The sequence below is a fragment of the Brevundimonas sp. genome (assembly GCF_051860745.1).
In the GTDB taxonomy this organism is placed as follows: Bacteria; Pseudomonadota; Alphaproteobacteria; order Caulobacterales; family Caulobacteraceae; genus Brevundimonas.
In genome coordinates, this window is the sequence record NZ_JBHYDN010000002.1 from 110349 (window position 1) to 220769 (window position 110421).

Genomic DNA, 110421 nt, shown 5'->3' on the forward strand with positions numbered 1-110421 from the left:
CCCCTCGTCGGGCAAGGTCCTGACCGGCGGCGTCGACGCCAACGCCCTGCAGCGGCCGAAACGCTTCTTTGGCGCGGCGCGGAATGTGGAGCAGGGCGGATCGCTGACCATCATCGCCACCGCCCTGATCGATACGGGCTCGCGGATGGACGAGGTGATCTTCGAAGAGTTCAAGGGCACGGGTAACTCGGAAATCGTGCTGGACCGCAAGGTTGCCGACAAACGCATCTTCCCGGCCATCGACGTGCTCAAGTCGGGCACCCGCAAGGAAGAGCTCACCACGCCCAAGGATCAACTGGCCAAGACCTATGTCCTGCGCCGGATTCTCAACCCGATGGGTCCGCAGGACGCGATCGAGTTCCTGATCGACAAGCTGCGCCAGTCGAAGAACAATGCGGACTTCTTCCAGTCGATGAACACCTGACTTTCCGCGTACGGAAGGTCGTGTTTCACGTGAAACATGGAGCGGCGGCGTGAAGGTCAATGTCGAGGTCGAATGCACCCCGGAGGAGGCGCGCGCCTTCCTCGGCCTGCCCGATGTGGCGCCGCTCAACGACCACCTCGTCGCCGAGATGAAGCGGCGCATGGACGAGAACATGTCTGCCATGCAGCCCGACGAACTGATGAAGACCTGGACGAGTTTCGGCATGCAGGCCCAGGACCAGTTCCGCAAACTGATGGAAGCGGCCGTCAAACCGTGAAGAACGCCGTCTCCTCCCCCCTCGGGGGAGGGGGACCATCCGAAGGATGGTGGAGGGGGACAGCCTTCACGCCGGCGGACCCCCTCCGTCCCGCCGCTGGCGTGGCGCAACACCTCCTCCACGAGGGGGGAGGAGACCGTCCATGACCGACACCATCTTCGCCCTGGCCACCCCGCCGGGCAGGGGGGCCATCGCCATCCTCCGCCTGTCCGGAACCGGGACGGACGCCACCCTGACCGCGCTCGGCGCCGGCGGCCTGAAGCCGCGCGTCGCCGCCCTTCGCGATCTGGTCCACGAAGGGCGTCCCGTCGACCAGGCCCTGGTGCTTCGGTTCCCGGCCCCGAACTCCTACACCGGCGAGGATTGCGCCGAACTGCATCTGCACGGCGGCCGCGCGGTGGTCGAGGCGGCGGGCGAGGCGCTGGCGGCGCTTGGCCTGCGCCCCGCCGACCCCGGCGAGTTCACTCGCCGGGCCTTCGAGAACGGGCGGATGGATCTGGCCCAGGCCGAGGCTGTGGCCGATCTGATTGACGCCGAGACCGCGGCCCAGGCCAGCCAGGCCCTCGGCCAACTCGACGGGGCGTTGAGCCAGACCTACGCTGGATTCCGCCGCGACCTGCTGACCGCCCTGGCCCTGGTTGAGGCCGAGATCGATTTTCCGGACGAGGAGGTTCCAGACAATCTCGCCCGCACCGCCGGACCGGTGCTGGACCGGTTGATAGCCGACTTCAAGGCCGCCCTGGCCGACGCTCGCCGGGGCGAGCGGGTGCGCGAGGGCTACCGCATCGTCCTGATCGGTGAGACCAACGCCGGCAAGTCGTCGCTGTTCAACGCCCTGGTCGCGCGGGAGGCGGCGATCGTCACCCCGATCGCCGGGACGACCCGCGATGTGCTCGACGCAGACCTGATCATCGGCGGCTACGCCGTGACCCTGTCCGACACCGCCGGCCTGCGCGAAAGCGCCGACCCGGTCGAGGCCGAGGGCGTGCGCCGGGCCCGGGCCCGGGCCGAGGCGGCCGACCTGCGTCTGTGGATCCGCGGCCCGGACGATGCCGAGGGCGACGCCGCCGGGTTTGCGCGGCCCGGCGATCTTCTGGTCCTGACCAAGGCCGATCTCGGCGCGGCCCGGACCGTCGAAGGGTTCGAGGCCTTGTCCGTGAGCACCACGACCGGGCGGGGGTTGTCCGAACTCCATGACTGGATCGCCGCCCGACTGGCCCGCGCCCTGTCCGGCGCCGACTTCCCGGCTGTCACGCGGGAGAGACATCGCCGTCGCCTTGCCGAGGCGCTGTGCGCCGCCGAGGCAGGGCGCGCCGCGCTCGATGTCGCGCCCGAGATGGCTGGCGCCGACCTGCGCCGGGCGGCTGACGCCCTGGGCCGGGTCACTGGCGCCATCGGCGTTGAGGATATCCTTGGCGAGGTCTTCTCGACCTTCTGCATCGGCAAATGAGCCGTTTCACGTGAAACACAACGGCCGTCGAGGTGGCGGACGGGGCGGTTTTGCCCTATGTGCCCGCCATGAAGGGTTTTGACGTCATCGTCATTGGCGGGGGGCACGCCGGCTGCGAAGCCGCGGCGGCTTCGGCGCGCGCGGGCGCCCGCACCGTGCTGCTGACCCAGAAGCTCGAGACCATTGGCGAAATGTCCTGCAACCCCGCCATTGGCGGGCTGGGCAAGGGGCATCTGGTGCGCGAGATCGACGCCATGGACGGGCTGATGGCCCGGCTGGGCGACCAGGCCGGCATCCAGTTTCGCCTGCTCAACCGCTCCAAGGGCGCCGCCGTGCGCGGACCCCGCAGCCAGATCGACCGCCGCCTGTACCGCGACGCTATGCAGGCTGAACTGGCGCAGACGCCCAATCTGTCGCTGGTGGCGGGGACGGCCGAGAGTCTGATCCTCGACGGCGGCCGCGTTGTCGGTGTGGTCACGGGCGAGGGCGTTGAACTGCGGGCCGGAGCGGTGGTCCTGACCACAGGCACCTTCCTGAACGGCGTCATTCACAAGGGCGACCAGCGCATTCCCGCCGGCCGCCACGGCGAGGCGCCGTCCACCGGCCTGGCCGCCGACCTCTACGGCGCGGGTTTGCAGATGGGTCGGTTGAAGACCGGCACGCCCGCTCGGCTGGACGGCCGGACGATCGGCTGGGACCGGCTGGAAATGCAGGCGGCCGACGCCGAGCCTGTGCCTTTCAGCTTTTTGACCGACCGGATCGACGTCCCGCAGATCGCCTGCGGCGTCACCCACACGACCGAAGAGACCCACCGGATCATCGCCGACAACCTCGGCGACAGCGCCGTCTATGGCGGTCACCTTTCAGGTAGGGGGCCGCGCTACTGCCCCTCGATCGAGGACAAGGTGGTCCGTTTCGCGGACAAGACCTCACATCAGATCTTCCTGGAGCCGGAAGGGCTCGACGATCCGACCGTCTATCCGAACGGCATTTCGACCTCGGTGTCCGACGCCACCCAGTCGGCCTTTCTGCGGACCATTCCGGGGCTGGAAGCGGTCGAGGTGTTCCGCTTCGGCTACGCCATTGAGTACGACTACGTCGACCCACGCGAGCTGACCCCGGCGCTGGAGGTCAAGAAGCGGCCCGGACTGTATCTGGCCGGCCAGATCAACGGCACGACGGGCTATGAGGAGGCGGGCGCGCAAGGGTTGCTGGCCGGACTGAACGCCGCCCGCGCCGCCGCCAGGTCCGATCCGATCATCCTCGGGCGCGACCGGGCCTATATCGGCGTCATGGTCGACGACCTGGTCACACGTGGCGTGACCGAGCCCTACCGGATGTTCACCAGCCGGGCCGAATACAGGTTGACGCTCCGCGCCGACAATGCCGATCAACGATTGACTCCTCTGGCGACCGAGGCGGGAATCGTCTCATCCCGCAGAGCCCGTGCCTTTGAGGCCAAGGCGGCGGAACTGGCGCAGGCCACCGCCCTCGTTCGCGACGCCCGGTTCACGCCCAGGGAGGCCGCGGCCTTCGGAATCGTCGTCAACGCCGACGGTCAGCGCCGTTCGATTCGCGACCTGCTGGCCTTGCCCGGCGTCGACCTGCGCCAATTCACGGAGGCGTATCCGGCCATCGCCGACTGGTCCGCCCAGGTCCGCGAACAGATCGAGATCGACGCGGGCTACGCCGGCTATCTGGATCGGCAGGCCTCGGACGCGGCGGCCCTGCGGCATGAGGAGGCGCTGGCTCTGCCGGTCGACCTCGACTACGCCGCCATCGGCAGCCTATCCAACGAGGTGCGCGAGAAACTGACCCTGATCCAGCCCCGGACCCTCGGCCAGGCCGGCCGTATCGAGGGCATGACACCGGGCGCCCTGACAGCCCTGCTGTCGCATGTGAAGAAGGCGAAGGTCGCGGCGTGAGCACTCTCGATGCCGCCGAATTCCAGACCCTGAGCGCCGCCACCCCGGCGCAGATGGACGATCTCGGGACGCTGATCGAGCGTCTGACCGCGGCCAATACCGTGATGAATCTCGTGGGGCCGGACAGCCTTCCGGACGTCTGGAACCGCCACATCCTCGATTCCGCCCAGCTGCTCGACCTGGCGCCCGACGCGGCGACCTGGGCCGACCTCGGGGCGGGGGCCGGCTTCCCCGGTCTGGTGCTCGCCATCCTGCTGAAGGACCGGGCTGACAGTCATGTCTGGCTGATCGACAGTCTCGGCAAACGCTGCCGCTTCCTGCAGGAGGTCGTCGAGGCCCTGTCGCTGCGGGCGACGGTGGTCAACGGCCGGGCCGAGGAGCAGCGGATCAAGGTCGATGTCGTCACCGCCCGCGCCCTGGCCCCGATGGAGCGGCTGCTCGGCTATGCACAGCCTTATCTACAGCGGGGCGCACAGGGGCTGTTTCTCAAGGGGGAAAAGGCCGAGGCTGAGTTGATCGAAGCCCGCAAGGTCTGGCAGTTCGACAGCGACCTCTCCGTCTCGCGCAGCGATCCGCGCGGCCGTATCGTTTCCGTCCGGAGCCTCCGACGTGTTCAAAGCCGGTAAGACTCGCGTCCTCGCGGTTTCCAATCAGAAGGGCGGCGTGGGCAAGACCACCACGGCGATCAACCTCGGCACGGCCTTGGCCGCGATCGGCGAACGCGTGCTGATCGTCGACATGGACCCGCAGGGCAATGCCTCCACCGGCCTGGGCGTTCCACGTGAAACACGCCGGGTCACCATCTATGACGTCATTGTGGACGGGCGTTCTGTCGATGAGTCCGCCGTGCCGACGACGGTGCCGGGGCTCGATATCGTGCCTGCGGACGCCGACATGTCGGGCGTCGAGATCGAGCTCAGCCAGGCTGATCGCCGCTCCTTCCGCCTGCGCGATGCCCTGCAGGGGCAGGGGGCCGAGGGCCAGACCCGGTATGACTATGTCCTGATCGACTGCCCGCCGTCGCTCAACCTGTTGACTCTCAACGCCATGGCCGCCGCCGACGCCGTTCTGGTGCCGTTGCAGTGTGAGTTCTTCGCCCTTGAGGGCCTGACCCAGCTGATGAAGACCATCGAGATGGTGCGGCAGAGCCTGAACCCGACGCTGGAGATCCAGGGCCTGGTCCTGACCATGTACGATCGGCGCAGCACCCTGTCCGGACAGGTCGCGGCCGACGTGCGCAGCCATTTCGGCGACAAGGTCTATGAGGCCGTGATCCCGCGGAACGTCCGCGTGGCAGAGGCCCCGTCGTTCGGCAAGCCGGCCCTTATCTACGACCTGAAATGCGCGGGCAGCCAGGCCTATCTGCGTCTCGCCCGCGAGGTGGTGGCGCGAGAAAAAACTCGCCGGCTCCAGGCCGCATGAGCATGATTAGAAGAACGGAATCAATCAGTTGAGCGAACGTCAGCGCGGCCTCGGCCGGGGCCTCTCCGCCCTTCTCGGAGAACAGGTGGCCGAGAGCGCGCCCGTCGACGGCGCCCCGGCGCCCGTCGGCGTCCGAATGGCCCCCATCGAGAGCCTCAAGGCCAATCCCGACCAGCCGCGCAAGATCTTCGACCGGGCCGATCTTGAGGAACTGGCCGCCTCGATCCGCGACAAGGGCGTGCTGCAGCCCATCCTGGTCCGGTCTCATCCGAAGGAGGACGGGGTCTGGCAGATCATAGCCGGCGAGCGGCGTTGGCGCGCGGCCCAGCTGGCGCGCCTGACCGAGGCCCCGATCATCGTCAAGGAGATGGACGATGTCGCCGTGTTCGAGGTCGCCATCATCGAGAACGTCCAGCGCACCGACCTGAATCCGCTGGAGGAAGCCGACGCCTATCGCATGCTGATGGAACGGTTCGGACGCACTCAGGACGCGGTCGCCGGCGTGGTGGGCAAGAGCCGCAGCCATGTGGCCAACACCCTGCGCCTGCTGCAGCTGCCCGAAGAGGTCCTGCACCACGTCCGCACCGGCAAGCTGAGCGCCGGTCACGCCCGCGCCCTGATCACAGCGCCGAATCCCGTCGCCCTGGCCGATAAGATCGTGGCCGAGGGGCTGAACGTCCGTCAGGCCGAGGCTCTGGCTCGCCGCGCCGCCGACCGACCGCAGAGCCGCAAGCCCGGCGCGCCTCCCGCCGGCGGCGAAGGCTCGGCCGATGTCGCGGCGCTGGAGCAGGATCTGGCCGATGCGCTCGGCCTGAAGGTCCAACTGGCCGATCGGGGCGGCAAGGGGGAGCTGACCATCCACTACGGCACGCTGGAGCAGCTCGACGATCTGTGCCGCCGATTGATGCGCGGCTGAAGCCGGACCGTGCTAGAGCGAAATCGGTCTTGGTGGACGCAGTCCGCCAAGGCTCAGATTTCGCTCCAGCGTAATTCTGGACCATTTTTTGGATTCAGGTCGATTCGACCTGAAGCAAAAATGGTCTAGGCTGACGGCATGACCGACAAGCCTTCCAACCCGACCGCCGAAGCCATGAAACGCGCCCTCGCCGCCAAGAAGGCGAGCGGCGGTCCTTCACATGGCGGGGTTCAAGGCTCCGCGCGGGCCGAGGAAAGGGCGCAGCAGGCGCGCAGCGCCGCCCTCGCCAAGCCCGCCTTCCGCAAAGCCTCCAAGCGCGGCTAGGGCCCCCGCGAATGAGGGTTGGCTCGCGCCGTATCGCCTGTCTCTCAACTCTCTCCCGGGCGTAGCTGAAATCCTCGTGAAACTGTCGCTGAATTCCTCGCCGGTTCCGGCGGCCTAGAGGCCGAGTCGCCTGGCCCGCGCCGAGATTTCCAGCAGCAGGCGTTCGGCGATCAGCTGGTCCGGCGAGCCGGTCGTCTTGGTCGCCACATCGGCCGTGTTGACGCTGTCCAGCACACGGTCGAGATCTTCCAGCCGCCAGGTGCGCGCCTGACGCAGCATTTCGGCCTCCTGTTTCCAGAACACGCCGGCCGCCTTGGCCGCCTCCTTGGCCCCGGCGCCATTGGCCTGAAGCACATTGATCCGCCGCAGCTTGCCGAGATGGATGGACGCTTGTCTCACCGCCATGACAGGCGATTCTCCCTCGGCGAGGGCGCGGCGCAGGCCCGACTGGGCCGGGGCGGGGCGTCCGCCGAAGGCCTGGAGCGCCGCGTCCTGCAGGGAGGCGTCGGCCTCGACCCCCAGATGCCGCTCCAGCTCCTCCACATCGATGGTCTTGCCCGAACCCGGACCGATGTAGAGCGCCAACCGCTCGATCTCCTGCCGCATCAGCCCGCGTTCGCGGGGCAGGCGGCTGACAAACCGGTCGAGGGCGTCGCCGGTCAGCCCGACCTTGTCGGTCGCCAGGGCCTCGCGCGTCATCCGCGCGATGTCGCCGGTCTCGTCCTCGTAACAGGCGATGCCGACAGCACCCTGCGAGGCCTCAGCCGCCTTGCGCAGCGCGGAGTCGCGGCCCAACGCCCCCGCCTCGATGACCAGCATGGCGTCGGGATTGTAGCCGCCGTCGGCATGGACCTTGAGCGCGGCGGCGAGCGCCTTGTCGATGGAGGCTTTCTCCGATCCCAGCCGGACCCGCACGAGACGCCGCCCGCCGATCATTGACAGGGCGGTGAGGGCCTCTTCAAGCCGACCATCGTCGCCGTCAATGTCGCTGTCGGTCAGCAGGGTGACGTTGAACGGGTCGTTGAGATCCGGCGTGATCGCCTTGCACAGGATTTCGGCGCGCTCGCCGACACCCGACCGGTCCTTGCCGTGGATGACGGCGGCGCGAACGCCCCGGTCCGGCGACTTGAGGAAACGATCGACCTCGGGGCGTTTCGCCAGAATCATCGGGCGTGAATCATGGCTGGTCCAACAGGGCCCGCATCAGGCCGAGCCGGATCAGACGGGCCAGTTCGGCGGCGGCGCGCTCCTCGCCGTCCTGCTGGGCGGCGATGGCGGCGAAGGGCTGGTCGGCGGCGGCATAGGTGGTGGTGACGGTCTCGACGCCCGAGACGGCCGGGCCGCCGCCTGTTGGAGTCAGGGTCCAGGCGCCGCGAACAGTCAGCTCATAGCGCGTAGCGGTGTCGTCGATGCGGCGGCCCAGCGGGCGGCGCGACTGTTCCAGCACGGTCTCCAGCCTCCAGAGCGGGGTCTGGGCGCCGTCGCGGCCAAGCGCGTCTTCAAGCTGTTCGCGCACGCGGTAGCCGAGGCGATCATCCTGGGTGGTCACGGCGATACGTGACAGGGATGAGCCGACGGCGGTCTCGCCATACAGGGGCGTGAAGCCGCAGCCGGCCAGTCCCAGCACCGCAAAAGCGGCCAGCGAAAGGGCCCGCATCAGCCGACCACCAGATTGACGATGCGATCCTTGACCACCACGATCTTCCTCACCGTCTGACCCTCCAGCCGCGCCTGGACCTCGGCGTCTGCCATGACAATGGCCTCGACCTCGGCCGGCTCCAGACCCCGGGCGACGCGGATTTCGCCGCGGCGTTTGCCGTTGATCTGGATGGGCAGGGTCACCTCGTCGTCGGCCGCCAACGCCGGGTCGAATTCCGGCCAGGGCGCGTCCAGCACCATCCCCTCTTCGCCGAGCCGCGTCCAGCACTCCTCCGCCAGGTGGGGGGTGAAGGGGGCGATCAATCGGGTCAGGGCGGACAGGGCCTGACGCCGCGCCGCGCCGCCCGCCGTCCCGTGATCGCGCACGACGGCGACGAAGGCGTAGAGTTTGGCGATGGCCGAGTTGAAGCGGAAGCCGCTGACGCCCTCGGAGACTGCCTTGATGGCCTTGTGGGTCTCGCGGATCAGCGTGGCGTCGGACTCATGGGCGGGCGCCTCGGCATCGAAGCCGTCGACCTCGGCCCAGACACGCTGGACGAAGCGGCCCGCGCCCTCGACGCCGCCGGGCGTCCATTGCACATCGCGCTCGGGCGGGCTGTCGGACAGGACGAACAGTCGGCCGGCGTCCACGCCATAGGTGTCGACGATTTCCTGCGGGGCGACGACGTTCTTCTTCGATTTCGACATCTTCTCAATGTCGCCGATGGTCAGGGCCTCGCCGGTGGACAGCTGCCGCGCCGAGCGTTTGCCGGCCTCGTTGGCCAGTTCGACGTCGGTGGGTTCGACCCAGACGCCATCGGCGCGACGGTAGGTTTCGTGGATCACCATCCCTTGGGTAAACAGGCCCGCAAACGGCTCGCGCACCGACATCAGGCCTGCGTCCGACAGGGCGCGGCTGATAAAGCGGGCATAGAGCAGGTGCAGGACCGCGTGCTCGACCCCGCCGATATACTGGTCGACCGGCAGCCATTTGTCGGCGGCGGTGCGGGAGATCGGTTCCGCCGCAGTCGGATCGGCGAAGCGGGCGAAATACCAGCTGGAGTCGACGAAGGTATCGAGCGTGTCGGTCTCGCGGACGGCCTCGCCGCCACAGGTCGGGCAGGCGACGTGCTTCCAGGTCGGGTGGCGGTCGAGTGGATTGCCGGGTGTGTCGAAGGTGACGTCCCTGGGCAGTTCGACCGGCAGCTGATCCGCTGGAACGCCGACAGGGCCGCATGTCGCGCAGTGGATCACGGGGATGGGACATCCCCAGTAACGCTGGCGGCTGACGCCCCAGTCCCGCAGACGGTAGATGGTTGCACCTTGGCCCGCGCCTGCCTCCTCGATCCGGCGGATGGCTTCGGCCTTGGCGGGCTCGATCTCGAGCCCGTTCAGGAAGTCGGAGTTGAACAGCCGCCCGGGGCCGACGTAAGCTTCTGTTTCAACATCGAAATCATTACCCGCGCCGTCCGGTCTCACCACCGGGACGACCGGCAGGCGATATTTACGGGCGAAGTCGAGATCGCGCTGGTCGTGGGCCGGGCAGCCGAAGATGGCCCCGGTGCCGTATTCTGACAGGATGAAGTTCGCGATCCAGACACTGACCTCGCGGCCATCGAATGGGTGGATGACCTTTAGCCCGGTGTTGAAACCGATCTTCTCGGCCTGTTCGATTTCGGCCTGGGTCGATCCGCCCTTGCGGCATTCGGCGATGAAGGCGGCGGCGGCCGGATTGGTTTCGGCGATCTCGCGCGCGACCGGGTGATCGGGGGCGACGCCCATGAAGCTGGCGCCGAACAGGGTGTCGGGCCGGGTGGTGTAGATCTCCAGGCCGTGGGGAGCGGCGGCGGGAGCCTCGCCGGCCCATTTCCACGTCATCTGCAGGCCCTTCGACCGGCCGATCCAGTTCTCCTGCATCAGCCGGACCTTGTCGGGCCAGCGGCCCTCAAGCTCCTTGAGGCCCTCGATCAGGTCGTCAGCATAGTCGGTGATACGCAGGAACCACTGGTTCAGCTTGCGCTTCTCGACCACGGCGCCCGAGCGCCAGCCGCGGCCATCCACCACCTGCTCATTGGCCAGAACGGTATTGTCGACCGGATCCCAGTTGACCACCGAGTCCTTGCGATAGACCAGGCCGCGCTTGAGCAACTCGAGGAACCAGGCCTGCTGCTTGCCGTAATAGGCCGGGTCGCAGGTGGCGAACTCGCGCGACCAGTCCAGCGACAGGCCCAGCAGCTTCAGCTGGTCGCGCATCGTGGCGATGTTGGACCAGGTCCAGTCGCCGGGGTGAACGCCGCGCTCGATGGCCGCGTTCTCGGCCGGAAGTCCGAAGGCGTCCCAGCCCATCGGGTGCAGGACGTCGAACCCCTGCGCCCGCTTCGACCGCGCCACCACATCGCCCATGACGTAGTTGCGGGCGTGACCCATGTGGATGGCCCCTGACGGATAGGGGAACATCTCCAGCACATAGTATTTCGGCCGTCCCGTGCCTTCGGTCGGCATGCGGAAGGCGTCAGCGGCCGCCCAGCGGGCCTGCTGGCGGGGTTCGGCGGTCTTGGGTTCGTAGCGAACCGGGGTCTTGGCCACGGGAGTCTTTCAGGCTGCTCCTTCAGGAACAGGCCCGACGGAGGCTAGGCGATGGGGAGGGTGATCAGCCGGCGTTCGAAAGATTGAGCTGGCGCGCCTTGGTCAGGATGGCGTTTTCCAGATCGGTTTCGGTCTGGGCCGCGACCCGGGCGCCGGTCCAGCAACCGGCGGTGTCGACTTCCGCGTCGGCGTCCGCCGGGTTGGGCGTGCAACCGGGGCGCAGGACCTGTTTGGTGATGCTGACGTTCAGGGCGTCGGCGCGCAGGCGGCGGTCGAGGATGAACACGGTCGCCTTGAAGCGCTCGTTCGGCGTCTGGGGATCGATGTACCAGCCGTAGTTGATGACGCCGCCCCACGGATCGGCGTTGGCCAGCGGCATGAAGCTCAGCGTGTCGAGGGTGGCGCGCCACAGATAGGCGTTGACGCCGATACCCGTCTGCGCGTCCGCCGCAGCCTGGGCGCTGCCCCTGCCGCTGAACACCTCGCCCACAGTCGGACCAAACGGGCGGTTGGCGGAACAGCTGCCCAGCAGAACGCACGAGGTGATCAGGGCGACCGTCGCGCCGCGAACCAGCACCATCGAGACTTCTCCATAAGATCATGACGTGCAGCGGACCGGTTCCAACGCACGCGCTGGCTCTAACCGAACACGGTCCGAACCGAAGCGTCGCTCTATAACACGGCGAAAAGGGGCTATGACAAGGCGAAGACGCATTCGAACGAGCGGCCGATGGCCATGAGGGGGCGGGACGGGAGCGCGGCGGGCGATTCACGTGACGCTCGCGCCACAGGAGTCTTCCAGAGTCGCAGGGAACCGGGTTGCAGTAGCGCCGTTTCGTTGACCGGGCTGGCCAGCGGTGTCTAACTGCTGGTGATCGCGATGTATCCGTCGTGAGTGAAGGGCAGGACATGCGCCGAATGACGCGCAAGACGGGCGCTCTGATCGCCGGACTGGCCGGGGGGCTAACGCTCCTGGCTATGGCCGACGTCGCCTCGGCGCAGGCCGCCGGCGCACCTGCGCGCGCTCGCGCGCCCACTGTTTCCCTGACCGAAGCCCAGGCCGCTCGCGCCGCCGCGGCACAGCCTGGCTCGTCCCGCCTGCGTTTCACCGAGCGCGGCCGCTGGGGTCTGGACCTGAACCTCAGCCAGCCCGTCGGCCGTGAAAGCAACCTCGGCGACGTTGAGGCCGGGGCCTATTACCGCGTCAACCCGCGTCTGCGCGTCGGCGCCGCCGCCGGTCTGGCCGAGCCCGAGAGCGATCCGGCCCGCGCGCCCCAGACCGACCGTCGCGCCGCACCACGCTTCCGGCTGGAATCGATCTTCCGCTTCTAGTCCGGCCCGAACGCCGTCTGGATCGCCGACACTCCCGCAATTCCGCACGCGCCCGAGCCGATGAGGCCGTGCACATTGCCGCCGTCGATCCCGCCGAGGGCGTAGACCGGGCAAGGCGCGGCCTCGACCCATGATGTAAAGGTCGTCAGCCCAAGCGCCGGGCGGTCCGCAGAGGCCCCGCCCGCCGGAAACACCGGCGACACGATCAGGGCGCCCGGCCCCGGTGTGCTCAAACCAGCCAGGGAATGCGCCGCGCCGGTGATGATCCAGTCTGGCTGCAGCGCGGCCAGCCCCGCCGCCTGATCCAGCGCCCGTTCGGGCAGATGGACCCCGTCCGCGCCGACCGACTCAGCCAGCTCGGCGTCCAGTCCAATCAGCAGCAGGCCGTCGCGACTCCGCGTGGCCTCCCTCAGACGCAGCGCCGTCTCACGCGCATCGGGCCGGCCGAAATGCCGGAACACGACGCCCGAGCCAGCCGGCAGTCGCGCCGCCGTCTCCCACGGCCGCGGCGTCCGGTCCGGGTCGGTGAAAAACAGCAGCGGCGGCAGGCTCGGTCGCGCCCGGTCGCGCGCCCGGCTGACTTTGGCGGCGTCCCGTGCGAGGACGCTGGCGGCTTCCCACAGGATTTCGGCGTCCGCCCGGTTCATGACCCCCTCATCTCCCGAACCCGTTCCTTCGTCCAGCGCCATGGCCGCGCGGCTGGAAACCATTCAGCGGCGCATCGCCGCCGCCTGCCGCGCCTCCGGCCGGGCCTCTGCCGGCGTGACCCTGACGGCCGTGTCCAAGACCCAGCCGCCCGAGGCCATCGAGGCGGCCCTCGCCGCGGGCCAGCGCGTCTTCGGCGAAAACCGGGTGCAGGAGGCGCAGGGTCGCTGGAACAGCCGCCGCGACGGGATCGTGGGTCTCGAGCTAAGGCTGATCGGGCCGCTGCAGTCGAACAAGGCCGCCGACGCCGTCGCCCTGTTCGATGTCATCGAGACCCTCGACCGGCCGAAACTCGCCGATGCCCTGGTCGCGGCGGGGGTTCGGGTCGGCAAGCCCGTTCGCGTCCTGATCCAGGTCAACACTGGCGCCGAACCCCAGAAGGCGGGCGTCCTGCCCGGTGACGCCGGCGAACTGGTCGATTACGCCCGGGCCGCGGGCCTGATCGTCGAGGGGCTGATGTGCATCCCACCTGCCGAGGAGGCGCCGGGACCGCATTTCGCCCTGCTGCGCAAGATCGCGCGCCGACACGGGCTGGAGACCCTGTCGATGGGGATGAGCGGCGACTTTGAGACCGCGATCCGCTTCGGTGCGACCCATGTGCGGGTCGGATCGTCGCTGTTCGGGGAACGAAAGGGCCCCGAAACACCCTCTATGGACTGAAAACCGCTCCGCTTTCAGTCCGACCCTTGGCGGATCGGGCGACGCTCGCCATTCTGGTACCCATGCCCACGCCCAAGACCATCCTGATCATCGACGACGACGACGACCTGCGGGAGGCTCTGGCCGAGCAGTTGGCGTTGCACGAGGCCTTCCGGCCGGTCCAGGCCGCCACGGCGGCCGAGGGCGTGCGCATGGGCCGCGAGGTCCGCGCCGACCTGATCCTGCTGGATGTCGACCTGCCCGACATGGACGGCCGCGAAGCCTGTCGTCTGCTGCGCAAGGACGGAGTCTCGACCCCGATCATCATGTTGACCGGCCAGGCTTCGGATTCCGACACCGTCCTGGGGCTGGAGTCGGGAGCCAATGACTATGTCACCAAGCCCTTCCGCTTCGCCGTGTTGCTGGCCCGCATCCGCGCCCATCTGCGCAGCCACGAACAGTCCGAGGACGCCGTCTTCCGCATCGGCCCCTATGAGTTCCGTCCGGCCGCCAAGGTTCTGATCGACGACAAGGCCCGCAAGGTGCGGCTGACCGAGAAGGAAACCAACATCCTCAAATACCTCTACCGCGCCGGGGCCAAGGCCGTGTCGCGCGAGGAGCTGCTGACCGAGGTCTGGGGCTATAACGCCGGGGTCACCACCCACACGCTGGAAACCCACATCTATCGCCTGCGCCAGAAGATCGAGCCTGAGCCCGGCCAGGCGCGGCTGCTGCTCACCGATGCGGGCGGATACCGGCTTCAGCCCTAACCGGGCCGCCACTCGCTGAGCACCGCCCCGGTCGCTCCGTCCTCGAAAGCGATGCGATCCACGGCCGCGCCGACGGCGCAGGCCGGGGGCCGTTCCGGCGAGATGACCCGGCAGCGAATCACCCGCTCGTCAGCCCATCCGACAAACCGGCCTTCCAGAACCAGCCGGTAGCCCTGTGCGGGCCTCGCGACCGGCTCCTCCCCCTCGGCGCGAACCACATGGGTGAAGGTCTGATCGCCGGATCGCCCGACCCGCGAGGCGCCCGTCGGGCGACCCATGACAAGGGCGGCGACCCGCGCCGGGAGCGGAACGGCCGGGGCTTCAGCCTCCCGGACACTCCAGGCCGGGCAGGCCTCCGAACGCATCCACGGCTGATTGATCCAGACGCCGGACAAGGTTTCGAACCCCTCGGGCGCCGGGCCCGACACGTCGCCGTCCGTCCAGTCCACGGGGGACAGCGTCAGGCGGATCGTCCGCCCGTCGGCCGAGGCGGCCCAACGGGGTGTTCCGTCACGGGTTGCGGGTTCGCCTGAAGGGGCCGTTTGCGGGCCGAAACAGCCGAACGCCACCCGCAGGGAGAAGGTGCGGCCGACCAGGGGCTCGGGTCCGGCGCGCGCGACGCCTGCCGCAGTGTCGGAGGCGGCGGCGTCGACGGCGGCGAGGATGGCGGCCCTGTCCAGTGTCGGCGACGGCGCGGCCGACGGGGCCGCCGGTTCCGGCGGCGGCGGCGCGGCCGGTTCGACAGGCCGGTCGCAGCCCACGACCACGCTTCCCGCCAAAACCAGCGCCGCCGCGGTCCGCCAATGGACCTTCATCTCGAAAACCATGGAACAAGCCTAGCACATCGTCCGCTTGGACAGGGGGCGCCCCGGTGTGGGACCCTTCTCAGGAAGCTGCCGGGGGCCAGCGCCGTTCCATGACCTTCGATCAAATCGCGGCTCTGGTGGTCCTGACGGCGGTGGTCGGCGTGCTGATCCACGGCCATGTGCGGGCCGACGTCGTCGCCCTGACCGGGGCGGCGGCCCTGCTGCTGCTGGGCGTGGTGCGCCCCGTGGAGGTACAGGGAGCCTTCGCCAGCCCCGCCGTCATCGCCCTGGCCGGTCTGTTCGTCATCGCCTACGCCATCGAACTGTCCGGCCTGCTGGGGCTGATGATCCGCCAGGCGACGAAGCTGGCGGCGCGGGTCGGCGCGATCGGGGTCTGGGCCGTGATCGGGATGTGCGGCGTCCTGGGCGGGTTTCTCAACAATACGCCGGTGGTGGTGCTTGCGGCCCCGGTGATCCGCGATGTCGCCCAGTCGCTGAAGCTGTCGCCCAAACGCTTTCTGATGCCGCTCAGCCACGTCTCGGTGCTGGGCGGGCTGATGACCTTGATCGGCACCTCGACCAATCTGCTCGTCAACGACATGGCCCGCAACGCCGGCCAGCCTGTGTTCACCCTGTTCGAAATCACCCCGGTGGGGCTGAGCATCGCCGCCGTCGGCGGCCTCTGGCTGTATTTCATCGGCGCGCGGCAGCTGGGGCGCAGCGTGGCGGCCGACGAGGCGGAACAGGCGCGGTTGGCCGAGATGGAAGAGGCCCGGCGCGAGGCGGCGTCCGAGGCGGCAGCGCGCAGGCGTCGCATTCTTCCCTTCAACCTGCCGCGTCTGGGCGAGGCCCGCACTAACGCTGACGGTTCCGGCGACGCTCATCTGGGCGACGTGGCCCTGTTCGGGGCGGCCGACCGCCCGTTCCACCTGCGTCGCGCCTCGATCGCCCTCGGGGTGTTCGTGGCGGTGGTCGCCGCGGCCGGACTCGGCCTCGTCCCCATCGCTGCTTCGGCCTTTGCCGGGGCCGTGGCCCTGATCCTTCTGCGGGTGCTCACCGCGGAGGAGGCCTATGCGGGGCTGCGGCCCGAGATACTGCTGTTGATCGCCGGGATGGTGGTCATCGGGATCGCCATTGAGGTCACCGGACTGGCCGCGACGGGAGCGGACATGCTGATCGAGGTGATCCGGCCGTTCGGGCCGCTGGTCGCCCTGATCATCCTGTACGGGGTCACCCTGTTCGCGACGGAACTGCTGTCAAACGCCACGGTGGCGGTGCTGATCACCCCGATCGCGGTGGCCCTGGCCGAGAGCCTCGGGGTCGATCCACGGCCCTTCCTTGTCTGCGTGATGATGGCCGCTTCCGCCGCCTTCGCCACGCCATTCGGCTATCAGACCAATGTGCTGGTCTTCCAGATGGGCAGCTACAGCTACATGGATTTCGTGCGCGTCGGCGTGCCGTTGAACCTGATCACCTGGGTCGCAGCCATGATCGCCATCCCGATCTTCTTCCCGTTCTGAGGTTCAGACCGCCAGATCCATCGTCACCGGCGCGTGGTCGCTGGGCTGGGTCCATTCGCGGACCGTGTCGTGGATACGGGCGCTGCCGGGTATGACCGCCGCCGTCAGGCCCGGCGAGGTCCACAGGTGGTCGAGTCGCAGGCCCCGGTTCGATTTGCGGAAGTCGGCGGCGCGATAGCTCCACCAGCTGGCCAGCTTCTGCGGCTCGGGGATCTGGTCGCGGACCGCATCTGCGAAGTCGCCGGCCGCCTGCAACCGGCGCAGGGTCTCGACCTCCAGCGGCGTATGGCTGACGATCTTCGACATATAGCGGTGGTTCCAGACGTCGTTCTCGCCCGGCGCGATGTTGAAATCGCCGGCCAGAACCAGCGGCCGCTGCCGGTCTCGCCCGCCCATTTCGGCCGTCAGGCGGTCATAGAAGTCCATCTTGTGATCGAATTTCGGGTTCAGCGCCCGGTCAGGCACATCGCCGCCCGCGGGAATGTAGAAATTCTGCACCTCGACGCCGTCGACCATGACCCCGACGCAGCGGGCGTGCCCTTCGCGGCAGACGTCGAGGACCGGCGCCGCCGTGATCGGCTTGCGGCTGGCGATCGCCACCCCGTGCCAGCCCTTCTGACCGCCAATCTTCAGGTGGGGCAGGCCCATGGCCTCAAAGGCCGCGCGGGGGAACTGGTCCTCCAGGCATTTGATCTCCTGCAGACACAGGATGTCAGTTCCGCTCTCTGAGACGAAGCGCGCGACCTGGTCGATGCGCAGTCGGACGGAGTTGATGTTCCAGGTGGCGATGCGAAGCATCGCTGAATCCTAGTGGGCGCGCGGTCAAAAGGCTCCGCCTTTTCGACCCGACGCGCGCCGGCGAAGCATCTTTTTCAGGGGGCGCGGTCAGAAGGCTCCGCCTTCTCGACCCGACGCGCCCCAGGCGCAAGCGCAGGCTTCGCGCTCAAGCAGCGAGCCGCCGCGCGGCGAGCGTTAGCGCCCCAGGGCGACTTCGTCGCCCGACAAAAGAGCGCCCGGTCGGGGGGACCGGGCGCTGGAAGGTTCGTCTCTATCGCCGCCGGGAAGGGGATGAAATCCGCAGCGGGTCAGATCAGCTCCGCCGACCTGTGATGAAAGTGCCACGGTCGGTGAAAAATGTCAAATCATCGCTCGCCCCTCAGGCGAAATCAGTTCCGCCCCGGACGCCGGGTCGGATCGCGCAGCTGGAACAGGCTGGCGGCGAGGTTCGGGGCCGGCGTAAGCGAGGTCAGCTGGGTCCGGGTGCTCCCGCCCTGGGCGTCGCGGATGGTCCATTCATGCAGACGAATGGGGTTTCCGGCGAAGGACAGGATGACCGAGCCCTCATCGGGCCGGCGCGCATCGCGGGCGGTGATGGCGAAAGCGCCGGACGCCATGCGGGTGACCCGGTCGATGCGCACACCCTGATCGAAGCGGACGTTTCGAGCCAGGAAGGTCGACAGCGGCGTGGCGCTCAGCGGCACCTGACGGAAGACGTTCAGGCGCGGGTCGTAGCGTTTGACGTTGGAGCCGTCCGACACCACCAGCAGCCCCGACGGATTGGTGTATTCGAACCGCATCCTGCCCGGGCGCTGCAGGTAGAAGCGGCCTTCGCGGCGGTTGGCGCCCGTGGTCTCGACGAAATTGCCCTGGGCGGAGGTCAGGCCCTGCAGATAGGTCTGGGCCTGGGCGAGGACAGCACGGTCCTCGGCCGACAGCGCGCTCTGGGCGGCGGCGGGCATGGCGGCGCCAAGGCCCGCAATTCCGGCGATGGCGGCGGTTCCAAGGGCAAAGGCGCGGCGTGAGACGGTCATAGGGGTCTTCTCCCGTTCGGGATGGTTGTTGATCATGCCGTCATGCGGTCCCCGAATGGCGCGGGCATGACGCGAGCCTGACCATATTCCGGCGCTGCGATGAAGGCCTGTTCAGGCTCGGAGGTTCCGAAAGGACCTGTTTGACGGACAGATCAGGACGACGATCATGAACCGGCGGGGGCGATGATCTCTATATCGACTGACTCGTCGGTGTAGCTGATCTCCCGCATCGAGAGGTTCGTCACCATCCAGATCGCCGCGGCGAGCGTGACGATTCCGAGCGCCAGCAAGAGGATGCGGGTTCGTTTGGTCATTCGGCGGGCTCCGTGCGCCCCTCGCTCCTACATCGGCGGAGGGCCCGCGAGGATATCACGCTTGCCGGCGTGGTTGGCCGGGCTGACGACGCCTTCCTGCTCCATCTTCTCAATCAGCGAGGCAGCCCGGTTGTAGCCGATCTGCAGGCGGCGCTGGATGTAGCTGGTCGAGGCCTTGCGGTCGCGGGTGACCACGGCCACGGCGCGGTCATAGAGGTCGTCGCCCGAGCCGCCGCCGCCCTCGTCGTCGAAGGCCGCGTCGCCGTCACCGTCCGGATCGTCGGTGATCAGGTCCAGGTAGTCAGGCTCGCCCTGGCTGCGCAGGTGTTTGCAGACCTCGTCGACCTCCTGATCTGTCACGAACGGCCCGTGCAGGCGGGTGATGCGGCCGCCGCCGGCCATGTAGAGCATGTCGCCCTGACCCAGCAGCTGCTCGCCGCCCTGTTCGCCCAGGATGGTGCGGCTGTCGATCTTGGAGGTGACCTGGAAAGATATCCGGGTCGGGAAATTGGCCTTGATGGTGCCGGTGATAACGTCGACCGACGGCCGCTGGGTGGCCATGATCAGATGGATGCCGGCGGCGCGGGCCATCTGGGCCAGACGCTGCACCGCGCCTTCGACGTCCTTGCCGGCGACCAACATCAGGTCAGCCATCTCGTCCATGACGACGACGAGGAAGGGCAGGGGTTCGGGGCGTATTTTCTCGGACTCGTAGACGGGACGGCCCTGTTCGTCGAAGCCGGTCTGGACGGTCCGTTCGAAATGCTCGCCCTTGGCCACGGCTTCGCGGGCCCGCTCATTGTAGGAGGCGATATTGCGCACGCCGAGCTTGGACATCCGCCGATAGCGGTCCTCCATCTCGCGCACGGTCCATTTCAGGGCGACGACCGCCTTCTTGGGATCGGTGACGACCGGGGCCAGCAGGTGCGGGATACCGTCATAGACGCTGAGCTCCAGCATCTTGGGGTCGATCATGATGAAGCGGCACTCGGCCGGGCTGTGCCGGTAGAGGATCGACAGGATCATGGCGTTGACGCCGACCGACTTGCCCGAGCCGGTCGTGCCGGCGATCAGCAAGTGGGGCATGCGCGCCAGATCCGCGACATAGGGCTCGCCGCCGATGGTCTCGCCCAGCGCCAGCGGCAGCAGATGCGCCGGCTTGTCGTATTCGGTCGAGGCCAGCAGGTCGCGCAGATAGACGGTCTCGCGCTTCGCATTGGGCAGTTCGATGCCGATGGCGTTGCGGCCTGGCACGACCGAGATGCGGCAGGCGCGGGCCGACATGGAGCGGGCGATGTCGTCCGACAGGGCCACGACGCGGCCGTGTTTGACGCCCGGAGCGGGCACCAGTTCGTACAGGGTGACGACGGGGCCGGGCCGGATCTGGTCGATCACCCCGCGCACGCCGAATTCCTGCAGCACGCCTTCCAGCATCTTGGCGTTCTGCTTCAGGGCGTCCTCATCAACCGAGGCGACGCGCTTGGCCGGCTTGGTCAGCATTGACAGCGGCGGCAGGTCGAATCCGGTCGAAGGACGGGCGAAGTCGAACGCGGCCTGGCTGTCGTCGGCCTCGCGGCGCGGCTTCGGCGCCTTGGCGGCGGCGACTTTCGGCTCCGGCGCGCCCCGGACCGGGGCGGGCGCCTCCCATGGGGGCGAGGAATCCAGGACGTCCGGGCCGTCGTCGAGCTCGAGCACCGGCCGCGCGCGGGGCGGAGCCTTGGCCGCGACGCGACGGGACTTTGTCGGGGACGGCTCGGGCTGGCGGATGCCACGGGCCCAGGCGACGCCTTCGCCGAGGTCAGCAAATCTAAGGCCGACGGCGTAGCCGATGCCCCACAGGGCCAGCGGCAGGAACAGCAGCCCGGCGATGACGGGCGCGCCGGGCAGGCGCAGGCCGTCGCAGATCATGCGGATCAGGCCGACGATGGCGTCGCCCCACAGTCCACCCAGACCTGCGGCCAAAGGCCAGGCGGCTGGCGCGGCGAGGGCCGACAGCGCCGCCGACAGGGCCAGAACCCCGCCGGTCGCCGACAGGGCCTTGAGCGGCGTGGGCTTCAGTCTTTGCTGGATGGAGTCGCCGATGGCGGCCGCCAGGCCGAAGGCGATCAGCAGGACTGCGGCCGGCCAGGCCCCCAGTCCCAGGGACTGCATGAACAGGTCGGCGAACAGGGCGCCGTTCAGGCCCAGCCAGTTGGTCGGGGCGGCGCCCGAGGCGGCATTGAGGCTGGGATCAGCCGGATTCCACGAGATCAGCGCCACCAGCAGCAGGGCCGCGAGCAGGGCCTGGAGCACGCCCCGGAATTTCACCGTGATCGGCGCGCTCCACAGGATGCGGGCGCTGACCCAGGCGCGCTGGCCGATGGCGAGGGCGGCGGACATGCGGGCGGGAACTCCAGACGGGCGAGACAGTCCGCTGTTGTCGCCCGCGCAGGGTTAAGAGGCTGTTTACCAGCGGGCCGCGCCGCGACCTTCCGGCGCTGGACGGGCGGACGGTGAAGCGCGACAACCGTCCCATGAGCCAGACCGACCATTATGACGTCATCATCGCCGGCGCCGGCCTCGCCGGGGCGACCTTCGCCCTGGCGGCGGCGCAGGGCGGGCTGAAGGTCGTTCTGGTCGATCCCCAGCCCTTCGACGCCCAACTGGCGCCGAGCTTCGACGGGCGCTCGACGGCCATCGCGTTCGCCACCTTCCGGATGCTGGATGCGTTGGGCGTCGGCATGGCTCTGCGGCCCCACGCCTGCCGTATGGACCGGATTCTGGTGACCGACGGACGACGGCCCGGCGCGGCTTCCCGCCCGGCCTCGTCAGCCTTCCTGCGTTTCGACGCCGACGAGATCGGCGACCGGACCGACGGCGAACCGCTGGGCTATATGGTCGAGAACCGGCGCATCCGCGTGGCCCTGGCCGATGCGATCGCGGCGGCCGGGATCGAGGTGCGGGCGCCGGCGGCTGTGGCCGGAGTCGAGGCCGGCCCGGCCATGTCGCGGGTCACGCTGGCCGACGGGTCCGTGATCGAGGCGGCGCTGACCGTCGGCGCCGAGGGCCGCACATCCCCGGTTCGCAAGGCGGCCGGTATCGATACCGTCGGCTGGGGCTATGGCCAGAGCGGGGTGGTGGCGACCGTGTCTCTCGGGCGGGACCACGGCAATGTCGCCCATGAATATTTCCTGCCCTCGGGCCCCTTCGCCATCCTGCCGCTGACCGAACGCCGGGCCAGCCTGGTCTGGACGGAGTCGACGCGGCGGGGCGAGGCCTTGCGGGCCGCCTCGGACGAGGCCTTCCAGTCGCATCTGATGCGGCGTTTCGGCGACTTCCTCGAAGACGTCACGGTGATGGGACCACGCTTCGTCTATCCGCTGTCGCTGCAATTGGCCGAACAACTGACCGCGCCACGTACCGCCCTGATCGGCGACGCCGCCCATGCCGTGCATCCGGTCGCGGGCCAGGGCCTGAATATGGGTCTGAAGGACGCCGCCGCCCTCGCCGAGGTGCTGGTCGAGGCCCTGCGGCTGGGCGAGGACCTCGGCTCGGAGACGGTGCTGGACCGTTACGCCCGCTGGCGCCGGTTCGACAATGCGGCGCTGGCTGCCGGCTTCGACGGTTTCGTACGGCTGTTCTCCAACGATATCGCGCCAGTGCGTCTGGCCCGCACCCTCGGCATCGCCGCCGTCAACCGCATCGCTCCCCTGCGCCGTGCCTTCATGCACGAGGCCGGCGGCGCGACCGGCGACCTGCCTCGGTTGTTGAGGGGAGAAGCGGTTTAGCCCAAATTCCCGCTCATCCGGGCGAAAGCCGGGATGAGCGGAAGAATTATCAGTCCAGCGCCCGCGCCTCTTCCGGCAGCATGATCGGCACGCCGTCGCGGATCGGGAAGGCCAGTTTGGCGCCCTTGGACACGAGCTCCTGCCGCTCCCGGTCATAGGTCAGCCTGCCGCGCGTGATCGGGCAGACCAGCACCTCCAGCAGGCGGGGATCGACGGACGGCGGAGTGTGGAAGACGTCGGACATTCAGGAAGGTTATAGGGGCTAGGGGTTAGGTTCTAGGGGCGTTTGCAACGCCGCGCGCTCTCTTCCCTAAAACCTAATCCCTAAAACCTAGCCCCTCGATTCACTGCATTGATGGCGCCTCGCCGTCCCCGTCTCCGGCGGCGTCAATCGTGAGCAGGGCGGTGAGGACAGTGGAGCGGTCGGTCAGGCTGGCGGCTTCCAGCAGGGCCTGTTTCTCGGGCGGGTCGAAGGGCAGGGCCATGGACAGGCTGTTGATCAGGGCCTCGGGCGGAGCCGTCTCGGCCGTGTCCCAGTCGATGTCCAGGCCGCGCGTCTCCAGATAGGCGCGCAGGGCGTCCAGCAGGCCGTCGCGGTCCAGCCCGACATCGTCGACCGGCGGCGCGCTCAGATCGGCCTCGAACGGCGCGAAGTCGGCGCGGATCTGGCGATAGGGAGTCTGGGTCGGGATTTCGCTGCCCAGCCGGAAGCGGGCGCAGCCGGTCAGGGTGATCAGATAGCGGCCGTCCGAGGTCTCGGCGAAACTGGTGATCCGTCCCGCGCAGCCGATCGGCGACAGGCCGGGCAGGCGCTGTGGCCCGCCCTGCGGCTGAATCATGCCAATGATCCTGTCCCCGGCCATGGCGTCATCGATCATGTTCAGATAGCGCGGCTCGAAGATGTTCAGCGGCAGCTGGCCGCGCGGCAGCAGGATGGCGCCGGGCAGGGGAAAGACCGGGATCACTTGCGGCAGGTCGGCGGCTTTCACATACCCCTGCGCCACGCCCGTCTCCTATGCGAACAGGATGGAGGACAGGCGGCGACGCCCGTCCCGCGCCACGTCCGACCCGGCCCCGGCGGCCTCGAACACCACCAGCAACTGTTTGCGCGCGGCCTGTTCATTCCATTCACGGTCGGCGGCGACGATGGTCAGCAGGCTGTCGACCGCTCCCTTGAGGTCACCGGACGCGGCCTGGGCCAGCGACAGGTCATAGCGGGCCTGATGGTCATCGGGATCGGCGGCGACCTTCGCCTTCAGCTCGTCGTCCGCGCCCGCCGGAGCGGCCGACAACAGAGCCAGCTGGGCCCGGACCGACTGGACCGTTGCTTCCTTTGAGTCCTGGGGGGCCATGGCGATGGTCTGGCGCGCCTGATCGACGTCGCCGTCGGCCAGATAGACCCGCGCCATGCCGGCGATGGCCCGCTCATGGGCCGGCTCCAGCGTCAGCACCTGGGCGAAGGCCTGGGCCGCGCCGCCGAGGTCGTTGAGCGACAGGGATTCCTCGCCCAGCGACATCAGCTGTTCGATATCGGCGTTGGCGCTCTCTCCGCCCGTCAGCTTGTCGATGAAGGACCTGAGCTGGCTTTCAGGCAGGGCGCCCTGGAAGCGGTCGACCGGCTGGCCATTGACGAAGGCGTAGACGGTCGGAATCGACTGAACCTGCAACTGCTGGGCGTAGGCGGGGTCCTTGTCGATGTCGATCTTGACCAGTTTCACCGCCCCGCCGGCGGCGCGCACGGCCTTTTCGATCATCGGCGTCAGGGTCCGGCACGGCCCGCACCAGGGCGCCCAGAAATCGACCAGCACCGGCTGGGCCTTGGAGGCCTCGATGACATCGATCATGAAGCCGGCGTCAGAGCCGTCCTTGATCAGGTCGTCGGGCAGGGTGGTCGGGTCGGCGAAGCTCATCAATCGATCCTGTGTCCGAAAGTCGTAACGCGGCAAGCCTCAGATGGTCGCGGGCGGGCCCGGTCTCAAGGGGCCATCAGGATGGGTCGGTTCCAGCGCCGGCGGGGCTCAGCTTCCAGCGAATCTTGGTCTCGGAATCGGTCCGTGCCGAGCCGCGCACCACGATCTGCAGCGAACGGCGGGTCAGCCCCTCGTCGATATGGACCGAGGGTTCGATGGCCACGTCCGGCCCGTCGGTCCGGAACCACCAGCCCCGCCCCGAATGGCCGCGCAGCAGGATGGAGCGGCGATCGCGCGCCAGCGAGGCCTGGACTCCCGGCTCCAGCTGGAACCGCACGGCATAGGGGGCGGCGATGGCGCGGACGACCTCCTTGTGGCCCGGCGCGGGATGCAGCCGCTCCTCGGCCCGCAGTTCGTCCAGGCGCTGATCCAGATAGAGGCGGCGCTGATGCAGCAGGCCATAGTCGTGGACCCAGCCGTCATGCTCGACCTCCAGCCAGACGGCGCCCTCGCCGTCGCGCTGCTGGACGTCGACGTGCAGCGGCGGGCCGATCAGGCGGTGCCCCATCAGTTCGGCCTTCCAGCCGCCCAGGGGCTCGCCGGTCGAGCCTTCGCCAAGGGTCAGGGTCGAGTGGCCGGGCGGCAGACGCAGGCCCTGACGGTCGCCGGCGCGAGGCGTCCAGCCGCAGCCGGTGACCAGCCGGTCCTTGCCGCAGACGATCTCCAGAGCCATCGGCTGGGCGCAGGCCGCGCCGGACCAGGCCCCGCGAGCGGGCCCGGACACATCCGCGGCGATGGTCAGCAGGGGGCTGCGGATGCGGGCGATGCCGGCCACGATCCGGCTGTGCAGATCGGCGGCGGGCGCCTCGTCATGGGCGCGGGCGGCGGCGATCCGGGCCGGGGTCGACGGTCCTCCGCCCTGCATGGTGACCAGCCGGCCGTCGGGCAGGGTCAGCAGGCGCAGCGCGACGGTCAGCCGCTGGATGGCGGAGCGAACCGCCTCCGGGCTCGCCTCGGACAGCTGTGACAGGGCGTCGTCGAGGGTCAGCAGGTCGAGCAGCAGCTCCAGCCCCGCCTCCGGGCTGCGCGAAGCATGGCCGCCGTCGGCGCCGACCGTGCGCTCAAGGGCGCCGGGCAGGCGGCGCAAGGCGGCGCGACGCAGAGAGACGCCGGGCGATCCGGCCAGCACGCAGCCGGCTACAGCCGCGGCGGTCAGCCGCTCGGCGCTACCGGCCAGACCGCCCGGCGGGCGCAGCAGCTGCCGTCCCTGACGGCCCAGAACATCGGCCAGCTTCAGCCGCTCGACCTCGGTCGAGACCTGTCCCATCCGCCGCGCGGCGCAGGCGAGGTTGAGGGTCCGCCGCGCCAGAACGTCCGACCCCCAGGCGAAGGGCGACCAACGCGCGAACGCCGCACCCCAGGCCAGGGTCAGCCGCACGGCCTCGCGCGCGCCGCGCTCACCTTGCAGCATCAGCGACGGCAGCCAGCCGAAGGCGTGAAGTTCGGTGGCGAAGGCCCGGCTCGGGCTCGGGCGGTTCCAGGGATCCTCGGGCGCTGCAGCCTCAAGGCTGGCGCCGGCGAGGATGAACCGGCCGTCCACAATGCCCTTGCCCGGGGCCGGGTCGGCGGGCCGGAAGTCGCGGGGCGTGGCGGCGAAGCCCTGAACAGGGCGGGCCTTCAGCGTCAGGCTGTAGCCGGGCAGGCCGTACAGTTCGATCCACAGCTGGCGGGTCAGCATCCGGCCGACCACGGCCGGCCACAGGCCAGGACCCGTCGCGGCGCCCGTGGTCCTGACCGGCGTACGCATCGCCGCGCCGCGCAGGCCCGGGATTTCGCCGGGCGGCGGCGTGTCAGCCTCGGTTCGGGAAAAGCGACCGAGCGGGTTCACGCGGATTTCAGCGCCCGGATATTGGCGGCATAGGCCGTCGATCCCCCCCGGAACACGGCTGTGCCGGCCACAAGAGCGTCGGCGCCGGCGGCGACACAGGCCCCGGCGTTGGCGGCGGTGACCCCGCCGTCAACCTGCAAATGCGCCTTCGACCCGGCGGCGTCGAGCAGGGCGCGGGTCCGCTCGATCTTGCGCAGGGTGGTCCCGATGAAGGATTGGCCGCCGAAGCCCGGATTGACCGACATCAGCAGCACCAGATCGACGAGTTCAATGACGTCCTCGAGCACGCTGAGGGAGGTGCCGGGGTTTAGCACCACGCCCGCTTTGGCGCCGAGCTGGCGGATACGGCCGAGGGTGCGGTGCAGGTGCGGGCCGCTTTCGGGATGGACGGTCAGGATGTCGGCCCCGGCCTCGCGATAGGCCTCCAGCCACGGATCGACCGGCGCGACCATCAGGTGGACGTCAAACGGCAGGCGCGTGTGGGGCCTCAGCGCCTTCACCACATCGGGGCCGAGGGTGATGTTCGGCACGAAATGGCCGTCCATGACGTCGACATGGATCCAGTCCGCGCCGGCCGCCTCAAGGGCGGCGACCTCCTCGCCCAGACGGGCGAAGTCGCTGGCGAGGATGGACGGACAGATCAGGGGCGCGGCCATGGACCGGGGATAAGGCGGGTCGCGGGCGGGAGCAAGGCGCGCGCCGGGTTTCACGACCGTGGCGTGCTACACGGTTCGGTCATCACCCTCTGGAGAACTGTCATGAGCGAACATCTGGCCACCGTCGAATGGAGCCGCGGCGATCAGGATTTCACCGGCAATCGCTACTCCCGCGCCCACGACTGGCGTTTCGACGGCGGGGCGGTGGTGCGCGGATCGTCGGCGCCGTCCGCTCTCGTGCCGACGCCGCTGTCGGATCCGACAGCCGTCGATCCGGAGGAGGCGCTGGTGGCGGCCCTGAGCAGCTGCCACATGCTGTTTTTCCTCGCCTTTGCGGCCAAGGGCGGCTTTACCGTCGATTCCTATCGCGATGAGGCGGTCGGGATTCTGGGCCGGGACGAGCGGGGCAAGACCTCGATCACGACAGTCACATTGAGGCCCGCCGTCGTGTTCTCCGGCGCCCAGACGCCCGACGGCGTAGCCATCGACGATCTGCATCACCGGGCTCACAGCGCCTGTTACATCGCGAACTCGATCCGGGCGGAAGTCACGATCGAACCGCGCTAGACCGCCGGAGCGACGGCGACGTCGTTCAGCAGGGCGACGAAACGTCGCTCGGCCTCGGCGGCCAGTTCGGGGTGGTAGCGCATCGGGGCGGCGGCCATGGGCTCGTCGAAGGCGTGGCTGCCGTCGGCGATCCAGGTCTCGACCTCGCCCCCGCAGCGCCGGACCATGTCATGCACCTGTTCGGCGTTTCGAACGGAGGTCAGATGGTCGGTGCGCGAAATGACGGCCAGCGTCTTCGGGCAATGCGTCCACGGCCGCATCCTGTTGACCGCGCCGACGCCGACATAGGGATAGGCCAGCCAGGCGCCGACCACCCCGTTCAGAGACACTGCGCCGGGATCCACGACGCCGAGCATGCTGCGTCGGCGCGGCGAGCTCATCGCTTCCATGATGCCCCAGCCGCCGTGGCTCCAGCCCGCGAGAACGATCTTCGAAGGGTCGATGTCGGTCCGCCGCGAGACGCCGTACAGGGCCGCAAGCACATCCCCCGCCCTCTGCGAACCGTGCAGCAGGATGCCCGTGCAGACCATGGCCATGGCGAACTGACGGCTCCAGCCGCGCGGCGCATAGGAGTCGACGATGAAGGCCCGCCATCCCGCCGCCTCCGCCGCCGCCGCGTATTTCGGCAGATGGTCGCGCAGGCCCCCACAGCCGTGGAACAGGATCACCGCCGGGCGCGGGCGGTCATCATCCGGGCCGACGATGGTGACGGCAGGTTCGAGCATCGACCAGCGCTGGGAGAGGGTTTGCATACTTCACCTTAGCTGTTGGCGACGGCAGAACCAGCTGATCACGCTCAAGCAGCGCGCGACCGCGCGAGCGGTAGCGTCCCCAACATCAGTGACGGAAAACCCGAACCCCGGTGAAGGCCATTGCCACTCCAGCCTCGTCCGCCGCGGCGATGACCTCGTCGTCGCGGATCGAGCCGCCGGGCTGGATCACCGCCGTGGCTCCGGCCGCGACCGCTTCCAGCAGGCCGTCGGCGAAGGGGAAGAAGGCTTCGGAGGCGCAGGCGGACCCCTGGGCCAGAGAGTGCGCCAGCCCCTTGGCCTCGCCGGCCTCGCGGGCGCGGATGGCGGCGATGCGGGCCGAGTCGCGACGATTCATCTGGCCGGCGCCGATGCCGGCGGTCTGGCCGTCCTTCGCATAGACGATGGCGTTCGACTTGACGTGTTTGGCCACAGTGAAGGCGAACAACATGTCCTCGATCTCCTGCGGCGTCGGCTGACGACGGGTGACGATCTTGAGGTCGGCGGGCGCGATGCGGCTACGGTCGCGCGACTGGACCAGGAAGCCGCCGGCCACCGAGCGGAACACCTCGCCCGCCGCCAGCGGGTCGGGCAGGCCGTCGGTCAGCAGCAGGCGCAGGTTCTTCTTGGCGGCGAAGATGGCCCTGGCCTCGTCGTCGGCGCCGGGAGCGATGACCACCTCTGTGAAGATGTCGGTGATCAGCCTCGCGTCGGCGGCGGTCAGAGTCCGGTTGACGGCGATGACCCCGCCGAAGGCCGAGACGGCGTCGCATTCCAGCGCCCGGGAGTAGGCGGCGGCCAGGTCGTTTCCGACCGCCACGCCGCAGGGGTTGGCGTGTTTGACGATGACGCAGGCGGGCCCTTCGAACTCGGCGACCAGCTCATAGGCGGCGTCGGCGTCGGCGATGTTGTTGTAGCCCAGTTCCTTGCCTTGCAGCTGGCGCGCATTGGCCACGCCCGGGCGGGCGGCGTCGGTGCGGTAGAAGGCGCCGGTCTGGTGCGGATTCTCGCCGTAACGCAGGGTCTGGGCCAGCGAGCCGGCAATGGATTTGCGCGCCGGGGCGGCGTCGCCGACCTGCCCGGCGAACCAGGCCGAGACGGCGGCGTCATAGGCGGCGGTCCGCGCGAAGGCGCGGGCTGCGAGACGTTTGCGCAGTTCGAGGCGCGTCGCGCCCTCGGCCTTTAGGGCATTAAGGATCAGGCCGACGGACTCACCGTCCACCGCCACCGCCACATAGCCGTGGTTTTTTGAGCCGGACCGGATCATGGCCGGGCCGCCGATGTCGATGTTCTCAACCGCGGCGTCGAAACCGGCCCCCGAGGCGACGGTGGATTCGAACGGATAGAGGTCGACCCAGACGATATCGATCGGTCCGATGCCGTGGGCCGTCATGGCTTCCGCGTGATCGGCCGCGTCGCGCACGCCCAGCAGGCCGCCGTGGACCACGGGGTGCAGGGTCTTGACCCGGCCGTCCATCATCTCGGGGAAGCCGGTCAGATCGGCGACGTCCTTCACCGGCAGGCCGAAGCCGGCGATGGCGGCGCGGGTGCCGCCGGTCGAGACCAGCTCAACCCCGAGGCCGTGCAGGGTGCGGGCGGCGTTCTCCAGCCCGGTCTTGTCGGACAGGGAGATCAGGGCGCGTTTCGGCGCCACGCGGTCCGGCGCGGGGGGAAAGTCGGGAGCGGCGGGCATGGCGGCGTCCGTATCTGGCGTGGGGGTCGGGGAGACGCGCGCCCTCTAGCATCCCAAGCGCCGCGATAGAACCGTCCCGCTCAGATCAGATCCTCGAACCAGATCCTGACAGCCCCGGAACGGCCAGCGACGTTCCGGGGCTTTGGCGCGCATTCCCTCTGATTCAAGCGGCCGGTACGGTCCCGCTCACTTCATCGGCGTCGTGGACCCGGCTCCCGGACCCGCCCCCAGATCAGCGCCGGTGACCGGGTTGCTGGCCGGGTCAGAAGCCAGCCGCTCCGCCATGGCGCTGATGGTTTTCTTCTGCGCCGCACTCAGCTTGACGCTGGCCGATCCGTCGCCGCCATCAACCGCCATCTGGTCTTCCTGCGTGTCGACGAAATCCCACTGCTCACCCTCGTTCCAGGGGCCGCGTGCGTCTCCCTCGCCCTGGGACAGATTGTAGTATTTGTCGGCGAAGGCAGGATCCGCGGGGATTTTGCCCGGCGGGAAATTGGGCTCGATCGAGTACAGGGCTTTTTCAAACGACTTCTGGTGGGCGACTTCCCGCGTCATCAGGAAGCCAAGCGCTTCCTTGATGCCCGGATCGTCGGTGACGTTGATCAGCCGCTCGTAGACGATCTTGGCCCGCGACTCCGCCGCGATGTTGGAGCGCAGGTCGCACGCCGGGTCGCCGATCGAATCGATATAAGCGGCGGTCCACGGTACGCCAGCGGAGTTCACGAGAGCCGGTCCGCCACCGTACAGGATCGAGGTCGTGTGGCTTTCGCCCTGGTTGTTGAGCGACATGTAGAGCTCGGCCTCGCTTTTTGACGCCTCCGCCAGTTCGCCCTTGGCGCCGCGGTTCAGCATCGCGACGATCGAGCCGATGACCTCCAGATGGCTCAACTCCTCGGTCGCGATGTCGATGAGCAGGTCCTTGCGGCCGGGATCCTCTTCCGCGAGCGCCTGGGTGAAGTAGCGCATCGCGGCGGCCAGTTCGCCCTGTGGGCCGCCGAACTGTTCCAGCAGAAGCGTCGCCAGCCCCGGGTTTGGTTCCGCCACGCGAACGGTATACATCAAACGCTTGTTGTGCATGAACATGTCAAAAATCCTGACCAATGAACCTATGGCGTCACAAGCTTTTTGCTGCCTGTTAGGTTCCTGTGATCAGTTTCCGACACACGATGTCGCCCTTGTATTCCAACCTCTACAGTAATGGCGTAACCGGAAGCGTCAGCGTGAACTGAGCGACGGTCAGGAGGAGGTTCACCCAAGCCTTCCCGCGGGGCGTCAGGCGGTCAGGCGACTGAAGTCCACCACAATCGGCTGCCGGCCGATCAGCGACAGGAACCGCCGAAACTGGTCCTGCCCCAGCGCCGTCGTCGCCGTATTGGTCAGCGGGTGGAAGTTGACGATATCCGCGTCCCACAGCGCCTTGTCGAGTACGAAGGTCACGCGCCGGCCCGTGTCGTTGATCAGGCCCAGCGCAGTCACCGACCCGGGCGTCAGGCCCATCGTCTCGTACAGCAGCCCTTCATTCCCGAACGACAGCCGGTCGGAGCCGATCGTCCTCGGCGCGCGCTTCAGATCGACCACCGTGTCCTGCCGCGCCGAGATCAGCCACAGCCGGCCCTTCTTGTCCTTGAGGAACAGGTTCTTGGTGTGGGCACCGGGCATGGCGGCCTTGAGCTCCAGCCCCTCCTCGACCCGGAAGACGGCGGGGTGGTCGTGGGTCGTCTGGTCCACGCCGTTCGCCGCCATCCAGTCCAGCAGGCGGTCGCGGTCGAAGGCTGGCCCAAGGTCGGAATCCGGGGTCGGCTTGTCTTGGGTCATGGGGCGCCGCTAGGGATGGAGACGTCCCTCGATACCGCCCGGAGGCCCGCCGTGGAACTGGAATGCTATCCGATGACGCCGACGCCGCCCGACCTCGTGCCGGGCCGACAGTCGCGCAACTGGATGGACGCCTTCGCCAGCCGCCACCCCTATCGTTGCCTGCCGCTGAACATGGCCAACACCACGGGCTGGGAGATCCTGTGCCCGCTGACCTTCACCGCCGAATGGAACGGCGGACCCAGTCAGGCGGATATCGTCATCACGCCTGAGCGGCCCAACGCCAACCTGACCCATGTGGTGACCTCGCATTTCTCACGCGGCGTCCTGACCATGCATCCGCAGTATCTGTTCCGCACCCCGCCCGGCTGGGGCCTGCTGGCGGGCGGTTCGCCCAACCACCTGAAGGACGGCATCCAGCCGCTGGTCGGCCTGATCGAGACCGATTGGCTGCCCTTCCCCTTCACCATGAACTGGCTCTTCACCCGCCCGGGCCGGGTCAAGTTCGAAAAAGGCGAGCCGTTCTGCTTCATCACCCCGATCGAGCATCGCAAGGTCGAGACGATGCAGCCGGTGATCCGGTCGCTGGAGTCCAATCCGGTTATGCACGGCCAGTTCGAGGCCTGGAACCGGGCCCGCACCGACTTCAACAAGCGGCTGGCCTCCGGCGACCCCGACGCGGCCAAGGAAGCGTGGCAGCGCTACTATTTCAAGGGCGAGGTGCCCGAGGACCTCGGCACAGCCCCCGACACCCACGTCAACAAGCGCCGGCTGAAGAGCCCGCGGATCGGGTAGGTTCTCGGGGCTAGGTTCTAGGTTTTAGGGACCAGCGGGTGCGGATCGAACCGGCCAATCCCTAGCCCCTAGCCCCTAGAACCCAGCCCCTACCTCACATCGGCCGCGTCACCCGCGGACCCAGGTTCTGGATCACCTCGCGGGCGTCGAAGGCGTTGGGATCGCCGGCCGGCTTGGGCCCCCGTCCCATGACGATCTCGGCCGAGGCCTCGAATCGGTCGATCTCACGCACGTCGAAATCGCGGCTGCCCCAGAAGGGATCGCCCCACGGGCTCCAGTAGCCGCGGCGGTAGTAGCGCCACGACGGGCCCCAGAACGGGCTGTAGCGGTCACGATAGAAAGGATCTGGTATCCCCTGTAGCCGGACGTCGCGGTCGGTGGCCCGATTGACCGTGGAGAACCAGTCATAGCCGCTCTCGGCCGTCACCTCGGCGGCGCGCAGCAGAAGGGCCATCTCGACCTGTTCGCGCGAGGTGACGGAATTGCCCGAGAAACTGACGCGATAGCGGTCGGCGTCAACCCGCTGGTCGGCATAGCCGTAGCGGCTGTCGACCCCGGCGGGACCGTAGGGGGTGGCCGTGGCGCAGGCGGACAGGGCCAGAGCCGCCGTCGCCGCCAGCAGCGCGGGCTTGAGGAAACGAAGTCTCATAGAAACTCTCCTTGGCGCGACAGTGCGCGCTCTTTCGGCTGAACGGAGATGAACGGCGCCGGTTCCGGGGTGTGATCAAGTCGTTATAAACGTGAAACAATTAATGCGGCTGCGGCCAGAAGAAGCAGGCCGGTCAGAAGGGCGAAACCCTTGCGGAAGCGCGGCTCGCTCATGCGTCGGGCCAAGGCTGCGCCGCCCAGACCGTAGGCGGACATGGTCAGAACGTCCATGCCGATGGTGGCGAGGGCGAACAGGGCCAGCTGGGGCGCGGCCGGACGCGTCACGTCCATGAACGGTGGCAGGACGGCGGTAAAGAACAGCACCGCCTTGGGGTTGGCGATCTGGACCATGAAGCCGTCCACCAGGGCGCTGCGGCCCATGCGGATGGCAGGCGCTTCAGGATCGGCGGCGACGCGGAAAGCGCCGCGCAGCGCGTTGATGCCCAGCCAGGCCACATAGAGGGCGCCGCCGATCGAGATCAGGCGGAAAACCGCCGGAAAGGCGATTACGAGGGCGCCGAGGCCCAGCGCTGCGGCCCCGAACCAGACCAGGGTGGCGGCGTTCATCCCGACCACGCCGAGCATGGCCCCGGCCTTGCCGCGCTGGACCCCGTTGGCGACCGAAAAAACATTGGCCGGTCCCGGCGTGACGGCCATGACCATCATGACGCCGAGGAAGGTCAGATACAGGTGCGGATCAACGGGCAGGCCGGCCATGGCCGTCCTGTCGGGCGGACGGCGAAGTCGGTCAAGCCTGCAAGGGCGTTCAGTAGCCGGTGGAGGGCTGGGTGTTGCGCGGTTGCTCGGGTCGGGCCTGGGTTTGCTGGGTCAGGCCGGCGCGGACCTGATCGGGGATAGCCCGGATCCGGGCTACGCTGGCGACGCCCGTCGCCGTGGTCGAGGCTCGCGCCTCTTCGGTCGGGGCGGCGGCCGCACGCGCGGCGAAATAATGCTCCAACAATACCGCAAAGTTCTCGAAACCGGGCGCGTAGCGGGCGAGAATTTCGTCAACACGGCTGGCGGCGCGGCGGCGGTTGGAGCCGGACTGCTCAACGGCGGTCCGAACCTCCGCATTCATCGCTTCAAGCTGTGTGCGGAATGTCAGCGCCGCCGCTGTGACCTCCGCTTCGCCGGAAGCGGCGGCGGCCGTCGGCGGGGTGGACGGGTCCTGGGCGAGGGCGGGAAGGGGCGCGGCGAAAACGGCCGCCGCCAGCAGGATCAGACGCATGGGCACGGGAACCTCCTGTCCGGAACACCCGATCCTACGCCCCGGCAATCCGGACCGCAGCCAAAATATCCGCGACCGGGACCCCGGTCAGCCTTCGTCGGAGGCCTCGTGCTCATCGGCATCGGCATCAACGTCTTCGTCGTCCTCAGCCAGTGCCTCGTTGGCCTCTTGAACGGCGGCCTCGACCTCGCCCTGCGCGTCGTCCAGCGAGTCCATGGCCGAGCCGAGGGCGTAGTCGGCCACCAGGCCGTAGGTGGTCATGTGCTCGGGGTCGTTGGAGGCCCAGGCGCCGTTGGTGACCATGCCGCGCGCTCCGGCCAGGGCTCCCGAGGCCTCGACCTCGGCCAGGGCCTGGGCGACGACCGCCTCGAGGTCGATACCGGCCAGGGCCTCGGCGGCGATAGTCGCCGCGTGCTCGGTCACCACGGCGGTGAAGGCGGTCACGTCGGGCTGGTACTCGGCCCAGAGGGCGGCGATGCGCGTTTCGCGCTGCGCCTCGGTCAGGCTCGTGTCCTCGGCGATGACTTCGGCGCGTTCGCCGAAGGCCTCCATTCGGGACTCGAAGGCTTCGGCGGCAGCTTCGATCGCGTCTTCCGACGGGCCGCGCGTCTCGTCGGCGAGGGCGGCCGACATCGGCAGAAGGGCGAGGGCGGCGGCGAGCGAAAGGGCCTTGATCATGACGGGCTCCCTGGAAGGTCGCCGCCAAGGTCCGCCGAACACCGCTCGGCCTCAAGTGAAATCGCGGTAAGGCGGCGGGTATGGGCTCGCCGCCTGCCGGATCAATGAGTTACTGCGAATCGGCGGGCGCGGCGGCGGCGGCGGCGGCGGCGGCCTGGAGGAGCCCGGCCTTGATGGTCGCGGGCGCGCCCATGATCTGACCGCGCAGCATCGGACCCATCTGGGCCATTTGCGCCTGGCCTTCCGGCGGCATGACGGGCAGCTGGGAGGTGATGAAGGCGTCGAGTTCGACGGCGAAGGCGTCGGCCTGCGGCTGATAGCGGTCGGCGATGGCGTCCATGTCGGCGTTGGCCCTGGCCTGATCCGCGCCGGCGGCCGTCAGGGCGGTCTGCATCTCGCCCTGCATCGTCATCATGGCTTGCTGGAAAGTTTCCGCCCTGGCTTCAAACGCGGTTTCCGCCTCGGCGGCGGTAGCGGCCGGGTCGGCGGCCGGCGCGTCCTGGGAGAAGACGGGGGTCGCCAAGGCCAGAACGGCGGCGGCGGCGAGGGCGATACGAAGCGACATGTCGAGGTCCTTAATGAGGTCGGGGAGCCCATGCTCCAGCCGACAAGGTGGCGCCGATGTGGCGAGGGCGCGAGGGGTCTGGAATTCTAGCCGCGGTCGCGCGCGTCCCGCTTGCCCAGAACCCGCAGGCGCAGGGCGTTCAGCTTGATAAAGCCGGCGGCGTCCTTCTGGTCATAGGCGACGGCGCCGTCCTCGAAGGTGACCAGCTCCTGGTCGTACAGGCTCTCGGCGCTCTCGCGGCCGATGACGGTGGCGTTGCCCTTGTACAGCTTGACCCGCACCGTGCCCGAGACCTTCGCCTGGGAGTGGTCGATGGCGGCCTGCAGCATCTCGCGCTCGGGCGAGAACCAGAAGCCGTTGTAGAGCAGGTGGGCGTATTTGACCGCCAGCTCGTCCTTCAGGTGCATGGCGCCGCCGTCGAGGGTGATCGACTCGATGCCGCGGTGGGCCGCCAGCAATATGGTCCCGCCCGGGGTCTCATAGACGCCGCGCGACTTCATGCCGACGAAGCGGTTCTCGACCAGATCGAGACGGCCGATCCCGTTGTCGTGGCCATACTGGTTCAGGGCGGTCAGCAGGGTCGCGGGGCTCATGGCCTCGCCGTTGATCGAGACCGGGTCGCCCTTTTTGAAGCCGATGGTGATGACGGTCGCCACATCCGGCGCGTCCTCCGGCGACAGCGTGCGCTGATGCACGAATTCGGGGGCCTCGACCGAGGGGTCCTCCAGCACCTTGCCCTCGCTGGACGAGTGCAGAAGGTTGGCGTCGACGCTGAACGGGGCCTCGCCGCGCTTGTCCTTGGCGATCGGGATCTGGTGCTTCTCGGCGAAGTCCAGCAGGTGTTCGCGCGACTTGAAGTCCCATTCGCGCCACGGGGCGATGACCCGGATGTCGGGCTCGAGGGCGTAGTAGCCCAGCTCGAACCGGACCTGGTCGTTGCCCTTGCCGGTGGCGCCGTGACAGACGGCGTCGGCGCCGACCATGCGGGCGATCTCGATCTGGCGTTTGGCGATCAGGGGGCGGGCGATCGAGGTGCCGAGCAGATACTGGCCCTCGTACAGGGCGTTGGCGCGGAACATGGGGAAGACGTAGTCGCGGACGAATTCCTCGCGCAGGTCGTCGATGAAGATGTTCTCGGGCTTGATGCCCATCTTCAGCGCCTTCTCGCGCGCCGGCGCCAGTTCCTCGCCCTGGCCCAGGTCGGCGGTGAAGGTCACGACCTCCGCGCCGTATTCGGTCTGCAGCCATTTCAGGATGATCGAGGTGTCGAGACCGCCGGAATAGGCGAGGACGACCTTCTTGGGCGCGGACTGGGTCATGACGGGTCTTTCGGCGAACGCGGGGAGGCGCTGGAGCGTGTGCGCGCGCTTAAAGGACCAGACGCCCCGCGATGCAAGGGCGGGAATGCGGCAGGGTCAGCCCCACGGCCCCCGAGGCTGCGACGGCGTGGACGGCACGCTGGTGGAAACCGGCCCGCGTGTGGTCTCCGGGACGGCTGGACGGGCTCGGGCGACCCCCATGGTCAGCCCCAATTCCATCAGGGCCTTCACCCGGTTGCCGGTCGCAGGGTGGGTCGAGAACAGGTTGTCCGCCCCCCGCCCGGCCAACGGGTTGATGATGAACAGCTGGCCCGAGGCCGGATTGCGCTCGGCGGTCAGATTGACGATCCGGCGGGCGTGGCCGTCGATCTTCTGTAGCGCCGAGGCCAGAGACCGGGCGTCGTCGGCGATCTCGGCGCCGACGCGGTCGGCTTCATATTCGCGGCCGCGGCTGATGGCCATCTGAACGAGCCCGGCGGCCATCGGCGCGAGGATCATCAGGGCGAGCGTCCCGATGATCCCGCCCGGCCGTTCCTCGTCGTCGCTTCCGCCGCCGAAGAACAGGGCGAAATTGGCCAGGGCGGCGATGGCCCCGGCGACGGTGGCGGTCACCGTCATGGTCAGGGTGTCGCGGTTCTTCACATGGGCAAGTTCATGAGCCATCACCCCGCGGATTTCCTCGCGGGTCAGCATGTCCAGCAGGCCGGTGGTGGCGCAGACGGCGGCGTTGGCCGGATTGCGGCCCGTGGCGAAGGCGTTGGGCTGGTCGTTGGGGATGATGGCGATGACCGGCCGCGGCAGGCCCGCGTCGCGCGCCATCTGAATCACATCGGCGACATAGGTGCGGACCACCGCATTGGGATGCTGTTCGTCGACCGGCTGGGCCCGGTACATCTTCAACACGATCTTGTCGGCGTTCCAGTAGCTGAACAGGTTCATGCCGCCGGCGACCACCAGGGCGATCAGCATGCCCGTCGGTCCGCCGATCAGATAGCCGAGGCCGACGAACAGGGCGGTCAGGGCCGCCAGCAGGGTGAAGGTCTTGAGGTGGTTCATGGTCCGAAATGTTCAATCGAAGCTGGCGCCGGCGGGGCGGACCTCTCATGTGTGCGGATCGAAGCCCAGGCTCAAGACGAGGCCGCTGTGACCGATCATCCCACCCCCGAGGAAACACCCGCGCCGGCTTTCAACGCCGACGTGCCTCACGCCACCCCCGACCGCCCCCTGACCGAGGCCGCGCGCCGCGCCCTGCTGGAGGCCGCCGAACGTCGCGCGGCGGGGGGCGAGACCGAACTGCCGACCGAACACGGCGGTCCGCGCGGTCCTGAGCCGACTCGCTATGGCGACTGGGAGAAGAAGGGCCTGGCCGTCGACTTCTGACCGCAGCGAACAAAGACGGGCGAACGGCGTTAACCCTTTCATTCAGGAGAACCGCCCGATGATCCGCACCCTCGCCGCCGCGGCGACCCTCGCCACCCTCGCCCTCGCCGGCGCCGCCTCGGCCCAGACGTATGGCCAGCCAGTCTATCTCAACGCCTATGGGAGACCGGTCGGCGGCAGTCCGTTGTCCGAGGTCGAGATCCGGTCCTATGTCGGGACCGGGCGCTGGGCGGACGGATACTCCGACCGCCCGCACGTCTATGTGCCCGCGCCGGGATATGGCCAGGGCTACGGCCACAACCATGGCCAGGGTCGTTATGGCCACGGTTACGGCCGGGGACGCAGCAGCTACGGCTACCGCCGTTATGACCCGCCCTCGCGGGCCGGCTATCGCGACGAATGGGGCTACAATGACGACCGGCCGCCCTCGTCGCGGCGGTGGTCCGACGACGGACGTTCGCGGCGTTACGATCGTGATTGCGGGTGTTCGGACGTCTACCTCTACGACCGCTGAGGGGCGTTGTTGCGACCCGAAAGGTTAATTTGAGGGCCCGTCGGGGAAACTCGGGCGCCTGGTTTCGCCCGCTCGGTGCAATCCGAACCCTTTGCATTCCAGAGGCTTACAACGGCTCCATATGGGAGTCCGCGTCATGCGAATGGTTAACCTTGCGGCAGTCGCCGCCTTTGCGATGCTGGCAGCCAGCCCCGCCTTCGCCGGCGATCCACGCGGCGGCGGCCATCAGGGCGGTGGAGGCTGCGGCAGCAGCTGTGGCGGCGGCGGCCATCGGCCTCCCCCCTATACGCCGCCTCCCTCTCACGGCGGCGGTTTCAACAGCAATATCAATGTGAACGTCAATTCCAACGCCAGTGCGAACGCCTTTGCCGGCGCGTCGGCGGGCGGCTATTTCAACGCCCGCGCCTATGACGTCGGCGGCATCCGGGGCGGCGGCTACGGCGGCGGCACGGTCTACGTCGGCGGCGGTTACGGCGGGGGCGGCGGCGCCTGCTGTGGCGGCGGCGCGGTCTACAACGAAGAGGTCTATGAGGGCCGGACCTGCGCCAGCGCGCCGTTTGGCTATGTCGTCTATGGCTTCGGCCGCAACGGCCGTCAGGCGCCGGCCTGCGTGGCCAACACCGGCGTGTGTCGCGATGACGACGATCGCGGCGGCCGCTACGGCTACAGCGAACGTCACAGCTGCGGCGGCGGCCAACGGGAAGACTACGGCTACGAACAAGGCGCCTACAGCTCGTACGAAAGCCATGAGTCCTACGAGGAATACGAGGGTAGTTGCGGAGGGAGTTGCGGGGGTCGTCCCGACTACGGGATCGGCGACTACGAGCGGGGCTATATCGACGGGCGGAACAGTTGCGGCGGCTGCGGCCATGACGACCACGGAGACGACGACTACGCCCCCTATCCGCCGCCATATCAGCCGGAACCGCCGCGCTATGAGCCGCCGGCTCCGCCCGCGCGCCCGTACCGGCCCTCCCGGCCCCGCCCTTCGCAGCCGTCCCGCCAGTACTACAGCCAAGAGCCCGGCGAGCGCGGCTGATCGGCGAGGCTAGCGGGCGATCCCGTCGATCGATTCGACGATCGCCGAGGCCGCCAGCAGGGGGTTTTCCGCTCCGACCACCGGACGGGCCACGACCAGATGGGTGGCGCCGGCCTCCAGGGCCGCGCGCGGCGTCGCCACCCGCTGTTGGTCGCCCTTGTCCGCGCCCTCGGGCCGGACGCCCGGGGTGACGATCAGGAAGTCGGGTCGTCCGGCCTGTGTGGCGATCTCGCGCACCCGCGCGGCCTCCAGCGGGCTTGAAACCACCCCGTCGACGCCACAGTCCAGCGCCTGCCGCACCCGCCGCTCCACCAGATCACGGGCCGAGAAGCCGTATCCGATATCGGTCAGGTCGGCGTCCGACAGGCTGGTCAGGACAGTGACGGCCAACAGTTTGGTCCCGGTCCCAGCCGCGTCCCGCCCCCTCACCGCCCCACGCATCACCTGCGGCTCGGCATGGACGGTCAGCAGGTCGCAGCCGCCCTCGGCCACGGCGCGGGCCGCGCCTTCGACCTGGGCCCCGATGTCGTGCAGCTTCCAGTCCTGGAACACCGTCTTGCCGGCCGCGCACAGCTCGTGGGCGAAGGCCACGCCGCCGGGCCGGGCCAGCAGGGTCAGGCCGATCTTGTAGGCGCTGATGGTGGCGCCGAGGCGATCCACCATGGCCCGGGCCGCCTCGAGAGACGGCAGGTCGAGGCCGACGATCAGGCGCGGGTCGGTCAGCACGGGGGTCATGGCGTCGCTCCTTTGATGCGGTCAGGGGTGGACGCGCGGGCGCGTCTCAGCCTTGATGGCCGCCGGACGGTGAATTGCAGGGCGAGGTCAGCACATGGACGCGGTCGATCTGGGCGTCAACCTGTTCGTGGCGCTGTTCGCCCTGGTGGATCCGATCGGCAATATCCCGATCTTCGCCGCCGCCACGGCCGGCGCCTCGATGCGCCAACGGCTCTCGGTCTCGGCCCTGATCTGCATCTTCATCGTCGTCTTCCTGTGCTTCTTCTTCTTCACAGGCTTGGGGCTGCTGCAATTCTTCGGCATTTCGCTGGCGGCCTTCCGGATTGCGGGCGGCATCCTGCTGCTGCTCCTGGGCCTCGACATGACGCGCGAGGACTTCCTCAAGATGTTCGCTGACCCCGATGCGGTGAAGGACGCCCAGAACGATCACGGCTATGCCCGCCGCCGGTTCCAGCGGCTGGTCGTGCCTTTCGCCATGCCCCTGCTGATCGGCCCCGGCGCCATCTCGACCATCATCATCCAGGCGGGCGAGGCCGAGAAGGTCGGTCCCGCCGGTCAGGCGGCCGGGGTGGCGGCCATCGTTGCGGCAGGCTTCGCCACCTTCGTCTGCTTCACCCTCACCGGCCCGATCAGCCGCCTGCTCGGCGAGATCGGCATGGCCATCATCGTGCGGGTTCTCGGCCTGATCCTGTGCGCCCTGGCCATCCAGTTCATCCTAGCCGGCCTGTCCGAAGCCATTCCGGGCATGTTCAGCAGCATCGCCACCACGCCCTATCCGGACGCGGGACACTAGGCATGCGGAACATCATGGTCGTCGACGGCGCCCTTAACGCCACCTTCAGTGTGTTTCAGGCGACCAAGGCGGAGTTCGATAAAATTTCCCCCGTGCCCGGACAGGATATCGCCTTCATTGAGGAGGTGATCGCGGCCTTGGGTGACCTCGCCACGGGTGAAATCATGGCCCCTATCTGGGAACGGCCGATCTTGAGACGGGACGTTGAGGGGCTGCACGGTCTGTTGATCTACGAGAAGAGCGAGCGGATGCCCTTCTATCCCGCCAGTCGGCGCGAGGCGGACCATGAAGACGCTGCCTTGAATCCGGCGCAGCGGGCCTTGTTCGCCCTACATAGGGACGCCTAGATCCGCTTCAGCCGCTTCGCGTGCCCGCCGACCATCCCCAGCGCCACCCGGTCCGGCAAGTGTTTGGCCAGACCGGCCAATAGATGATTCATCACGCCCGGCGTGACCTTCGGCCGGTTGGCCTCGCAGGCTTCATAGCCGACCCGCGCCACATGGTCGGCGGTCTGCCACATCCAGGTCGGATAGGCCGATGACACCTGCTCGCGTGTCCCGTTCGCGTCATGGAATTCCGTCAATGTGTAGCCGGGGCACAGGGCGGTGACGTGAACGCCGCTCCGGCGCAGTTCCAGATGCAGGCCCTGCGACGCCTTGATCAGGAATGACTTGATCGGACCGTACAGGGTGTCGCCGCCGGTCGCGGGCATCTGACCGGCGAGGGAGGCGACATTGAGGATGCGGCCGAACCCGCGCTCGACCATGGCCGGGGCGAACAGCCGGGCCAGCTCCACCGGCGCGGCCAGCATGACCTGGATCATGGCCCGATGCGCCGTGGGATCGGTGTTGAGGAAGCCGTCGGTCCGGCTGAAGCCCGCATTGTTGATCAGGCCGTCGACCGTCAGACCGCGTTTCGCGATGGCGTCGAACAGGCGGCGCGGGGTGGCCGGGTCAGCGAGGTCCTCCGTCAGAACGGTGGACGCGGCGCCCATGCGGGCCAGCTCGGCCGCCAGAGACTGCAGGGGCGCCTCGCGCCGCGCGGTCAGGATCAGGTCCCAGCCCTTGGCGGCGTAGATCCGCGCCACGGCCGCGCCGATGCCGGCCGAGGCGCCGGTGATCAGCGCCACGGGCCGCGGCCGCGACGGCAGGCTCATCTCAGGCGGCGACCGGGCAGGAGGCGTGCGGCGCGAAGGCCGCCAGCGAAGCCGGTTCATGATCCAGCAGGTCGGCGATGGTGATCTTCGACAGGGCCTGGCCCGCGGCCTGATCTGCGGCGGTCAGGGCCTTGGCCACCTGACGCGGGATGTGTTCGCTAACCGGGCAGCCCTTGGCCCCGGCGGGCGGCGAGCCGAGGTGGGCGCAGCCGTTGACGGCGCGCAGCACGGATTCCAGCGAAATGTCCTGCGGCGCGTGCAAAAGCCAGGCTCCGCCCGAGGCGCCGGGACGGGTCGCGATCAGCCCGGCCTTGGCCAGCAGGGCGGTCACCCGCCGCACGACGACGGGGTTGGTCGGGATCGAGGCGGCCAGAATCGCGCTCGGCACGGCCTGGGCCGGCGAGTTCGCGCCCTTGTGGGCCAGATAGGCCAAGGCGTGGGCGGCGACGGGAAAGCGTTGGCTGTCGGACATGGTGCAGCCTCAAGATAGGCGCGCGGGCCGGCTTTCACAAACCGGGCCGCGTTTCGCGCTTGCAGCATGATTGAACGGCCTGCCGAAAGGGCTTAAAGGCTCGCCGCTCTTTGGATGGGAACCGCGGTGTGCGGGGTCCCGGAGGAACTTCATGGCCGGGGCCTCTCCCCAAGGTGAAGACGGCGCCAGCGCCGCCGCCGCAAACTCCCCAAACCCAGCCGACAAGTCCGTCGCCCCGGCCCATCCGCACCCTGCGGCGGCCGGCGAGGGCGGCCACGTCAAGGCCGGCAAATGGGGCCTGATCATCGGCGCCATCGGCGTCGTGTTCGGCGACATCGGCACCAGCCCGCTCTACGCCATGCGCGAGGCCCTGCATCACAGCCGGGGCGGCGGCGCCAACGAACTGGCCATCCTCGGCGTCGTGTCGTTGGTGTTCTGGGCCCTGATCCTCGTCGTGACCCTGAAGTATGTCGTTTTCCTGATGAAGGCTGACAACAAGGGCGAGGGCGGGACCCTGGCCCTGATGGCCCTGGCCCAGCACGCGGTCGGGCGACGGTCCGGCGTAATCTTCTTCCTCGGCGTTTGCGGGGCGGCCCTGTTCTACGGCGACGGCATCATCACCCCGGCGGTGTCGGTGGTCGGCGCCATTGAGGGCCTGAAGGACGCGCCCGGCCTGCGCGGTGTGTTCGATCCGTATGTCCTGCCGGTTTCGGCCGGCATATTGATCGCCCTGTTCATGGTCCAGTCCAAGGGCACGGCCCGGGTGGCGCGCTTCTTCGGACCCCTGACCCTGGTATGGTTCCTGGTCCTGGCCGGTCTGGGCGTGCTGCACATTTTCGACGACCCGTCGATCTTCCGGGCCTTGTCGCCCCACTATGGTGTGCTGTTCCTGATCGAGAACGGAGCGCTCGGCTTCATCATTCTCGGCAGCGTCTTCCTGGCGGTCACGGGGGCCGAGGCCCTCTATGCCGACATGGGCCATTTCGGAAAGGCGCCGATCCGGGCCGGCTGGCTGTTCATCGTCCTGCCCAGTCTGACGTTGAACTATCTGGGCCAGGGCGCCCTGGTGCTGTCTGACCCGTCAGCGGTCGCCAACCCCTTCTTCCGCATGATCCCCGAGGTGGTTTATTGGCCGGTGGTCCTGTTGGCGACTGCCGCAGCCTGCATCGCCAGCCAGGCGGTCATCACCGGCGCCTTCTCCCTGACGCAGCAGGCGGTTCAGCTGGGTCTGCTGCCGCGCATCGACATCCGGCCGACCAGCGAGACCCAGGCGGGTCAGATCTTCGTGCCTTCGGTCAACATGTTCCTGATGGTCGGCGTGCTCGTCCTGCTGGTGCTGTTCCCGACCTCGTCCCAGCTGACCTCGGCCTACGGAATCGCGGTTACGGGCGCCATGTTCGTCGATACGCTGCTGGCCTGGTTCATCCTGCGTCAGATGTGGAAATGGTCCCTGCCGTTGTCGCTGGCGGCGATCGTGCCCTTCGCGCTGCTGGACATCGTCTTCATCAGCTCCAACGCGCTGAAAATACCGGACGGCGCCTGGCTGCCTCTGGTCCTGGGCGCGGCCCTGGTCCTGCTGATGTGGACCTGGGTGCGCGGCACCCAGATTCTGACCGACAAGACCCGCAAGGACAGCCTGCCGCTGACGGACCTGATTGAGATGCTGCGCGCCCGTCCGCCGCACCGCGCGCTCGGCACGGCCATCTTCCTGACCTCGGACCCCGACGTCGCCCCGGTCGCCCTGATGCACAATCTCAAGCACAACAAGGTGTTGCACGAGAAGAACGTCATCCTGACCGTCCGCACCACCGACCGGCCGCGCGTGCCGGAGAGTCAGCGCGTGACGATCGAGCCGATCTCGGACGACTTCAAGAAGCTGACCATCTCCTACGGCTTCATGGAGCAGCCCAATATTCCCAAGGCGCTGGGCGTGTGCCGCAAACAGGGTCTGAAGTTCGACATCATGTCGACGAGCTTCTTCCTCGGCCGCCGCTCGGTGGTCGCTTCCGCCTCGCAGGGCATGCCGCTGTGGCAGGACCGGCTATTCATCTTCCTCACTCGCAACGCCGCCAATCCGACCGACTTCTTCCATATCCCGCCCGGCCGGGTGGTCGAGCTGGGCACGCAGGTGGTGGTATGAGCCGCGGACCGGAGCAGGGGCGCAGCTCCGCCGCCCGCGGCCGTCGCATGGCCGACAAGGCCCGGGCCGGGACCCGCGCCCCCCGTCCGCCGAAGGTCGATCCGCGCGATGAAAGCGCCGACATCGGCGTCGAGGCCCGTCTGGCCGCCGGCGTGCTGCTGAACGCCGCTCTGGAAGGCCGGGGCGGGCTCGATGCGGCCTTGTCGTTCCGCGAGGTCACGGACCTGCCCGGCCCCGATCGCGCCTTCGCCCGCGCCGTGGCCATGGCCGCCCTGCGCCGGCTGGGCGAGATCGACCAGATCCTCGACCGCAAGCTGCAGAAGAGCCCGCCGCTGGCGGTGCGGACCATCCTGCGCGTGGCCCTGGCCCAGACCCTGGTGCTCGAGACCCCGGCTTTCGCGGCCGTGTCGACGGCGGTGAAACTGGCTGAACGTGAGACGAAGACGCGGCCCTACAAGAATCTGGTCAACGCCGTCCTGCGCGGCATCGAGCGCGAGGGACCCGGTCTGACAACGGCCGAATCCAACTTGCCTGAATGGCTGGCCGCCCGCTGGCGCGGCGCCTATGGCGAGGCGACCCTGACCGGCCTGGCGCTGGCCGCCCGCGAGGAGCCCGCCACGGACCTCAGCCTCAAGCCCGATGTGGACGCCGCCGCCGTGGCCGAGGCGCTGGACGGCGAAGTGATGATCGGAAACACCGTCCGCACCGGCCGTCGCGGCGATCTGGCGAGCTGGCCGGGCTTTGACGATGGAATCTGGTGGGTCCAGGACGCCGCGGCCGCCGTGCCGGTGCGTCTACTGGCGCCGACGACCGGCGAGTCCATTGTTGATTTCTGCGCCGCGCCCGGCGGCAAGACGCTGCAGATCGCCGCTTCGGGCGCTTCGGTCGTGGCGCTCGACCGGTCAGCGCCGCGGCTAAAGCGGCTGGCCGAGAACCTGGCCCGCACCGGCCTGTCCGCCGAGGTCTTCGCCGTTCCCGCCGAGGACTGGGACGATCCGCGCACCTTCGACGCCGTCCTGCTGGACGCGCCCTGCACCGCCACCGGCACCTTTCGCCGTAATCCCGAAGTCCTGCGCGCCACCAAGCCCGCCGACGTCGCCAAACTGGCCGATGTCCAGCACCGCCTGCTCGACGCCGCCGCCGAACGGGTGAAGCCGGGCGGGCGACTGGTCTATTGCGTCTGTTCGCTGGAGCGTGAGGAGGGCGAGACCCAGGTCATCGCCTTCCTGCGCCGCAACCCGGCCTTTCGCACGGCGCCCGCCGACCCGGCCGCCGTCGGCGCGCCGACCGAGGCGCTGACGCCCGAGGGCTGGCTCCGCATCCTGCCGTCGATGTGGGCGGAAAAGGGCGGGCTGGACGGCTTCTTCATCGCCCGGCTGGACCGGGTGGGCTGATCCCGAAGGGGCCCCCGGACATAGAGACTCCCGCCCCTTCCGATCCGCCCCTCTCGTCCCCGAAATCCGCTACTCCCGCCCCTTCGCCACGGTCGGAAGAGGCGGCGCCGCCACCCTGCGTCCGTATCTGACGCAGGGCTGTGCATAATGACAGGATGCCTGCCGGGCCTGGTCTTTGACACTGCTTGAACCGCCGCCGCCGCCGTCCAGGCGCCGGCTTTCGCCGCCATCCCCGCAAAGGATGCGGACCGGTTTCGCTCCCCGCACATTTTTCAGGATCGACCCGCTACTCCCGGGACATCAGCCGGGGCCGTCGAGCACCGTATAGGTCACGGTCGTCCGCACCCTGAACCCGAGCGCCCCATAGAGGGCGATGGTCGCCGTATTGGCCGCATAGGCGTGCAGGAAGGCCTGTTCGCCGCGCTCGAGAATCCGCTGCGTCACCACCCGCATCAGGGCGGCGGCGTACCCCAGACCCCGAAAGTCGGGATGGGTGCAGACCCCGCTGACCTCGGTGAAGCCGTCGGGCTTCATCCGCTCCCCGGCCATCGCGATCAGGCGACCGTCCTGTTTCAACCCTATGAAGTCGCCCAGCCGGTGGGTTCTTTCGAAGAAGGGGCCGGGAACCGTCAGGGTGGCCAGCGCCAGCATCTCCGCGGCGTCGGCCTCGCCGAGCGGCTCGAAGGCGACGGTCTTGCCGCCGGCGTTCAGGGATGAGGCGACCATCTGCACGCAGGCCGCCTGCGCCCGGACGTTGAAGCCGGCAGGCAGGGGCATATCCCCGGCCTCGACCAGGCCCAGTCCGTTCGGCGAGATGTTGAGCGCGCCCAGCGCCGCCGTGCTCTCGGCCGAGGCGTCGGCCGCCGCCGCAAACAGGCCGTAGGCCGGATCGAACCGCAGCGCCCGCGCATCACCCAGCGCCAGCGGCGCCTGTCGGCTGGTCAGGGCGCTCCGGACGGGACGATCGAGGGGATGCGACACCGCGACCTGTACCTCAGGCCCGCCAGAAGCCCACGATCTTCTTCACCTCGTCCACCACCGGGTCGGCGATGGCGGCGGCGCGTTCGGCGCCGTCCTTGAGGACGCGGTCGATCTCGGCCGTGTCGGCCATCAGCCGGCGCATCTCGGCGCTGACCGGAGCCATGGAGGCGACGGCGAGGTCGGCGAGCTTCGGCTTGAAGGCGCCGAAGCCCTGCCCGGCGAACTCGGCCAGCACGGCCTCGCGGCTCATGTCGGCGAGGGCGGCGTAGATGGTGACGAGGTTCTTCGCCTCGGCGCGGCCCTCCAGCCCCTCCAGCGTCTCCGGCAGCGGATCCGGATCGGTGCGGGCCTTGCGGATCTTGGCCGTGATCGCATCGGCGTCGTCGGTCAGATTGATGCGCGACTGGTCCGAGGGATCGGACTTGCTCATCTTGGCCATGCCGTCGCGCAGGCTCATGACCCGCGGCGCCGGACCCTGGGTCAGCGGCTCGGGCAGGGGGAAGAACCCCGGCACGTTGAAGTCGGTGTTGAACTTCTGGGCGATGTCGCGGGTCAGTTCCAGATGCTGTTTCTGGTCCTCGCCGGTCGGCACCTCGGTGGCCTTGTAGAGCAGGATGTCGGCGGCCTGGAGCACCGGATAGGTGTAGAGGCCGACCGAGGCCCGCTCCTTGTGCTTGCCGGTCTTCTCCTTGAACTGGGTCATCCGGTCCAGCCAGCCGAGACGGGCGACGCAGTTGAGGATCCAGGCCAGTTCCGAATGCGCCCGCACCGCCGACTGGGGGAAGATCACCGAGCGCACCGGATCGAGGCCGGACGCCAGATAGGCGGCGGCGATCTCGCGCGTCTGGGCCGTCAGCAGGGCCGGGTCCTGCCAGACGGTGATGGCGTGCAGGTCGGCCACGAACAGGAAGCAGGGCGCGCCCGTCTCCTGCAGCTGGGTGAATCGCTTCAGGGCCCCCAGATAGTTGCCGAGGTGCAGGGCTCCGGAGGCCTGGATGCCCGACAGGATGCGGCGGGGGCCGGAATAGGCGGAGGCGGCGGGAGCGTCGTCGGTCATGTCGAGGCGCAATGCCCGACCGTCGCCAAAGGAGCAAGCCGTTACTTGCCGGTTCGCCGCAGCAGGCCCTTCACCTCGGCCGGCGTGATCGCCCGGGTCGCGAAGGCCAGAACGATATAGGCCAACCCGCCGGCGGCGGTGACGAGCAGCAGGGCGGCCTCCTTGGCGCCGACGCCGACGCCGATCGCTCCGAGGATATCCGCCATGGGAGCCTCGATCCGGGCCCGGCTGGCGGCGGCCAGGCCGACGATCAGCGCCAGACCGGCCGCGGACAGGCCGATGCGGATCAGGCGCGACAAGGCCTGCGGGCTGGGCCGGTAGAGGTCCCGCCGCCACAAGGTCGCGGCCAGCAGGATCACATTGGTCCAGGCGGCCGCCGAAACCGCCGCCGCTATGCCCGCTATGCCCCAGCCGAGGTTGAACAGGCCGATCGCCAGGGCCGCATTCACCGCCACGGAGACGAGGGCGAAGATCATCGGCGTGCGCGTGTCCCGCCGGGCGAAGAAGGCCGGGGCGAGGATCCGGATCAGGACAAAGGCGGGCACGCCCCAGCCGAACTGGAACAGGGCGCGCGCGGTGTTGACGGCGTCGATCTGCAGGAAGGCGCCGCGGGTGAACAGGGCGTCGATCAGGAAATAGGGCATGGCCATCAGGGCCGCCGCCGCCGGCAGGGTTAGGGCCATGGACAGGGTCAGGGCCTCGTCCATGGAGGCCTGCTGCTGGCCGTGATCCGCGGACGCCACCGCGCGCGACAGGCGTGGCAGAAGGGCGATTCCGATGGCGACGCCGACGAGGCCCAGCGGTAGTTGGTACAGACGGTCGGCCGTCGCCAGCCAGGTCCGGCCGCCGGCCACGAAGCTGGACAAGTTGCCCGAGATGAAGACGTTGATCTGGGTCGCCGAATTGCCGATGGCGGCGGGAATGGCGGTGATGATGATCGCCTTCACCGCCGGGGTCAGCCGCGGCAGGGCCAGACGGATGTCGGCTCCCGCGCGGCGCGCGGCCCACCAGCACAGGCCTGCCTGGGACACGCCCGCGACGAGCACCGCCCAAGAGGCGGCGTAGGCGGCGCCGATCTGGCCGCCCTGGGCCGGGATCACTGCAGCCAGCATGATGACATTGAGCAGGATCGGATAGGCGCCCGAGACGATGAACCGGCCGCGCGCGTTCAGCACGCCGCTGAGCAGGGCCGCCACCGCCATACAGGGCAGATAGGGCATGGTGATCTGGGTCAGGACGACCGCCAGCTTGAAGCGCGCCGGGTCGTCGAGGAAGCCGACGTTTATGACGGCCATCAGCCACGGCATGGCCAGCTGGGCGACGATAGTCAGCGCAAGGGTGGCGAAGGCCACCGCCGCCAGGGCGTCCGTGGCGACCTTGTCCGCCACCGCCTCGCCCTCGGTCTCCAGGGTCTTGGCATAGGCCGGCACGAAGGCCGCGGCGAAGGCTCCCTCGGCGAAGATGCGCCGGAACAGGTTGGGGAAGTTCAGCGCCGTATTGTAGGCGTCCGCCGCCGGCCCCACCGAGGCCCCGAGCGCCGCCGAGATGACGATGTCGCGGGCGAAGCCGACGAAGCGGCTGACCAGGGTCAGGCCGCTGAAGATCGCCGACGACCGCATCATGCCTTGGCCCTTGCGCGCGGTCGTGGCCGAGGCGGGCGGCTGGACCATCGGCTCGGTCGTCGCCGTGGCCGAGGGCACGGGCGGGGCGGCCTCGATCGGCTCGGCTTCGGGGTCGGACTTTTTGGCCATGTCAGCGCTTATCCTGCTTCCGGCGTGCGCGATACGGGGTCGGGCGCGGAGCCGCGCCGGCCGACTTCGGAGACGTCGCGCAGACTGGCGCGGACCGGAGCGGACAGCCGGGCTCCGGCCCGTTCGGTGCGGTCGAGAACCGCCTCGAGCTCGACCCTCAGCCGCTCCAGCTTCGGCCCCGGGTTCGGCTTCCGGCCCTTGGGATCAGTGACATAGAAGCTGTCCACCGCCCGCTCGCCGAAGCCGGCGATATGGGCCGAGCGGATCGACAGGCCGTTGTCGGCGAGGACGCGGGCGAGGTCGGCCAGCAGGCCCGGCCGGTCGGCGCCGGACACCTCGACCACGGCGGCGTCGGGGCTTTCGTCCAGATCGATGATGGTCGTAGGCCGTACGTCGAAGGCGGCCCGGCGCGGACTGGGCGCCGCCGTCGGCGCTGGCGCGATCCGGGCCCCGCCGCGGGCGGCGGCCTCCAGCGCGGCGACCAGCCGGGTCAGGCGGCGCGGTTCGGCCTGGCCGTAGGGGGCGCCGCCGCCGTCCTGAAGCTCGAACACGTCCAGCGCCGTTCCGTCCCCGGCGGTCGCGACCCGGGCCCCGACGACATCGGCTCCGGCGGCGGCCAGCGCGCCCGCCAGATCGACGAACAGGCCCGGCCGGTCGTGCGCGGCGACGGCGACGCGGGTGGCGGCGTACTCCTCCGCCTCGTCTTCCGGCACCGTCAGGGCCTCGACCGCCGCGCCTTTCAGCCGGGCGCGGCTGACCAGATCGGGATAGTCGTCCAGCGGATCGGCGTGGGTCACATCCTCGCCGCGGAACACACCCTCGGTGCGCTGGTACAGGTCCCGGATCAGCCCGCCCTTCCAGGCGTTCCAGACGCCCGGCCCGACCGCGCGGATGTCGGCCACGGTCAGGATCAGCAGGGTGCGCAGCCGCTCGGGGTCGCCGACCAGTTTGGTGAAGGCGCGGACGGTCGCCGGGTCCGAGACGTCACGTTTCTGGGCGTAGTCACTGAGGGCCAGGTGGTTGCGCACCAGCCAGACCACGAACTCGGTCCGCCGGGGATCGAGGCCCAGCCGGTCGCAGGCCCGCCGGGCGGCGATAGCCCCGTCCTCAAGCTGGCCCCGGTCGCCGCCCTTGCCCACGTCGTGCAGCAGCATGGCCAGCATCAGGGCCTCGAAATCGTCGATGCGGTGGACGATCTCGGTCGAGGACGGATGGTCGGCCTTCAGCTTGCCGCGCCAGATGTCGTTGATGATGCCGATGGCCTGCAGCGTGTGCTCGTCGACCGTATAGGCGTGGTACATGTTGAACTGGGTCTGGCCGACGATCCGCCCCCACTCGGGCAGGAACCGGCCTAGCAGACCGGTCTCGTTCATCAGGGTCAGGACGCGGTAGGGCCGCTGACCGTGAGCGAGAATATCGAGGAAGGCGCGCGTGGCCTCGGGGTCACGGCGCAGCGAAGGGGTGACCAGCGACAGCGACCGGCTGACGGCCGAGAAGGCGTCCGGGTGCAGGTCCAGATCATGCTCGTCGGCGGTGCGGAACAACATCAGCAGTTTCTCGGGCGCCTCGGCGAACACCTCGGGGCCGGTGACCGAGAGGCGGCCGGCGTCCTTGACGAACCCTTCGACGCCCAGCTTGCGCTTCTGTCCGGGGATCAGCCGCGACAGGCTCATGGTTGGCTTCTGCTGGCGCGCCTCCAGCTTGGCTGACATGGCGCGGGTCAGGGCGCCGACGTCGCGGGCAACGAGGAAATAGCGACGCATGAACCGCTCGACCGCCGGCTCGTCGCCGCGCCCGCGCCAGCCCATACGCCGGGCGACCTCGGGCTGCAGGTCGAAGGTCAGCTTCTCCTCCGCCCGCCCTGCCGTGAGGTGCAGATGGGCCCGCACCCGCCACAGGAAGTCGAACGACTCCTCGAAGGTGCGGCGCTCGCGGGCCGTCAGCAGGTCGTCCATCACCCGGGCGCCCAGCGGGCTGTCCGGCGCCAGCGAGCGGGCGATCCAGAACAGGGTGTTGAGGTCGCGCAGGCCGCCCTTGCCGTCCTTGACGTTGGGTTCGACCCGGTAGCGGACGGCGCCCGACTTCTGGTGGCGGACGTCGCGTTCCTCCAGCTTGGCGGCGATGAAGGGACGGGGGTCGGCCTTGACCACCTGGGCGCGGAACCGGGCGATAAAGTCGGCGGCCAGCTTCTCGTCCCCGGCCAGCGGACGCGCCTCCAGCAGGGCGGTGCGCACCGTCATGTCCGACTTCGAGAGCGCCAGGCATTCGTCGACCGACCGCGCCGACTGTCCGACCTTCACCCCAAGGTCCCACAGGACGTAGAGCATGAATTCGATCACCTGTTCGGTGCGCGGGATCGGCTTCCATGGGCGAAGGAACAGAAGGTCCAGGTCCGAGTGGGGCGCCAGCACGCCCCGGCCATAGCCCCCGACCGCGATCAGGGTCAGCCGTTCGGCTTCGCTGGGATTGGCGGCGGGATAGAGAGTGTCGGTGGTGAACCGCCACAGGGCCGTCAGCAGGTCGTCGGCGGCTGTGGAATAGAGCCGGGCCACCTCGACGCCCTCGCCCCCGGCGTCGAGACGGCGGGCGATGCGGACCCGGGCGGCGTCGAACGACTCTCCCAGGATCGCCGCCACGGCCTTGCGGACGTCGGGCGCGGACGCGGCTTTGATCAGCCGGTCGTCCAGGGCGTCGGTCACCGGCGGCCGAGGCCCTTCAGCCGGTACAACGCTTCCAGCGCCTCGCGCGGTGACAGTTCGTCGGGCTCGATGGCCTGCAGGGCGTCCTCGACGGCCGACGAACGCGGGGGCGGCGCCGGCTCGGCCATGGCGAACAGGGGCAGATCGTCGAGACTGATGGCGGCGGCCTTCTCGCCTTCCAGCCGGTCCAGCACCTCGCGGGCGCGGCTGACGACGGCGGCGGGCACCCCGGCCAGCTTCGCGACCTGCACCCCATAGGAGCGGTCGGCCGCGCCCGGCGCGGCCTCATGCAGAAAGACGAGGTCGCCGTTCCACTCACGGGCCCGCATCGACAGATTGCAAACATGGGCCAGCCGCGTCTCCAGCCCGGCCAGCTCGTGATAGTGGGTGGCGAACAGGGTGCGCGTCCGATTGCGGTCGTGCAGGGCCTCGGCCACGGCCCAGGCGATGGCCAGGCCGTCATAGGTGGCGGTGCCGCGCCCGATCTCGTCCAGCACCACGAAGCTGCGGTCCGTGGCCTGGGTCAGGATGGCGGCGGTCTCGACCATCTCGGTCATGAAGGTCGAGCGGCCGCGGGCCAGATCGTCTCCGGCGCCGACGCGACTGAACAGCCGGTCCACCACGCCCAGCCGCATGGCCTTGGCCGGCACGAAGGCCCCGGCCTGGGCCAGCACCACCAGCAGAGCGTTCTGGCGCAGGAAGGTCGACTTGCCGGCCATGTTCGGCCCGGTGACGATCGACAGGCGGGCGCAGGCGACGCCGGACCCGTCCAACTTGCAGTCGTTGGGGGTGTAGGGATCGCCCTGTGCCTTCACCGCCGCCTCGACCACCGGGTGCCGCCCGGCGGTGACCTCGAAACAGCTTGTGTCGTCGATGGCGGGGCGGACGCCGGCGACTTCCTCGGCCCATTCCGCCAGCGCCGCGTGGGCGTCGAGCTCGGCGAGGGCCTCGGCGACGGCCTGCAGCGGTCGGGCCAGCGACTGGACCGTGGTCCGCCACCCCTCGAAGGTCTCGCCCTCGATAGCCAGGGCCCGGTAGCCGGCCTGGCTGATCTTCGCATCCAGCTCTGATAATTCGACGGTGGTGAACCGAACCTGATTGGCCAGGGTCTGGCGATGGATGAAGGGGCTTTCGCCCGTCGGCCGCAGCAGCGGCTCGGCGGCCCGGGCGCTGGTCTCAAGGAAATAGCCGAGCACGGCGTTGTGCCGGATCTTGAACGGCACCCCGGCCTCGGCCACGGCGCGGGCCTCGAGATCGGCGACCACGCGGCGGCTGTCGTCACGCAGGCGGCGGGCTTCCTCCAGTTCGGGGCGGTAGCCGGCTGAGACAAAGCCCCCGTCGCGGGCCAGATGCGGTGGCTCGGCGACCAGACCGTCGGCCAGATCGACCAGCACCCGCCCGAGCTCGGGCGACAGGGTCAGCCGGTCGAGGCAGGCGACGATCCGCGTCGGCGGGCCGATCAAGGGCTCGCGCTCGGGCGGGAACAGGCCGGCGATGCCTTCGGCGATCGACAGCCCGGTGCGGATCGCGGCGAGGTCGCGCGGTCCGCCGCGGCCCAGAACCAGCCGCGACACGGCGCGGGCCACGTCGGAGGATGCACGCAGCCCGTCACGCAGGTCGCGGCGCAGGTCGCGGCGCTCCAGCAACCATTCGACCGCATCGAGTCCATGGTTGATGGCGGCGGGATCGCGCAGCGGACGGGCGATCCGCTCGGCCAGCGCCCGCGCTCCGCCGGAGGTGACGGTGCGGTCGATACAGGCCAGCAGCGACCCCTCGCGTTCGCCGCGTTGGGTGCGGTCGATTTCGAGGCTGAGCCGCGTCGCCGGGTCGATGGCGAGGAAGCCGCTGTCGCCCGAACGACGCGGCGGGGACAAGGCGGGGATCTTTCCGGCCTGGGTCGTCTCAAGGTAGGCGGCGATCAGGCCGAGGGCCGAGACCTCGGCCTCCTCGAAGGCGCCGAAGCCGTCCAGCGAGGCCACGCCGTACAGCCGCTCGACCCGCACCCGCGCCCCGACCGGTTCAGCCAAGGCCTGCGGCAGGGCCTGAACCACGCCGCCGGACCCGTCGAGCGCCGCCTTCGTCGCCTCGTCCGAGAACAGGCGGTCAGGCACCAGCACTTCGGAAGGGCGGAACGAGGCCAGGGTCGCGCCGAGGTCTTCCAGCGAACAGGCGACGGCGTCGACCGATCCGGCCGACAGCTCGACCACGGCGACGGCCGCACGGCCCTTGCGTACCGATACGGCGGCCAGCCGGTTGGCCCCGCGCGCGTCCAGCAGACTGTCCTCGGTCAGGGTGCCCGGGGTGACGACGCGGACGATGTCGCGGTGGACCACCGCCTTGGAGCCGCGTTTACGGGCCTCGGACGGGGCCTCCAGCTGTTCACAGATCGCGGCTTTGAACCCCTGCCGGATCAGCCGCGCCAGATAGCCGTCGAGCGCATGCACCGGCACCCCGGCCATGGGAATGTCCTGGCCCTGATGCTTGCCCCGCTTGGTCAGGGTGATGCCGAGGGCCGCCGAGGCGATCTCGGCGTCCTTGAAGAACAGCTCGTAGAAATCGCCCATGCGGAAAAAGACGATGGCGTCCGGCTGGGCCGCCTTGGCCGCAAGGAACTGCGCCATGACCGGCGTCGTCCCCTCGCTGGACGGGACGGCGTCGGCTGTTGGAGGGTGGACGAGGGGGGCGTTCATGGGGACGCGACAGGGTGAAGGATTGCGGTCGCCGCCTCAAGCGGAATGCCGCGGCCTTGCACAGGCTCAGTTGGCCTGCGACAAGCCCCTCAGGCGGTTAAGGGAACGCGGTCAGACACCGCGGCTGTGCCCGCAACTGTAGGCGGCGAGACCGTCGCTCGATCCGGAGAGTGATCTCCGGCGTCACTGGGAAACCCTTTGGGCCAACCGGGAAGGCGAGAGCGGTGGTTGGCGACCCGCAAGCCAGGAAACCTGGCCGCCGACGTCGCTCGTCCGCTGTCCGGGACCAGACAGAGGCGTGGGGCCAACCCTTCCGCTTGCGCGGAAGCTGTTCCGTCGAAGCGACCCGACCCAAGCGCCGTGCCCCTTTTCGGGGCCGGGTCGGTCGCTTTCACCTGCCGCCGCGCAGCGCCAGCGCGGGGCCGACGGAGACCCGCGCATGACGCGATCCATCCTCTACGCCACGGCCGCCGCCGTGCTGTTTCCCCTGTCCGCCTGGGCGCAGACCGCCGCCGAACCCGGCGACGACCTGCCTGAGGTCGTCGTCACCGCCACCCGGTTGCCGGCTATCGTCGCCGAAACGCCGGGCGCGCGGGTCATCGACCGGGCGACCATCGACCAGCGCGGGGCGGTCTTCGTCGCGGACGTCCTGAGCGACGTGCCCGGCCTGTCGGTGGTGCGCTCGGGCGCCTTCGGCGGTGTCGCCCAGGTGCGGATGCGCGGCGCCTCGCCGGGCAAGACCCTGGTGCTGGTCGACGGCGTGCCGGTCAACGATCCCGCCGAGGTCAACGGCGCCTTCGACTTCTCCGGCTTCGAACTGTCGGACATCGAGCGGATCGAGGTGCTGTCGGGTCCGCAGTCGTCGCTGTGGGGCTCGGACGCCATCGGGGGCGTTATCGCCTTCACCACCCGCGATCTGGAGGGCTTCAGCGCCGAGGCGGAAGCCGGGTCGTTCGGCACGGTCCGGGGCCGACTGGCGGCGGGCGTCTCGACCGAACAGTACGGCTTTGGGGCCTGGGTCTCGCATTTCGACACCGACGGCATTTCGGCCGCCGACGAGGCCGACGGCAATCCGGAGGTTGACGGCTTCACCGCGACGACGGTCGGGGCCCGGGGCCGCTATGCCCTCTCCCCCGAAGCGGCGCTGGACGGGTCGCTGCGCTGGAGCGACAGCGCCGCTGATCTGGACGGTTTTCCGGCGCCGACTTTCGCTCTCGCCGATACGCTCGATACACAATCCAGCGAGCAGTGGAGCGGGTTCGGCCGCCTGCGCCTGACTGCGTTCGGTCTTGAGCATCAGCTCAGCCTCTCGGCCTCCGATATGGCGCGCGAGACTGTCTCGGCCTTCCCTTCGGCCTTCGAGGCGGACCGGCAGGTGGTCCGCTGGCAGGCGGACGGCGCGGCGGCGGGCGTGGACTTTGTCATCGGCGCCGAACGCGAGGAGACCGAGGGCAGTCTGTCGACAGGCCTGACCGAACAGCTGGGAACGACGTCGGCCTTCGTCACGGCGCGGATCGAACCGACCGATCGTCTCAGCCTGACCGGCGCGCTGCGGTTCGATGACACGGACGATTTCGGCTCGAAGACCACCGGCCGGCTCTCCGGCGCCTTCGACGCCGGCGGCGGGATCACCCTGTCGGCGGCGTACGGGACGGGGTTCAAGGCCCCCTCGATCAGCCAGGCGGTGTGCGATTTCTGCTTCTCGTCCCAACCATTCCCCGTGCTGCGTCCCGAGACGGCGGAGGGCTATGAGGCCGCGGTCGGCTGGGCCTCGGCGGACGGGCGGATCGAGGGTCGGGCCACGGTCTACCGCCTGGGCGTGGAGGACCAGATCACCTACATCTTCGATCCGATGACCTTCGACAGCTACTACGTCAATGTCGCCGAGACGGCGACCGACGGGGTCGAGCTGGAGGGCCGGGCGCTGCTGGGGGGCGGTTTCGATCTCAGTCTCGCATACGCCTGGACCGACGCGCGGGACGAGACGACCGGGGCGCGGCTGCTGCGGGTTCCGGAACAGGCGGGGTCGGCGACCCTGGGCTGGACCGGCGAGCGGCTGTCGGGGGCCCTGACCGTTCGGGCCGAAGGCGATCAGGACGACGCAGGCGGGGTCCGCGAGGGGTTCGTCACGGCCAATCTGAACGCCTCCTGGGCCCTGACCGAAGCCGTGACCCTGACGGCGCGGATCGGGAACCTGACGGATGAGCGCTATCAGCAGGTGTTCGGCTACGGCGAGCCGGGTCGGTCCGGTTCTGTCGGGATCAGGCTGCGCTACTGATCCTGCGGGGGCCGGCGGCGATTGTCGCCGGCTCCAGCTGCATGGACGCCCAGTCGAGGTCGGGCGTCGCCGCGTGGGCCGCGGCGACGACGGCGCGGAGTTCGGCGGCGGAGGCGATGCTGGCGACCACGGCGGACACCTCGGGCAGGCCTATGGCGTAGGCCAGGGTGGCCTGCATCGGATCGACCCGGGCCTCGGCCAGGCGGCGACGGATGCGCGACAGGGTCGGGCCATAGCGATGCATCTCGAGCGGGAGGGCCTCGCCGCTCATGAACAACAGGCCGTCCGCGAACACTGACGAGGCATGGACGGCGACGTCGAGGGCGGCGAGTTCGGACAGGACACCCGAATGCTGGGCCCGCTGGTCCAGCAGATTGCAGCGCAACTGGACCACATCCGGCTGGAAGCGGCGGGCCAGCAGGGCCGGGCCGTCCTCGACCGCGGCGCGGAAGCCGATGCGGCGGTACAGGCCCCGGTCCTTCAGGGCCAGCAGCCGGTCCCACAGGGCGCGGCCCTCGGCGCCGGCCAGGTCCGCGGCGGCGGAGACGAGCAACAGGTCGCCGCGCGGCAGGCCGAGACGTTCCAGTGAGCGGCGGGCGCGGGCCTCGACCCGGTCGACGCCGTCATTGACGGATACGGTGCGGACCGAGACCTGGAAGGGGGAGGGGAAGGGCCAGGCCTGACCCAGCCAGCGTTCGCCGTCGCCGTCGGGTTTGGTCGCGACCCGGGCCACGCCGGAATCGGCGGCGGTCTGGAGCAGCAGACGCAGGGATTCCTCGCGCGCGCCGGCAGGCGCGGGAATGGCGCGGTCGGGCTGGTGCACGACGGCCAGAGCCAGTTTGTCGATCGGGGACGGGGCACGGCTTGGGATCACCGCAGGACTGTGACGGCGAAAGTTTAAGGCCCTCCTTCCGAGACCTTGCGCGAAGCTTAACCGGCGAACCGCGGTTTCAGTCCACAGCCTCAGTCGGGGGCCTGCCGAAGCGCCTCCAGAACGCCCTTGCCGTAGCGGTCCAGCTTGGTCTGCCCAACGCCGGAGATGTGGCCGAGGCGCTCAAGGTCGCCGGGTTCGGCGAGGGCGATCTCGAGCAGGGTCTTGTCCTGGAAGATCACATAGGGCGGGACGTGCTGTTCGGCGGCGCGGTCGCGGCGCCAGGCGCGCAGGGTCTCGAACCGGGCCCGGACGTCGGCGTCCATCGACTCCAGCGCGGCGTTGCGGCCGGTCCGGGTGCGCTCGCGCGCCGGGGCGGCGCGGGCGGCCGCGGCCCGGACCTCGATAACCCGTTCGCCACGATAGACGGCGCGAACGGTCTCGGGATCGCCCAGCCGGACCAGAGGTTTGCCCTCGTTGGGATCCTCGACCAGCAACCCCTCGAACATCAGGTGGTCGACGATGTCGCGCCAGGTGTGCTGACCCGTGTCGGCCCCGATGGCCCAGGTCGACAGGGCCGTCTCCCACGGCTGGACGTCCTTCGTCTTGCCGAGCAGATGGTCGATGACGCGGGTCTTGCCGAACCGTTCTCCGAGACGCTGGACCGCGGCCAGGGCCTTCTGGGCCGGGACGGTGGCGTCGAAGACGGCGGGCGGATCGAGGCACAGGTCGCAGACGCCGCAGCGTTCGGCGCCCTCCTCACCGAAATAGCGGCGCACGGACTGGGCGCGGCAGACGGCCCCGTCCAGCATGGCGAACAGCTGGCGCGCCTTGCGGACCTGCACCGCCTTCACCTCTTCGGCCATCGAGCGGCCGTCCAGCCGCTTGAGCGTCCAGGCGATGTCGGACGGGCCGTACAGCGTGATGCCGTCGGCGGGTTCGCCGTCGCGCCCCGCGCGGCCGATCTCCTGCCAATAGGCCTCGAGCGAGCCGGGCGGGTCGGCGTGGATGACGAAGCGGACGTCGGCCTTGTCGACCCCCATGCCGAAGGCGATGGTCGCGACCATGACCGCCCCGTCCTCGGCCAGGAACCGCTCCAGCCGACGGTCGCGGTCGCGAGCCTCCATGCCGGCGTGATAGGCGATGGCGTTGGTTCCGGCGGTCCGGAGCGCCTCGGCCACCCGCTCGCAGCCGTCGCGGCTGCCGCAATAGACGACGCCCGACTTGCCGCGCCGCTGGCGCACCAGGTCGATCACGGCGGCGTCGGTCCGGGCGCGTGAGGCGCTTTCCTTGCGGATGGCCGAGAGCTGCAGATTGGGCCGGGCGAAGCTGTCGACGACGACCTTCGCGTCCTCCAGTCGCAGCGAGCGGACGATGTCGTCGCGGGTGCGGGTGTCGGCGGTGGCCGTGACGGCGATGCGCGGCACGCCGGGAAACAGCTCGGCCAGACGGCCCAGGGTCCTGTAATCCGGGCGGAAATCATGTCCCCATTGCGAGACACAGTGGGCCTCGTCGATGGCGATCAGACTCAGCGGCAGGTCATGCAGCCGGTCGATCAGATGCGGCTGCGCCAGTCCCTCGGGCGAAACATAGAGCAGGTCCAGCTCGCCGGCCCGGGTCTGACGCCAGATGGCCGAACGGTCGTCCATGGAGACGCCGGAATCGAGCCGCGCGGCCGCGACGCCCTGCTGTTTCAGCGCCTCGACCTGATCGGTCATCAGGGCGATCAGGGGAGAGACGACGAGGCCGAGGCCGGGCCGCAGCATGGCGGGGATCTGGTAGCAGACGCTCTTGCCGCCGCCGGTCGGCAGGACGGCGACGACGTCGCGGCCGGCGAGGATTTCGGTCACGACCTCGGCCTGGCGACCGCGGAAATCGGCATGGCCCCAGACCCGTTCCAGCGTGGCCCGTGCGTCGGCCAGGGACGGCGTGGGCGGGGAAAGGACCGAGTCGGCGAGCATTCCGGCCTTGTGCCTCATTTGTTCCAAGCTGAGAAGGCGCGAGTCCTCGCTCTCCGGCATTGCTGCCGGAAAGGTCGGGAAGGCGTGCGGAGCGCCGGGCCCGCGCCCGGAGTTCTTTGTGGTTTACCGTTTCGACGCAGACAGACGCTCCGCGCGGAGATTGATCGGAAGCTTGCGTCCGGTGGCGGTTTTATCGCCTTACCGCAGCGCCTCCGGCGGGCGGGCCGTGCTTGCGACACGGTCCCCGGACCGGGCGAGTATCCCCCTCGCCCCTGACATCCGTTTGGTTATCAGACCCCGGGCGTTGGCTGCCTTGCTCTGGCAGCCGGGAACCGGGCCCCCGCTTCTCCACATCCCGCCGCCAAAGGACGCAAGGCCTCTGCGCCTCCCCTGCGACGGAACGGGGGGAGTCTAGGAGGGGGCGTTCCTATGGCGGGATAAGGACGCTGTGATTTTCCAAAGGCGTGTGAATTCCGATGGTTAGCGGCGCGGGATATGCTGACAATCGGCGGATTGTCAGCACGGCGCCATGACGGTCCCGTCTCCAGAGCGAGAAGGGCGCCCGCCCCTCTGGCCGGACCGGTCGCCCAGGAGTCCGTTCTCCGGCGAGGAGCGATCGACCGATTTCGATCCTTGGCGGACGCCGCAAGGACCTCGCTGGCGCGGGTTGGGGAATTCCGCCGGCTTGATCATTCCGTGGCCGGGTTCGTCCCGGTGACCTCGCAGCCGTACCGGTCACAATATCGGCGGCGCAGTTCCCCGATCACGACCTCTTCCTCAGGAGTGAGGTCGGGGCAGGCCGCCGCCAACTCTTCCGGTGAACGTGCCGGGACAGTCCCGCCGGCGAGCACATGGCGAAGGTCACCCTCGCTGTACAGACGCGCCATCTGGAGCGCGCCGATCTGCAGGTCCGCGTCCCGGTCCAGCGGCAGAAGTTCGTCAAGCCATGGGCCGACCACGGCGCGACGGTCAAAATCCAGCCCGTCCATCATCGTCTCGCGACGATCCGGCGGGGACCAATCAGGCAACGACTGCAATATTTCGCGAGCGAGCGACAGTTGGGTGTCGGTCGGTTCAGGCCCGTCCCAGCGCCCCCGCTCGGGCATCCGGAAACGAATGGTGGTCTGGACAGTGGTCGAAACCGGCTGGCCGTCGACCCTGCCGACGCCCACCTCGGCGCTTGCAACCATGACTCGCGCCACTGAACCGAAGCCGAGCCCACGCGGAGTCTCTTGAACGACCTCGCAGACGTAGGGATGACCGTCCGCCTCGACCCAACACTTGATCGTCGCATGACCGGAAGCCTGTATGAGAAGCGCAAAGCCTGGGTACAGTATGGAACCCAGTCCCGGATCAGGCGACGCCTTCCAATAGGGGGGCGTCCACTCCTGTGCGGCCACAGGCTCCGCGGCAGCCAGGACCATCGTCAGGCCTGCCAGCGCCCATAATTTGCCCGTCATATCTGTCCCCCTTGAAATGCCCCTGACAATCGGACCGGAGGGCCGTGGAATGCAAGGGCAGGACGTCCGGAGGCCTGCCTGGGACGGCGGCGCTCAGCGCTCCTCGCTTCGGGACCCTGAGGCCGCGCCCCCATTGGCCACGGGTCTGTCGGCGTGCGCTTCGCGCCGACGCTCAATCCGGCTATAGGCGCCGCCATGACATCTTTTCTCTACGGGCGCCCGCCGGCCGTCTTCGATCCGCCCGGCGAGGCGATCCAGGTTTCGCCGCTGATCCCCGGCTCGACGCCGCTCGAGGATGTGGCCGAAGGCTCGGCCGACACCGTCATGATCCATGCCCCGCCCGGCGTGCTGGAGCGGCGCCATACGCTGGCCCTGGCCCTGAAGGCGCTGAAGGTGGGCGGCCGGCTGGACGTCATGGCGGCCAAGGACAAGGGCGGATCGCGGCTGAGGAAGGAGCTGGAAGGCTTCGGCGTCGAGGTCGGGGAGAGCGCCAAGGCGCACCACCGCCGCTGCGTGGTCATTCGGCCGGAGACGGTGACGGGGATCGACGAGGCCATCGCCGCGGGGGGGCCGCGTCTGGTCGAGGGGCTGGACGCCTGGTCGCAGCCGGGCGTCTTCGCCTGGGACAGGATCGATGCGGGCTCGCTGCTGCTGGCGCAGGCCGTGCCGTCGTTGAAGGGGGCGGGGGCCGATCTCGGATGCGGCTACGGCGCTCTGGCGACCGTGGTCCTGGGGTCGCCGGCGGTGACATCGCTGCGGCTGATCGATCTGGACCGGCGGGCTGTCGCGGCGGCGCGGAAGAATGTGACCGACCCGCGCGCGACCTTCGAATGGGCGGATGCGCGGACGCTGGACGATGTCGGTGAGCTGAATTTCGTCGTCAGCAATCCGCCGTTCCATGACGGCGGCGCTGAGGACAAGCGGCTGGGTCAGGCCTTCATCCGCAAGGCCGCGGGACTGCTGAAGAAGGGCGGCGTGCTCTGGATCGTGGCCAACCGGCACCTGCCTTACGAGGCGGAGCTGAAGGACGCCTTCAAACGTGTCGACATGATCGCCGACGCGGGCGGGTACAAGGTGTTCGAGGCGGTGAAGTGAAGACCCCGACGTCCCGCGTCGACAAGCTGCTCGGCTCGATGGGCTATGGCTCGCGGACCGAGATGGCGCGGCTGGGCAGGGCGGGCGGGATTGTGCTGGACGGCGCAGACCTGACCGATGTGTCGAAGCGGATCGCGGTGACCCCGGACCTGCCGGCGCGGATGGAGATCGATGGCGAGCCGCTGGATCCGACGCCGGGTCTGGTGATGATGCTGCACAAGCCGTTGGGCATGACCTGTTCGCGCAAGGAGGACGGGGCGCTGGTCTATGATGTCCTTCCGCCTCGCTGGCGGCGGCGCGATCCGGCGATCTCGACCATCGGCCGGCTGGACAAGCAGACGACGGGCCTGCTGCTGCTGACCGACGACGGCGACCTGCTGCACCGGGTGATTTCGCCCAAGCGTCATGTGGCCAAGGTCTATCGCGCGACCCTCGCGCGGCCGCTGGTCGGGACCGAGGGGGACGTCTTCGCCGCCGGCGGACTGGTGCTGGAGGGCGAGGACAAGCCGCTCTCGCCCGCCGTGCTCGAGGTGCTGTCGCCGACCCCCGAGGGACGGGCGGTGGCGCGGCTGACGGTGACCGAGGGGCGCTATCACATGGTGCGGCGGATGTTCGCGGCGGTGGGCAATCACGTCGAGGGCCTGCACCGGGAGCGGGTCGGCGGCCTGTCCCTGCCCGACGATCTGGCGCCCGGGGAATGGCGGTTGCTGGATCAGGGCGGGATCGACGCCATATTCGCCGCATGAGCGCCCACGCCAAGATCTGCGGCCTGACCACGCCCAACACGCTGGACGCGGCGCTGGCCGGTGGGGCGGCGTTCGTCGGGGCGGTGGTGTTCCCGAAAAGCCCGCGCCACATCGAACCCCTGCACGCGGCGACCCTGTTCGAGCGGGCGCGTGGGAAGACGAAGATCGTGGCGGTCACCGTCGACGCCGACGACGCCCTGCTGACCGAAATCGCCCTGATCCTGAAGCCGGACCTGATCCAGCTGCACGGCCATGAGACCCGGGAGCGGGCGGAGCAGGTCCGAACCCTGACTGGCGCCGGGATCATCAAGGTGCTGCCGATCGGGGCCCACGAGGATTTCGCGGAGGCGGAGGCCTGGGAGCCGTTCGCCGACCACCTGATGTTCGACGCCAAACCGGCCGAGGGCTCGCCCCTGCCTGGCGGCGTTGGCGCGCGGTTCGACTGGACGCTGCTGGCCGACCGGGCCTTCCGGCGCCCTTGGTTCGTGGCCGGGGGACTGACCCCGGACAATGTCTTGCAGGCGATCCACATATCGGGCGCCCCCCTTGTGGATGTCTCCTCTGGCGTGGAAACCGCGCCCGGTGTTAAGGACGCCGCGCTGATCACGGCGTTCCTCGACGCCGTCCGTTCGGCCTGAATTCCGCCGCTCCCCCGCGCGAGACCTGACCCGTGAACGCCATCATCCCCAACAGCTACGCCATGCCCGACGCCGAGGGCCGTTTCGGCCCCTATGGCGGGCGGTTCGTGGCCGAGACGCTGATGCCGCTGGTTCATGAGCTGAACGCAGCCTACGAGGCGGCCAAGGCCGACCCGACATTCCAAGCCGAGCTGGACGGCTTTCTGACCGACTATGTCGGCCGGCCCAGCCCGCTGTATCTGGCCGAACGGCTGACCGCCCACTACGGAGCCGCCGACATCTGGTTCAAGCGCGACGAGCTGAACCACACGGGCGCGCACAAGATCAACAACTGTATGGGCCAGATCCTGCTGGCCATGCGGATGGGCAAGACACGGATCATCGCCGAGACCGGCGCCGGCCAGCACGGCGTGGCGACAGCCACCGTCTGCGCCCGGTTCGGGCTGCAATGCGTGGTCTATATGGGCGCGACAGACGTCGAGCGGCAGTCGCCCAACGTCTTCCGCATGAAACTGCTGGGCGCCGAGGTCGTGCCGGTGACCGCCGGCCGGGCGACCCTCAAGGACGCCATGAACGAGGCGATGCGTGACTGGGTCACCAACGTCGAGGACACCTATTATCTGATCGGCACAGCCGCCGGGCCGCATCCCTATCCGGCCATGGTGCGCGACTTCCAGAGCGTGATCGGCAAGGAGACGCGGGCGGCGATGCTGGCGCGGCGCGGCAAACTGCCCGACGCCTGCGTGGCGGCGATCGGCGGGGGATCCAACGCCATCGGCCTGTTCCATCCCTTCATCGAGGACGCCGGCGTGCGGCTGATCGGGGTCGAGGCGGCCGGGCGCGGTCTGGACGGCCCGGACCACGCGGCGAGCCTGCAGGGCGGCCGCCCCGGCGTCCTGCACGGCAACCGCACCTATCTGCTTCAGGACGACGACGGCCAGATTCTCGAGGGCCATTCGATTTCCGCCGGACTCGACTATCCCGGCATCGGCCCTGAACACGCCTGGCTCAAGGACATCGGCCGCGCCGAATATCGGGCAGCCACCGACGCCGAGGCGCTGGAAGCCTTCCAGCTATGCTCGCGCCTTGAAGGCATCATTCCGGCGCTCGAGCCCAGCCACGCCCTCGCCCGTGTCGGCGAAATCGCGAAGGAAGTGGGCAAGGGGGGCGATGTCGTGCTCAATATGTGCGGACGGGGCGACAAGGACATCTTCGCCGTGGCGAAGCATCTGGGCGTGGAGTTGTAGACTATGAAGATCGTGATGATGGCCGCCGCGGCGGCCCTTATGGCCGCGCCGGCGATCGCGCAAACCCCGGCGCCCCTGCAGGTCGAGATCCCGGATCTGCCGACGGCGGTCAGCGACCCGACCTGCGGCGGGAGAATCGGGCTGGCGCAGCAGGCCACGTGCGTGATGACCACCCAGGGGGCCATCGGCGGCCTGGTGGACGCCTACAGCGAGGCCTTCTCCCGTCAGCAGTGGCTTCCCGCCGGCGGCGAGGACAACCGTGTCGTCTATGTGAGACGACGGGAGGGCGGCGGCTGCGACGGATTCCAGATGATGGCCTTCTCTGACCCCGCGCGCGTTCCGGGCCCGGCCGAGCCGGCCTATCTGGCCTTTGCGGCCATCCCGGGCGACGTCTGCTCGGACCAGCCGGCGGCTGCGGCGGCGCCCGCTCCGGTGCAATGACCACGGCGCGTATCGACGCCCGCTTCGCCGCGCTGAAGGCCGAGGGCCGGGCCGGATTCGTGGCCTATGTCATGGCCGGGGACCCGACGCGGGAGGAGGCGCTGCAGATCCTGCGCGGCCTGCCCGCCGCCGGGGCCGATCTGATCGAGCTGGGCTTTCCTTTCTCCGACCCGATGGCTGAAGGACCTCCGATCCAGCGCGCCGCCCTGCGCGGTCTGAAGGCCGGACTGACGCTGAAAGGGACGCTGGCGCTGGCCGCAGACTTCCGCGCCGGCGACGCTGACACGCCAGTGATCCTGATGGGCTATCTCAATCCGATCGAGAGTTACGGATATGACGCCTTCGCGCGTGATGCGGCGGCCAGCGGCGTTGACGGGCTGATCGTCGTCGACTGCCCGCCGGAAGAGGCCGGGCCGCTGTCCGACGCGCTGGACGCGGCGGAGGTGTCGCTGATCCGGCTGGCCACGCCGACCTCGGACGACGCGCGGCTGAAGATCATCGCCGGGCGCACCTCGGGCTTCGTCTACTATGTCTCGGTCGCGGGGGTGACGGGGGTCAAGGAGGCGCAGACCCTGTCGGTGGCCCCCGCCGTCGAGCGGGTGCGCAAGGCCTCGGGCCTGCCGGTCGCCGTCGGCTTCGGCGTCAAGACGCCGGAACGCGCCGCCGAGATCGCGCGCGTCGCCGATGCGGTGGTGGCCGGCTCGGTGCTGGTCGACGAAGTGGCGGCGGCGCTTGAGGCGAACGAACCTGCCGCGCCGCGCGTTCTGGCCAGGGTCAGGGCCCTCGCGAATGCGGTCCGGGGTGCGCGGGTCGCGGAAACGGTCTAAAGCGCGCCCATGGCTGACAAGACTCCTCCCAAACCCCAGGAAAAGCGTGGCGGCTGGCTGAGCCGTTTCGCGCCCGGCGTACGCAAGATCGTCAGCCGGCGCGACACGCCCGACAATCTGTGGGTCAAGGACCCGGATTCCGGCGAAATGCTGTACCGCCCGGATCTGGAGGCCAGCCTGTGGGTCACCCCCGCGGGCCGGCATATGCGGATCGACGCCCCGACCCGGCTGCGCGCCACCTTCGACGACGAGACGTATGAGTCGATCGACACGCCGGACGTGCCCGAGGACCCGCTGAAATTCTCGGACGGCAAGCCCTACAAGGACCGGCTGATAGCGGCGCGCAAGGCCGCGGGCCGCAAGGACACCATGGCCATCGGCTTCGGCGCGCTGGGCGGGACCGAGGCGGTCGTGATCGTCCAGGACTTCACCTTCATGGGCGGCTCGCTGGGCATGGCGGCGGGCGAGGCCTTCATCGCGGCGGCCCGTGCGGCGATCGAACGCGGCGTGCCCCTGGTCTGTTTCACGGCCGCCGGCGGGGCGAGGATGCAGGAAGGCGCGCTCAGCCTGATGCAGATGGCCCGCACCACCCTGGCCATCCAGGAGCTGAAGGCGGTGCAGCTGCCCTTCGTCGTGGTGCTGACCGACCCGACCACCGGCGGGGTCACCGCCAGCTACGCCATGCTCGGCGACGTGCATCTGGCCGAGCCCGGAGCCCTGATCGGCTTCGCGGGCCCGCGGGTGATTGAGGCGACCATTCGCGAGAAACTTCCCCCCGGCTTCCAGCGCGCCGAATATCTGCAGGAAAAGGGCATGGTCGATCGTGTCGTCGCCCGCGCCGACCTGCCGGTCGTGCTGGGCCAGATCCTGTCGATGCTGATGGGCGGGAAGCGCCGGGCGGCCTGATATTCAACCGCTCATCCCGGCGAATGCCGGGACCCAGATTGAAGAACTTGCTGTCGCCTGCTTGAACGCCGGTGGTCATCGCCACGGGCCGTGTCATTGCATCTGGGTCCCGGCATTCGCCGGGATGAGCGGAGTTTAGTTTGGATCCCATCTCCGAGAGGCTCAGACAGCGGCATCCGCAGCGCATCGACCTGTCGCTGGAGCGGATGCGCGTCCTTTGCGCCGGGCTGGGCGATCCGCAGGACCGGCTGCCGCCGGTGGTCCATGTCGCCGGCACCAACGGCAAGGGCTCGACCGTCGCCTTCATCCGGGCCATCGCCGAGGCGGCGGGCCTGAGGGTCCATACCTACACCTCGCCCCATCTGGTGCGGTTCAACGAGCGCATCCGCCTGGCCGGCAGGCTGATCGACGACGAGGCGCTGAACGCCATCCTCGACCGCATCGAGGGCGTCATTGACCTTGGGGGCAGCGAGGCGACGGTGTTCGAGAGCGCCACCGCCGCCGCCTTCGTCGCCATGAGCGAGACCCCCGCGGACCTGGCCATCGTCGAGGTGGGGCTCGGCGGGGTCCTGGACGCCACAAACGTCATCGAACGGCCGCTGCTCAGCGTCATCGCCCCGGTCGATCTCGACCATGCCGAATTCCTCGGCGACAGCCTGCACGGCGTGGCGGTGGAGAAGGCGGGCATCCTGAAAGCCGGCGCGCGCGGGCTGATCGCCCGCCAGTCCGAGACGGCCATGGCGGCCATCGAGGCCGCGGCCCGGGCGGTGCGCGCGCCCCTGACGGTGATGGGGGTGGATTTCGACGCCTGGGCCGATCGCGGCGGCCTGTCCTTTCAGGATCAGGAACGGTTCCTCGATCTGCCGGCCCCGGCTCTCGCCGGACCGCACCAGATCGACAACGCCGGCCTGGCTATCGCTGTCGCCCTCGAACTGGACCTGCCGGAATCCGCCATCGCCGAGGGCCTGCGTTCAGTGCGCTGGCCGGCGCGGATGCAGCGGCTCACAGGCGGACCCTTCGGCGAGGCCGCCCAGGCGGCGGACGCCGAACTGTGGCTGGACGGCGGGCACAATCCGCATGCGGGGGCGGCGCTGGCCCTGGCCTTGGCCGAGCGGCAGGCGAAGGCCTCCCGGCCGCTGGCCTTGATCGTCGGCATGCTGGCCAACAAGGACGCTGGCGGATTCTTTGCGGCGCTCAGCCAGTCAGGCGCGGCGGTCTTCACCGTCCCGTTCGACGGGGCAGCGGCCGAGCCGGAGGCATTGGCGGCGGTGGCGCGCGGTCACGGCCTCGGCGCCACGCCGTGCGCCTCGGTTCAGGAGGCCCTGACGCGCGCCCTGCGGCTGGGGGCCGGCCGGGTGACGATCTGCGGGTCGTTGTATCTGGCGGGCGAAGTTCTGGCCGCCGCGCGCGAGACCTGGCCGGACTGAGGCGGCCTGCCTCCGGACCTAGCCGCCGTTCGGGCCGCCCGGTGTTGCGGTCGCGCCCTCATCCGGGAAGCGAATCCGCTGCATCGCGCGCATGAACTCCCGGGTCTGCTGATCCTGAACTCCGGCCCGCGGAACGTCGCGGCAGACGCGCTGCTGCATATTCGACCCCGTGGCGCGTTCCAGCCGGCAGACGCGACGGGTGTCGCCCTCAGGTCCAGGAGGTGCGCTGGAAGGCCTGACTTCGGCGGGGGCGGGCGTTCCGGCGATAACGGCGACCTGCCCTCCGTCAAGAAGCAGGGTGGCGGCGAACAGGACGGCGGTCAGCATGATGACGCTCCAGCATCCATAGCGATGGACGGGAGCAGAACACCGATCACCGGACGGGGCAAGTTACGATTGCGACGCCCGCAACGCCTCAGGCGGCGGCCTGGCCGATGCCGGCCTCGGCCAGCCATTCGACGATCTTCCCTTTGGGCATGGCGCCGACCTTCATCGAAGCCATCTGACCGTCCTTGAACAGCATCAGGGTCGGGATGCCCTTCACGCCGAGCTTCGACGGGATCATCGGGCTGTCGTCGATATTGACCTTGGCGATAACCACCTGGCCGGCCAGTTCATCGGCGATCTGTTCGAGCGCGGGCCCGATCTGTTTGCAGGGGCCGCACCACTCGGCCCAGAAATCGACCAGAACGGGGACGGACGCCTTCAGAACATCGGCTTCGAAACTGTCGTCGGTGACCTTGACGGTGGCCATGGGGGTACTCTCCAGATCGGCCGGTCATCATGAGGTGATTCCGGCGCTTCGACAGCCGATGTGGGGCGCCGGCCCGCCCAAATCAACGCATGGCGTGCTCAGCCTGACAGAGCTGCGTCCATCATAGCTTGCGGAACCGCCATCAGCCGGGGACCGTCGGTCCAGACCAGGGCCGCCTCGACGGCGCGGTCGGGATAGAGGTCGCTGAGGATCGCAGCATAGACGGCCAGCTGCAGCACATAGGCCGGGTCTGCGTCCTCGATCCGGGCGGGGGCCGGGCGGTTGGTCTTGTAGTCGACCACCAGCACCCGGTCGGACGTGACCACCAGCCGGTCCATCCGCCCCGATACGGGGGTCGTCCCGACCGATCCGGTCAGGGCCACCTCGGGCCGTGAACCGACCCCGAACACCGGCGCGAAACGCGCGTCGTCCAGCACCGCGAAGGCCGCGGTGATCATCTCGACCCGCTGATCCTCGTCAAGGTCTCGCTCGCGAGACAACATCCGCACGGCAGCGTCGGGGCGTTCAGCCACGGCAATGTCGGGCAGCCGTTCCAGCAACCGGTGGATCAGATCTCCCCGCCGGAACCGTCCCAGCGGCGCGCCCGGCCCCGCCGTGGACGCCAGCGGCGAGGGGGCGGGAATGCGCAAGGTCTCGTCCATGCGCGAGGGCGCGGCGAACCGGTTCGCATCCTCGCGAGCCGGTTCCGCGGTCAGCCAGCCGGGCAGGGGCCCCGCGGCGACCGCGTCCGTCGCCCGCCTTGCCATGCGGACCGGATCGGCGCCGAAACGTCGGGCGGGTCCGGAGGCGGTCTCGACCTGTCGCACCCCGTCAATCGTGTCGAATGCCCTGGCCACGGGGCCCCACCAGGCGTCAAGTTTGTCGACGATGCTCTCGATCTTGCGGTTCGAGGCGATGCGGCCGCCAATGATCAGCCGGTCGCGCGCGCGGGTCAGGCCGACATAGAGCAGCCGCAACGACTCCTCCTTGTTGCGCAGCTTGCGCAGTTCGCGGGCCTCAGCGGAGACGTCGCAGTCCCGGTCGCCCGATCCGCACCACAGGAAGCCGCCGTCGGCGGTCTCCAGCAGCGGGTCGCCCTTGGGCTCGGAGAAGATGGTGTCGGGCAGGATGACGATCGGCGCCTCCAGGCCCTTGGACGAGTGGGCGGTCATGACCCGCACCTCGCCGCGCGGCTCGTCCATCTCGCGCTTGACCGTCTGGTTGATGGCGGCGAGGTCGGCGCAGAACCGCTCGAGATCTGTGACTCCCCGGCCCTCCGCCGCCCGTGCCTGATCGAGGAAGGCGTCGAGCGCGTCGGCCGCCTCGCCGCCCAGTCGGGTCATGAAGCGCTGGCGCACCGTCAGACCGCGCGCGTCGCGACGGTTCAGCAGCCGGGCATAGAGGTCGAACGGCGTGCGGACCTTCGCGTCGGCGCGGAACCAGCGGATCAGGATGCGCGCCGCCGTCCATTCCGGCCGTTCGTCGGCGCGCGCCCGCAGCGTCCGCCACAAGGCGCCGGCGCGGCCCTGGGCCAGATCAAACAGCCCCTGCTCGTCGATGTCGCACAGGGGGCTGCGAAGCAGGCCGGCCAGGGTCAGGTCGTCCTCGGGGAAGAGCGCGGCCCGACCGAGGGCCAGAAGGTCCTCGAACACCGGATGCTCGGCCAGCTTTAACCGGTCGGCGCCGGCGACCGGGATGCCCGACCGCTTCAGCGCGCGCAGGATTTCCTCGAACATCGGGCCGCGCTTCTTGACCAGGATCAGGACATCGCCCCAGTCGGCGGCCCGCCATGCCTCACGGTCGTCAGAGCGTTTGGCGTGGACGCCCTCGCCGGTTTCGACGATGGCGCGGATCTCCACGACGATCCGCTCGGCCACCCGACGCCGTGCGCCGTGCCCCGAGCCCGCGTCCAGCGGGTCATCCCAGGCGCGGCGGTCCTCGGCGGGGGCGTCCTTCTCCTCCGGCCACAGGTCCACGGTCCCCGGGCGGTCGGCGCGTCCGGCCGTGTGGCGCACCACGACATCGACCCTGTCCCCGATCTCGCCCCGGCCGGGACTGAGCGCGCGCGCATGGTCGGGCGTGCCGAACACCCGATCCACAAACTCAAGCACCTCAGCCGTCGAGCGCCAGGATTGCAGCAGTTCGACCGTCTCGAACGGACGCCCGATGGCCTCGACCCTTTGCCGATACCACTGGCTTTCCTCGAGAAGTCGTTCCGGGGCCGCGCCCTGAAAGGAGAAGATCGACTGCTTCTCATCGCCAACCACGAAGATTGTCCGTTCTCGGCCGTCTTCTCTTGCGCCAGCTCCGGCGAAAAACTCCTCCGCAATCGCGCGGGCGATAGCCCACTGATCCGGCGAGGTGTCCTGGGCCTCGTCGATCAGGAGGTGGTCGACGAGGCCGTCCAGCTTGTAGAGCACCCAGGCCGCGCCGGGTCCCTCGCCGGGGGTCAGCAGCTTGCGCGCGCGGACGATCAGATCGGCGAAGTCCAGCGCGCCGGTCGCGGTCTTGGCCGCCGCATAGGCCTGGGCATAGGTCCCGGCCAGCGTCAGGGCGTGGGTGGTCTCCGCGGCCACATGGGCGGCGCGCAATCGCTCGCCAGTCTCGACCACACGCGCCTGTTGCTCTCCCAACCAGTCGCACAGGCCGGGCTCTGCCTTGGCGGCGGCGCTCTTTGCGCACCAGGTCGCCGGCGCCCCCTTTTGTGTGAGGAGAATGGCCTGGAGGTCGCCAAAACGAACCGTCCCGGACCGGACACTCTCGACGAAGGTGCGGATTTCGCGCGCCCGGTCCTTGTCGCCGGCCGCTTTTGCCCGATCCAGCGCCTCCGCCGCCCACAGCCATCGACCGGCATCGATCGCGGCGGGGTCTGCCGCCTCGGCCTCGATGACCTCTGCGTCGGCCTGGGTCGCGTCATCGAACCCTACGGAGCGGGCGACGAAATCGGCCAGATCGCCCTCGCTTTCGGCATGTTCGACATAGGCGCCCAAGGCGGCTCGCTTCGTCTCGAACACGCCGAACATGGCTTCGAACGCTTCGTGGTGCAGGGTCTCGCTCATGGCCGCATAGGCGTCGGTCAGGGCGGGATAGGCGCCGCTGAGCGAGGCGCGGGCCAGGGCTTCGCGGGCGATCGCCGATACGGCCGCAGCCTCGGCGTCATCGATGACCCGGAAACCCGGCGACACGCCGGCCTCGATCGGGAACCGGCGCAGCAGCTGTTCGCAGAAGGCGTGGATGGTCTGGATCTTCAGCCCGCCGGGCGTCTCGAGCGCGCGTGCGAACAGGGCGCGGGCGCGCGAAAGTCCGGCCCGGTCATAGGTCTCCGGGTCGCGCGCCTCGAGCTTGCCGAGGTCCTTGCGCAGGTCATCGTCGGTGGCCACGGCCCAGGCGCCGAGGCGCTGGTAAAGGCGGCGCTGCATTTCGGCGGCGGCGGCCTTGGTGAAGGTCAGGCACAGGATGGCGTCGGGCTTCGAACCATCCAGCAGCAGGCGCGCGACCCGGTCGACGAGGGTCGTGGTCTTGCCCGAACCGGCGTTTGCCATGACGAAGGCGTTGATGGCGGGATCGGCGGCGCGGGCCTGAGGGGAGATGAGGGGGGCGGTCGTCATTCGCCGCCCTCCGCTTCATCCGCCACCGACCATTCGCGCACCCGGGCGAGGTGGTCGTAGTCCGAAAAGGCGCGTTGGGCGAACTGGGGCGCGGCGCGCGAGACATAGGCCTGGCCGGGCTTCTCATAGGTCCCGATCAGCCGGTTCAGTCCTTCCAGAGCCTCGTCGACGGTGACCTCGATCGGCTGGGGGTCCTTCTTCTGGGCGTCGCCGCTGCGGTCGAATTCGGTCGCCGGCGGGCGGCGTCCCGTGACTGTGACATAGAGCAGACATCCCGGTTCGGGGGAGCCCAGCCCGGGAAAGCCGCCCGCGCGGGCTATGGCGGCGGTCAGGGACAGCTGGGGCGAAAAGCCGGTCCTGACCTGCTTCCAGCTGGGCGCGCCGCCAGTCTTGAAATCCATCACTGTCAGCTTGCCGTCATGCAGCTCCAGCCGGTCGGCGCGGGCGCTGAGGCGGAACGGCTCGCGCGGAGCGTCGATCTCCATCACGCCGCGCTGTTCGATCAGGATCGCCGCGCCGTCGGCTCGCCTCTGGGTCTCGAAGCCGACCGCCCAGTCGGCGACATTGCGGGCCAGAACGACCTCGCGCGCCAGGGCGGCGTCGGGCATGCCGCCGTCGCGCAGTTGACCCAGATACAGGTCGACGAAGGTCCGGGCGGCTTCGGAAAGGTCGAGCGACGGCCAGGCCACCGCGAACTGCTCCAGCGCCGCATGGATGGCGGTTCCGCGGAGCCGGGCGTCGACGCGTTCGTCGGGGCGGGCGAGGGCTTCCAGCCCCAGAATGAAGCGGGCGTAGGTGGCGTAGGGGTCCCGCACCCATTCCTCGATCCGCGTCACCGACAGACGGCGCGGACGCAGGGCGACGGGCGGGATCGGCGCCGGGCGCGGTGCGGGCATGAGCGTTGTCGGCGGTGCGTTGTCGGGAGCGTCGAGCGCACGGGCCATGGCCAGGATATCGGGCCGGCCGGGCAGCGCGTGGCCGGCCCCGCCGACAAGGGTCTCCAGCCGCCACAGCCAGCGCGACTTGACCGACGGCTGCCCGCCGCGCCGCTCGGTATGCAGCAGAATGACCTCGGGCGCGCAGGCGGACTGGGCGAAGTCATGGGCGGACAGGCCGATGCGGCGCTCGGGCGGAGGCAGGCCCAGGGCCTTGCGCATCGGCCGCGACAGGAAGGGGTCGATCGGGGCTCCGCGCGGCCAGACGCCTTCCTCCATTCCGGCCAGGATCATGCGGTCCGCCCGCGCCAGCCGGGCTTCGATGGCGCCGAGGATAAACAGGCGCGGATGGGCCGCTCCGCCAGTGCGCACGACCTCGGCGGTCACCAGGCTCGAGATCAGGCGGGCGAAATCGGCGCCCGACAGGGGCTCCAGTCCCGTCCCGTCCGTGATCAGACCGGACAGCAGCCGCGCCGCCGCCTCGCCGTCGGCTCCGCGCCAGGCGGCGTCCGTCGCTCCGACCTCATCACGGGTCATTCGCTCCAGGGCATGAACCAGGGCCGTGGCTGCGACGTCGACAGGCGCGGCGCCTCCGGCGAACAGCGCCAGCCACGGATCCAGCGCCGCGCGCAACGGCGGCAGAAGGCTCTCACCCTCGTCGATCCGGGCCAGCCAGTTTTCGGACCGGGGGCGCTCGAATCGGGGTGCACGGGCACGCGCCAGCTGCCGCTCGACGGCGCCCCAGGCGCCGGGACGAGGCCCACGCAGACCGTGAAGCTCCAGCGCCCGCGCCCGGTCCGCCAGCGTCCGCTCGTCCAGACCGAGCCGCACCAGCGGATGTTTGAGCAACGCCAAAAGGGTCGCGCCGCTGAAGGGCTCGCCGACCAGGTCAGCCATCAATGACAACAACACTCCGACCGGCGTGATCGACAGGGGCGCTCCGGCCGAGGAATCGGCCTCCAACCCCCACCGGGACAGGCGAGCCTGGACCCGGCGTGCGAACAGGGGATCGGGAGTGACGAGGGCGGTGGTCTTTCCCGGTGTTTCCAGCGCCTCGCGCATCAGGACGGCGGCGACGGCGGCCGCTTCTTCCTCGGCGCGGGCGGACACCATGGTCAGACCGGCCATTCCCTCGACGACCGGATCGCCGGGCTCGCGCGCCATGGCGTCGATGGTGTCGCGCCAGTCGGCCGTCGCCTTGGGCGGGGTGAGCGCCTCGGCGATCAGGCGCCGGCGGGCTGAGGGGGTCGGGGCGGTCCGCCTCCACACGCCGACGCGGTCGCGGGCGACGCCATGACGATCCAGAAGCCTTTTCAGCGCTCCTTGCGGATGCTGTTCGTCCACGGCGTCCCAGGCGTCGACCGACAGGTCCAGATCCAGTCCGGGCAGGACGACGCATCCCTGCGGCGCGCGCGCCGCCGCGCCGATGACGGCGGCGGCGGCAGGCGCTGTGCCGGTTGATCCGGCCACGATCAGGGGCTGGGTGGGCGGCCGGGCGTCCCAGGCCTCCGCCAGACGACGCAACAAGGCCGTGCGCCGCGCGGCGGGGTCCATCAGGCCGAGTTCGGCAAGACGCGCCGGCCATTGCTCGACCGCGATGGCGAGGAAGGCGGCGGAGTCGATCCAGTGCTGGGCCAGGTCCGCGCCGCCGAGGTCGGCGACAAGTCCCATATCCGGGACTTCTTCGATCTGGCAGGAGTCGAGGAAGCCTCCGAGGGCGTCGGCCATCTCCAGCGCATACAGGGGCGAGGCCGCCGCCCGGGGATCATGGGCCGCGACCATCCGCGCCATCTCGAACCGGCGGGCCAGGGGACTGATGGCGGGAAGCAGGTCCAGGCCGATGTCGCCCGGCGCGAACGGCGGCTCGTCCTCCTCCAGATCGCCCAGCGGCCGGACCTGGGGCAGCAGAATGGGCCGACCGCCCGCCTGTTTCGTCAGGGCGGCGGTGAAGGCCCGCGCCGCGCGGCGATTGGGCAGCAGGATGACGGCGTCGGACAGGGTCTCGGGTGGATGCTCGCCCAACCAGTCCAGCACCCCGGCGGCGAGGTCGTCAAGAAAGGGTCGCTGCGCCTCGATCGCATACCAGCGCGGACCTGGCGCGGCGAAGGGATCGAAGCGCGCGGTCATCCGCCGGCCAGTTTCGCCTCGGCCGCGTCGCGGGCTTCGGGGTCGCCGACGTGCATCCAGTCGCCGTCCAGCACGCAGCCGTACAGGCGGCCCGCCGCCGCCGACCGACGCCAGAATCCGCTCAGGGAAAAGGGGCCCTCGGGACCGTCGGCGACATAGTCGGGCCGGCAGATGTGGACGCCCATATAGGCGAAGGGCGCCTCAGCCGCCTCGCCCCGGAAGGTCAGCCGGCCGTCGTCGGCGAGGAAGAAATCGCCACCGCCTTCGAAGCCGATGGAGCCCTCGCGTCTCGCGAGAAGAAGGGCGGCATCCATGATTGACGGATTCCACAGGCGCGCGAGTTGATTCAGGGCGCTGTCGCCGGGTGCGCCGTTGTCGGTCCAGACGCTGTCGATATTGGCCACGAAGACCGGATCGGCGCCCAGCAGCGGCGCCGCCTTCTTCAGGCCGCCGCCCGTTTCCAGCAGTTCAGCGCGCTCGTCGGAGATGAGGATTTCGGGCCCGCCCGCCCACGCCGCGAGGTGGGATTCGAGCCGGTCGGAGAACCAGTGGACATTGACGACGGCGCGCTCGACGCCCGACTCGCCCAATCGGCGAAGGACATGGTCGATCAGAGGCTGTCCGGCGACCTCGACAAGGGCCTTGGGCCGGTCGTCGGTCAGGGGTCGCATCCGCGTGCCGAGCCCGGCGGCGAGGACCATGGCGGTCTTTGGGGCGGTCATGGGAGCGCCGCTCATCCGCGCAGTCCGGCGAGGACGTGGCGATCGAACCAGGCGGCGACCGTCTCAAGCCCCGGCTTCTTCAGATTGGCGTTCAGATGCGCCCACATGCGCGGCATGAAGGCCCGATAGCGCGGCTTGCCGTCGCGGGCGATCAGCCGGGCGAAGACGCCGAGGATGCGCGCTTCGTTCAATGCCGCCAGACCGGCGTAGTCTTGCAGAAAGGTCTCGCGGTCGGTGGTCGGACGCAGGGCGAAATAGTGATCCAGCGCCCGCGTCTCCAGCGCCGCGGGTACGTCGCGGCGAGCGTCCTGCAACAGGGAATGGAGATCCCACGACGGGTGGGCCCGCACGGCGTCCTGAAAGTCGATCAGTCCGACCAGACCGGCGCCCCTCCTGCTGGACACCCGGATCAGGTTTTCGGCGTGGTAGTCCCGGTGCGCCATGACCGTGGCCCCGGCCGCGCCCCGGGCTGTGACGGGAGCCCAGGCGGCGCGCCACGCGTCGATGGCTGCGGCGTCGAAGACAAGGGCCGGGTTCAGTTTCGGGATCCATTCCACGAACAGGTCGGCGCCGCCCTGAAGCGCGGTTTCGTCATAGGCCAGCAGCGGCCAGTTGCCCGCGGGGCCGGTCAGTACGTCGGGCGTGGGGGCGTCGTGCAAGGTCGCCAACGCCTCGACAGCGGCGAGATAGAGCGGCTCTTCCGGTGCGCCGGCCTCGATCACGCGGGCGAACAGATCGTCGCCGAAATCCTCCAGCACCGCCAGACCGGAGGCGGCGTCGACGGCGACGATTTCGGGGGCGGACAGGCCGAGAGTTCTCAGATGTTCGGCTACGGCCGCGAAGGCCTCGATGCGGCCGGCCGACAGCCGGGCGACGGCGTTCCAGCCGGACGCGTGGCGCTGGGCGGGACTCCAGTTCGGGTCACAGGGCTGGGACTCTGCCGCCGGCGGCTGGTCCATCAGCATCAGGGTCGAGCCGGACGGCGTGGTCAGCCGTTCATAACGGCGTGTCGAGGCGTCGCCGGGCAGCGGCTCGCGGACGGCGTCGGCGAGGCCGGCCGTCCTGAGGAAGTCGAGGCGTTGCAGCTCACGGTCGGACATGCAGATCCTTCAGCTTGGCTTCCCACGCCCCTACGCCAGAAACGGTCGCAAGCCGCCCGTCGCCCTGTTCGGCCAGGGTCACCGTCAGGCGGTCCGGCCCCAGCCAGCTCGCCGGATCGTCGCCCAGCCGCTCGGGCCATTCAATCACGGCGCAGCCTTCGTCCAGCGCCTCGTCCAGCCCGATCTCCGCCGCCTCTTCGGGGCGGGTCAGGCGGTAGAGGTCGAAATGGGCCACCGGCGGCGCGCTCTCATAGAATTGCACCAGGGTGAAGGTCGGCGAAGGCACGTCCTCGTCGGGCCGCGTCATCGCCCGGATCAGGCCGCGCGCCAGGGTCGACTTACCCATGCCCAGCGGGCCGTACAGTAGCACCGTCTCGCCCGGCGCCAGCCGCGGCGCGATCGCCGCGCCCAGACGGGTCGTGGCCCCGGCGTCCGGCAGCGTCCATTCCCGTCCGCCGCTCATGCGAAGTCGGCGTCCGGCTGGCTGGGCAGGACCCGCTCGGTGAAGGCCTTCAGCCCGTAGGTCGCCTTGACCGAGTCGATATCGAGCCGGGAGGGCGGGATCGGTCTGCCGACCTTGAGCTGGAACGCCGTCTTCTTCTTGTTCAGCAGTTCGTGAAACAGGGTGATGTCGCGCAGCTCCTGAGATACCCGGTCGAACAGGTGGAACAGGGTGGAGTTGGGCCCCGCGACATGGATCGGCACGACCGGGGCGCCGTATTTGCGCGCCAGCGACGCCGCCGTTGCGGCCCATTCCGGATCGGTGACGGAACCGTCCGGCGCGACCCGGGACAGCCGCCCGGCCGGGAACATGACCACGCACCGCTCGGCCACGAAGGCCTCCTTCGCGGCCAGCAAGGTGGCCCGGGTCTTCTCGCGGGTGCGTTTGGCCACCACCCATTCGACCGGGATGACGGCTTCGCCCAGCCGGGGCGAAACCCTCAGGGCGTCGGCGTTGGCGAAGAAGACGGCGTCGGCCCGGCGCGCGCGGATGGCGTCAAATACGGCGATCCCGTCGGCGATGCCGGTCGGGTGGTTGGCCACGATGATGCAGCGCCCGCTGGCCGGGATCCGCTCGGGATTCATCACCGCGACCCGCAGGTCCATGAGGTCGCTCATATAGTCGAGCGCCTCGGCGCCAGTCAGCGGACGGACCGCGTCAGCCATCCGCACCGCGGCGCGATAGTTGAGCAGTTTGTAAAGGACCGGCCGGATGACCGGCCAGAACAGCGACCGGGTCAGACGCGGCGCGCGCTCGGCGATCAGCACGTCGCAGATGTGCGGTTCCGGGCGTGTCGGCGAGAGGGCGACGATCTCTGTCATTCGACCCGGTTGTCGCCGCTTGCGGCGCGCACGGCAAGCGGCTTGGCGGACGCGGCCGCCGTGTTAAGTCTGACCTCTCAAACAGGGGGCGGGCGGATGACGATGCGGACAGGGCTTCTGGTCGGCGCAGCTGCGCTGGCGTTGGGAATCAGCGGCGGGGCCTCGGCCCAGACCCCGCCGGCCGAGGCTGGACCGGTGGTCGCGCCGACCGCGGCCGGGGGACTCAGTCCCGACCAGCTGGCCATGATGGAGCGGGTCGCCGACCCCCGCCTGTCACCCGATGGCCGCCGGGTTCTCTATACCGTCCGCGCCACCGACTGGGCCGGCAACCGGGGCGTCAGCTCCGGCTGGGTGATCGAGCCGGACGGCCCGCCGCGGCGGCTGGCGGCGTCCGACGGTGGCGTCGCCAGCGCGCGCTGGGCTCCGGACGGCCAGTCGATATATTTCCTCTCCTCACGCGGCGGCTCCAGTCAGGTCTGGCGCATGGACCGCGAGGGCCAGGCGGCGGTGCAGGTCACGACCCTGCCGGTCGACGTCACCGCCTTCCGCCTCACGCCCGACGGGCGGTCGCTGGTCGTGGCCCTGGCCGTGTTCGTCGACTGTCCCGACCTTGCCTGCACCCGCGACCGGCTCAAGGCCCAGGCCGCCTCTGTTTCGACCGTTCGGACCTATGATCGCCTGCCGCTGCGTCCGTGGGACAGCTGGCACGACGGCCGCCGCAACCATCTGTTCGCCCTGCCCCTCAACGGCTCTGGACTGGCCGCCGGCGAGCCGCGCGATCTGATGCTCGGGGTCGACGGCGACACCCCCTCCCGACCGCAGGGCGACGACAGCGAGTTCGTCATCTCGCCAGACGGCCGCCGCATCGTGTTCGCGACCCAGATGCAGGGCCGGACCGAGGCCTTCACCAACAACCTCGACCTCTACAGCGCCTCAATCGAGGGTGGGCCGGCGGTCAATCTGACGGAGGCCAATCCGGCGCCGGACACCAATGCGGTCTTCTCGCCGAACGGGCGCCAATTGGCCTGGTTGGCGGGGCGGCGCGAGAACGTGTTCGGCGACCAGGCCGTGATCATGATCGGCAATGCCGACGGCTCGGACCCCCACCCCCTGACCGCCGGCTGGGACCGTGGCCCCGGCGCCCTGCGCTGGCGATCGGACGGACGGGCGCTCTACGCCGTCGCCGCCGAGAACGGCCAGCAGAAGCTGTTCGAGATCGACATCCGCACCCGCGTCGTCCGCGCCGTCACCGACGAGGGCACGGTCGCCGCCTTCGACGAGGCCGGGGGCCGTTTGGTCTTGTCGCGGGAAGGTTTCGGCGGCCCGGCCCAGATCGTCGACGCCTCGGGGGAGGCGCCGCGCGCCCTGACCGATCACAACGCCGCCGTCCTGTCCGGAACCGATCTGCCCGAGGGCGAAGCCTTCACCTTCGCCGGCTGGAACGGCGGAGCGGTGCAGGGCTGGGTGTTCAAACCGGCCGGCTATGTCGAGGGTCGCCGCTATCCGGCGGTCTATCTGATCCACGGCGGGCCGAAATCGCCCTGGACCGACGGCTGGAGCTATCGCTGGAACCCGCAGATCTACACCGGCGCCGGATATGCGGTGGTGATGGTCAATTTCCACGGCTCGCCCGGCTATGGGCAAGCCTTCACCGACTCCATCAACGACCACTGGGGCGACCGGCCGCTGGAGGATCTGCGCATGGGCTGGGAGGCGGCTCTCGCCTCCAACGCCTTCATCGACGGCGACCGCGCCTGCGCCCTGGGGGCTTCCTACGGCGGCTATATGGTCAATCTGATCGCCGGCAAATGGAACCAGCCGTGGCGCTGTCTGGTCAACCACGCCGGTGTGTTCGACGTCGGCCAGCTGATGAACGCCATGGACATCGCCACCTTCATCGCCGAGTTCGGCGGTCCCTCGTGGGAGCGGGCCGACCTCTATCGCGAGTTCAGCCCCAACACCTGGGTCGGCGACTGGACCAGACCCATGCTGGTCCTGCACGGCTCGCGCGACTTCCGTGTCCCGGTCGAACAGGGACTTGGGACCTTTTCGGCCCTGCAACGCCGCGGCATCGAAAGCCGTTTCGTCCATGTGCCGGACGAGAACCACTGGGTGCTCAAGCCGCGCAACTGGGTCGACTGGCAGCAGGAGATTCTGGACTGGACCGCCGGCCATACCGCCCCGGCGCCCGCGCCCTGAACGCCTTCCGCCTGTGGTCTGGCGGTGCTACGCCAGCGCCCTGATCCGCGTCTTCGTCGATAGGAACCTGCTCATGCGTCATCGTTCCCTGCTCACCGGCGCCTGCGCCGCCCTGGCCCTGCTCGCCGCCGTCCCCGCCCTGGCCGAGACGCCGCCGGTGGTGGCTGCCGACGCCACGGCCGCCGCGGCCCAGGATCTCAACACCTTCACCTGGCGGGACATGATCGCCCTCAACCGGCTCGGCGATCCGCAGGTATCCCCGGACGGGGGCCGGGTCGTCTATTCGGTGACCGCCACCGACGTCGACGCCAACCGCCGCTCGGGCGCCCTGTTCATGATGGACCTGAACGCTCCGGGCGAGCCGCAGCGACTGGCCATCAACGAGGGCGGCGCCAACACGGCTCGTTGGGGCTCGGATGGCAGTCTGTATTTCCTCTCGGGTCGCTCGGGCTCCAGCCAGGTCTGGCGCGCCGCCGCCGACGGGACCGGCCCCGTTCAGGTCACCAACCTGCCGCTGGACGTGAACGCCTATCGGCTGGGCCCCGACGCCTCGAAGGTCGTGGTGTCGCTGGCGGTCTTCCCGGACTGCGCCGACCTGGCCTGCACCGTCGACCGGACCAAGGCCGTGGCCGACGATCCGTCGACCGGCCAGGTCTATGACCGGATGTTCGTGCGCCACTGGGACACCTGGAGAGACGGGACCCAGAATCATCTGTTCGTGGTCAACGCCGACGGCTCGGGCGAGCCGGTGATGGTCACGCGCGGCTTCGACGGCGACACCCCTTCCAAACCCTTCGGCGACGAGAGCGAGTTCACCTTCGCCCCCGACGGTCAGTCCATCGTCTTCTCGGCGCGGGTGGCCGGCCAGTCGGAGCCGTGGAGCACCAATTTCGATATCTGGCGCACCAACGGCCTCAGCGGCGACGGGACCTTCGAGAACCTGACCCACGACAACGACGCCTGGGACACCGGCCCGGTCTTCTCACCGGACGGTCGTACCATGGCATACCGCGCCATGGCCCGGCCCGGGTTCGAGGCTGACAAATACGCCATCTTCCTGCGTGACATGACCACCGGCCAGACCCGCCAGATCGCGGCGAACTGGGACCGGTCGGCCGACACCCTGCAGTGGTCGCGCGACGGGCGGACGCTCTACACCACCGCCGGCGACGTCGGTCAGACCCGGCTGTTCGCCGTCGACGTGACCAGCGGCTCCGTGTTTCCGATCACCGGCGAGGGCCACGTCTCGGCATTCCAGCAAACGCCCTCCGGCTTCGTCTTCGCCCAGGACACCCTGACCCGGCCCAGCGAGCTGTTCGTGAAGACCTTCCGGGGCCGCGAAATGCCGCGCCGGATCACCGATGTGAACCCGTCGCTCGACGCCGAGACCTTCGGCGAGCCGGAGCAGTTCAGCTTCCCCGGCTGGAACGGCGAGACGGTGCACGGCTATGTCATCAAGCCGGCCGGCTATGTCGAGGGCGAGACTTACCCGGTCGCCTTCCTGATCCACGGCGGACCGCAGGGTTCGTTCGGCAACAGCTGGTCCTACCGCTGGAACGCCTCGACCTACGCCGGGGCCGGCTATGCGGTGGTGATGATCGATTTCCATGGCTCCACCGGTTACGGCCAGGCCTTCACCGACTCGATCAGCGAGCACTGGGGCGACCGCCCGCTGGAGGATTTGCAGAAGGGCTGGGCCTTCGCCCAGGAACGCTATCCCTTCCTCGACGGCGACAACGCCTGCGCGCTGGGCGCCTCCTACGGCGGCTATATGGTCAACTGGATCGCCGGCAACTGGGCGGGCGAGTTCAAATGCCTGGTCAACCACGACGGCGTCTTCGACACCTTCGGCATGGGCTATTCCACCGAGGAGCTGTGGTTCACCGAGTGGGAGAACGGTGGCACGCCCTATGACAATCCGCGCGCCTACCAGGAATTCAACCCGGCCAACCATGTGCGGAACTGGCGCGACCCGATGCTCGTGATCCAGGGCGAGCTCGACTACCGCATCCCCACCGCCCAGGGCCTGTCGACCTTCACCGCCCTGCAACGGCGCGGCATCGAAAGCCGGCTCGTGGTCTTCCCCAATGAGAACCACTGGGTGCTCAGACCCGCCAACAGCCGCCAGTGGCACACCGAGGTGTTCGGCTGGCTGGACAAATATCTGAACCCGGCCGAGTAGCGCCGGCCCAAACGACGATCGACAGGGGGTGCGTCCGGCGACGGGCGCGCCCTTCTCGTTGCGCGTGATGGCGCCAACCGCCGCGTTCACGCGTTGTCAGGGGTTCGACGGAGTTCCGGTTTGCTCAACCTCTTGAAAGACAATCCGAACTGGCTGGTCGTGCGCGACCGGGCCCTGGTCCCCGCCGGCGCCTGGGCGCGCGAGCGGCGGGACTGGGTCGTCGCCCATGACCCGGTCTATGGCGGGTTGCGCCGGCCGGGCCGCCCTGAGGCGATCGCCGCCGGCGGGACCTTCCTGATTCTCGCCCTGTTCGTGCTCTTCCTCGCCCTGTTCCAGTGGAACTGGCTGCGCGGCCCGATCGGGAACTGGGCCTCAGCCGAATATGACCGCGAGATCGAGCTCAACGGCGACCTGGACATCAACCTGTTCAGCTGGGCTCCCTCGGCGCAGGTGCGGGGCCTGCGCATCGGCGGTCCGGACTGGGCGCTCGAGCAGGACACGCTGAAGGTCGCCGACCTTCAGGCCTCCGTTCGGCTGGGCGCCCTGATATCCGGCCGGATCGAGATGCCGAGCCTGATCATAACGAAGCCTGAAGTCGTGCTGATCGCCACCGAGGACGGCCGTCTGAGCTGGATACTCGATCCCGCCAGGGCCGACGACCAGGGCATGAAGATCCCGCTGATCAACCATCTGGTCATCCGCGACGGCACGCTGAGTCTGGATGAGCAGAAGCGCGACATGACCCTGATGGCGACCATTTCGGCGCGGGAAGGCACGGACGGACTGGCCGGGTTCCACCTCGACGGTCAGGGCACGATGAATGGAACGCCCCTGCGGCTCGAAGTCCGCGGCGGTCCTTTCATCAACATCCGGCGTGACCGTCCCTATGCCTTCAAGGCCGAGCTGTCGGGCGTCGGCTCGACCCTGATCGCCGACGGCTCGATCACCCGACCCTTCGACCTCGGCCAGTTCACGGCCACGCTCAGCCTGCGGGGCCGCGATCTGGCTGATCTGTACCTTCTGACCGGCATCACCACCCCCAACACGCCGCCCTATCGGCTCAGCGGGACGCTGAAGCGGGACGATGAGTTGTTCACCTTCAACGACTTCTCGGGGCGGGTCGGTACCTCGGACCTGTCGGGCGATCTGAAGATCGACAAGGTCGGCGACCGGCGCCGGGTCGATGCGGACCTGCGTTCCCGCCTGCTTGACATCGACGACCTCGCGACCGTCCTCGGCGGCACGCCGACCGTCACGGCGAGCGGCGACACGGTGGTGAGTTCGGGCGCCGGGGCGAAACTGCTGCCGACCGCCGCGCTGAATGTCGAACGGCTGCGGGTCATGGACGGCACGCTGCGCTACCGGGCCGCGCGGGTGAAGCGCAACGAGCTCGACATCCGCCAGGTCGACCTCGGCGCCGATCTGAAGGACGGCATCCTCAAGCTCGATCCCGTGTCCTTCGACTTCAATCGCGGCTCGCTGAACGGAACCGCGCGGATCAACGCCAACAGGGACATCCCCTATACGACCGCCGACTTCCGCCTGAGGGGTTATCCGCTCGAATCCATCGTGCCCGCCCGGGACGGGGCCCCGACGGTCACCGGCGCCGCTCTTGGCCGGGCGAAACTCGAGGGTCCGGGGGCTTCGGTGCATGATTTCGCCGCCAACTCCAACGGGACCATCAGCCTGGTGGTGCCGCAGGGCCGGATGCGCTCGGCCTTCGCCGAACTGCTCGGCATCAATGTCACCGCCGGTCTGGGCCGGCTGTTGTCGGGCGACGAGGGCTCATCGGAAATCCGCTGCGCGGTCGCCGACTTTACGGTGCGCCGCGGCATTGCGACAGCGCGGACCTTCGTCATCGACACCACTCCGGTGATCGCCAAGGGGACCGGGACCATCAACCTCGGCGCCGAGACGATGAATCTGCGCATCGATGGCGAGACCAAACAGCCGCGCCTGATCCGGCTCTGGTCACCGATCACCGTCGTCGGGCCCCTGACCGCCCCGAAAGTCGGCATCGAGGGCGGCGCGATAGCGGGACAGATCGGCATTGGCGCGGCGCTGGGCGCACTGATCAATCCGCTGGTCGCCCTGCTGCCCTTCGTCGATCCGGGTCTGGCCAAGGACGCCAACTGCGGGGCCCTGATCTCGTCTGCGCGATAGGTTGAGCCGAACGCGGGTTCCGTGCGTATCTTGGGGCCTGTCGCCGTACTCGCCCTCAAGGACCGCATGACCCGAAGAGGCCTCTTCGCCCCCGCGCTCGGACTGCTCGCCGCCGCCTGTTCGCCGCTGGCGTTGCTCAATACGTTCGGGCCGCGCGACGGCGGCGTGCGCCGCGCCGCCCGCGACATCGCCTATGGCGACGATCCGCGCCAGACGTTCGACGTCTTCGTCCCCACCATGGTCCGGGAGCGGCCCTGGCCGCTGCTGGTCCTGTTCTACGGCGGCGGCTGGGACAGCGGCGACAAGACCCACTACGCCTGGGCGGCGCAGGCGCTGGCGGCGCGCGGCTTCGTCGTCGCCCTGCCGGACTACCGGCTGGTCCCCCAGGTGCATTTCCCGGCCTTCATCGAGGACGCGGCCCTTGCGACGGCCAGGGTCGGCGAGATCGCTGGCCAGTACGGCGGCGATCCGGCGCGGTTGGGCGTGATCGGTCAGTCAGCGGGGGCCCACCTGGCCCTCATGATCACCCTCGACCGGCGCTATATGGCGGCCGCCGGCGCCCCCGGCCTGATCAAGGCGGCCGTCGGTCTGGCCGGCCCCTATGACTTCCTGCCGTTCGATGTTCCCGCCTCGGTCAACGCCTTCGGACGTGTCACCGACCCGACCCTGACCCAGCCTGTCACCTTCGCCCGCGCCGACGCGCCTCCGCTTTGGCTCGGCCACGGGACGGCCGACGTCATCGTCCACGCCGAGGACACCACCATCCTGTGCGACCGCATGCGCGCGGTCGGCGGCCGCTGCGAGAGCAAACTCTATCCCGGCCTCAACCACGCCGACCTGATCTCGACCTTCTCGCCGCTGTTCCGCAAGAAGGCTCCGGTCCTCGACGACGCCACGGCCTTCCTCCTGCGCGAGCTAAGCTGACGCGCTCAAGCCCGCGAGCGACCGTGTCGCGAACATAGCGCCCCAAAGAATGCGAAGCGTTGCCGTCTCGCCAAGGTCATGTTCATCCGCTAGAGGAGGCCATGACAGAAACGATGACAGCACAGGCGGCATTGGACCGCCTCGAAGCCCTCTACAGCCAATCCGTCTCCAACCTGCGCGCCGCGGTGGGGGCCTTTCTCCGGACCGGCGAACGCGCGGATCCGGAAGCGCGGGCCAAGGGCCTGTTCTCCTATCCGGAGCTACGGGTCAGCTGGTTCGGCGAACGGCCACAGAACCTCGCCACCCGCGCCTACGCCCGCCTCTCGCGGCCCGGCGTCTATTCGACGACCATCACCCGCCCTGACCTGTTTCGCCCCTATCTGACGGAACAGCTGAGCCTGCTGGAAGCTGACTACGGCGCCACCTTCGATGTCGGTCCGTCGGAGCAGGAAATTCCTTTCCCCTATGTGATGGACGGCTCGGACGTCGCCCTCGACCGCAGCCAGACGGCCGCCGTCGCCCGCTATTTCCCGACCACGGATCTGGCTCACATCGGCGACGAAATCTCCGACGGCATGTTCGACCTGACGAAGGATTTCCCGCTCGCCCAGTTCGATGGCCTGCGAACAGACTTCTCGCTGGCCCGGCTGCGTCACTACACCGGCACCCCGGTCGAGGATGTGCAGTCCTATATTTTGTTCACCAATTACAATCGCTACGTCGACGAGTTCGTGCGGTGGGCCTGCGCCCAGTTGCAGGACCCGAACAGCGCCTATGAGAAACTTGTCTGCGCCGGCGGCATCGAGATTACGCGCGACACGCCCAATCCCGAGACGGCGGTCATGGATGCGGCGTGGAAGAAGCACCAGATGCCGGCCTATCACCTGACGGCGCCGGGCTGGGCGGGCATCACCCTGGTCAACATCGGAGTCGGGCCGTCCAACGCCAAGACCATCTGCGACCACCTGGCGGTAACCCGGCCCCACGCCTGGATGATGATCGGCCACTGCGGCGGCCTGAGGCCGTCGCAGAGCATCGGCGACTATGTGCTGGCCCACGCCTATCTGCGCGATGACCATGTGCTGGACGCGGTGCTGCCGCCGGACATTCCGATCCCCTCGATCGCCGAGGTCCAGCGCGCCCTCTATGACGCCGCCAAGATCGTCTCAGGCGCGCCGGGCGAGGAGGTCAAGCGGCGCCTGCGCACCGGCACGGTGGTGACCACCGACGATCGTAATTGGGAGCTGCGCTATTCCAAATCGGCCCTGCGCTTCAACCAGAGCCGGGCCGTGGCCATCGACATGGAATCCGCCACCATCGCGGCCCAGGGCTACCGTTTCCGCGTCCCCTACGGCACCCTGCTGTGCGTTTCGGACAAGCCCCTGCACGGCGAGATCAAACTGCCGGGACAGGCCAACCGCTTCTATGAGGGCTCCATCTCGGAGCATTTGCAGATCGGCATCCACGCCATCGACCTGCTGCGCGCCGAGGGCTCGCGCCTGCATTCCCGCAAGCTGCGGGCGTTCGACGAGCCGCCGTTCAGGTAACGAGTTGCGTTCTCCCTCCCCTTCATGGGGAGGGATGTCGGCGCGAAGCGACGACAGGGTGGGGAATTGTAGCGGCAAGCCCGGACGGTGGATGCGTCACACCTCCCCACCCGGGCTCGGCTGCGCCTCGCCGTCCCTCCCCACTTCGGGGGAGGGAGAACTACTTCTTCAGCCGCTTCGCATTGGCGACGGCGGTGCGGTGGATGGGGCGCATCGCCTCAGCCTGGCCCTTCAGCATGGCGCTGTTCAGCGTCAGCATCTGCGCCGCCGCCCGGCTCCACCAGCCGACGGCGTAGCTGTACTGCGCCTGTATCGCCGCCGCCGGGGTCGCGGCGGTGGCGATCGAGGCAGCGGCCTTCGAGGCATGCCCTGCTTCGGTCATGACGCCCGAGCCCAGACGGCCGCCGATGTCGCCGAATGTCTTCGCCACGGCCGAGGCGGAGGCCGACAGGGCCTCCACCTTCTCCGAGCTCATCAGCGAGAGTTCCGTCAGGTCGGCCTTGCGCGGATCAACCATGCCCGCGGCCATGATCTCCAGCCGGGCGTTGATGACGTCGCCCGCGGCCTGCAGCATCTCGCCGCCGGACAGGGCGGTGCTGGCCGCGCGCGCGCCGTCGCGGGTCAGGCGGCGGCCAGCCTTGATGGCTTTGTCGAACTGGGTCATGGCCCATGCCTTGGGCCGGTTTCAGACCTCGGGCAAGACCTCGTTCGAGAAGTCGGCGACATCCTTCAGCAGGGCCGGAACCGCCGCGTCGATGATGGTCCGGCCCTTCTCGGGGCTGGCCTGGGCCGGGTCCGAGCCGATCCGGCCGTCCGGGAAGCGCGCGCGATAGTCCAGGGCGTCGCGGATCGGGCCGTTCGGGGCGATCTGCGGGCTGTAGGCGGCCGTCTTGATGTGGTCCGGATAAGCCGCCTGGGTCACCGCGATCTCGGACGGCGTCGCGTGCATGCCGTGGCCGGTCGGGAAGATGCGGTTGCACAGGCTGTTGACCCCCGGCAGGTCCCACCAGTTCTTCAGCTTCAGCACAAAGGGCGGCTGCTCCTCGACGAAGCTCCATTCGGCATGGATTTCGGCGAAAGTCGCCTCGATGGTGGCCGTGTTGCCACCGTGGCCGTTGAGGAAATAGATCCGGTCAAAGCCGTGCCGGCTCAGCGACGACACCCAGTCGGTGATGGCGGCCATGAAGGTCGAGGGGCGCAGCGAGATGGTCCCGGCGAAGGCCAGGTGATGCTGGGCCATGCCGATGTTGAAAGTCGGGGCGACGATCAGGCTCCCGTCCTGCTTCTCGGCGGCGTGGGCGATGATTTCGGGGCACATCCAGTCGGTGCCCAGCAGGCCGGTCGGCCCATGCTGCTCGTTCGAGCCGATTGGCACGACCACGGTCTTGGTGGTCTTCAGCCGGGCGTCGATCTCGGGCCAGGACGACAGATGGATCAGCATGGTGGGGACTCCGGTACGATTTGCGCGCGGTCTAGGCCGATTGGCGGCCGAGGCCAACCGTCACGGGACCGCTATCAGGGGACGAAGGCGCGCAGGAAGCGGCGGGCGGCCTCGGCGGCGCGGCGGTCGAGGTCGAACGGCGGCTGGGCCACGCCGAGCACGCCGCGCAGATGCCCGTAGCCCAGCACCATGCCTGAAAACATCTCGGCCGCGGCGTCGGAGTCAGGAACGGCCAACAATCCGAGCTTGTCCTGTTCGGCCAGCCAGGCCGAGAGCCGGCGCAACCCTTCCGCCGGACCCGCCTCATAGATGGCGTCCGCCAGTTCCGGCAGCTCGGGCGACATCAGGGCCACACCGCGCAGGGACGCTCCCGCATCGGCGCGGCACAGCTTGTCCAGCAGGCCGGCGGCGAGCGCGGTCAGCACCGTTTCCGGATCGCCCCCGGCGCGCAATGGCGCGCTGATGGCGTCGGAGCGGCGGGCAGCGAGGGCGCGGCCGATCTCCAACTTGTTGGGAAAGCGGTTGTAGAGGGTCTGGCGCGCCACCCCGGCCCGCCGCGCGATCTGCTCCATGGATGTCGTGGCGCCCTTCTCCGCGAACAGCGCTGACGCCGCCTCCAGAATGGCCTCGGTCTTGGTCTCGTCGACCTGGCCGGCCGCGCGCGACATCAGTGCGCCTCCACCGGCGGAGCGCCCGCCGGCGCCTTGACCGGTCGCGACAGCAGGGTGACGACGGCGGCGAAGGCGCAGGCGATGGCCAGCATGGCGAAGGCGTCGCCGAAGGCCAGGGTGGTCGCCTGCCGATAGAGCATCCCGTAAACCGCCTTCATCGCCGCCCCGGCCGGATCGACCGAGCCCGCAAACCGCTCCTGCATTCCGGCTACCATGGCGTGCATCCCGGCGCTGGTCACCGGGATGTTCTGGGTCAGCTCGCTCATATGCAGGGCGGTGTTCTGCGTCAGAGAGGTGTTGAGGATCGCCAGGCCGAAGGCGCCGCCGACGTTGCGGCTCAGATTAACCAGGCCGGAGGCGTTCTTGACCATTTCCGGCGGCAGGGTCGACATGGTCACCTGCTGGGCAGCGATCATGGCCAGCATGACGCCGCAGCCGCGCACCGCCTGCACCCCGGCGAACTCCCAGAAACCCCAGTCTTCGGTCACCAGACGCGCGTCCCACATGCCCCAGGCGCACATCATGAAGCCTCCGAACATCAGCAGCCGCAGGTCGACCGTGCGCACCAGCCGCCCGGCGAAGGGGGCGGTCAGGAACATGGCCAGGCCGGAGACGACCATGGTCGTCCCGACCTCAGAGGCCGAATAGGCGCGCACCCGGCCGAGAAACACCGGGAGCAGGAAGGTCCCGCCGAACAGGGCCGCGCCGACGGTGAAGGTCATCACCACGCCGACGAGGAAATTGCGGTTGGTGAAGGCGCGCAGCTCGACGATCGGATTGCGGTAGCTCAGCGAGCGCCAGATGAAGGCCGGACCGGTGATCGCGGCGACCACGGCCAGCAGCAGGATCATGTCGTCGGTGAACCAGTCGTTCTTTGCCCCCTCCTCGAGCACGAATTGCAGACTCATCAGGAAGGTCGCCATCAGCCCCAGCCCGGCCCAGTCGAAGCCCTTGGCCAGCGACGGATCGCTCTTGTCGAAATTGCCGTAGCGGCCGACCAGGAACAGTACCAGCATACCGGGAATGACATTGGTGAAGAACAGCCAGCGCCAGCTGAGCCATTCGGTCAGATGCCCGCCCAGCGTCGGGCCGACGGTCGGCGCCAGGGTGACGATCAATCCCATGACGATGCTGGCCGTGACCCGTTTTTCGGGCGGGAAGGCCGTGAAGGCCACGGCGAATACGGTGGGGATCATGGCCCCGCCGACAAAGCCCTGCAGCGCCCGGAAGAAGATCATCGCCTCGATCGAGGACGACATGCCGGTGGCGATGCTCATGACCAGGAAGCCGGCGCAGGAGACGAGAAAGACCTTCTGCGTCCCCCACAGCCGCGACAGATAGCCGGACAGCGGGATCATCACGACCTCGGGAATCAGATAGGCGGTCTGGATCCAGCTGATCTCGTCGGCCGAGGCGCCGACCCCGGCCTGGATCTGCGGCAGGGACGAAGCCACGATCTGGATGTCGAGAATGGCCATGAACTGGCCGATCACCATCCCGGCGAAGCCGAGCAGCAGGAAGGTCCAGTTGATCTCGGGTGCTGGAGCGGGCGCGGCCAGAACCGACGGCGCGGCGGCGGTCACCGGACCGCGACGCCCGGGGCGGCGACGGCGGCGACCATCACCGGATCGGTGGCGGCCTCGGCGAAATTCAGACCGCCGCGGCTTTTCAGATCGACCTTGACCTCGACCGACAGGCCCGGCCGAAGGGCCGCCGCCCCCGCCCGATCGACGCGGATACGCACCGGGATGCGCTGGGTGATGCGGGTGAAATTGCCCGTGGCGTTCTCAACCGGGATGAGGGCGAACTCCGAGCCCGTAGCGGGGGCGAAGCTGTCGATGTGGCCGGTCAGCCGCTCACCGGGGAAGGCGTCGGCGCTGATCTCGACGGTCTGGCCGAGGCGCAGGCGGTCGAGCTGGGTCTCCTTGAAGTTCGCGACCACATAGGCGTCGCCCAGCGGCACGATCGACAGGATCTGCCCGCCCGGCCGCACAAATTGTCCAACCCGCACGCCCCGTGCGCCGACCACCCCGCCGACCGGCGCGCGGATGACGGTGCGGTCCAGCGCGATGCGGGCCTGTTCGACCTGTGCGCGGGCGACGTCGACGGCGGCCAGACTCTGGGTGCGGGTCGAGCCCAGCACCCCCGCGGCACGCTGTTCGGCGACCAAGGCGGCCTCGGCCTCGGCGACCGAGGCCCGAGCGGTTCGGGCGCCGGCCCGCTCGCTCTGGATTCGCTGTTGCGACACCCAGCCCTGTTCCGCCAGCTTGCCGTAGCGGTCGACCTGCTGCGCGGCCAGATCGGCCTGGGCGCGGGCTTGGGCGAGGCCGGCGGCGCGCGAGGCGATGACGGCCTGTTCCTGGGTGGCGCGGGCGTCGACGTTTCCGACGGCGGCGATCACGGCGGCCAGATTGGCTTCGGCCTCGGCCAGGTCGGCGCGGGCGTCGGCGTCGTCCAGTCGGATAAGGATCTGGCCCGGCGCCACCCGCTGATTGTCGGCCACCAGCACCTCGACGACATAGCCGTCGATCTGGGGGCTGACGCCGGTGGTGTCGGCGGCGACGAAGGCGTTGTCGGTCGCCTCCCACCGCTGCTTGCCCTGCCACCAGACCACGCCGCCGATGACCAGCGCCAGGGCCGCGACCGCGGCGACGATCAGGGGCAGACGTTTCTTGTGGGCGGGCGACAGGGTCATGGGGGACTCGAAAGGGCGTCGGGAGGACGACGCATAAATGGACAAGACTGTCCAAAAATCAACCAATCTTAAGCTGACGCCTCTCACATCCTGTTTCGGAACCTGCTTGACCGCGGCCGCAGGGCGGTCTCGACTACGGTCAAGCTGACCGGAGAACCCCATGAAGCGCCTCACCGCCCGTTTCGCCCAGCCCGCCAGTCTTATTATCCTGAGCTGCACCATCCTGTTCGGCCTGCCGCTCGCCGTCGGGTTGGTCGGCATGGTGATCGGCGCCGCTGCCCTGTTCATTCCAGCGTCGTGGGAGGCCTGACGCCCTCCCGGTTCCGGGCCGCGTCTGCTACCCGATCGGGATGAAGCCGCCCAAGGCCCGCCCGAAAACCGCGTCGAAACGTCCCGCCGTCATGACCGGGGCCATGGTCCCCGTGTTCGGCTGGCCGCCGGACGAGGACCGGGTCGAGGCCGTCTTCGATCGCCTGTCGCGCGTCATGCCCGACCCGAAGACCGAGCTGAACTTCTCCAGCCCCTACACCCTGGTGGTCGCCGTCGCCCTCTCGGCCCAGGCCACCGACGTCTCGGTCAACAAGGCCACCGACAAGCTGTTCGCCGTCGCCGATACGCCCGCGAAGATGCTGGAACTGGGAGAAAAAGGGCTGATACCCTGGATCGCCTCCATCGGCCTGTATCGCGGCAAGGCTCGCAACGTCATCGCCCTCAGCCGCATTGTGCTGGAGCAGCACGGCGGCGAGGTGCCGTTGAACCGCGCCGACCTCCAGGCCCTGCCCGGCGTCGGCCGCAAGACCGCCAGCGTGGTGCTCAACGAACTGGGGATCGAGGCCGCCATCGCGGTCGACACCCACGTCTTCCGCGTCTCCCACCGCCTCGGCCTCGCCAACGCCGCCACCCCCGACAAGGTCGAGGCCCAGCTGTTCCGGGTCGTGCCGGAGCAATGGCTACCCAAGGCCCACCACTGGCTGATCCTGCATGGCCGCTACACCTGCACGGCCCGCAAGCCGAAATGCAGCGCTTGCGTGATCAGCGACCTGTGTCCGTCACGGGCGGGGCTGATGGCCTTGGGGGAGGCCAACTAGCGTCTTTCTCCCATCGGGAGAAGGAGGGGCCCGCTCGGCGCGAGCCGAGTAGGAGGGTGAAGGGTTACGGCGCCTGACGCCCCTGGCACCTGACGCCCTCACCCTTTCGCGCAAGAACGACCGCTGCGCGTTCGTGCGCTCAAGCCCTCTCCCCTCGGGAGAGGGATCAGAGTCTGGTCCGCACCGCCGCCGCGAACCGTCTCCCGCCTTCCGGCGCCGAGCCGAGATAGAAGTCCGGCTCGATCAGTTCGGCCTCCATCAGCAGCCAGCGACCGCTCTCGTCGCGGGCCATGTCGATGCGGGCGTACAGCAGGTCCTCGCCGATCGCCGCCAGCGTCTGTTCCGCCAGCGCCAGCGCGCCCGCGGGCGGCTCCGGCAGGGCGACATGGCCGCCGCCGTACTGGATCTGGACCCGGAACTCGCCCGGTACCGGCCGCTTCTCGACAACGTGGCTGAGCTTGCCGCCGAAGAACAGCAGGGAGGTCTCGCCCTCGCTCTCGATGGTCGGCAGATAGGGCTGGATCATCGCCGGGCCCTCGGGCGCGCCGACCATGGGTTCGCCGCGTGAGAGCCGCAGTGTCCTGTACGCCCCGCCCGAGACCCGCGGCTTGACCACGATCCGGTCGGTTCCAAACCGGTCGAAGGCGGCGTCCGCATCGGCCTGGGTCGGGCCGTCGATCCAGACGGTGTCCGGGATGGCCACGCCCTGTTCGGCCAGCCGCCCGAGGTAGCTCTTGTCCGAATTCCAGCCCAGCACCGAGGGCGGGTTCAGCATTGGCGCCCCCGCCGCCTCCCAGGTCGCGCAGGCCTGCATCCAGCGAGCATGAGCCCGGTGATAGCCCCAAGCGATCAGCGGCAGGACCAGCGGGAAGCCGATCAGACCCTCACCGCTGTCGATGTGGTCCGTCCAGGGCGTTGGAACCGCGGTCATTCCGCCGGTCGCCAGAGCTTCGCCCAGACGTTTCAGCACCCCCGGCCACTCGCCGGCGTAGGAGGGATCCGACGGGTCGGGGGTCAGGACGGCGATCTCGGTCATGGCCGGCTCTTGGTCAGAGATTCGGCGGATCGGCAACTTCGCTCTCCTTGTCGGCCCATAAGGACAGTCTCGCGACTGGCCAATCCGCTCCGCGCCCGCTATGGCCCCCGCCCATGACCCAAGCCCCCACCTACGACGTCTGTGCCGTCGGCAACGCCATCGTCGACGTCCTCGCCCCCTGCGACCCCGACTTCCTTACGGCCCAGGGCCTGACCGCCGGCTCGATGCAGCTGGTCGATGCGCAACAGAGCGCCGCCCTCTACGCCGCCATGGCCGCGGGGGTTGAGGCCTCGGGCGGGTCGGCGGGCAACACCGCCGCCGGGATCGGCAGCTTCGGCGGCCGCGCGGCCTATATCGGCAAGGTCGCCGACGACCAGTTGGGCGGCGTCTTCACCCACGATATCCGCGCCGCCGGCGTCGCTTTTGACACCGCCCCGCTCAAGGACGGGGCCGATCAGGGCCTCGCCACCGGCGTCTGCATGATCAATGTCACCCCCGACGGCCAGCGCACCATGTGCACCTTCCTCGGCGCCGCCAACCAGCTGGCGGTCGCCGACATCGACGCCGACCTGATCGGCGCCTCGGCCATCGTCTATCTGGAAGGCTATCTGTTCGATCCGGCCCCGGCCCGCGCCGCCTTCGAGGCCGCCGCCGCCGCCGCCCACGCCGCCGGACGCAAGGTCGCCATCACCCTGTCGGACACCTTCGTGGTCGCCCGCTGGCGCGCCGAGCTGCTGGCTTTCATCGAGTCGTCCGCTGACATCGTCCTGGCCAATGAGGGCGAACTGGCCGCCCTGTTCGAGACGGACGATTTCGACGCCGCCGCCGCGCAGCTGGCCGCCGCGGTTGACGTGGCCGCCATCACGCGCGGCGAGGCCGGTTCGGTGGTCGTGCGCGGCGACGAACGCGTCGAGATCGCCGTAGTCCCGGTCCACAAGGTGGTCGACACCACCGGCGCCGGCGACCAGTACGCGGCGGGTTTCCTGCTTGGCCTCGCCCGCGGCCTGTCGCTGGAAGACGCCGGCAAGCTCGGTTCTCTCGCCGCCGCCGAGGTCATCGCCCACTGGGGGCCGCGACCGATGACGTCGCTGGAGGTCCTGGCGCGCGAGGCAGGCCTGACCCTGGCCTGATCAAACCTGGCTTCCGGCCGCGAAGGAGAGGCGCAGGCCCTGCGACGCCTTCAGGATGGCGGCGTGCCGGGCGGTCTTGGGCACGCCCCTGAGGCTCAGGGCCAGACGTTCGGCCTCCGCCTTGGGCACGCCGTCCCACGCCCGCATACAGGAAAAGCTCGGCACCTTTCGCCCGATCACATCGATGTCGCCGACGAACCGGTTCGTCGGCTGGGCGACGACGAAGGTCTGCCATTCCCCGGCGGAAGTCTGGATGGCGATGAGATGGGCCATGATTCAGCGCTTCCGGATCGTCACATACAGGGCCCCGTCGCCGCCGTGATGGCGGGCGGCGGGCGCGAACCCCGACACCACCCCGCGCAGGGCCGGGCTCTGCAGCCATTCGTGGACCGAGGCGCGGATCACGCCGGTTCCACCACGCCGCCCCTGCCCCGTAATCACCAGCACCGAGCGATAGCCGCGCGCCTGCGCTCCCATCAGAAATGCCGTGAGCGCGTCCTGGGCCTGGAAGCGGCCGAAGCCGTGCAGGTCGAATTTGGCTTCGATCGGATCGCGTTCGCGCGACAGCCGGCGCTGGCGGCGCGGCTCCAGTTCTTCGGGATGGCCGCGCGGACGCTCGGGCGCCGGGGCGGGCGGGCTCCAGCCGGGCGCGACGCCGCGCGGCTTCGTCAGGCCCTTTGGATGCGGCGCGGCGGGCGGCTGATGCACGGCGGCGCCCGGAATGACCAGAGCAGGCTTCTTCGGCTTGCGGGGCGTGACCGAGCCGGCGACGCGGGCCCAGATGCGGCGGTCGTCTGGGCTCAGGTCGTCGCGGCGGCTCATGTGGTGCCGGGAGCGTTCCCGTCCGGATCCTCATCCGAGCCGATGTCCTGCGGCCCCGGCGCCTGGACCAGAAGATCGCCCGGCTGGCAGTTCAGTTCGCGGCACAGGGCGTCCAAAGTCGTGAAGCGGATGGCCCGCGCCTTGCCCGTCTTGAGGATCGACAGATTGGCCAGCGTTACGCCGACACGGTCGGCCAGCTCGGTCAGCGACATGCGCCGTTCGAGGAGGATGCGGTCGAGTTGCACGCGGATGGCCATGGGACCTTCTCTTAACCGGCGCGCGTCGGGTCGAGAAGGGCGGAGCCTTCTGACCGCGCGCCCACCTAAATTGTTAATTCGGATTCGCGGCGCAGGCGGGCGCCTTCGCGGAACACTTCGGCCAGGACGAAGACGACCAGCACCGAAAAGGCGGGAGTGACCAGGTCGAACAGGCTGGGCGGCTCCAGCGCGCCGCGCACCAGCCGCGACACCAGGGTCTGGCCGATCCAGGCGCCCCCGGTCACCGTGGCCAGGGTCAGGCCGATCTGCTTCAGCCGGCTGACGTTGGCGGGCTGGAAGGGGTCGCCGATGCGCAGGGAGTGGACGATGCGGCGCAGGTGGCGGAGGATCAGGGCGAAACCGGCGAAATAGCCGGCGAAGGCGCCGACCCCGAAAAGGAAATAGGCGCGCGGCACGGGCACGCTGGTGCCGCCGTCTTCCGAGGTCGCGATCAGATCAAGCGGACCCATCGGTACGAAGGCGATGAACAGGAAGGCGAGGACGGCGGCGCATGTCAGCAGCGCCAGAATCCAGAAGGCGGCCCCGAGGGCGACGCCCAGCAGGCTGGACATGGATCCGGGACCGAGGGCCGGAAGGGCCGGGGTCCGGACGAAAGGCACGCGGATCCCGATCGAAAGCGATTTCGGGACACGCATGGGTCGACCTCTCTGTTAGCGGGCCGGTCGGCGGGGCAAGGATGCCGCGCGCGGTCCGGCGAACCCGCACGCGGTCTTATTCATCGCGATTGTCATGCCGATCGTCAAAGCTCCTGTGAGACTTTGTGTTTGGCCTACCGCCTTTCGGGCTTCTTGAGGCCGGGTAGTTGGCCTAACGCCCTTCCGGCTACTTGAGGCCGGGTAGTTGGCCTAACGCCCTTCCGGCTACTTGAGGCCGGGTAGTTGGCCTAACGCCCTTCGGGCTACTTGAGGCCGGGTATCCGGCCTGCCAGCCTTTCGGGCTGGTTGAGGCCATACTGTCTGGCTGGTCGCCGTTCTGGCCGATGTGGCCAGAACGGAATCAAAAGGCCTGGATCAGGGTGGTGATCAGGGCGGTCGGCAGGGCGGCGAGCAGGAAGGCGTTGAGGATGCCGTGGCCGACCTTCTCGATGAGGTAGGAAGCGTTCATGGTGTTCATGGTCTTTCTCCGTTGGTCCTGAGTGAGGGATGTTTTCACCCCTCTTATGTTGTTCCGCTGCATCGATCTTGCCGGTATCGGCCAGTTCGGGGAACGTCGCGGCGTCCGTCCTTGAAGACATAGATAGGCCGTGCCCCACGGAAAGGCACGTTACATATCGTTTAACGATATTAAACTTTGGCAAGGAATTGTTGCGGAGCGCGTGATCGACATGAATCTGAAGTTAATCAAGGGGATGCGCCTCGTCGTGGCGACCCACAATCCCGGAAAGGCCGTCGAGATCGACGCCCTTCTGGGCGGACATTACGACGTGGTCACCGCCGCCAGCCTCAATCTGCCCGAACCGGACGAGACCGAGAGCACCTTCACGGGCAACGCCCTGTTGAAGGCCCGCCATGCGGCCGACCGTTCGGGCGAGGTCGCCCTGGCCGACGACTCCGGTTTGTCGGTCGCGGCGCTGGACGGGGCGCCCGGCATCTTCTCAGCGCGCTGGGCGGGGCCGGACAAGGATTTCGCCTTCGCCATGCGTCGCGTCGAGGAACGGCTGGAGGAAACCGGCTCATCGGATCGCCGCGCCTGGTTCACCTCGGCTCTCGCCGTGGCCTGGCCCGACGGCCCCGCCGTGGTGGTCGAAGGCCGGGTCGACGGTTTGCTGACCTTCCCCCCGCGCGGTGACCGCGGCTTCGGCTACGATCCGATCTTCATTCCCGACGGCCAGAGCCAGACCTTCGGCGAACTGGACCCGGCCCTGAAGGACAGCATCAGCCACCGGGCAAGGGCGTTCGGGAAGTTGAAGGCGTGTTTGATTGACTGATCCGGTTCCAGATCCGGGAACAGACGTGGCGCTATACGTCCACTGGCCATACTGCGCCCGCATCTGCCCCTATTGCGACTTCAACGTCGTGCGCGACCGGGGGCGGGTCGGGGAGCAGGCGGCCCTGGTGGAAGCCATCCTCGCCGACATGGAGGCGCAAGCCGCCCTGATTGGCCCGCGCCGGTTGGCCTCCATTTTCTTCGGGGGCGGCACGCCCTCGCTGATGGCGCCCGAGGCCGTCGCCGCCGTCATCGCCCGCGCCCGGACCCTGTTCCCGCCGCGCGGCCCGATCGAGATCACGCTCGAGGCCAATCCCACCGACGCCGAGGCCGCCCGCTTCGCCGCCCTGTCCGACGCCGGGGTCAATCGCCTGTCCATGGGGGTGCAGGCGCTGGACGACGCAGCCCTGGCCTTCCTCGGCCGCAATCATACGGCGGATGAGGCCCGCCGCGCCGTCGCCGTCGCCGCCCGCGCCTTCCCCCGCCTGTCGATCGACCTGATCTACGCGCGCCCGGACCAGACCGCGGATGGCTGGCGCGCCGAACTGACCGAGGCGCTCGACCTCGGTTTCGAACACGTCTCGCCCTATCAACTGACCATAGAGCCAACAACCGCCTTCGGTCGGGCCGTCGCCCGCGGCGCCTGGACCCCGCCCGACGAGGACCGCGCCGCCACCCTCTATGAGACCACGCAAGTCGTGCTCGAGGCCGCCGGCTTCGATGCCTATGAGGTCTCCAACCACGCGCGGGGCGTGGCGGCCCGATCGGCGCACAATCTGCATGTTTGGCGCGGCGGGGATTATCTGGGCGTCGGCCCGGGCGCGCACGGGCGGCTGACGCTGGACGGCGCGCGAACCGCCACCGTCGCCTGCCGGGGCATTGCCGACTATGTCGCGGGCGTCGCGGGCGGCGCGCCCTGGAGCGAGCGGGAGATGCAGTCCATTCTGGACGCAGCGGAAGAGAAGGTCTTGCTGGGCCTGCGGACCGTGGAAGGCGTGGCGCTGGCCGATCTGGCGGCGCTGGGCCGGACGGCGGAGTCGGAGCCGCTGGCGGGGTTGACCGGGGACGGGCTTCTGGCCGTGGCGGGGGGCCGGGTCAGGGCGACCGGGGCCGGGCGACCCGTTCTGGACGGGGTGCTGAAGGCCCTGCTGGTTTGAGCCGGCGGCAAGGACGATCAGATAATCTCGTAGTGGATCGGCTTGAAGGCATGGTTGTTGGACTGCAGGGCGGAGCAGGCGGTCATGCCGATGATCAGATCCATACAGGCCTCAAAGATGGTGTAGTCGCCCGCCTTGCTCAGCGGCGGCTCGACCGTCAGGACGCCCGTGGCCCCGTCGACCGGCACGTTCATGAAGACGTTGAAGGCCGTGGGAATCTGGTCCGGCCCGATTCCGTACGACTTCAGCGCCTCCGCCAGATTGCCGAAACAGCCGCGATGCGGATCCGCATCGCCATAGATGATGCGGAAGGTGTCGGCCGAACAGGGCGTAAGCAGGAAGTCGTGGCGCCCGACCCTGTCCTCCTCGATCCGCATCATCACGTTGGAGCGGTTGGAATAGAGGGCGTCACCGGTCGTCAGATAGATCCGGCTGGCGTAGTCGAGCGTGCGGCCCGAGGAAATCACCTCCGCCGTATCATGACGATTGAACGCCAGAAGATCGCTGACCTGTTCGCCGCGGGGGTCGATGACCTTGAGCCGCTGTCCGGCCTTCAGCTCGAAGGCGACACCGGAGCGCGGCGGAATTTCATTGGGCATTGCGGGACTTCCCGGACTGGGCGGCAAAGGGGCAAGACCACGACTCCTCGACCGCCCGTCCGCTGTACTGGCGGGCCTCGGAGCTTTCACCGTGGCGGGCGAGCATGGGATTGACGGCGCCGGCGAGGTTCACGTCCCGCTCGAGGATGCTGGCGCGCAACTTCTCATAGGCGCCGGATGCGCGGAGCATTTCAAACTGGCGGTGAAGGTTGAACACCACGGCGGGGGTCTCGAACCGTCGCGCCGGTCGGCTGGCCCCGGGGTGCATGCCGACCGCGAAAAAGGCCTCCCCGCCGAAGCTGAGCGAGAAATGCGGGCTGTCGGGGTCAGGATCGACCGTGGCGTCATAGGGCACGCCGTTCCAGGGTCCTTGTCGGCGAGGGACTGGATCCGCTCCCACATCGCGCGCTCGAAGGAGACCTCGTCCAGATCGCGGGGACCTTCGAAGATGACGACGAAGCTCTGGAACAGGGTTGGGTCAACCTTGAAGCGGCGGGCGGCCTCGAACAGTCCCGGGTGGATGCGCAGATCGTCCCACGTCGAGGTGATGTCACGGGCGATGACGATGTCCATCTGGCTTCGGGCGAGGGCCGATTTGGCCCCCACGCAGGGGAAGGCCTTGTCCCGGACGAACGTCTCGAAGGCGCGCGCGAGGGGATGGTCGTTGGGAGTGACGGCAGCGCTCACGCCGGGCCCCGGTTGGTCAGCAGATGGACCGAGAAGAGGTTCTCCCGGTCGGTCCAGGCGTTCAGCGTTCCCCAGCCGGCGCGGGCGGCGAGGGCGGCGAAGCTCTCGAGCGTGTATTTGTGCGAGTATTCGAGGACGATCGGCTCATCAGCCGGCAGGTCGAAGCTTTGACCCGCCACGGTGACCGAAAGATCCCGCAGCGGATAGATCGCCGCCTCGATGCGCTGGGCCTCGGTGTTGTAGATCGCCTCGTGGCGGAAATCGCTCCTGTCGAGCCCGGCGCCGAACTCGCTATTCATCCGCTCAAGGATGTTCAGGTTGAAGTCCCAGATCGCGCCTCCGGGCTCGTTGTAGGCGCGGCGAAGGATCGCCTCATCCTTCTGCAGATCGACGCCCACAAGGAACAGGCTGTCCGCGCCGAGCAGGGCGTGCATCCGACGCATAAAGGTCTCGCTGTTCTCCGGCAGCAGATTGCAGAGGGTCGAGCCGGGGAAAAAGCCGAGCACGGGACTGTCGCCGACGACGTCGGACAGGTCGAAGTCCTTCGTGAAGTCGGCGGCGATGGGCGTGACCTCCAGATCCGGATAGTCGCCTCGAATGGCCTCGGCCGCCTCCAGCAACTGGGCCTCGGAGATCTCGACAGGCACATAGCGGGTCAGCCCGGGCATGGCGTCGAGTAGCCGTCGCACCTTGGTGCTGGCCCCGCTGCCCAGTTCGACCAGACTGCCGCCCCGACCGAGAGCGCGGGCGATCTCGGGCCCGTGCGCCTGCAGAATCTCCAGCTCGGCCCGGGCGGCATAATAGCCCGGGGACGCCACAATGCCTTCGAACAGGCCGGCGCCGACATCGTCATAGAGCCATTTGCTGGCGATCCGGCGCGGCCGCAGGGACAGGCTGTGCGCTACGGAATCCTCGAAAGCAAAGTCGGCGAGATTTGGCTCGGCATCGGTCACTGAGGCTGTGTCCTGGACGGTGTGAACCGTCGACTCGGCCTAGGAGCGGCGACGGGCCTGTCTAACGTCTTCTGACGAGCGCCGTTCCGAACGGCGTCCAGGGAGCTTCTGGTTTGAAGCCGGCGCCCTATGCTGCCGCCATGGACACCATCGCCTTTCGCCGCGCCCGGGTCGCGGACCTGCCGGCCATCATCGCCCTGCTCGCCGACGACCCCCTGGGTCGGGAGCGCGAGGATGTCAGCCTGCCGCCGGTTCCGGCCTATGGGGCGGCGTTCGCGGCGATCGATTCGGACCTCAACCAGCTCCTTGCGGTGGTCACCGAGGGCGACCGGGTGATCGGGACGCTGCAGATCACCTTCATCCCCGGCCTCTCCCGGCAAGGGGGGTTGCGCGGCCAGATCGAGGGGGTTCGGATCGCCGCTGACCGGCGCGGTTCCGGGCTGGGCCATCGGGTCTTCGACTGGGCCATTGAGGCGTGCCGGTCGCGGGGTTGCTCCCTGGTGCAGCTGACGACGGATCGGGGCCGGTCGGACGCGCACCGGTTCTACGAACAGCTCGGCTTCACCGCGAGCCACTTCGGCTACAAGAAGACGCTCTGAGCCGGCGCCCGCCCTTGAGCCCAACTCCCGAGGCTGGCACGGTCCCGGCGATGTCCGATATTTCGCCCTTTCCGCCGACCGCACCGCCGCCGCGTCGCGTGGCGTCGGGCCTCTATCTGGTGGCGACGCCGATCGGGAACCTGCGCGACATGACCCTTCGGGCGCTCGATGTGCTCGCCGCCGCCGACCTGGTGCTGGCCGAGGACACGCGGGTCACCGCCAAACTCCTGTCGGCCTATGGGCTGAAGGCGAAGCTCGAGCGGTGCGACGACCACGCCTCGCCCCGCGCCGCCGAAATGGCCATCGAACGCGTGCGTGAGGGGGCGGTGGTGGCGCTGGTGTCGGACGCCGGGACGCCGCTGGTCAGCGACCCCGGCTTCGTGGTGGCGCGGGCGGTGATCGCTGCGGGCCTGCCGGTCCATCCGATCCCCGGCCCCTCCAGCCTGCTAGCGGCCCTGTGCATCGCCGGCCTGCCCGCCGACCGGGTGCTGTTCGCCGGCTTTCTGCCCACCAAATCCGGCGCCCGGCGCACGGCGCTGGAAGAGGTCCGCACCGCCCGCCAGACCCTGGTCTTCTTTGAAAGCGGTCCGCGTCTGGCCGACAGCCTGGCCGACATGGCCGCCGTGCTCGGCCCTCGTCCCGCCGCCGTCGCCCGCGAGCTGACCAAGATGTACGAGGAGTGCGTACGCGGCTCCCTCGCGGACCTGGCCGTCGACCCCCGCTGTCAGGGTCCGAAGGGCGAGATCGTCATCGTCGTCGCCCCGGGCGAAATGGAAGTCGCCTCCGAGGCCGACGCCGACGCGGCGCTCGCCGAGGCCATGACCCGCCTGCCCCCCGGCGAGGCGGCCGCCGAGGTGTCGAAAGCCCTGAACCTGCCGCGCAAACCGCTCTACAAGCGGGCGCTGGAGATGCAGGGCCGGTGAGCCCGGAACGGCCCGCGACCCGGTTAAGGGCGCCGAAGGTCGTGCGGGCCAAGCGCGGCTGGCGCGTCGCCCTCGGCGCGGTCTCCCACCGGCTCGGCCACCGCTCCGAATGGCTGGCCGCCGCGCTGCTGATGGCCAAGGGTTATCAGGTGCTCGGCTTCCGCCTGAAGACCCGCGGCGGCGAGATCGACATCCTGGCCCGGCGCGGCAAGGTGCTGGCCGTGGTCGAGGTCAAGCGCCGCGCCACGCTGGAGGGCGCGCTCACCGCCCTCGGCTCCGACCAGTACGATCGCCTGCTGGCGGCCGGCCGGTCGGTGTTGCGTCAAAGACCCAGCTTGGCCGGCCATGTGCTGCGAATCGATATGGTGGCGCTGGCCCCGGGCCGGTTTCCGCGCCATCGTCGCGGGGTTGTCGCCTTCGGGAGGGGCGCCGCATGACCCGCGATGAAGCGATCGAGACGCTGACGGAAGCCGGACAGGCCGAGGAGGAAGCCTTCCCCCTGCTCGAGGCGGCCATCGCCTGCGCCATCCACGACAGTCCGTTTCGTGACCCGCAGCCGGTCCGCACCCTCGCCGCCCACGCCGCCGATCGGCTGGCGGAGCGGATTGGAAGCGAGGGCCCCGACGACGCCCTGACCGAGACCATGGCCTCGGACCTGCGGCTGAACGGCGACCTCCTCAACCATGACAGTCCGGGCAATACGGACGTCATCGACGTGGCCGAAAGCCGCCGTGGCCTGTCCGGGGCGCTGTCGGTCTTCTATCTCGACGCCGCGCGGCGGACGGGGATCAAGGCCCAGGGCGTCGACTTCCCCGGCCATTTCCTGCTGCGGGTCGAGACCCCCGGAGGCCCCGTCGCGCTGGACCCCTTCAGCCAGGGCCGGCTGGTTCTGCCGTCGGAACTGACCCGCCGCGCCCTGCGGGCCGGGCTGACGCCGCATGTCGCCGACCGGCTGGACGTGTTGATGGCCCCGGTCACCGATCGGCAGGCCCTGATCCGGCTGCAGAACGTCCTGTTCAGTCGGGCCATCCGGTCCCAGGACTATGAAGGGGCCGAGCGGTCGGCCCTGCGTCGCGCCCTGCTGGATCCCGAGGACCACCGCCCCTGGCTGGACGTCGCCGCCGCGCGGGAGAAACAGGGCTCGCTGGCCGGCGCGCTCGAGGCCCTGGCCCGCGCCCGCACAGTCGACGATCCGATGGAGGTCACGCGTCAGATGTCGGTCGATCGGGTCAGGCTGCAGCTGAACTAGGGTTGCGCCCACGCCGCCGGCTGCCCATTAGCCAAGCACGCCCCGCTTGGAAGGACATTCGATGCTCAGAGTCGCGATCCAAATGGACCCCATTGAGGCGGTCAACATCGAGTCCGACACCACCTGGCTGATGATGACCACGGCCCAGGACCGCGGCCACGCCCAGTGGGTCTATGACTTTCGCACCCTGGCGCTCGAGGATGGCCGTCTGTTCTGCCGCGCCCGCCCGGCGACCGTGCGCCAGAGCCTTGGGGACCATGTCAGCCTCGGCGACGAAGTGAAGCTGGACCTGTCCCAGGACGTCGACGTCATCCTGATGCGCCAGGACCCGCCGTTCGACATGGCCTATGTCACCTCGACCTATCTGCTGGAGACGGTGCACCCGAAGACGCTGGTGGTGAACGACCCGGCCCAAGTCCGGTCGGCGCCCGAGAAGCTGCTGGTGACGAAATTCCCCGGCCTGACGCCGCCGACCCTGATCAGCTCCGACCCGGTCGCCCTGGTCGATTTCCATGAGCGGCACGGCGATGTGGTGCTCAAACCCCTGCACGGCGCGGCCGGGTCTGGCGTGGTCAAGCTGAAGGCCGGCGATCCCAATCTCGAGGCCCTGATCGAGATACATATGACCGGCAGCCGCGATCCGCTGGTGATCCAGAAATTCATTCCGGCGGTATCGAAGGGCGACAAGCGCATCATCCTGATCGACGGGGAGCCGGTCGGCGCCATCAACCGCATCCCCGCCTCGGGTCAGGTGCGTTCAAACCTGCGCGTCGGCGGCACGGCGGCCCCGGTCGAACTGACCGCCCGCGACCACGAGATCTGCGCCGCCATCGGCCCGGAACTGAAGCGCCGCGGCCTGATCTTCGTCGGTATCGATGTGATCGGCGACTACCTCACCGAGATCAACGTCACCTCGCCCACCGGCGCCCAGCAGCTCAAACGCTTTACCGGCATCGATGCGGCGGCGCTGATGTGGGATGCGGTGGAGAAGAAGGTTCCGGGGATTAGGGATTAGGTTCCAGGGGCGGAGGCGCTTGAGTCGGAAAGACCTTCTCCCTTCTCCCTAATCCCTAATCCCTAGAACCTCCTTGCCAACCGTCGCGGTTCATGGTTCGTTCTCTCCCGGATAGCGGGAGAGAGTCATGCTCGCCAGCGTGGTGACGGTGGCCTTCGAGGGGGTGGACGCCCGGCGGGTCGACGTGCAGGTCCACCAGCTGTCGTGCGGCGACAATCCGTCCTTCAACATTGTCGGCCTGGCCGACAAGGCTGTGGCCGAAAGCCGGGAACGGGTCCGCGGCGCCTTCGCCGGCATCGCCCTGTCCCTTCCGGTGAAGCGGATCATCGTCAACATGGCCCCGGCGGACCTGCCCAAGGAGGGCAGTCATTTCGACCTTCCCATCGCCCTGGCTCTGCTGGCCTCCATGGGCGTCATACCGCCGGACGTGCTGTCGGGCTGGGCCGCGGTCGGCGAGCTGGGGCTGGACGGCCGGATCGCGCCGGTGGGCGGAACCCTGCCGGCGGCGGTGGCGGTCGACGCCATGGGTCTGGGGTTGATCTGCCCCGAGGCCAACGGGCCCGAGGCGGCATGGGCGGGCGATGTGGCCGTGCTGGCCCCGCGCTCCCTGATCGGCCTCGTCAACCACTTCAAGGGAACCCAGGTGCTTCGGCGGCCCGAGCCGGGGGCGATGCGGTCCGGCGATCGGGTCCCGGACCTGCGCGAGGTAAAGGGTCAGGAGAGCGCCAAACGGGCGCTGGAGATCGCGGCCGCGGGCGGCCACAACCTGTTGTTCGTCGGCCCGCCCGGCTCGGGCAAGTCGATGATGGCGGCGCGGCTGCCGGGCCTGCTGCCGCCGCTGACGCCGAAGGAATTGCTGGAGACCTCCATGGTCTGGTCGGTGGCGGGGCTGATCGAGCGCGGCGCCCTGACCCGCGACCGGCCGTTCCGCAGCCCGCATCATTCAGCCTCCATGGCGGCCCTGACCGGCGGCGGCCTGCGCGCCAAGCCCGGCGAGGCCTCCCTCGCGCACAACGGCGTGCTCTTTCTGGATGAACTCCCCGAGTACAGCGGTATTAGGTAGCAAACACACCAGATACGGTGATGTTTCCCGCTAGTTAGCGATATAGACTTGACTGGCGCAGCTGCCTGACTTCGCGGCGAAGAGCGTCAATGTCTGCATTCACGTCCCTAAACCGCGCGTGGGCCATTTCGGCGTGTTCGTATGCCGCGTCTGCTCGCTGCTGGGCTTGATCGGCGGCGTTGGCAGCCTCCTCGGCTCCCGAAGAGCAGCTTCCGATCAGAAGTAACGCGGCCCCAAACCAAGCCAAGAGCACCTGACGCATGACAACCCCTCCCATGGAACGACCCAACACCATCGCCGGGTTACAGGCGAAGCGGAAGCAGCTTGTGAAGCTGCGCAAGGACCTGGAACGCGACGCCCGCAAGGTGACGTGCGATCTCGACCACATCGACGCCTGCATCCGGCTTTTCGACCCGGCGGCTGACACCGCCGCCGCTATCCAGCGATATGCCACGAAGCACCGGGCGCGTAAGGGTCAGATGCGGCGGTTCGTACTGGACCAGTTCAAGGGCGCGACCGAGCCGCTTACGTCGTTCTGCATCGGGGATGCATGGATGGCCGACCGAGGCCTCAAGACCGACCACGGAACCGGCGTGATGATACGGAAGCGGGTAGGGGCCTGTCTCAACACCCTGCAACGGCAGGGGGTGATTGTCGGCGAGGGGGCGGTGAACCGGCGCTGGACCCTCGGCGAACATCCCCGGAACAAATAGTGTCCGCGAGGGATTCATTTCCTGTAAGGTTTCCTATATAAGCCCCCGAACGCGGCGTTTTCAGTCGCGAGGGGCTGTTAGGTCAGGAGGAAAGTGATGAGCGGTCCATACCGCGCGTCCACCGTGGCCAACGAATTCTTTCGGCTGGCACAGGAAAGCGGACGCCCGCTAACACCAATGCAGTACGTCAAGCTGACGTACATTGCACACGGCTGGTCTTTGGCTCTCAGAGGCTCTCCGCTGATCAGCGAGCCGGTCGAGGCGTGGAAGTTCGGCCCGGTAATCCCGCACCTATACCAGAGACTTAAGCACTACGGCGCTGGCCCTGTCACTGCGCCGATTGGCGATGCCTTGTGGGCTCCGGCAGAGGCGCTGGACGAAGATACGCGCGGGCTTCTTCGCGGCGTGTTCGAAAAATATGGCTCCCTGAATGGAATCCAACTCTCGCACCTGACTCACAAGCCGGGGACGCCGTGGTCTGCTGTTTACGACCCTGAGGGTTGGGGTGAACAAATCCCCGACTCCCTCATCCGGGAGCACTACACCAACCTGAGCGACAGGGCGGCCTAAGTGGCGGGCAGCGGGGATGGGGGGAAGCCGTACACGGTTCCGGGACCGCCGCCTGAATGGCTGGAGTCTCAGGACTGGCTGACTGACCCTTTCGCTCGGATCGAAGAGCGGACTTTCCCCCGCGCCGACACCCTTCCAGGGCAGATCGAACAAAACAAGCTTCTGATCCAGAAGGCGTTCGGCTTCTGTATGCCCGTCTCCATCATATTGGCCTTTGCCATCTTCTGGCTCGCCGTCTGTGTCTACGCTTGGCATATGCTCGCATGGGGCTGGACGTGGCTCAGCCCCCACGAAATGGACGACCTTAAGAGCGTCCTATTCAGCGGTGCGGTGGGTGCCGTGGTCGCAGAGGGCGCGCGCCGATACCTGAAGCCCGACGACAAGGCCTAA

Annotated in this window: 108 protein-coding genes, 2 pseudogenes and 1 riboswitch (2 of these 111 running past the window's edge); of the genes and pseudogenes, 50 read left to right on the plus strand and 60 right to left on the minus strand. The window is 69.1% G+C overall.

Annotation, left to right across the window (positions count from 1 at the left end):
* The 8 genes from rho to ACTIEW_RS03000 form a co-directional block, all read left to right on the plus strand.
* On the plus strand, positions 1-424 hold the end of the coding sequence (gene rho / locus ACTIEW_RS02965) for a transcription termination factor Rho (protein ID WP_439476422.1). It extends 989 nt beyond the left edge of the window; the window shows 424 of its 1413 coding nt (coding positions 990-1413); its start codon lies beyond the left edge, outside the window; its stop codon occupies positions 422-424.
* Between the two features lie 49 nt (positions 425-473).
* Positions 474-701 (plus strand): DUF6489 family protein, encoded by a 228-nt coding sequence (locus ACTIEW_RS02970; RefSeq protein WP_439476423.1) that lies wholly within the window; start codon positions 474-476, stop codon positions 699-701.
* A gap of 142 nt (positions 702-843) precedes the next feature.
* Positions 844-2151: a tRNA uridine-5-carboxymethylaminomethyl(34) synthesis GTPase MnmE gene (mnmE, locus tag ACTIEW_RS02975; protein WP_439476424.1), complete on the plus strand. Its 1308-nt coding sequence runs from the start codon at positions 844-846 to the stop codon at positions 2149-2151.
* Between the two features lie 68 nt (positions 2152-2219).
* Positions 2220-4076: a tRNA uridine-5-carboxymethylaminomethyl(34) synthesis enzyme MnmG gene (gene mnmG / locus ACTIEW_RS02980; protein ID WP_439476425.1), complete on the plus strand. Its 1857-nt coding sequence runs from the start codon at positions 2220-2222 to the stop codon at positions 4074-4076.
* 53 nt (positions 4077-4129) lie between these two features.
* Positions 4130-4702: a 16S rRNA (guanine(527)-N(7))-methyltransferase RsmG gene (gene rsmG, locus ACTIEW_RS02985; protein ID WP_439476697.1), complete on the plus strand. Its 573-nt coding sequence runs from the start codon at positions 4130-4132 to the stop codon at positions 4700-4702.
* The gene (locus ACTIEW_RS02990) at positions 4686-5498 is read left to right on the plus strand and encodes a ParA family protein (RefSeq protein WP_439476426.1); all 813 of its coding nucleotides are present in this window, start codon (positions 4686-4688) and stop codon (positions 5496-5498) included. The genes rsmG and ACTIEW_RS02990 overlap by 17 nt, the downstream gene beginning before the upstream one ends.
* A gap of 28 nt (positions 5499-5526) precedes the next feature.
* Positions 5527-6414, plus strand: a complete 888-nt coding sequence (locus tag ACTIEW_RS02995) for a ParB/RepB/Spo0J family partition protein (protein ID WP_439476427.1) — start codon at positions 5527-5529, stop codon at positions 6412-6414.
* A gap of 138 nt (positions 6415-6552) precedes the next feature.
* Positions 6553-6738 (plus strand): hypothetical protein, encoded by a 186-nt coding sequence (locus tag ACTIEW_RS03000; RefSeq protein WP_439476428.1) that lies wholly within the window; start codon positions 6553-6555, stop codon positions 6736-6738.
* Positions 6739-6852: 114 nt separating this feature from the next.
* Here ACTIEW_RS03000 and holA read toward each other — a convergent pair whose 3' ends face one another.
* From holA to ACTIEW_RS03020, 4 genes are all read right to left on the minus strand, one after another.
* Positions 6853-7905, minus strand: coding sequence for a DNA polymerase III subunit delta (gene holA / locus ACTIEW_RS03005; protein ID WP_439476429.1), 1053 nt, complete (start codon positions 7903-7905; stop codon positions 6853-6855).
* Between the two features lie 10 nt (positions 7906-7915).
* A complete protein-coding gene (gene lptE / locus ACTIEW_RS03010) occupies positions 7916-8395 on the minus strand; it encodes an LPS assembly lipoprotein LptE (RefSeq protein WP_439476430.1) in 480 nt (159 codons plus the stop codon).
* Complete coding sequence (leuS, locus tag ACTIEW_RS03015; RefSeq protein WP_439476431.1) at positions 8395-10962, minus strand: leucine--tRNA ligase; 2568 nt, start codon at positions 10960-10962, stop codon at positions 8395-8397. Before leuS ends, lptE begins: the two co-directional genes overlap by 1 nt.
* 64 nt (positions 10963-11026) lie before the next feature.
* The gene (locus ACTIEW_RS03020) at positions 11027-11542 is read right to left on the minus strand and encodes a DUF3576 domain-containing protein (RefSeq protein WP_439476432.1); all 516 of its coding nucleotides are present in this window, start codon (positions 11540-11542) and stop codon (positions 11027-11029) included.
* Between the two features lie 338 nt (positions 11543-11880).
* Here ACTIEW_RS03020 and ACTIEW_RS03025 point away from each other — a divergent pair, with 338 nt between their 5' ends.
* Positions 11881-12294, plus strand: coding sequence for an NtrZ family periplasmic regulatory protein (locus tag ACTIEW_RS03025; protein WP_439476433.1), 414 nt, complete (start codon positions 11881-11883; stop codon positions 12292-12294).
* Here the strand turns inward: ACTIEW_RS03025 and ACTIEW_RS03030 are convergent.
* Positions 12291-12941: a thiamine phosphate synthase gene (locus tag ACTIEW_RS03030; protein WP_439476434.1), complete on the minus strand. Its 651-nt coding sequence runs from the start codon at positions 12939-12941 to the stop codon at positions 12291-12293. The genes ACTIEW_RS03025 and ACTIEW_RS03030 overlap by 4 nt on opposite strands.
* On the opposite strand from ACTIEW_RS03030, the gene ACTIEW_RS03035 reads away from it, so the two are divergent.
* Positions 12940-13659, plus strand: a complete 720-nt coding sequence (locus ACTIEW_RS03035) for a YggS family pyridoxal phosphate-dependent enzyme (protein WP_439476435.1) — start codon at positions 12940-12942, stop codon at positions 13657-13659. The two genes, ACTIEW_RS03030 and ACTIEW_RS03035, sit on opposite strands and share 2 nt — an antisense overlap.
* A gap of 62 nt (positions 13660-13721) precedes the next feature.
* A complete protein-coding gene (locus ACTIEW_RS03040; protein ID WP_439476436.1) occupies positions 13722-14408 on the plus strand; it encodes a response regulator transcription factor in 687 nt (228 codons plus the stop codon).
* Here the strand turns inward: ACTIEW_RS03040 and ACTIEW_RS03045 are convergent.
* On the minus strand, positions 14405-15235 hold the full coding sequence (locus tag ACTIEW_RS03045) for a hypothetical protein (RefSeq protein WP_439476437.1): 831 nt from the start codon (positions 15233-15235) through the stop codon (positions 14405-14407). The two genes, ACTIEW_RS03040 and ACTIEW_RS03045, sit on opposite strands and share 4 nt — an antisense overlap.
* 89 nt (positions 15236-15324) lie before the next feature.
* Between ACTIEW_RS03045 and ACTIEW_RS03050 the strand changes: the two genes are divergently transcribed.
* Positions 15325-16734 (plus strand): SLC13 family permease, encoded by a 1410-nt coding sequence (locus ACTIEW_RS03050; protein ID WP_439476438.1) that lies wholly within the window; start codon positions 15325-15327, stop codon positions 16732-16734.
* 3 nt (positions 16735-16737) lie between these two features.
* On the opposite strand, the gene ACTIEW_RS03055 is transcribed toward ACTIEW_RS03050, so the two are convergent.
* The 4 genes from ACTIEW_RS03055 to ACTIEW_RS03070 form a co-directional block, all read right to left on the minus strand.
* On the minus strand, positions 16738-17532 hold the full coding sequence (locus ACTIEW_RS03055) for an exodeoxyribonuclease III (protein ID WP_439476439.1): 795 nt from the start codon (positions 17530-17532) through the stop codon (positions 16738-16740).
* A 368-nt stretch (positions 17533-17900) separates the two neighbouring features.
* On the minus strand, positions 17901-18545 hold the full coding sequence (locus ACTIEW_RS03060) for a LolA family protein (protein ID WP_439476440.1): 645 nt from the start codon (positions 18543-18545) through the stop codon (positions 17901-17903).
* Between the two features lie 164 nt (positions 18546-18709).
* Entirely contained in the window at positions 18710-18859 is a 150-nt protein-coding gene (locus ACTIEW_RS03065) for a hypothetical protein (RefSeq protein WP_439476441.1), read from the minus strand.
* Between the two features lie 27 nt (positions 18860-18886).
* Positions 18887-21238 carry a DNA translocase FtsK 4TM domain-containing protein gene (locus ACTIEW_RS03070; RefSeq protein WP_439476442.1) on the minus strand — a complete coding sequence of 784 codons (2352 nt, stop codon included), beginning with the start codon at positions 21236-21238 and terminating at the stop codon, positions 18887-18889.
* Positions 21239-21372: 134 nt separating this feature from the next.
* Here ACTIEW_RS03070 and ACTIEW_RS03075 point away from each other — a divergent pair, with 134 nt between their 5' ends.
* On the plus strand, positions 21373-22626 hold the full coding sequence (locus tag ACTIEW_RS03075) for a UbiH/UbiF/VisC/COQ6 family ubiquinone biosynthesis hydroxylase (RefSeq protein WP_439476443.1): 1254 nt from the start codon (positions 21373-21375) through the stop codon (positions 22624-22626).
* A gap of 49 nt (positions 22627-22675) precedes the next feature.
* Here the strand turns inward: ACTIEW_RS03075 and ACTIEW_RS03080 are convergent, their stop codons facing one another.
* From ACTIEW_RS03080 to rpe, 5 genes are all read right to left on the minus strand, one after another.
* A complete protein-coding gene (locus ACTIEW_RS03080) occupies positions 22676-22870 on the minus strand; it encodes a Trm112 family protein (RefSeq protein ID WP_439476444.1) in 195 nt (64 codons plus the stop codon).
* A 100-nt stretch (positions 22871-22970) separates the two neighbouring features.
* Complete coding sequence (locus tag ACTIEW_RS03085; RefSeq protein ID WP_439476445.1) at positions 22971-23630, minus strand: LON peptidase substrate-binding domain-containing protein; 660 nt, start codon at positions 23628-23630, stop codon at positions 22971-22973.
* A gap of 9 nt (positions 23631-23639) precedes the next feature.
* Positions 23640-24536 (minus strand): thioredoxin, encoded by an 897-nt coding sequence (gene trxA, locus ACTIEW_RS03090; protein WP_439476446.1) that lies wholly within the window; start codon positions 24534-24536, stop codon positions 23640-23642.
* A gap of 76 nt (positions 24537-24612) precedes the next feature.
* The gene (locus ACTIEW_RS03095) at positions 24613-26424 is read right to left on the minus strand and encodes a heparinase II/III family protein (RefSeq protein WP_439476447.1); all 1812 of its coding nucleotides are present in this window, start codon (positions 26422-26424) and stop codon (positions 24613-24615) included.
* Complete coding sequence (gene rpe / locus ACTIEW_RS03100; protein ID WP_439476448.1) at positions 26421-27080, minus strand: ribulose-phosphate 3-epimerase; 660 nt, start codon at positions 27078-27080, stop codon at positions 26421-26423. The genes ACTIEW_RS03095 and rpe overlap by 4 nt, the downstream gene beginning before the upstream one ends.
* Before the next feature lie 102 nt (positions 27081-27182).
* Between rpe and ACTIEW_RS03105 the strand changes: the two genes are divergently transcribed.
* On the plus strand, positions 27183-27647 hold the full coding sequence (locus ACTIEW_RS03105; protein WP_439476449.1) for an OsmC family protein: 465 nt from the start codon (positions 27183-27185) through the stop codon (positions 27645-27647).
* Here the strand turns inward: ACTIEW_RS03105 and ACTIEW_RS03110 are convergent.
* The 4 genes from ACTIEW_RS03110 to ACTIEW_RS03125 form a co-directional block, all read right to left on the minus strand.
* A complete protein-coding gene (locus tag ACTIEW_RS03110; protein WP_439476450.1) occupies positions 27644-28399 on the minus strand; it encodes a dienelactone hydrolase family protein in 756 nt (251 codons plus the stop codon). The genes ACTIEW_RS03105 and ACTIEW_RS03110 overlap by 4 nt on opposite strands.
* Before the next feature lie 85 nt (positions 28400-28484).
* Entirely contained in the window at positions 28485-30089 is a 1605-nt protein-coding gene (purH, locus tag ACTIEW_RS03115; protein ID WP_439476451.1) for a bifunctional phosphoribosylaminoimidazolecarboxamide formyltransferase/IMP cyclohydrolase, read from the minus strand.
* 186 nt (positions 30090-30275) lie between these two features.
* Complete coding sequence (locus ACTIEW_RS03120; RefSeq protein WP_439476452.1) at positions 30276-31172, minus strand: manganese catalase family protein; 897 nt, start codon at positions 31170-31172, stop codon at positions 30276-30278.
* A gap of 189 nt (positions 31173-31361) precedes the next feature.
* The gene (locus tag ACTIEW_RS03125) at positions 31362-31904 is read right to left on the minus strand and encodes a prolyl-tRNA synthetase associated domain-containing protein (RefSeq protein ID WP_439476453.1); all 543 of its coding nucleotides are present in this window, start codon (positions 31902-31904) and stop codon (positions 31362-31364) included.
* Between the two features lie 51 nt (positions 31905-31955).
* Here ACTIEW_RS03125 and ACTIEW_RS03130 point away from each other — a divergent pair, with 51 nt between their 5' ends.
* Positions 31956-32696 carry a DUF6065 family protein gene (locus tag ACTIEW_RS03130; protein ID WP_439476454.1) on the plus strand — a complete coding sequence of 247 codons (741 nt, stop codon included), beginning with the start codon at positions 31956-31958 and terminating at the stop codon, positions 32694-32696.
* 94 nt (positions 32697-32790) lie between these two features.
* Here the strand turns inward: ACTIEW_RS03130 and ACTIEW_RS03135 are convergent, their stop codons facing one another.
* The 7 genes from ACTIEW_RS03135 to htpX all read right to left on the minus strand — a co-directional run bounded on the left by ACTIEW_RS03135 (position 32791) and on the right by htpX (position 38190).
* A complete protein-coding gene (locus ACTIEW_RS03135; protein ID WP_439476455.1) occupies positions 32791-33345 on the minus strand; it encodes a CC0125/CC1285 family lipoprotein in 555 nt (184 codons plus the stop codon).
* Between the two features lie 83 nt (positions 33346-33428).
* A complete protein-coding gene (locus ACTIEW_RS03140) occupies positions 33429-34061 on the minus strand; it encodes a LysE family translocator (protein ID WP_439476456.1) in 633 nt (210 codons plus the stop codon).
* Between the two features lie 49 nt (positions 34062-34110).
* The gene (locus ACTIEW_RS03145; RefSeq protein ID WP_439476457.1) at positions 34111-34578 is read right to left on the minus strand and encodes a hypothetical protein; all 468 of its coding nucleotides are present in this window, start codon (positions 34576-34578) and stop codon (positions 34111-34113) included.
* A gap of 81 nt (positions 34579-34659) precedes the next feature.
* A complete protein-coding gene (locus ACTIEW_RS03150) occupies positions 34660-35250 on the minus strand; it encodes a hypothetical protein (protein ID WP_439476458.1) in 591 nt (196 codons plus the stop codon).
* Between the two features lie 109 nt (positions 35251-35359).
* Positions 35360-35815 (minus strand): hypothetical protein, encoded by a 456-nt coding sequence (locus ACTIEW_RS03155; protein ID WP_439476459.1) that lies wholly within the window; start codon positions 35813-35815, stop codon positions 35360-35362.
* A gap of 86 nt (positions 35816-35901) precedes the next feature.
* The gene (locus ACTIEW_RS03160; protein ID WP_439476460.1) at positions 35902-37134 is read right to left on the minus strand and encodes an argininosuccinate synthase; all 1233 of its coding nucleotides are present in this window, start codon (positions 37132-37134) and stop codon (positions 35902-35904) included.
* 96 nt (positions 37135-37230) lie between these two features.
* On the minus strand, positions 37231-38190 hold the full coding sequence (gene htpX / locus ACTIEW_RS03165) for a zinc metalloprotease HtpX (protein ID WP_439476461.1): 960 nt from the start codon (positions 38188-38190) through the stop codon (positions 37231-37233).
* Positions 38191-38277: 87 nt separating this feature from the next.
* Between htpX and ACTIEW_RS03170 the strand changes: the two genes are divergently transcribed.
* The 3 genes from ACTIEW_RS03170 (at position 38278) to ACTIEW_RS03180 (ending at position 40067) form a co-directional block, all read left to right on the plus strand.
* Positions 38278-38514: a DUF1674 domain-containing protein gene (locus tag ACTIEW_RS03170; RefSeq protein WP_439476462.1), complete on the plus strand. Its 237-nt coding sequence runs from the start codon at positions 38278-38280 to the stop codon at positions 38512-38514.
* 58 nt (positions 38515-38572) lie between these two features.
* Positions 38573-39028, plus strand: coding sequence for a hypothetical protein (locus ACTIEW_RS03175; RefSeq protein ID WP_439476463.1), 456 nt, complete (start codon positions 38573-38575; stop codon positions 39026-39028).
* 136 nt (positions 39029-39164) lie between these two features.
* On the plus strand, positions 39165-40067 hold the full coding sequence (locus tag ACTIEW_RS03180; RefSeq protein WP_439476464.1) for a hypothetical protein: 903 nt from the start codon (positions 39165-39167) through the stop codon (positions 40065-40067).
* 9 nt (positions 40068-40076) lie between these two features.
* On the opposite strand, the gene pyrF is transcribed toward ACTIEW_RS03180, so the two are convergent.
* The gene (gene pyrF, locus ACTIEW_RS03185) at positions 40077-40793 is read right to left on the minus strand and encodes an orotidine-5'-phosphate decarboxylase (RefSeq protein ID WP_439476698.1); all 717 of its coding nucleotides are present in this window, start codon (positions 40791-40793) and stop codon (positions 40077-40079) included.
* 103 nt (positions 40794-40896) lie between these two features.
* Here pyrF and ACTIEW_RS03190 point away from each other — a divergent pair, with 103 nt between their 5' ends.
* Positions 40897-41595, plus strand: coding sequence for a MarC family protein (locus tag ACTIEW_RS03190; RefSeq protein ID WP_439476465.1), 699 nt, complete (start codon positions 40897-40899; stop codon positions 41593-41595).
* A 2-nt stretch (positions 41596-41597) separates the two neighbouring features.
* Positions 41598-41942, plus strand: a complete 345-nt coding sequence (locus tag ACTIEW_RS03195; protein ID WP_439476466.1) for a hypothetical protein — start codon at positions 41598-41600, stop codon at positions 41940-41942.
* Here the strand turns inward: ACTIEW_RS03195 and ACTIEW_RS03200 are convergent.
* Complete coding sequence (locus ACTIEW_RS03200; RefSeq protein ID WP_439476467.1) at positions 41939-42751, minus strand: SDR family NAD(P)-dependent oxidoreductase; 813 nt, start codon at positions 42749-42751, stop codon at positions 41939-41941. The genes ACTIEW_RS03195 and ACTIEW_RS03200 overlap by 4 nt on opposite strands.
* 1 nt (position 42752) lies before the next feature.
* A complete protein-coding gene (locus ACTIEW_RS03205; protein WP_439476468.1) occupies positions 42753-43223 on the minus strand; it encodes an Rrf2 family transcriptional regulator in 471 nt (156 codons plus the stop codon).
* Positions 43224-43374: 151 nt separating this feature from the next.
* On the opposite strand from ACTIEW_RS03205, the gene ACTIEW_RS03210 reads away from it, so the two are divergent.
* Together ACTIEW_RS03210 and ACTIEW_RS03215 are read left to right on the plus strand one after the other, a co-directional pair.
* Positions 43375-45363 carry a potassium transporter Kup gene (locus tag ACTIEW_RS03210; protein ID WP_439476469.1) on the plus strand — a complete coding sequence of 663 codons (1989 nt, stop codon included), beginning with the start codon at positions 43375-43377 and terminating at the stop codon, positions 45361-45363.
* Positions 45360-46757 carry an RsmB/NOP family class I SAM-dependent RNA methyltransferase gene (locus ACTIEW_RS03215; protein WP_439476470.1) on the plus strand — a complete coding sequence of 466 codons (1398 nt, stop codon included), beginning with the start codon at positions 45360-45362 and terminating at the stop codon, positions 46755-46757. The genes ACTIEW_RS03210 and ACTIEW_RS03215 overlap by 4 nt, the downstream gene beginning before the upstream one ends.
* A 300-nt stretch (positions 46758-47057) precedes the next feature.
* Here ACTIEW_RS03215 and ACTIEW_RS03220 read toward each other — a convergent pair whose 3' ends face one another.
* The 5 genes from ACTIEW_RS03220 to mutS are packed head-to-tail and all read right to left on the minus strand — an operon-like array spanning position 47058 to position 55935.
* Entirely contained in the window at positions 47058-47738 is a 681-nt protein-coding gene (locus ACTIEW_RS03220) for a GNAT family N-acetyltransferase (RefSeq protein WP_439476471.1), read from the minus strand.
* Between the two features lie 13 nt (positions 47739-47751).
* The gene (trpS, locus tag ACTIEW_RS03225; RefSeq protein WP_439476472.1) at positions 47752-48795 is read right to left on the minus strand and encodes a tryptophan--tRNA ligase; all 1044 of its coding nucleotides are present in this window, start codon (positions 48793-48795) and stop codon (positions 47752-47754) included.
* Positions 48796-48836: 41 nt separating this feature from the next.
* Positions 48837-50546 (minus strand): murein biosynthesis integral membrane protein MurJ, encoded by a 1710-nt coding sequence (gene murJ, locus ACTIEW_RS03230; protein ID WP_439476473.1) that lies wholly within the window; start codon positions 50544-50546, stop codon positions 48837-48839.
* A gap of 8 nt (positions 50547-50554) precedes the next feature.
* The gene (glnD, locus tag ACTIEW_RS03235) at positions 50555-53245 is read right to left on the minus strand and encodes a [protein-PII] uridylyltransferase (protein WP_439476474.1); all 2691 of its coding nucleotides are present in this window, start codon (positions 53243-53245) and stop codon (positions 50555-50557) included.
* A complete protein-coding gene (gene mutS / locus ACTIEW_RS03240; protein ID WP_439476475.1) occupies positions 53242-55935 on the minus strand; it encodes a DNA mismatch repair protein MutS in 2694 nt (897 codons plus the stop codon). Before mutS ends, glnD begins: the two co-directional genes overlap by 4 nt.
* Positions 55936-55990: 55 nt before the next feature.
* A riboswitch (cobalamin riboswitch) is annotated at positions 55991-56209 on the plus strand.
* A gap of 165 nt (positions 56210-56374) precedes the next feature.
* Between mutS and ACTIEW_RS03245 the strand changes: the two genes are divergently transcribed.
* Entirely contained in the window at positions 56375-58213 is a 1839-nt protein-coding gene (locus ACTIEW_RS03245) for a TonB-dependent receptor plug domain-containing protein (protein ID WP_439476476.1), read from the plus strand.
* On the opposite strand, the gene ACTIEW_RS03250 is transcribed toward ACTIEW_RS03245, so the two are convergent.
* From ACTIEW_RS03250 to ACTIEW_RS03260, 3 genes are all read right to left on the minus strand, one after another.
* On the minus strand, positions 58197-59087 hold the full coding sequence (locus ACTIEW_RS03250; RefSeq protein ID WP_439476477.1) for an aldo/keto reductase: 891 nt from the start codon (positions 59085-59087) through the stop codon (positions 58197-58199). The two genes, ACTIEW_RS03245 and ACTIEW_RS03250, sit on opposite strands and share 17 nt — an antisense overlap.
* 89 nt (positions 59088-59176) lie before the next feature.
* Positions 59177-61063, minus strand: coding sequence for a DNA helicase RecQ (gene recQ, locus ACTIEW_RS03255; protein WP_439476478.1), 1887 nt, complete (start codon positions 61061-61063; stop codon positions 59177-59179).
* A gap of 671 nt (positions 61064-61734) precedes the next feature.
* Positions 61735-62505, minus strand: coding sequence for an energy transducer TonB (locus tag ACTIEW_RS03260; protein ID WP_439476479.1), 771 nt, complete (start codon positions 62503-62505; stop codon positions 61735-61737).
* 195 nt (positions 62506-62700) lie between these two features.
* Between ACTIEW_RS03260 and ACTIEW_RS03265 the strand changes: the two genes are divergently transcribed.
* From ACTIEW_RS03265 to ACTIEW_RS03300, 8 genes are all read left to right on the plus strand, one after another.
* Entirely contained in the window at positions 62701-63600 is a 900-nt protein-coding gene (locus tag ACTIEW_RS03265; RefSeq protein WP_439476480.1) for a class I SAM-dependent methyltransferase, read from the plus strand.
* Between the two features lie 38 nt (positions 63601-63638).
* Positions 63639-64346: a pseudouridine synthase gene (locus ACTIEW_RS03270; RefSeq protein ID WP_439476699.1), complete on the plus strand. Its 708-nt coding sequence runs from the start codon at positions 63639-63641 to the stop codon at positions 64344-64346.
* Positions 64343-64984 (plus strand): phosphoribosylanthranilate isomerase, encoded by a 642-nt coding sequence (locus tag ACTIEW_RS03275; RefSeq protein WP_439476481.1) that lies wholly within the window; start codon positions 64343-64345, stop codon positions 64982-64984. The genes ACTIEW_RS03270 and ACTIEW_RS03275 overlap by 4 nt, the downstream gene beginning before the upstream one ends.
* A gap of 62 nt (positions 64985-65046) precedes the next feature.
* Complete coding sequence (trpB, locus tag ACTIEW_RS03280; protein WP_439476700.1) at positions 65047-66231, plus strand: tryptophan synthase subunit beta; 1185 nt, start codon at positions 65047-65049, stop codon at positions 66229-66231.
* 3 nt (positions 66232-66234) lie between these two features.
* Positions 66235-66672 carry a hypothetical protein gene (locus tag ACTIEW_RS03285; RefSeq protein ID WP_439476482.1) on the plus strand — a complete coding sequence of 146 codons (438 nt, stop codon included), beginning with the start codon at positions 66235-66237 and terminating at the stop codon, positions 66670-66672.
* Positions 66669-67499 (plus strand): tryptophan synthase subunit alpha, encoded by an 831-nt coding sequence (gene trpA / locus ACTIEW_RS03290; RefSeq protein WP_439476483.1) that lies wholly within the window; start codon positions 66669-66671, stop codon positions 67497-67499. The genes ACTIEW_RS03285 and trpA overlap by 4 nt, the downstream gene beginning before the upstream one ends.
* Before the next feature lie 9 nt (positions 67500-67508).
* Entirely contained in the window at positions 67509-68405 is an 897-nt protein-coding gene (locus tag ACTIEW_RS03295; protein ID WP_439476484.1) for an acetyl-CoA carboxylase carboxyltransferase subunit beta, read from the plus strand.
* 140 nt (positions 68406-68545) lie between these two features.
* Entirely contained in the window at positions 68546-69832 is a 1287-nt protein-coding gene (locus ACTIEW_RS03300; protein WP_439476485.1) for a bifunctional folylpolyglutamate synthase/dihydrofolate synthase, read from the plus strand.
* Between the two features lie 18 nt (positions 69833-69850).
* On the opposite strand, the gene ACTIEW_RS03305 is transcribed toward ACTIEW_RS03300, so the two are convergent.
* The 8 genes from ACTIEW_RS03305 to ACTIEW_RS03340 all read right to left on the minus strand — a co-directional run bounded on the left by ACTIEW_RS03305 (position 69851) and on the right by ACTIEW_RS03340 (position 80401).
* Positions 69851-70159: a hypothetical protein gene (locus tag ACTIEW_RS03305; protein WP_439476486.1), complete on the minus strand. Its 309-nt coding sequence runs from the start codon at positions 70157-70159 to the stop codon at positions 69851-69853.
* Positions 70160-70247: 88 nt separating this feature from the next.
* Positions 70248-70586, minus strand: a complete 339-nt coding sequence (gene trxA, locus ACTIEW_RS03310) for a thioredoxin (RefSeq protein ID WP_439476487.1) — start codon at positions 70584-70586, stop codon at positions 70248-70250.
* Between the two features lie 98 nt (positions 70587-70684).
* Positions 70685-74194: a double-strand break repair helicase AddA gene (addA, locus tag ACTIEW_RS03315; protein ID WP_439476488.1), complete on the minus strand. Its 3510-nt coding sequence runs from the start codon at positions 74192-74194 to the stop codon at positions 70685-70687.
* Positions 74191-77256: a double-strand break repair protein AddB gene (gene addB, locus ACTIEW_RS03320; RefSeq protein WP_439476489.1), complete on the minus strand. Its 3066-nt coding sequence runs from the start codon at positions 77254-77256 to the stop codon at positions 74191-74193. The genes addA and addB overlap by 4 nt, the downstream gene beginning before the upstream one ends.
* Positions 77253-77978, minus strand: a complete 726-nt coding sequence (gene murU, locus ACTIEW_RS03325) for an N-acetylmuramate alpha-1-phosphate uridylyltransferase MurU (RefSeq protein WP_439476490.1) — start codon at positions 77976-77978, stop codon at positions 77253-77255. The genes addB and murU overlap by 4 nt, the downstream gene beginning before the upstream one ends.
* An 11-nt stretch (positions 77979-77989) precedes the next feature.
* On the minus strand, positions 77990-79078 hold the full coding sequence (amgK, locus tag ACTIEW_RS03330; RefSeq protein ID WP_439476491.1) for an N-acetylmuramate/N-acetylglucosamine kinase AmgK: 1089 nt from the start codon (positions 79076-79078) through the stop codon (positions 77990-77992).
* Positions 79065-79541, minus strand: a complete 477-nt coding sequence (tsaE, locus tag ACTIEW_RS03335; protein ID WP_439476492.1) for a tRNA (adenosine(37)-N6)-threonylcarbamoyltransferase complex ATPase subunit type 1 TsaE — start codon at positions 79539-79541, stop codon at positions 79065-79067. The genes amgK and tsaE overlap by 14 nt, the downstream gene beginning before the upstream one ends.
* Positions 79538-80401, minus strand: a complete 864-nt coding sequence (locus ACTIEW_RS03340; RefSeq protein WP_439476493.1) for a GNAT family N-acetyltransferase — start codon at positions 80399-80401, stop codon at positions 79538-79540. Before ACTIEW_RS03340 ends, tsaE begins: the two co-directional genes overlap by 4 nt.
* Positions 80402-80497: 96 nt before the next feature.
* Between ACTIEW_RS03340 and ACTIEW_RS03345 the strand changes: the two genes are divergently transcribed.
* From ACTIEW_RS03345 to ACTIEW_RS03365, 5 genes are all read left to right on the plus strand, one after another.
* Complete coding sequence (locus ACTIEW_RS03345) at positions 80498-82600, plus strand: dipeptidyl-peptidase 5 (protein WP_439476494.1); 2103 nt, start codon at positions 80498-80500, stop codon at positions 82598-82600.
* Between the two features lie 73 nt (positions 82601-82673).
* A complete protein-coding gene (locus ACTIEW_RS03350; protein WP_439476495.1) occupies positions 82674-84782 on the plus strand; it encodes a prolyl oligopeptidase family serine peptidase in 2109 nt (702 codons plus the stop codon).
* A 120-nt stretch (positions 84783-84902) separates the two neighbouring features.
* Positions 84903-86945: an AsmA family protein gene (locus ACTIEW_RS03355; protein WP_439476496.1), complete on the plus strand. Its 2043-nt coding sequence runs from the start codon at positions 84903-84905 to the stop codon at positions 86943-86945.
* 66 nt (positions 86946-87011) lie between these two features.
* Positions 87012-87869, plus strand: a complete 858-nt coding sequence (locus tag ACTIEW_RS03360; protein ID WP_439476497.1) for an alpha/beta hydrolase — start codon at positions 87012-87014, stop codon at positions 87867-87869.
* A 101-nt stretch (positions 87870-87970) separates the two neighbouring features.
* The gene (locus tag ACTIEW_RS03365; RefSeq protein WP_439476498.1) at positions 87971-89416 is read left to right on the plus strand and encodes an AMP nucleosidase; all 1446 of its coding nucleotides are present in this window, start codon (positions 87971-87973) and stop codon (positions 89414-89416) included.
* A 160-nt stretch (positions 89417-89576) separates the two neighbouring features.
* Here ACTIEW_RS03365 and ACTIEW_RS03370 read toward each other — a convergent pair whose 3' ends face one another.
* The 5 genes from ACTIEW_RS03370 to ACTIEW_RS03390 all read right to left on the minus strand — a co-directional run bounded on the left by ACTIEW_RS03370 (position 89577) and on the right by ACTIEW_RS03390 (position 94223).
* Positions 89577-90080 (minus strand): phasin family protein, encoded by a 504-nt coding sequence (locus tag ACTIEW_RS03370; protein WP_439476499.1) that lies wholly within the window; start codon positions 90078-90080, stop codon positions 89577-89579.
* 21 nt (positions 90081-90101) lie between these two features.
* Positions 90102-90857, minus strand: a complete 756-nt coding sequence (locus ACTIEW_RS03375; RefSeq protein ID WP_439476500.1) for a creatininase family protein — start codon at positions 90855-90857, stop codon at positions 90102-90104.
* Positions 90858-90931: 74 nt separating this feature from the next.
* On the minus strand, positions 90932-91525 hold the full coding sequence (locus ACTIEW_RS03380; protein WP_439476501.1) for a TetR/AcrR family transcriptional regulator: 594 nt from the start codon (positions 91523-91525) through the stop codon (positions 90932-90934).
* Positions 91525-93111, minus strand: coding sequence for a DHA2 family efflux MFS transporter permease subunit (locus ACTIEW_RS03385; protein ID WP_439476502.1), 1587 nt, complete (start codon positions 93109-93111; stop codon positions 91525-91527). Before ACTIEW_RS03385 ends, ACTIEW_RS03380 begins: the two co-directional genes overlap by 1 nt.
* On the minus strand, positions 93108-94223 hold the full coding sequence (locus ACTIEW_RS03390) for an HlyD family secretion protein (RefSeq protein WP_439476503.1): 1116 nt from the start codon (positions 94221-94223) through the stop codon (positions 93108-93110). The genes ACTIEW_RS03385 and ACTIEW_RS03390 overlap by 4 nt, the downstream gene beginning before the upstream one ends.
* A gap of 160 nt (positions 94224-94383) precedes the next feature.
* Here ACTIEW_RS03390 and ACTIEW_RS03395 point away from each other — a divergent pair, with 160 nt between their 5' ends.
* Positions 94384-94533: a hypothetical protein gene (locus ACTIEW_RS03395; protein ID WP_439476504.1), complete on the plus strand. Its 150-nt coding sequence runs from the start codon at positions 94384-94386 to the stop codon at positions 94531-94533.
* 40 nt (positions 94534-94573) lie between these two features.
* A complete protein-coding gene (nth, locus tag ACTIEW_RS03400) occupies positions 94574-95311 on the plus strand; it encodes an endonuclease III (RefSeq protein ID WP_439476505.1) in 738 nt (245 codons plus the stop codon).
* Between the two features lie 166 nt (positions 95312-95477).
* On the opposite strand, the gene ACTIEW_RS03405 is transcribed toward nth, so the two are convergent.
* On the minus strand, positions 95478-96347 hold the full coding sequence (locus ACTIEW_RS03405) for an ATP-grasp domain-containing protein (protein WP_439476506.1): 870 nt from the start codon (positions 96345-96347) through the stop codon (positions 95478-95480).
* A 113-nt stretch (positions 96348-96460) separates the two neighbouring features.
* Here ACTIEW_RS03405 and ACTIEW_RS03410 point away from each other — a divergent pair, with 113 nt between their 5' ends.
* Positions 96461-97477 carry an adenosine kinase gene (locus ACTIEW_RS03410; protein WP_439476507.1) on the plus strand — a complete coding sequence of 339 codons (1017 nt, stop codon included), beginning with the start codon at positions 96461-96463 and terminating at the stop codon, positions 97475-97477.
* Here ACTIEW_RS03410 and ACTIEW_RS03415 read toward each other — a convergent pair whose 3' ends face one another.
* The 4 genes from ACTIEW_RS03415 to ACTIEW_RS03430 all read right to left on the minus strand — a co-directional run bounded on the left by ACTIEW_RS03415 (position 97478) and on the right by ACTIEW_RS03430 (position 99212).
* Positions 97478-97750 (minus strand): hypothetical protein, encoded by a 273-nt coding sequence (locus ACTIEW_RS03415; RefSeq protein WP_439476508.1) that lies wholly within the window; start codon positions 97748-97750, stop codon positions 97478-97480.
* A 3-nt stretch (positions 97751-97753) separates the two neighbouring features.
* On the minus strand, positions 97754-98299 hold the full coding sequence (locus ACTIEW_RS03420) for a Smr/MutS family protein (protein WP_439476509.1): 546 nt from the start codon (positions 98297-98299) through the stop codon (positions 97754-97756).
* Positions 98296-98556, minus strand: a complete 261-nt coding sequence (locus ACTIEW_RS03425; RefSeq protein ID WP_304879058.1) for a helix-turn-helix domain-containing protein — start codon at positions 98554-98556, stop codon at positions 98296-98298. The genes ACTIEW_RS03420 and ACTIEW_RS03425 overlap by 4 nt, the downstream gene beginning before the upstream one ends.
* 65 nt (positions 98557-98621) lie before the next feature.
* A complete protein-coding gene (locus ACTIEW_RS03430) occupies positions 98622-99212 on the minus strand; it encodes a DUF2975 domain-containing protein (protein ID WP_439476510.1) in 591 nt (196 codons plus the stop codon).
* 689 nt (positions 99213-99901) lie between these two features.
* Here ACTIEW_RS03430 and rdgB point away from each other — a divergent pair.
* Positions 99902-100504, plus strand: coding sequence for an RdgB/HAM1 family non-canonical purine NTP pyrophosphatase (rdgB, locus tag ACTIEW_RS03435; protein WP_439476511.1), 603 nt, complete (start codon positions 99902-99904; stop codon positions 100502-100504).
* A 25-nt stretch (positions 100505-100529) separates the two neighbouring features.
* Positions 100530-101660 carry a radical SAM family heme chaperone HemW gene (hemW, locus tag ACTIEW_RS03440; protein ID WP_439476512.1) on the plus strand — a complete coding sequence of 377 codons (1131 nt, stop codon included), beginning with the start codon at positions 100530-100532 and terminating at the stop codon, positions 101658-101660.
* Between the two features lie 17 nt (positions 101661-101677).
* On the opposite strand, the gene ACTIEW_RS03445 is transcribed toward hemW, so the two are convergent.
* From ACTIEW_RS03445 to egtD, 4 genes and pseudogenes are all read right to left on the minus strand, one after another.
* Entirely contained in the window at positions 101678-102259 is a 582-nt protein-coding gene (locus ACTIEW_RS03445) for a DUF1989 domain-containing protein (protein WP_439476513.1), read from the minus strand.
* A complete protein-coding gene (gntA, locus tag ACTIEW_RS03450) occupies positions 102249-102614 on the minus strand; it encodes a guanitoxin biosynthesis heme-dependent pre-guanitoxin N-hydroxylase GntA (RefSeq protein WP_439476514.1) in 366 nt (121 codons plus the stop codon). The genes ACTIEW_RS03445 and gntA overlap by 11 nt, the downstream gene beginning before the upstream one ends.
* A gap of 41 nt (positions 102615-102655) precedes the next feature.
* A pseudogene (locus tag ACTIEW_RS03455) lies at positions 102656-102946 on the minus strand (YqcI/YcgG family protein); the annotation flags it as partial.
* A complete protein-coding gene (gene egtD, locus ACTIEW_RS03460; RefSeq protein WP_439476515.1) occupies positions 102943-103899 on the minus strand; it encodes an L-histidine N(alpha)-methyltransferase in 957 nt (318 codons plus the stop codon). The gene egtD and the pseudogene ACTIEW_RS03455, both read right to left, overlap by 4 nt.
* A gap of 113 nt (positions 103900-104012) precedes the next feature.
* Between egtD and ACTIEW_RS03465 the strand changes: the two genes are divergently transcribed.
* The 9 genes and pseudogenes from ACTIEW_RS03465 (at position 104013) to ACTIEW_RS03505 (ending at position 110421) form a co-directional block, all read left to right on the plus strand.
* Complete coding sequence (locus ACTIEW_RS03465) at positions 104013-104498, plus strand: GNAT family N-acetyltransferase (protein ID WP_439476516.1); 486 nt, start codon at positions 104013-104015, stop codon at positions 104496-104498.
* 50 nt (positions 104499-104548) lie between these two features.
* Positions 104549-105421 (plus strand): 16S rRNA (cytidine(1402)-2'-O)-methyltransferase, encoded by an 873-nt coding sequence (gene rsmI, locus ACTIEW_RS03470; protein ID WP_439476517.1) that lies wholly within the window; start codon positions 104549-104551, stop codon positions 105419-105421.
* Positions 105418-105858, plus strand: a complete 441-nt coding sequence (locus tag ACTIEW_RS03475) for a YraN family protein (RefSeq protein WP_439476518.1) — start codon at positions 105418-105420, stop codon at positions 105856-105858. Before rsmI ends, ACTIEW_RS03475 begins: the two co-directional genes overlap by 4 nt.
* Positions 105855-106670, plus strand: a complete 816-nt coding sequence (locus ACTIEW_RS03480; RefSeq protein ID WP_439476519.1) for a SirB1 family protein — start codon at positions 105855-105857, stop codon at positions 106668-106670. Before ACTIEW_RS03475 ends, ACTIEW_RS03480 begins: the two co-directional genes overlap by 4 nt.
* 61 nt (positions 106671-106731) lie before the next feature.
* The gene (gene gshB / locus ACTIEW_RS03485) at positions 106732-107685 is read left to right on the plus strand and encodes a glutathione synthase (RefSeq protein WP_439476520.1); all 954 of its coding nucleotides are present in this window, start codon (positions 106732-106734) and stop codon (positions 107683-107685) included.
* Between the two features lie 127 nt (positions 107686-107812).
* Positions 107813-108733, plus strand: a pseudogene (locus ACTIEW_RS03490) (YifB family Mg chelatase-like AAA ATPase); the annotation flags it as partial.
* A gap of 275 nt (positions 108734-109008) precedes the next feature.
* Complete coding sequence (locus ACTIEW_RS03495; protein ID WP_439476521.1) at positions 109009-109461, plus strand: hypothetical protein; 453 nt, start codon at positions 109009-109011, stop codon at positions 109459-109461.
* A 96-nt stretch (positions 109462-109557) separates the two neighbouring features.
* On the plus strand, positions 109558-110031 hold the full coding sequence (locus ACTIEW_RS03500; RefSeq protein ID WP_439476522.1) for a Panacea domain-containing protein: 474 nt from the start codon (positions 109558-109560) through the stop codon (positions 110029-110031).
* On the plus strand, positions 110032-110421 hold the full coding sequence (locus ACTIEW_RS03505; RefSeq protein WP_439476523.1) for a hypothetical protein: 390 nt from the start codon (positions 110032-110034) through the stop codon (positions 110419-110421).
* Positions 110418-110421, minus strand: the 3' portion of a protein-coding gene (locus ACTIEW_RS03510) for an IS1595 family transposase (RefSeq protein WP_439476524.1). 908 nt of this gene lie beyond the right edge of the window; 4 of the gene's 912 nt are visible here — the last part of the coding sequence; the start codon falls outside the window, past its right edge; the stop codon is at positions 110418-110420. The two genes, ACTIEW_RS03505 and ACTIEW_RS03510, sit on opposite strands and share 4 nt — an antisense overlap.

Excerpts from the sequence above, each read along its gene's own strand:
- ACTIEW_RS03495 (WP_439476521.1), top strand. The coding sequence starts at position 109,009 with ATGACAACCCCTCCCATGGAACGACCCAACACCATCGCCGGGTTACAG.
- rsmG (WP_439476697.1), top strand. The coding sequence starts at position 4,130 with ATGGACGATCTCGGGACGCTGATCGAGCGTCTGACCGCGGCCAATACC.
- ACTIEW_RS03480 (WP_439476519.1), top strand. The coding sequence starts at position 105,855 with ATGACCCGCGATGAAGCGATCGAGACGCTGACGGAAGCCGGACAGGCC.
- rsmI (WP_439476517.1), top strand. The coding sequence starts at position 104,549 with ATGTCCGATATTTCGCCCTTTCCGCCGACCGCACCGCCGCCGCGTCGC.
- ACTIEW_RS03405 (WP_439476506.1), bottom strand. The coding sequence starts at position 96,347 with ATGACCGAGATCGCCGTCCTGACCCCCGACCCGTCGGATCCCTCCTAC.
- mutS (WP_439476475.1), bottom strand. The coding sequence starts at position 55,935 with ATGAACGCCCCCCTCGTCCACCCTCCAACAGCCGACGCCGTCCCGTCC.
- ACTIEW_RS03180 (WP_439476464.1), top strand. The coding sequence starts at position 39,165 with ATGCGAATGGTTAACCTTGCGGCAGTCGCCGCCTTTGCGATGCTGGCA.
- ACTIEW_RS03060 (WP_439476440.1), bottom strand. The coding sequence starts at position 18,545 with ATGACCGTCTCACGCCGCGCCTTTGCCCTTGGAACCGCCGCCATCGCC.
- ACTIEW_RS03000 (WP_439476428.1), top strand. The coding sequence starts at position 6,553 with ATGACCGACAAGCCTTCCAACCCGACCGCCGAAGCCATGAAACGCGCC.
- ACTIEW_RS03160 (WP_439476460.1), bottom strand. The coding sequence starts at position 37,134 with ATGACCCAGTCCGCGCCCAAGAAGGTCGTCCTCGCCTATTCCGGCGGT.
- ACTIEW_RS03260 (WP_439476479.1), bottom strand. The coding sequence starts at position 62,505 with ATGACGGGCAAATTATGGGCGCTGGCAGGCCTGACGATGGTCCTGGCT.
- ACTIEW_RS03070 (WP_439476442.1), bottom strand. The coding sequence starts at position 21,238 with ATGTCCGCCGCCCTCGCCATCGGCCAGCGCGCCTGGGTCAGCGCCCGC.
- ACTIEW_RS03395 (WP_439476504.1), top strand. The coding sequence starts at position 94,384 with ATGAAGCGCCTCACCGCCCGTTTCGCCCAGCCCGCCAGTCTTATTATC.
- ACTIEW_RS03125 (WP_439476453.1), bottom strand. The coding sequence starts at position 31,904 with ATGACCCAAGACAAGCCGACCCCGGATTCCGACCTTGGGCCAGCCTTC.
- ACTIEW_RS03345 (WP_439476494.1), top strand. The coding sequence starts at position 80,498 with ATGACGATGCGGACAGGGCTTCTGGTCGGCGCAGCTGCGCTGGCGTTG.
- ACTIEW_RS03365 (WP_439476498.1), top strand. The coding sequence starts at position 87,971 with ATGACAGAAACGATGACAGCACAGGCGGCATTGGACCGCCTCGAAGCC.
- ACTIEW_RS03210 (WP_439476469.1), top strand. The coding sequence starts at position 43,375 with ATGGCCGGGGCCTCTCCCCAAGGTGAAGACGGCGCCAGCGCCGCCGCC.
- ACTIEW_RS03200 (WP_439476467.1), bottom strand. The coding sequence starts at position 42,751 with ATGAGCCTGCCGTCGCGGCCGCGGCCCGTGGCGCTGATCACCGGCGCC.
- trpB (WP_439476700.1), top strand. The coding sequence starts at position 65,047 with ATGCCCGACGCCGAGGGCCGTTTCGGCCCCTATGGCGGGCGGTTCGTG.
- trxA (WP_439476487.1), bottom strand. The coding sequence starts at position 70,586 with ATGGCCACCGTCAAGGTCACCGACGACAGTTTCGAAGCCGATGTTCTG.
- ACTIEW_RS03120 (WP_439476452.1), bottom strand. The coding sequence starts at position 31,172 with ATGTTCATGCACAACAAGCGTTTGATGTATACCGTTCGCGTGGCGGAA.
- ACTIEW_RS03285 (WP_439476482.1), top strand. The coding sequence starts at position 66,235 with ATGAAGATCGTGATGATGGCCGCCGCGGCGGCCCTTATGGCCGCGCCG.
- ACTIEW_RS03415 (WP_439476508.1), bottom strand. The coding sequence starts at position 97,750 with ATGGCCCATCTCATCGCCATCCAGACTTCCGCCGGGGAATGGCAGACC.
- amgK (WP_439476491.1), bottom strand. The coding sequence starts at position 79,078 with ATGTCCGACCGTGAGCTGCAACGCCTCGACTTCCTCAGGACGGCCGGC.
- addB (WP_439476489.1), bottom strand. The coding sequence starts at position 77,256 with ATGACCGCGCGCTTCGATCCCTTCGCCGCGCCAGGTCCGCGCTGGTAT.
- ACTIEW_RS03370 (WP_439476499.1), bottom strand. The coding sequence starts at position 90,080 with ATGACCCAGTTCGACAAAGCCATCAAGGCTGGCCGCCGCCTGACCCGC.
- murU (WP_439476490.1), bottom strand. The coding sequence starts at position 77,978 with ATGACCGCCCCAAAGACCGCCATGGTCCTCGCCGCCGGGCTCGGCACG.
- ACTIEW_RS03275 (WP_439476481.1), top strand. The coding sequence starts at position 64,343 with ATGAGCGCCCACGCCAAGATCTGCGGCCTGACCACGCCCAACACGCTG.
- ACTIEW_RS03065 (WP_439476441.1), bottom strand. The coding sequence starts at position 18,859 with ATGACCAAACGAACCCGCATCCTCTTGCTGGCGCTCGGAATCGTCACG.
- ACTIEW_RS03305 (WP_439476486.1), bottom strand. The coding sequence starts at position 70,159 with ATGCTGACCGCCGTCCTGTTCGCCGCCACCCTGCTTCTTGACGGAGGG.
- ACTIEW_RS03360 (WP_439476497.1), top strand. The coding sequence starts at position 87,012 with ATGACCCGAAGAGGCCTCTTCGCCCCCGCGCTCGGACTGCTCGCCGCC.
- lptE (WP_439476430.1), bottom strand. The coding sequence starts at position 8,395 with ATGCGGGCCCTTTCGCTGGCCGCTTTTGCGGTGCTGGGACTGGCCGGC.
- ACTIEW_RS03050 (WP_439476438.1), top strand. The coding sequence starts at position 15,325 with ATGACCTTCGATCAAATCGCGGCTCTGGTGGTCCTGACGGCGGTGGTC.
- ACTIEW_RS03410 (WP_439476507.1), top strand. The coding sequence starts at position 96,461 with ATGACCCAAGCCCCCACCTACGACGTCTGTGCCGTCGGCAACGCCATC.
- ACTIEW_RS03020 (WP_439476432.1), bottom strand. The coding sequence starts at position 11,542 with ATGGTGCTGGTTCGCGGCGCGACGGTCGCCCTGATCACCTCGTGCGTT.
- ACTIEW_RS03430 (WP_439476510.1), bottom strand. The coding sequence starts at position 99,212 with ATGCGTGTCCCGAAATCGCTTTCGATCGGGATCCGCGTGCCTTTCGTC.
- trpA (WP_439476483.1), top strand. The coding sequence starts at position 66,669 with ATGACCACGGCGCGTATCGACGCCCGCTTCGCCGCGCTGAAGGCCGAG.
- ACTIEW_RS03135 (WP_439476455.1), bottom strand. The coding sequence starts at position 33,345 with ATGAGACTTCGTTTCCTCAAGCCCGCGCTGCTGGCGGCGACGGCGGCT.
- ACTIEW_RS03150 (WP_439476458.1), bottom strand. The coding sequence starts at position 35,250 with ATGATCAAGGCCCTTTCGCTCGCCGCCGCCCTCGCCCTTCTGCCGATG.
- ACTIEW_RS03425 (WP_304879058.1), bottom strand. The coding sequence starts at position 98,556 with ATGGCCATCCGCGTGCAACTCGACCGCATCCTCCTCGAACGGCGCATG.
- ACTIEW_RS03040 (WP_439476436.1), top strand. The coding sequence starts at position 13,722 with ATGCCCACGCCCAAGACCATCCTGATCATCGACGACGACGACGACCTG.
- ACTIEW_RS03445 (WP_439476513.1), bottom strand. The coding sequence starts at position 102,259 with ATGCCCAATGAAATTCCGCCGCGCTCCGGTGTCGCCTTCGAGCTGAAG.
- ACTIEW_RS03045 (WP_439476437.1), bottom strand. The coding sequence starts at position 15,235 with ATGGTTTTCGAGATGAAGGTCCATTGGCGGACCGCGGCGGCGCTGGTT.
- murJ (WP_439476473.1), bottom strand. The coding sequence starts at position 50,546 with ATGGCCAAAAAGTCCGACCCCGAAGCCGAGCCGATCGAGGCCGCCCCG.
- ACTIEW_RS03190 (WP_439476465.1), top strand. The coding sequence starts at position 40,897 with ATGGACGCGGTCGATCTGGGCGTCAACCTGTTCGTGGCGCTGTTCGCC.
- ACTIEW_RS03195 (WP_439476466.1), top strand. The coding sequence starts at position 41,598 with ATGCGGAACATCATGGTCGTCGACGGCGCCCTTAACGCCACCTTCAGT.
- htpX (WP_439476461.1), bottom strand. The coding sequence starts at position 38,190 with ATGAACCACCTCAAGACCTTCACCCTGCTGGCGGCCCTGACCGCCCTG.
- rdgB (WP_439476511.1), top strand. The coding sequence starts at position 99,902 with ATGAATCTGAAGTTAATCAAGGGGATGCGCCTCGTCGTGGCGACCCAC.
- trxA (WP_439476446.1), bottom strand. The coding sequence starts at position 24,536 with ATGAGCTTCGCCGACCCGACCACCCTGCCCGACGACCTGATCAAGGAC.
- ACTIEW_RS03055 (WP_439476439.1), bottom strand. The coding sequence starts at position 17,532 with ATGCTTCGCATCGCCACCTGGAACATCAACTCCGTCCGACTGCGCATC.
- ACTIEW_RS03155 (WP_439476459.1), bottom strand. The coding sequence starts at position 35,815 with ATGTCGCTTCGTATCGCCCTCGCCGCCGCCGCCGTTCTGGCCTTGGCG.
- ACTIEW_RS03175 (WP_439476463.1), top strand. The coding sequence starts at position 38,573 with ATGATCCGCACCCTCGCCGCCGCGGCGACCCTCGCCACCCTCGCCCTC.
- ACTIEW_RS03025 (WP_439476433.1), top strand. The coding sequence starts at position 11,881 with ATGACGCGCAAGACGGGCGCTCTGATCGCCGGACTGGCCGGGGGGCTA.
- ACTIEW_RS03215 (WP_439476470.1), top strand. The coding sequence starts at position 45,360 with ATGAGCCGCGGACCGGAGCAGGGGCGCAGCTCCGCCGCCCGCGGCCGT.
- recQ (WP_439476478.1), bottom strand. The coding sequence starts at position 61,063 with ATGAGGCACAAGGCCGGAATGCTCGCCGACTCGGTCCTTTCCCCGCCC.
- ACTIEW_RS03270 (WP_439476699.1), top strand. The coding sequence starts at position 63,639 with ATGGGCTATGGCTCGCGGACCGAGATGGCGCGGCTGGGCAGGGCGGGC.
- tsaE (WP_439476492.1), bottom strand. The coding sequence starts at position 79,541 with ATGAGCGGCGGACGGGAATGGACGCTGCCGGACGCCGGGGCCACGACC.
- ACTIEW_RS03295 (WP_439476484.1), top strand. The coding sequence starts at position 67,509 with ATGGCTGACAAGACTCCTCCCAAACCCCAGGAAAAGCGTGGCGGCTGG.
- ACTIEW_RS03110 (WP_439476450.1), bottom strand. The coding sequence starts at position 28,399 with ATGCAAACCCTCTCCCAGCGCTGGTCGATGCTCGAACCTGCCGTCACC.
- nth (WP_439476505.1), top strand. The coding sequence starts at position 94,574 with ATGAAGCCGCCCAAGGCCCGCCCGAAAACCGCGTCGAAACGTCCCGCC.
- trpS (WP_439476472.1), bottom strand. The coding sequence starts at position 48,795 with ATGACCGACGACGCTCCCGCCGCCTCCGCCTATTCCGGCCCCCGCCGC.
- gshB (WP_439476520.1), top strand. The coding sequence starts at position 106,732 with ATGCTCAGAGTCGCGATCCAAATGGACCCCATTGAGGCGGTCAACATC.
- ACTIEW_RS03205 (WP_439476468.1), bottom strand. The coding sequence starts at position 43,223 with ATGTCCGACAGCCAACGCTTTCCCGTCGCCGCCCACGCCTTGGCCTAT.
- holA (WP_439476429.1), bottom strand. The coding sequence starts at position 7,905 with ATGATTCTGGCGAAACGCCCCGAGGTCGATCGTTTCCTCAAGTCGCCG.
- ACTIEW_RS03140 (WP_439476456.1), bottom strand. The coding sequence starts at position 34,061 with ATGGCCGGCCTGCCCGTTGATCCGCACCTGTATCTGACCTTCCTCGGC.
- ACTIEW_RS03245 (WP_439476476.1), top strand. The coding sequence starts at position 56,375 with ATGACGCGATCCATCCTCTACGCCACGGCCGCCGCCGTGCTGTTTCCC.
- ACTIEW_RS03390 (WP_439476503.1), bottom strand. The coding sequence starts at position 94,223 with ATGACCCTGTCGCCCGCCCACAAGAAACGTCTGCCCCTGATCGTCGCC.
- ACTIEW_RS03350 (WP_439476495.1), top strand. The coding sequence starts at position 82,674 with ATGCGTCATCGTTCCCTGCTCACCGGCGCCTGCGCCGCCCTGGCCCTG.
- addA (WP_439476488.1), bottom strand. The coding sequence starts at position 74,194 with ATGACGACCGCCCCCCTCATCTCCCCTCAGGCCCGCGCCGCCGATCCC.
- ACTIEW_RS03035 (WP_439476435.1), top strand. The coding sequence starts at position 12,940 with ATGACCCCCTCATCTCCCGAACCCGTTCCTTCGTCCAGCGCCATGGCC.
- ACTIEW_RS03380 (WP_439476501.1), bottom strand. The coding sequence starts at position 91,525 with ATGTCGCGCGCGGCCGGCCAGGTCGACGAGACCAAGACCGAGGCCATT.
- ACTIEW_RS03375 (WP_439476500.1), bottom strand. The coding sequence starts at position 90,857 with ATGCTGATCCATCTGTCGTCCTGGCCCGAGATCGACGCCCGGCTGAAG.
- ACTIEW_RS03075 (WP_439476443.1), top strand. The coding sequence starts at position 21,373 with ATGAGCCAGACCGACCATTATGACGTCATCATCGCCGGCGCCGGCCTC.
- ACTIEW_RS03265 (WP_439476480.1), top strand. The coding sequence starts at position 62,701 with ATGACATCTTTTCTCTACGGGCGCCCGCCGGCCGTCTTCGATCCGCCC.
- ACTIEW_RS03030 (WP_439476434.1), bottom strand. The coding sequence starts at position 12,941 with ATGAACCGGGCGGACGCCGAAATCCTGTGGGAAGCCGCCAGCGTCCTC.
- rpe (WP_439476448.1), bottom strand. The coding sequence starts at position 27,080 with ATGGCCGCGCCCCTGATCTGTCCGTCCATCCTCGCCAGCGACTTCGCC.
- ACTIEW_RS03340 (WP_439476493.1), bottom strand. The coding sequence starts at position 80,401 with ATGACAGAGATCGTCGCCCTCTCGCCGACACGCCCGGAACCGCACATC.
- purH (WP_439476451.1), bottom strand. The coding sequence starts at position 30,089 with ATGCCCGCCGCTCCCGACTTTCCCCCCGCGCCGGACCGCGTGGCGCCG.
- ACTIEW_RS03420 (WP_439476509.1), bottom strand. The coding sequence starts at position 98,299 with ATGAGCCGCCGCGACGACCTGAGCCCAGACGACCGCCGCATCTGGGCC.
- ACTIEW_RS03105 (WP_439476449.1), top strand. The coding sequence starts at position 27,183 with ATGAGCGAACATCTGGCCACCGTCGAATGGAGCCGCGGCGATCAGGAT.
- mnmG (WP_439476425.1), top strand. The coding sequence starts at position 2,220 with ATGAAGGGTTTTGACGTCATCGTCATTGGCGGGGGGCACGCCGGCTGC.
- ACTIEW_RS03500 (WP_439476522.1), top strand. The coding sequence starts at position 109,558 with ATGAGCGGTCCATACCGCGCGTCCACCGTGGCCAACGAATTCTTTCGG.
- mnmE (WP_439476424.1), top strand. The coding sequence starts at position 844 with ATGACCGACACCATCTTCGCCCTGGCCACCCCGCCGGGCAGGGGGGCC.
- ACTIEW_RS03080 (WP_439476444.1), bottom strand. The coding sequence starts at position 22,870 with ATGTCCGACGTCTTCCACACTCCGCCGTCCGTCGATCCCCGCCTGCTG.